Annotated in this window: 120 protein-coding genes, 1 tRNA gene and 1 other RNA gene (1 of these 122 running past the window's edge); 73 read left to right on the top strand and 49 right to left on the bottom strand. The window is 35.3% G+C overall.

Going from position 1 to position 115343, the window contains the following annotated elements; all coding sequences use genetic code 11:
* The 3 genes in view from GQN54_RS14635 to GQN54_RS14625 are tightly spaced (at most 6 nt apart) and all read left to right on the top strand, a layout consistent with a single transcriptional unit that may run on beyond the window.
* Positions 1-1089 carry the 3' portion of a sigma-54-dependent transcriptional regulator gene (locus GQN54_RS14635; protein ID WP_160634311.1) on the top strand. Its footprint begins 264 nt before the window's first position, so 1089 of the gene's 1353 nt are visible here — the last part of the coding sequence; the start codon falls outside the window, past its left edge; it ends in the stop codon at positions 1087-1089.
* Positions 1090-1095: 6 nt separating this feature from the next.
* Positions 1096-1635: a heme NO-binding domain-containing protein gene (locus GQN54_RS14630; protein ID WP_160634310.1), complete on the top strand. Its 540-nt coding sequence runs from the start codon at positions 1096-1098 to the stop codon at positions 1633-1635.
* A 1-nt stretch (position 1636) separates the two neighbouring features.
* Positions 1637-4465 carry a PAS domain S-box protein gene (locus GQN54_RS14625; protein WP_160634309.1) on the top strand — a complete coding sequence of 943 codons (2829 nt, stop codon included), beginning with the start codon at positions 1637-1639 and terminating at the stop codon, positions 4463-4465.
* 21 nt (positions 4466-4486) lie between these two features.
* On the opposite strand, the gene GQN54_RS14620 is transcribed toward GQN54_RS14625, so the two are convergent.
* Positions 4487-9091, bottom strand: coding sequence for an FG-GAP-like repeat-containing protein (locus GQN54_RS14620; protein ID WP_160634308.1), 4605 nt, complete (start codon positions 9089-9091; stop codon positions 4487-4489).
* Positions 9092-9690: 599 nt separating this feature from the next.
* Between GQN54_RS14620 and GQN54_RS14615 the strand changes: the two genes are divergently transcribed.
* The 8 genes from GQN54_RS14615 to GQN54_RS14580 all read left to right on the top strand — a co-directional run bounded on the left by GQN54_RS14615 (position 9691) and on the right by GQN54_RS14580 (position 15848).
* Complete coding sequence (locus tag GQN54_RS14615; RefSeq protein ID WP_160634307.1) at positions 9691-10437, top strand: hypothetical protein; 747 nt, start codon at positions 9691-9693, stop codon at positions 10435-10437.
* Positions 10438-10530: 93 nt separating this feature from the next.
* Positions 10531-11295 carry an HNH endonuclease gene (locus GQN54_RS14610; RefSeq protein ID WP_160634306.1) on the top strand — a complete coding sequence of 255 codons (765 nt, stop codon included), beginning with the start codon at positions 10531-10533 and terminating at the stop codon, positions 11293-11295.
* Positions 11292-11537: a hypothetical protein gene (locus GQN54_RS14605; RefSeq protein WP_160634305.1), complete on the top strand. Its 246-nt coding sequence runs from the start codon at positions 11292-11294 to the stop codon at positions 11535-11537. Before GQN54_RS14610 ends, GQN54_RS14605 begins: the two co-directional genes overlap by 4 nt.
* Before the next feature lie 112 nt (positions 11538-11649).
* Positions 11650-12345 carry a hypothetical protein gene (locus GQN54_RS14600; RefSeq protein ID WP_160634304.1) on the top strand — a complete coding sequence of 232 codons (696 nt, stop codon included), beginning with the start codon at positions 11650-11652 and terminating at the stop codon, positions 12343-12345.
* Between the two features lie 106 nt (positions 12346-12451).
* On the top strand, positions 12452-13660 hold the full coding sequence (locus tag GQN54_RS14595) for an RNA methylase (protein ID WP_160634303.1): 1209 nt from the start codon (positions 12452-12454) through the stop codon (positions 13658-13660).
* Between the two features lie 21 nt (positions 13661-13681).
* Entirely contained in the window at positions 13682-14116 is a 435-nt protein-coding gene (locus GQN54_RS14590; RefSeq protein ID WP_160634302.1) for a hypothetical protein, read from the top strand.
* A gap of 231 nt (positions 14117-14347) precedes the next feature.
* A complete protein-coding gene (locus GQN54_RS14585; protein WP_160634301.1) occupies positions 14348-14662 on the top strand; it encodes a hypothetical protein in 315 nt (104 codons plus the stop codon).
* Positions 14663-15137: 475 nt separating this feature from the next.
* The gene (locus tag GQN54_RS14580) at positions 15138-15848 is read left to right on the top strand and encodes a hypothetical protein (RefSeq protein ID WP_160634300.1); all 711 of its coding nucleotides are present in this window, start codon (positions 15138-15140) and stop codon (positions 15846-15848) included.
* A 32-nt stretch (positions 15849-15880) separates the two neighbouring features.
* Here GQN54_RS14580 and GQN54_RS14575 read toward each other — a convergent pair whose 3' ends face one another.
* Genes GQN54_RS14575 through GQN54_RS14565 form a run of 3 tightly spaced genes read right to left on the bottom strand, consistent with a single transcriptional unit; the run spans position 15881 to position 17741 of the window.
* Positions 15881-16921, bottom strand: a complete 1041-nt coding sequence (locus GQN54_RS14575) for a metal-dependent hydrolase (protein ID WP_160634299.1) — start codon at positions 16919-16921, stop codon at positions 15881-15883.
* The gene (locus GQN54_RS14570; protein ID WP_160634298.1) at positions 16922-17296 is read right to left on the bottom strand and encodes a DUF3127 domain-containing protein; all 375 of its coding nucleotides are present in this window, start codon (positions 17294-17296) and stop codon (positions 16922-16924) included.
* Between the two features lie 7 nt (positions 17297-17303).
* The gene (locus tag GQN54_RS14565) at positions 17304-17741 is read right to left on the bottom strand and encodes a peptidylprolyl isomerase (RefSeq protein WP_160634297.1); all 438 of its coding nucleotides are present in this window, start codon (positions 17739-17741) and stop codon (positions 17304-17306) included.
* A gap of 140 nt (positions 17742-17881) precedes the next feature.
* On the opposite strand from GQN54_RS14565, the gene GQN54_RS14560 reads away from it, so the two are divergent.
* The 8 genes from GQN54_RS14560 to GQN54_RS14525 all read left to right on the top strand — a co-directional run bounded on the left by GQN54_RS14560 (position 17882) and on the right by GQN54_RS14525 (position 27117).
* Positions 17882-20524, top strand: coding sequence for a T9SS type A sorting domain-containing protein (locus GQN54_RS14560; RefSeq protein WP_160634296.1), 2643 nt, complete (start codon positions 17882-17884; stop codon positions 20522-20524).
* 128 nt (positions 20525-20652) lie between these two features.
* Positions 20653-21591 (top strand): aldo/keto reductase, encoded by a 939-nt coding sequence (locus GQN54_RS14555; RefSeq protein WP_160634295.1) that lies wholly within the window; start codon positions 20653-20655, stop codon positions 21589-21591.
* A gap of 11 nt (positions 21592-21602) precedes the next feature.
* Positions 21603-22016 carry an SRPBCC domain-containing protein gene (locus tag GQN54_RS14550; protein ID WP_160634294.1) on the top strand — a complete coding sequence of 138 codons (414 nt, stop codon included), beginning with the start codon at positions 21603-21605 and terminating at the stop codon, positions 22014-22016.
* A gap of 67 nt (positions 22017-22083) precedes the next feature.
* Complete coding sequence (locus GQN54_RS14545) at positions 22084-23217, top strand: DEAD/DEAH box helicase (protein WP_160634293.1); 1134 nt, start codon at positions 22084-22086, stop codon at positions 23215-23217.
* Positions 23218-23273: 56 nt separating this feature from the next.
* Positions 23274-23723 (top strand): KTSC domain-containing protein, encoded by a 450-nt coding sequence (locus GQN54_RS14540; protein WP_160634292.1) that lies wholly within the window; start codon positions 23274-23276, stop codon positions 23721-23723.
* Positions 23724-23820: 97 nt separating this feature from the next.
* Entirely contained in the window at positions 23821-24279 is a 459-nt protein-coding gene (locus GQN54_RS14535; RefSeq protein WP_160634291.1) for a YciI family protein, read from the top strand.
* Between the two features lie 311 nt (positions 24280-24590).
* Complete coding sequence (locus GQN54_RS14530; RefSeq protein WP_160634290.1) at positions 24591-26117, top strand: helicase HerA-like domain-containing protein; 1527 nt, start codon at positions 24591-24593, stop codon at positions 26115-26117.
* A gap of 79 nt (positions 26118-26196) precedes the next feature.
* Positions 26197-27117, top strand: coding sequence for a hypothetical protein (locus GQN54_RS14525; protein WP_160634289.1), 921 nt, complete (start codon positions 26197-26199; stop codon positions 27115-27117).
* Between the two features lie 59 nt (positions 27118-27176).
* Here the strand turns inward: GQN54_RS14525 and GQN54_RS14520 are convergent, their stop codons facing one another.
* The 21 genes from GQN54_RS14520 to GQN54_RS14420 form a co-directional block, all read right to left on the bottom strand.
* On the bottom strand, positions 27177-30587 hold the full coding sequence (locus GQN54_RS14520) for a LamG-like jellyroll fold domain-containing protein (RefSeq protein WP_160634288.1): 3411 nt from the start codon (positions 30585-30587) through the stop codon (positions 27177-27179).
* A 97-nt stretch (positions 30588-30684) separates the two neighbouring features.
* On the bottom strand, positions 30685-31341 hold the full coding sequence (locus GQN54_RS14515; RefSeq protein ID WP_160634287.1) for a response regulator transcription factor: 657 nt from the start codon (positions 31339-31341) through the stop codon (positions 30685-30687).
* Positions 31338-32030: a sensor histidine kinase gene (locus GQN54_RS14510; RefSeq protein WP_160634286.1), complete on the bottom strand. Its 693-nt coding sequence runs from the start codon at positions 32028-32030 to the stop codon at positions 31338-31340. The genes GQN54_RS14515 and GQN54_RS14510 overlap by 4 nt, the downstream gene beginning before the upstream one ends.
* Before the next feature lie 68 nt (positions 32031-32098).
* Positions 32099-32737 (bottom strand): hypothetical protein, encoded by a 639-nt coding sequence (locus GQN54_RS14505; RefSeq protein WP_160634285.1) that lies wholly within the window; start codon positions 32735-32737, stop codon positions 32099-32101.
* Between the two features lie 131 nt (positions 32738-32868).
* Positions 32869-33210: a hypothetical protein gene (locus tag GQN54_RS14500; RefSeq protein ID WP_160634284.1), complete on the bottom strand. Its 342-nt coding sequence runs from the start codon at positions 33208-33210 to the stop codon at positions 32869-32871.
* 115 nt (positions 33211-33325) lie between these two features.
* Positions 33326-33598 (bottom strand): hypothetical protein, encoded by a 273-nt coding sequence (locus GQN54_RS14495; RefSeq protein WP_160634283.1) that lies wholly within the window; start codon positions 33596-33598, stop codon positions 33326-33328.
* Between the two features lie 410 nt (positions 33599-34008).
* Positions 34009-34386 (bottom strand): M61 family metallopeptidase, encoded by a 378-nt coding sequence (locus GQN54_RS14490; RefSeq protein ID WP_317163999.1) that lies wholly within the window; start codon positions 34384-34386, stop codon positions 34009-34011.
* A 737-nt stretch (positions 34387-35123) separates the two neighbouring features.
* Entirely contained in the window at positions 35124-35822 is a 699-nt protein-coding gene (locus tag GQN54_RS14485; protein ID WP_207554921.1) for a M48 family metallopeptidase, read from the bottom strand.
* The gene (locus tag GQN54_RS14480; protein ID WP_160634281.1) at positions 35822-38947 is read right to left on the bottom strand and encodes a type I restriction endonuclease subunit R; all 3126 of its coding nucleotides are present in this window, start codon (positions 38945-38947) and stop codon (positions 35822-35824) included. Before GQN54_RS14480 ends, GQN54_RS14485 begins: the two co-directional genes overlap by 1 nt.
* 194 nt (positions 38948-39141) lie before the next feature.
* Positions 39142-39780: a hypothetical protein gene (locus tag GQN54_RS14475; RefSeq protein ID WP_160634280.1), complete on the bottom strand. Its 639-nt coding sequence runs from the start codon at positions 39778-39780 to the stop codon at positions 39142-39144.
* Between the two features lie 98 nt (positions 39781-39878).
* On the bottom strand, positions 39879-40271 hold the full coding sequence (locus tag GQN54_RS14470; protein WP_160634279.1) for an endonuclease domain-containing protein: 393 nt from the start codon (positions 40269-40271) through the stop codon (positions 39879-39881).
* A gap of 1 nt (position 40272) precedes the next feature.
* Positions 40273-41484 (bottom strand): restriction endonuclease subunit S, encoded by a 1212-nt coding sequence (locus GQN54_RS14465; RefSeq protein ID WP_160634278.1) that lies wholly within the window; start codon positions 41482-41484, stop codon positions 40273-40275.
* Positions 41484-42857, bottom strand: coding sequence for a Fic family protein (locus GQN54_RS14460; RefSeq protein WP_160634277.1), 1374 nt, complete (start codon positions 42855-42857; stop codon positions 41484-41486). The genes GQN54_RS14465 and GQN54_RS14460 overlap by 1 nt, the downstream gene beginning before the upstream one ends.
* Complete coding sequence (locus tag GQN54_RS14455; protein ID WP_160634276.1) at positions 42854-43393, bottom strand: hypothetical protein; 540 nt, start codon at positions 43391-43393, stop codon at positions 42854-42856. Before GQN54_RS14455 ends, GQN54_RS14460 begins: the two co-directional genes overlap by 4 nt.
* A gap of 232 nt (positions 43394-43625) precedes the next feature.
* The gene (locus tag GQN54_RS14450; RefSeq protein ID WP_160634275.1) at positions 43626-45155 is read right to left on the bottom strand and encodes a type I restriction-modification system subunit M; all 1530 of its coding nucleotides are present in this window, start codon (positions 45153-45155) and stop codon (positions 43626-43628) included.
* Positions 45142-45711, bottom strand: coding sequence for a restriction endonuclease subunit S (locus GQN54_RS14445; RefSeq protein WP_160634274.1), 570 nt, complete (start codon positions 45709-45711; stop codon positions 45142-45144). Before GQN54_RS14445 ends, GQN54_RS14450 begins: the two co-directional genes overlap by 14 nt.
* A gap of 158 nt (positions 45712-45869) precedes the next feature.
* Positions 45870-46517, bottom strand: a complete 648-nt coding sequence (locus tag GQN54_RS14440) for a response regulator transcription factor (protein WP_160634273.1) — start codon at positions 46515-46517, stop codon at positions 45870-45872.
* A gap of 262 nt (positions 46518-46779) precedes the next feature.
* Positions 46780-48411, bottom strand: coding sequence for an AsmA family protein (locus GQN54_RS14435; RefSeq protein ID WP_160634272.1), 1632 nt, complete (start codon positions 48409-48411; stop codon positions 46780-46782).
* Between the two features lie 111 nt (positions 48412-48522).
* The gene (locus GQN54_RS14430) at positions 48523-50775 is read right to left on the bottom strand and encodes a TonB-dependent receptor (RefSeq protein ID WP_160634271.1); all 2253 of its coding nucleotides are present in this window, start codon (positions 50773-50775) and stop codon (positions 48523-48525) included.
* A 20-nt stretch (positions 50776-50795) separates the two neighbouring features.
* Complete coding sequence (locus GQN54_RS14425; protein WP_160634270.1) at positions 50796-51143, bottom strand: heavy-metal-associated domain-containing protein; 348 nt, start codon at positions 51141-51143, stop codon at positions 50796-50798.
* A gap of 49 nt (positions 51144-51192) precedes the next feature.
* On the bottom strand, positions 51193-51642 hold the full coding sequence (locus tag GQN54_RS14420) for an HYC_CC_PP family protein (protein WP_449369401.1): 450 nt from the start codon (positions 51640-51642) through the stop codon (positions 51193-51195).
* Positions 51643-51817: 175 nt separating this feature from the next.
* Here GQN54_RS14420 and GQN54_RS14415 point away from each other — a divergent pair, with 175 nt between their 5' ends.
* A complete protein-coding gene (locus GQN54_RS14415; protein ID WP_160634268.1) occupies positions 51818-53281 on the top strand; it encodes an aminoacyl-histidine dipeptidase in 1464 nt (487 codons plus the stop codon).
* Between the two features lie 107 nt (positions 53282-53388).
* Positions 53389-54777 (top strand): dihydrolipoyl dehydrogenase, encoded by a 1389-nt coding sequence (gene lpdA, locus GQN54_RS14410; RefSeq protein ID WP_160634267.1) that lies wholly within the window; start codon positions 53389-53391, stop codon positions 54775-54777.
* 54 nt (positions 54778-54831) lie between these two features.
* On the opposite strand, the gene GQN54_RS14405 is transcribed toward lpdA, so the two are convergent.
* Entirely contained in the window at positions 54832-56256 is a 1425-nt protein-coding gene (locus GQN54_RS14405; protein WP_160634266.1) for a T9SS type A sorting domain-containing protein, read from the bottom strand.
* Between the two features lie 106 nt (positions 56257-56362).
* Between GQN54_RS14405 and GQN54_RS14400 the strand changes: the two genes are divergently transcribed.
* The 8 genes from GQN54_RS14400 to rplT all read left to right on the top strand — a co-directional run bounded on the left by GQN54_RS14400 (position 56363) and on the right by rplT (position 62687).
* Entirely contained in the window at positions 56363-57076 is a 714-nt protein-coding gene (locus tag GQN54_RS14400) for a sulfotransferase-like domain-containing protein (protein ID WP_160634265.1), read from the top strand.
* A gap of 1 nt (position 57077) precedes the next feature.
* Positions 57078-57977, top strand: coding sequence for an aminotransferase class IV (locus tag GQN54_RS14395; RefSeq protein ID WP_160634264.1), 900 nt, complete (start codon positions 57078-57080; stop codon positions 57975-57977).
* A gap of 81 nt (positions 57978-58058) precedes the next feature.
* Complete coding sequence (locus tag GQN54_RS14390; protein WP_160634263.1) at positions 58059-58547, top strand: hypothetical protein; 489 nt, start codon at positions 58059-58061, stop codon at positions 58545-58547.
* A gap of 9 nt (positions 58548-58556) precedes the next feature.
* Entirely contained in the window at positions 58557-59390 is an 834-nt protein-coding gene (locus GQN54_RS14385; RefSeq protein WP_160634262.1) for a hypothetical protein, read from the top strand.
* 124 nt (positions 59391-59514) lie between these two features.
* Positions 59515-61440: a threonine--tRNA ligase gene (thrS, locus tag GQN54_RS14380; protein ID WP_160634261.1), complete on the top strand. Its 1926-nt coding sequence runs from the start codon at positions 59515-59517 to the stop codon at positions 61438-61440.
* A gap of 18 nt (positions 61441-61458) precedes the next feature.
* The gene (gene infC / locus GQN54_RS14375; RefSeq protein ID WP_160634433.1) at positions 61459-62010 is read left to right on the top strand and encodes a translation initiation factor IF-3; all 552 of its coding nucleotides are present in this window, start codon (positions 61459-61461) and stop codon (positions 62008-62010) included.
* A gap of 32 nt (positions 62011-62042) precedes the next feature.
* Positions 62043-62240, top strand: coding sequence for a 50S ribosomal protein L35 (rpmI, locus tag GQN54_RS14370; protein WP_160634260.1), 198 nt, complete (start codon positions 62043-62045; stop codon positions 62238-62240).
* Between the two features lie 102 nt (positions 62241-62342).
* Positions 62343-62687, top strand: a complete 345-nt coding sequence (gene rplT / locus GQN54_RS14365) for a 50S ribosomal protein L20 (RefSeq protein WP_160634259.1) — start codon at positions 62343-62345, stop codon at positions 62685-62687.
* A 195-nt stretch (positions 62688-62882) separates the two neighbouring features.
* Here rplT and GQN54_RS14360 read toward each other — a convergent pair whose 3' ends face one another.
* Together GQN54_RS14360 and GQN54_RS14355 are read right to left on the bottom strand one after the other, a co-directional pair.
* Entirely contained in the window at positions 62883-63821 is a 939-nt protein-coding gene (locus GQN54_RS14360; RefSeq protein WP_160634258.1) for a hypothetical protein, read from the bottom strand.
* 1 nt (position 63822) lies between these two features.
* Complete coding sequence (locus GQN54_RS14355; RefSeq protein WP_160634257.1) at positions 63823-64254, bottom strand: hypothetical protein; 432 nt, start codon at positions 64252-64254, stop codon at positions 63823-63825.
* 516 nt (positions 64255-64770) lie between these two features.
* On the opposite strand from GQN54_RS14355, the gene GQN54_RS14350 reads away from it, so the two are divergent.
* From GQN54_RS14350 to GQN54_RS14325, 6 genes are all read left to right on the top strand, one after another.
* On the top strand, positions 64771-65526 hold the full coding sequence (locus tag GQN54_RS14350; RefSeq protein WP_160634256.1) for a zinc metalloprotease: 756 nt from the start codon (positions 64771-64773) through the stop codon (positions 65524-65526).
* Between the two features lie 50 nt (positions 65527-65576).
* Positions 65577-65807: a VF530 family protein gene (locus GQN54_RS14345; RefSeq protein WP_160634255.1), complete on the top strand. Its 231-nt coding sequence runs from the start codon at positions 65577-65579 to the stop codon at positions 65805-65807.
* Positions 65800-66342, top strand: a complete 543-nt coding sequence (locus tag GQN54_RS14340; protein WP_160634254.1) for a hypothetical protein — start codon at positions 65800-65802, stop codon at positions 66340-66342. The genes GQN54_RS14345 and GQN54_RS14340 overlap by 8 nt, the downstream gene beginning before the upstream one ends.
* Before the next feature lie 7 nt (positions 66343-66349).
* A complete protein-coding gene (locus tag GQN54_RS14335) occupies positions 66350-66886 on the top strand; it encodes a DUF2911 domain-containing protein (RefSeq protein WP_160634253.1) in 537 nt (178 codons plus the stop codon).
* A gap of 61 nt (positions 66887-66947) precedes the next feature.
* The gene (locus GQN54_RS14330; protein ID WP_160634252.1) at positions 66948-67238 is read left to right on the top strand and encodes a hypothetical protein; all 291 of its coding nucleotides are present in this window, start codon (positions 66948-66950) and stop codon (positions 67236-67238) included.
* A gap of 45 nt (positions 67239-67283) precedes the next feature.
* The gene (locus GQN54_RS14325; RefSeq protein WP_160634251.1) at positions 67284-68645 is read left to right on the top strand and encodes a PQQ-dependent sugar dehydrogenase; all 1362 of its coding nucleotides are present in this window, start codon (positions 67284-67286) and stop codon (positions 68643-68645) included.
* Positions 68646-68718: 73 nt separating this feature from the next.
* Here GQN54_RS14325 and GQN54_RS14320 read toward each other — a convergent pair whose 3' ends face one another.
* From GQN54_RS14320 to GQN54_RS14305, 4 genes are read right to left on the bottom strand one after another with little or no spacing between them, the layout of a single operon-like run.
* Positions 68719-69267, bottom strand: coding sequence for a D-glycero-alpha-D-manno-heptose-1,7-bisphosphate 7-phosphatase (locus GQN54_RS14320; protein WP_160634250.1), 549 nt, complete (start codon positions 69265-69267; stop codon positions 68719-68721).
* Entirely contained in the window at positions 69260-70417 is a 1158-nt protein-coding gene (locus tag GQN54_RS14315) for a glycosyltransferase (protein ID WP_160634249.1), read from the bottom strand. The genes GQN54_RS14320 and GQN54_RS14315 overlap by 8 nt, the downstream gene beginning before the upstream one ends.
* Before the next feature lie 10 nt (positions 70418-70427).
* Entirely contained in the window at positions 70428-71378 is a 951-nt protein-coding gene (locus GQN54_RS14310) for a glycosyltransferase family 2 protein (protein ID WP_160634432.1), read from the bottom strand.
* 17 nt (positions 71379-71395) lie between these two features.
* The gene (locus GQN54_RS14305; protein WP_160634248.1) at positions 71396-71914 is read right to left on the bottom strand and encodes a DUF4199 domain-containing protein; all 519 of its coding nucleotides are present in this window, start codon (positions 71912-71914) and stop codon (positions 71396-71398) included.
* A 110-nt stretch (positions 71915-72024) separates the two neighbouring features.
* Between GQN54_RS14305 and ffs the strand changes: the two genes are divergently transcribed.
* The 6 genes from ffs (at position 72025) to GQN54_RS14275 (ending at position 75374) form a co-directional block, all read left to right on the top strand.
* An RNA gene (gene ffs / locus GQN54_RS14300) (signal recognition particle sRNA small type) lies at positions 72025-72122 on the top strand.
* Between the two features lie 80 nt (positions 72123-72202).
* Positions 72203-72856: a fructose-6-phosphate aldolase gene (gene fsa / locus GQN54_RS14295; protein WP_160634247.1), complete on the top strand. Its 654-nt coding sequence runs from the start codon at positions 72203-72205 to the stop codon at positions 72854-72856.
* Positions 72857-73360: 504 nt separating this feature from the next.
* On the top strand, positions 73361-73609 hold the full coding sequence (locus GQN54_RS14290; RefSeq protein WP_160634246.1) for a hypothetical protein: 249 nt from the start codon (positions 73361-73363) through the stop codon (positions 73607-73609).
* The gene (locus GQN54_RS14285; RefSeq protein ID WP_160634245.1) at positions 73602-73904 is read left to right on the top strand and encodes a type II toxin-antitoxin system RelE/ParE family toxin; all 303 of its coding nucleotides are present in this window, start codon (positions 73602-73604) and stop codon (positions 73902-73904) included. The genes GQN54_RS14290 and GQN54_RS14285 overlap by 8 nt, the downstream gene beginning before the upstream one ends.
* A 116-nt stretch (positions 73905-74020) precedes the next feature.
* Positions 74021-74641 carry an L-threonylcarbamoyladenylate synthase gene (locus GQN54_RS14280; RefSeq protein ID WP_160634244.1) on the top strand — a complete coding sequence of 207 codons (621 nt, stop codon included), beginning with the start codon at positions 74021-74023 and terminating at the stop codon, positions 74639-74641.
* 1 nt (position 74642) lies between these two features.
* Positions 74643-75374 carry an SIMPL domain-containing protein gene (locus GQN54_RS14275; protein ID WP_160634243.1) on the top strand — a complete coding sequence of 244 codons (732 nt, stop codon included), beginning with the start codon at positions 74643-74645 and terminating at the stop codon, positions 75372-75374.
* Here GQN54_RS14275 and GQN54_RS14270 read toward each other — a convergent pair.
* From GQN54_RS14270 to GQN54_RS14240, 7 genes are read right to left on the bottom strand one after another with little or no spacing between them, the layout of a single operon-like run.
* Positions 75371-76885 carry an NAD(P)H-hydrate dehydratase gene (locus GQN54_RS14270; RefSeq protein ID WP_160634242.1) on the bottom strand — a complete coding sequence of 505 codons (1515 nt, stop codon included), beginning with the start codon at positions 76883-76885 and terminating at the stop codon, positions 75371-75373. The two genes, GQN54_RS14275 and GQN54_RS14270, sit on opposite strands and share 4 nt — an antisense overlap.
* Positions 76885-77472 (bottom strand): dephospho-CoA kinase, encoded by a 588-nt coding sequence (gene coaE / locus GQN54_RS14265; protein WP_160634241.1) that lies wholly within the window; start codon positions 77470-77472, stop codon positions 76885-76887. The genes GQN54_RS14270 and coaE overlap by 1 nt, the downstream gene beginning before the upstream one ends.
* Positions 77472-78458 (bottom strand): CdaR family protein, encoded by a 987-nt coding sequence (locus GQN54_RS14260; protein WP_160634240.1) that lies wholly within the window; start codon positions 78456-78458, stop codon positions 77472-77474. The genes coaE and GQN54_RS14260 overlap by 1 nt, the downstream gene beginning before the upstream one ends.
* Positions 78459-78498: 40 nt before the next feature.
* The gene (yajC, locus tag GQN54_RS14255; protein WP_160634239.1) at positions 78499-78822 is read right to left on the bottom strand and encodes a preprotein translocase subunit YajC; all 324 of its coding nucleotides are present in this window, start codon (positions 78820-78822) and stop codon (positions 78499-78501) included.
* A 1-nt stretch (position 78823) separates the two neighbouring features.
* Positions 78824-79297 (bottom strand): DUF1573 domain-containing protein, encoded by a 474-nt coding sequence (locus GQN54_RS14250; protein WP_160634238.1) that lies wholly within the window; start codon positions 79295-79297, stop codon positions 78824-78826.
* Positions 79298-79315: 18 nt separating this feature from the next.
* A complete protein-coding gene (locus GQN54_RS14245) occupies positions 79316-80266 on the bottom strand; it encodes a transcription antitermination protein NusB (RefSeq protein WP_160634237.1) in 951 nt (316 codons plus the stop codon).
* Positions 80267-80295: 29 nt separating this feature from the next.
* Positions 80296-81402: a Glu/Leu/Phe/Val family dehydrogenase gene (locus GQN54_RS14240; protein ID WP_160634236.1), complete on the bottom strand. Its 1107-nt coding sequence runs from the start codon at positions 81400-81402 to the stop codon at positions 80296-80298.
* A 136-nt stretch (positions 81403-81538) separates the two neighbouring features.
* Here GQN54_RS14240 and GQN54_RS14235 point away from each other — a divergent pair, with 136 nt between their 5' ends.
* Together GQN54_RS14235 and GQN54_RS14230 are read left to right on the top strand one after the other, a co-directional pair.
* The gene (locus GQN54_RS14235; RefSeq protein WP_160634235.1) at positions 81539-83371 is read left to right on the top strand and encodes an ABC transporter ATP-binding protein; all 1833 of its coding nucleotides are present in this window, start codon (positions 81539-81541) and stop codon (positions 83369-83371) included.
* A 158-nt stretch (positions 83372-83529) separates the two neighbouring features.
* Positions 83530-83883: a DUF3276 family protein gene (locus GQN54_RS14230; protein ID WP_160634234.1), complete on the top strand. Its 354-nt coding sequence runs from the start codon at positions 83530-83532 to the stop codon at positions 83881-83883.
* Positions 83884-84105: 222 nt separating this feature from the next.
* Here GQN54_RS14230 and GQN54_RS14225 read toward each other — a convergent pair whose 3' ends face one another.
* Positions 84106-84543: a DoxX family membrane protein gene (locus tag GQN54_RS14225; protein ID WP_235933092.1), complete on the bottom strand. Its 438-nt coding sequence runs from the start codon at positions 84541-84543 to the stop codon at positions 84106-84108.
* A 4-nt stretch (positions 84544-84547) separates the two neighbouring features.
* Positions 84548-85069: an NADPH-dependent FMN reductase gene (locus GQN54_RS14220; protein WP_160634233.1), complete on the bottom strand. Its 522-nt coding sequence runs from the start codon at positions 85067-85069 to the stop codon at positions 84548-84550.
* Between the two features lie 180 nt (positions 85070-85249).
* On the opposite strand from GQN54_RS14220, the gene GQN54_RS14215 reads away from it, so the two are divergent.
* From GQN54_RS14215 to lepB, 6 genes are all read left to right on the top strand, one after another.
* Positions 85250-85930, top strand: a complete 681-nt coding sequence (locus GQN54_RS14215) for a metal-dependent hydrolase (RefSeq protein ID WP_160634232.1) — start codon at positions 85250-85252, stop codon at positions 85928-85930.
* Between the two features lie 18 nt (positions 85931-85948).
* Positions 85949-86761 carry a ParA family protein gene (locus GQN54_RS14210; protein WP_160634231.1) on the top strand — a complete coding sequence of 271 codons (813 nt, stop codon included), beginning with the start codon at positions 85949-85951 and terminating at the stop codon, positions 86759-86761.
* Positions 86754-87647 (top strand): ParB/RepB/Spo0J family partition protein, encoded by an 894-nt coding sequence (locus GQN54_RS14205; protein WP_160634230.1) that lies wholly within the window; start codon positions 86754-86756, stop codon positions 87645-87647. The genes GQN54_RS14210 and GQN54_RS14205 overlap by 8 nt, the downstream gene beginning before the upstream one ends.
* Positions 87648-87656: 9 nt before the next feature.
* Positions 87657-88220 (top strand): DUF5683 domain-containing protein, encoded by a 564-nt coding sequence (locus GQN54_RS14200; protein ID WP_207554919.1) that lies wholly within the window; start codon positions 87657-87659, stop codon positions 88218-88220.
* Positions 88221-88296: 76 nt separating this feature from the next.
* Complete coding sequence (gene dapB / locus GQN54_RS14195; protein ID WP_160634229.1) at positions 88297-89010, top strand: 4-hydroxy-tetrahydrodipicolinate reductase; 714 nt, start codon at positions 88297-88299, stop codon at positions 89008-89010.
* Positions 89011-89014: 4 nt separating this feature from the next.
* The gene (gene lepB, locus GQN54_RS14190) at positions 89015-90547 is read left to right on the top strand and encodes a signal peptidase I (protein ID WP_160634228.1); all 1533 of its coding nucleotides are present in this window, start codon (positions 89015-89017) and stop codon (positions 90545-90547) included.
* 75 nt (positions 90548-90622) lie between these two features.
* Here the strand turns inward: lepB and GQN54_RS14185 are convergent, their stop codons facing one another.
* Entirely contained in the window at positions 90623-91087 is a 465-nt protein-coding gene (locus GQN54_RS14185) for a hypothetical protein (protein ID WP_160634227.1), read from the bottom strand.
* 201 nt (positions 91088-91288) lie between these two features.
* On the opposite strand from GQN54_RS14185, the gene GQN54_RS14180 reads away from it, so the two are divergent.
* The 8 genes from GQN54_RS14180 (at position 91289) to GQN54_RS14145 (ending at position 99225) form a co-directional block, all read left to right on the top strand.
* Positions 91289-92863, top strand: a complete 1575-nt coding sequence (locus GQN54_RS14180; protein ID WP_160634226.1) for a hypothetical protein — start codon at positions 91289-91291, stop codon at positions 92861-92863.
* Positions 92864-93011: 148 nt separating this feature from the next.
* Positions 93012-93455, top strand: coding sequence for a hypothetical protein (locus GQN54_RS14175; protein WP_160634225.1), 444 nt, complete (start codon positions 93012-93014; stop codon positions 93453-93455).
* Positions 93456-93487: 32 nt separating this feature from the next.
* Positions 93488-94066, top strand: coding sequence for a globin family protein (locus GQN54_RS14170; protein WP_160634224.1), 579 nt, complete (start codon positions 93488-93490; stop codon positions 94064-94066).
* Between the two features lie 58 nt (positions 94067-94124).
* The gene (gene hemA, locus GQN54_RS14165) at positions 94125-95381 is read left to right on the top strand and encodes a glutamyl-tRNA reductase (RefSeq protein WP_160634223.1); all 1257 of its coding nucleotides are present in this window, start codon (positions 94125-94127) and stop codon (positions 95379-95381) included.
* 92 nt (positions 95382-95473) lie between these two features.
* Positions 95474-95842 carry a hypothetical protein gene (locus GQN54_RS14160; protein WP_160634222.1) on the top strand — a complete coding sequence of 123 codons (369 nt, stop codon included), beginning with the start codon at positions 95474-95476 and terminating at the stop codon, positions 95840-95842.
* A gap of 6 nt (positions 95843-95848) precedes the next feature.
* Positions 95849-96703, top strand: coding sequence for a DUF5777 family beta-barrel protein (locus GQN54_RS14155; protein WP_160634221.1), 855 nt, complete (start codon positions 95849-95851; stop codon positions 96701-96703).
* A gap of 1 nt (position 96704) precedes the next feature.
* Positions 96705-97718 (top strand): c-type cytochrome, encoded by a 1014-nt coding sequence (locus GQN54_RS14150; RefSeq protein ID WP_160634220.1) that lies wholly within the window; start codon positions 96705-96707, stop codon positions 97716-97718.
* Positions 97719-98019: 301 nt separating this feature from the next.
* Positions 98020-99225, top strand: a complete 1206-nt coding sequence (locus tag GQN54_RS14145) for an MFS transporter (protein ID WP_160634219.1) — start codon at positions 98020-98022, stop codon at positions 99223-99225.
* A gap of 33 nt (positions 99226-99258) precedes the next feature.
* Here the strand turns inward: GQN54_RS14145 and GQN54_RS14140 are convergent, their stop codons facing one another.
* From GQN54_RS14140 to htpG, 4 genes are all read right to left on the bottom strand, one after another.
* Entirely contained in the window at positions 99259-100071 is an 813-nt protein-coding gene (locus GQN54_RS14140; protein WP_160634218.1) for a TPM domain-containing protein, read from the bottom strand.
* A 3-nt stretch (positions 100072-100074) separates the two neighbouring features.
* The gene (locus GQN54_RS14135; protein ID WP_160634217.1) at positions 100075-100512 is read right to left on the bottom strand and encodes a TPM domain-containing protein; all 438 of its coding nucleotides are present in this window, start codon (positions 100510-100512) and stop codon (positions 100075-100077) included.
* A gap of 2 nt (positions 100513-100514) precedes the next feature.
* Positions 100515-101093 (bottom strand): LemA family protein, encoded by a 579-nt coding sequence (locus tag GQN54_RS14130; RefSeq protein WP_160634216.1) that lies wholly within the window; start codon positions 101091-101093, stop codon positions 100515-100517.
* A 75-nt stretch (positions 101094-101168) separates the two neighbouring features.
* The gene (gene htpG, locus GQN54_RS14125) at positions 101169-103043 is read right to left on the bottom strand and encodes a molecular chaperone HtpG (protein WP_160634215.1); all 1875 of its coding nucleotides are present in this window, start codon (positions 103041-103043) and stop codon (positions 101169-101171) included.
* A gap of 161 nt (positions 103044-103204) precedes the next feature.
* Between htpG and GQN54_RS14120 the strand changes: the two genes are divergently transcribed.
* The 3 genes from GQN54_RS14120 to GQN54_RS14110 all read left to right on the top strand — a co-directional run bounded on the left by GQN54_RS14120 (position 103205) and on the right by GQN54_RS14110 (position 105221).
* Complete coding sequence (locus GQN54_RS14120; protein ID WP_317163990.1) at positions 103205-104020, top strand: alpha/beta hydrolase; 816 nt, start codon at positions 103205-103207, stop codon at positions 104018-104020.
* Between the two features lie 6 nt (positions 104021-104026).
* Entirely contained in the window at positions 104027-104389 is a 363-nt protein-coding gene (locus GQN54_RS14115) for a hypothetical protein (RefSeq protein ID WP_160634214.1), read from the top strand.
* 130 nt (positions 104390-104519) lie between these two features.
* Positions 104520-105221, top strand: coding sequence for a flavodoxin family protein (locus tag GQN54_RS14110; protein WP_160634213.1), 702 nt, complete (start codon positions 104520-104522; stop codon positions 105219-105221).
* Between the two features lies 1 nt (position 105222).
* Here the strand turns inward: GQN54_RS14110 and GQN54_RS14105 are convergent, their stop codons facing one another.
* A complete protein-coding gene (locus tag GQN54_RS14105; protein WP_160634212.1) occupies positions 105223-105507 on the bottom strand; it encodes a TIGR03643 family protein in 285 nt (94 codons plus the stop codon).
* A 212-nt stretch (positions 105508-105719) separates the two neighbouring features.
* Here GQN54_RS14105 and GQN54_RS14100 point away from each other — a divergent pair, with 212 nt between their 5' ends.
* From GQN54_RS14100 to GQN54_RS14055, 10 genes are all read left to right on the top strand, one after another.
* Positions 105720-106331 carry an SET domain-containing protein gene (locus GQN54_RS14100; protein WP_160634211.1) on the top strand — a complete coding sequence of 204 codons (612 nt, stop codon included), beginning with the start codon at positions 105720-105722 and terminating at the stop codon, positions 106329-106331.
* Between the two features lie 40 nt (positions 106332-106371).
* Positions 106372-107313, top strand: a complete 942-nt coding sequence (locus tag GQN54_RS14095; RefSeq protein WP_160634210.1) for a hypothetical protein — start codon at positions 106372-106374, stop codon at positions 107311-107313.
* Positions 107314-107485: 172 nt separating this feature from the next.
* Positions 107486-107683, top strand: a complete 198-nt coding sequence (locus GQN54_RS14090) for a CsbD family protein (RefSeq protein WP_160634209.1) — start codon at positions 107486-107488, stop codon at positions 107681-107683.
* A gap of 63 nt (positions 107684-107746) precedes the next feature.
* Positions 107747-108238: a Dps family protein gene (locus GQN54_RS14085; RefSeq protein WP_160634208.1), complete on the top strand. Its 492-nt coding sequence runs from the start codon at positions 107747-107749 to the stop codon at positions 108236-108238.
* A 6-nt stretch (positions 108239-108244) separates the two neighbouring features.
* A complete protein-coding gene (locus tag GQN54_RS14080; RefSeq protein WP_160634207.1) occupies positions 108245-108553 on the top strand; it encodes a phosphoribosylpyrophosphate synthetase in 309 nt (102 codons plus the stop codon).
* Positions 108554-108559: 6 nt separating this feature from the next.
* The gene (locus tag GQN54_RS14075) at positions 108560-108922 is read left to right on the top strand and encodes an arsenate reductase family protein (protein WP_160634206.1); all 363 of its coding nucleotides are present in this window, start codon (positions 108560-108562) and stop codon (positions 108920-108922) included.
* A 39-nt stretch (positions 108923-108961) separates the two neighbouring features.
* Positions 108962-109180, top strand: coding sequence for a YtxH domain-containing protein (locus tag GQN54_RS14070; RefSeq protein WP_160634205.1), 219 nt, complete (start codon positions 108962-108964; stop codon positions 109178-109180).
* Between the two features lie 65 nt (positions 109181-109245).
* Entirely contained in the window at positions 109246-109587 is a 342-nt protein-coding gene (locus GQN54_RS14065; protein ID WP_160634204.1) for a phage holin family protein, read from the top strand.
* The gene (locus GQN54_RS14060; RefSeq protein ID WP_160634203.1) at positions 109577-109951 is read left to right on the top strand and encodes a hypothetical protein; all 375 of its coding nucleotides are present in this window, start codon (positions 109577-109579) and stop codon (positions 109949-109951) included. The genes GQN54_RS14065 and GQN54_RS14060 overlap by 11 nt, the downstream gene beginning before the upstream one ends.
* A gap of 6 nt (positions 109952-109957) precedes the next feature.
* Positions 109958-111034, top strand: coding sequence for an AI-2E family transporter (locus GQN54_RS14055; protein ID WP_160634202.1), 1077 nt, complete (start codon positions 109958-109960; stop codon positions 111032-111034).
* Between the two features lie 139 nt (positions 111035-111173).
* Here GQN54_RS14055 and GQN54_RS14050 read toward each other — a convergent pair whose 3' ends face one another.
* Positions 111174-111842 carry a porin family protein gene (locus GQN54_RS14050; protein ID WP_160634201.1) on the bottom strand — a complete coding sequence of 223 codons (669 nt, stop codon included), beginning with the start codon at positions 111840-111842 and terminating at the stop codon, positions 111174-111176.
* A 339-nt stretch (positions 111843-112181) separates the two neighbouring features.
* Between GQN54_RS14050 and GQN54_RS14045 the strand changes: the two genes are divergently transcribed.
* Positions 112182-112721: a hypothetical protein gene (locus GQN54_RS14045; RefSeq protein ID WP_160634200.1), complete on the top strand. Its 540-nt coding sequence runs from the start codon at positions 112182-112184 to the stop codon at positions 112719-112721.
* A gap of 8 nt (positions 112722-112729) precedes the next feature.
* Entirely contained in the window at positions 112730-113938 is a 1209-nt protein-coding gene (locus GQN54_RS14040; RefSeq protein ID WP_160634199.1) for a hypothetical protein, read from the top strand.
* Between the two features lie 75 nt (positions 113939-114013).
* Here the strand turns inward: GQN54_RS14040 and GQN54_RS14035 are convergent.
* Positions 114014-114098: transfer RNA gene (locus GQN54_RS14035), tRNA-Ser, on the bottom strand.
* A 91-nt stretch (positions 114099-114189) separates the two neighbouring features.
* Here GQN54_RS14035 and GQN54_RS14030 point away from each other — a divergent pair.
* Positions 114190-115343 (top strand): GWxTD domain-containing protein (locus tag GQN54_RS14030; protein WP_160634198.1); only part of this gene is annotated, 1154 nt, incomplete at its 3' end.

Here is a 115343-nt window from a genome sequence, read left to right as displayed (position 1 = left end):
GTCGCTTTAGAACTTCTAAAAAAGGGCGCTTACGATTACCTCATCAAAGATGACAATACCAAAGACTTGTTGTGGAATTCAGTGCTTCGAGCCATGGAGACCCAATCCCTGCGGGATGAAGTCAACCAGTTGCACGAACAATTAGAACATAAATTCTCTTTTGAGAAAACCATTATAGGTCAAAGTCCTGCCATTACAAAAACCTTTAAAATGATGGAAAAGGCCTGTAAATCGAACATCAATGTATCGATAACAGGAGAAACAGGAACTGGTAAGGAAGTGGTAGCTAAAGCCATTCATTACAATTCAGATCGAAGTAAAAAGCCATTTGTAGCGGTAAATATGGCCGCTATCCCCAAAGAATTGGTAGAGAGCGAATTATTTGGACATGAAAAAGGAGCATTTACTGGTGCATTAGCTAGAAAAAAAGGAAAGTTTGAAGAAGCTCAAGGTGGAACACTTTTTTTAGATGAAATCGCAGAATTAGATTTAAACCTTCAAAGTAAACTACTTCGTGTACTTCAAGAAAGGGAAGTGACGCGTGTCGGCGGTAATGAGTTAGTAAAATTGGATGTAAGAATCATTGTAGCCACGCACCGTGATTTACAAAAGGAAGTGCAAGAAGGGCATTTTAGAGAAGATTTGTTTTATCGTGTGATGGGATTGCCAATAGAATTGCCTCCACTAAGAGAAAGAGGAAACGATGTGTTGATTCTCGCCAATCATTTTATTGCTCAATACGCGAAAGAAAACAAGCAACCCAAACCCAAACTCGATGAAAGCGCTAAAGAAAAAATGCTGCGATATAATTTCCCCGGTAACGTTCGTGAATTAAAAGCCATGATAGACCTGGCGGCTGTGCTATGTGAGGAAAATATCATTACAGCGAACGATATCAACTATGCTTCCGTAAAAGGAGATCAAGCATTTTTAGCAGAAGAAAAATCGCTAAGAGCATATACTTGTGACATCGTAAAGTACTTTTTGACTAAATACAACAATGATGTGGTTGGGGTAGCTAAACGATTGAACGTTGGAAAATCTACTATTTACAAAATGATTTCGGAAAAAGAAATCGAATTAAATTAAAAAAAGATGAAAGGAATAATATTTACAGAATTTTTAGAGATGGTAGAAGAAAAGTTTGACTACCAAATGGTTGACAATATCATCACCGACGCTCATGATCCACTAGACGGCGCATATACCTCGGTGAACACCTACGATCATGCTCAATTGGTCAACCTAGTGATAGCGCTGCACAAACGCTCAGGAATTCCTTTACCCGACTTACTCAGAACTTATGGAGAATACTTATTTGGTGGATTGGCTAAAAATTATCCGGAACTATTGAAAGACATAAAAGACCCATTTGACATGTTGCTAAACATTGAAATATTGATACATACAGAGGTTCGAAAATTATACCCTGAGGCAAACCCTCCCCAATTTACAGGAAATCAACTCGATGAAAAAACCATTGAATTGATATATAACTCTCACCGAAGTATGGGAGACGTTGCTGAAGGATTAATTCATGGCTGCGGTGCGCATTTCGGCGTAAACTTTAATGTGAAGCAGACAGAAATTGACAACAATGGACAGACTGTAAAATTTAGAATAGAGAAAATCTAGCATGGATAATGAAGTTGATATTTTAAAGCGAAGAATTGAACGAGAGAAAAGAGCTCGGAGGCAAGCGGAGAAGATTTTGGAAGACAAAAGTTTAGAGTTGCATTTTGCGAATGAAAATCTACGTAAAATAAACAGTGAACTGGAAGATAGAGTTGCTCAACGTACTGAAGAGCTTAAGGAAACGGAATCTCGATTTCGACTATTAGTAGAAACCGCAAGTGATATTATCTATCGAACAGATAATAATGGATACTTCACTTATGCTAATCCCACAGCACTCCTTAAAATAGGTTATAGTCTAGAGGAAATAAAACAAATTCGCTTTAGCGCTCTCGTAGATGCTGAATACACCCAAGAAATTCAAGCGTTTTATTTAGAACAAAGCATTAGAAAAGAAGTTACTAGCTACAAAGAATTTCCTGTAATCAATAAAAAGGGTGACACCATTTGGTTGGGACAAAATGTCAATTTTATATATGATGATAGCGGTGAATTAGTACAAGTAAATGCTGTAGCTAGGGACATTACAGAAATAAAATTATCTGAAACCCGATTGAAAAACTTAATTGCAACGCTACAATCAGGCGTTTTATTAGAAGATGAAAATCGCAAAATGGTTTTGGTTAACCAAACCTTTTGCAATTTGTTTGCTATCCCCGCTCCTCCCGATTCATTAATTGGATTAGATTGCTCAAGTTCAGCCGAAGAGAGTAAAGTCTCTTTTATCGATGAAGAAGGTTTTGTCAACAGAATTAATGAAATTTTAGAATCAAAAGAGAAAGTTCTAAACGACGAATTATTACTCAAAGATGGTCGAATTTTTGAACGAGATTACATTCCAATTTATGTAGAAAACAGATACAGTGGGCATTTGTGGAACTATCGCGATGTTACCATACAAAGGAATCAAGTGAATGCCATAAAAAGAAGCGAAGAGAAATACCGCAGTATTATTGAAAACATGAACCTTGGTTTATTGGAGGTAGACAAAAATGAAAAAATACTATACGCCAACCAAAGTTTCTGTAAAATGTCTGGGTTTGAATTGGACGAAATTTTAAACAGTACTGCTTCTAAACTCTTTGTTAGAGGAGAAAATGCCGAAGTTTTAATAGAAAAAAACAGTATGCGCACTAAAGGAGTTTCAGACGCGTATGAGATAGCGACGAAAAACAAGAGAGGAGAAGCTAAGTGGTGGCTAGTCAGCGGAGCCCCTCTATTTGATCAATTGGGAAAACCAACAGGATCTGTAGGAATACACTTAGACATTACTTCACAAAAGGAGATAGAAAGAGAATTAGTAGAAGCAAAATATCAAGCAGAGGAGTCTTCAAAAGTGAAAGAAGTATTCTTAGCGAATATGAGCCATGAAATTCGTACACCGATGAATGGAATTATTGGAATGGCTCGCCAATTGAATAAAACAAAGTTGGATGAAAAGCAACAATTTCACCTTGATGTTATTCGCTCTGCTGCAGACAATTTAATGATTATTCTGAATGATATTCTCGACTTATCCAAAATAGAGGCAGGAAAGCTAAGTATTGAAAATGTATCCTTTAACCTGGGTGATAGTCTAAAAAAAGCGTGTGATGTCATGCAGCCGAAAGCAGAAGAAAAAGGCCTTACGCTGACTACTCACACTGACTCTAAAATTGCTCCTACTCTATTCGGTGATCCGTTTCGCTTAAATCAAGTACTTTTCAATTTGATTGGAAACTCTATTAAATTCACTCAGAAAGGTAGCGTGACCATTTCTAGTGAACTTATTAAAAATCAAGGCAACGCTCAATTGATACAGATTAGTGTGACAGATACTGGAGTGGGCATAGATAAACAATACCTTGAAACCATCTTCGACAAGTTTACCCAAGAGGATCGTTCTACTGCTAGAAAGTATGGAGGAACTGGGTTGGGAATGAATATTTCCAAGCAACTCGTTGATTTAATGGGAGGAGATATAGCGATAGAAAGTAAGAAAGGAGAAGGTACTAAAGTGATAATAACATTGCCATTTCTATTGTCTGATCAAGATATTAGTGAGGAGAGTTCCTTTTCGAATGATCAGTATAATTGCGAAGAGCTAAAAGGAAAGAGTCTTTTAATTGCGGAAGATAATGAGCTCAACCGATTAGTAATAGAGACCACACTAGCTCAATACGAGTTAAACCTTCATTTTGCTACCAATGGTAAAGAAGCTATTGATGTATTGCAAGAGAAGCCTATTGATTTGATATTAATGGATATTCAAATGCCAGTAATGGATGGAATTGAGGCCACTCAATATATTCGCAATCAACTAAAAATTGACATTCCTATAATCGCGCTTACCGCTAATGTATTAAAAGGAGACACTGAAAGTTATATTGCATCTGGAATGAATGACACGGTCCGTAAACCATTTGAAGAACGAGAAATTTTAGAAACATTGATGCAATGGTTGGGTAAGTCTACCCTTCCTAAAGCTGATAATAAGGAACCTGTATTAACCCACAAAGCTCTATATACCTTAGAGAAATTATCGACCATTAGTCGAGGAGATCAGATATTCATCAGTAAGATGGTGGCCATTTTTATTCAGCAAACTTCCAGTGCTATTGAAGAAATGAAAGAGGCCGAAGCAACCAATGATTACGACCGAATCAGAAAGTTGGCACACAAGCTAAAACCTAGCTTAGATAATTTACAAATCAACTCATTGAAAGAAACGGTTAGAAAACTGGAATACATCGGTGAAGAATATGATATAGAAGAACTTCCCCAATTGAATCAACAGTTTTGTGATGTTTTGGATAAAGTAGTAAAAGACCTTCAGAAGAATTACGCTTAATTCTTCCGAAGGCCTTCTGAATTAATGAACAATCAAAACTCCTATGTGATTGGTTCCTTCTATATCTTCAGCAACTATAACATAACTGCCAGGCTTTACTCCTTCTAATTGGAAAGATACTTTTGAGCCACTCACAAATTTTTTCAACAACACCTTACTATCCGCTCCACTCATCGTAATCGATTTCAATAGAGGATAATATCCGTCAATATCTCGTCTAGCAGCCATAGTTATGGTTGCTCCAGTTCTAGCCGGATTCGGCCAAATCTTAAGCACACCTGCTTCCTTACTTGAGTTGATTACCTGATGAAACACTTGATTGGTAACCAATGGTGATTCATAATCAAAAATTATACTCGCCTGACCTATAATTTCTTGATTACTTAAAGCAGCTCGATCAACTATTAGGCTATACATCACATAACCGTGACTTTCCGACTCATTGGCCGTACTATCTGGAAGATTGATATTTCTAAATACCCAATCAATTACTCCATCATTGATAGTAAAGCTGCAATTGTGACTGTGCGAAATCATTCTAAAGCTTTTTACATTCACACCATCTGGTATTTTACTACTCACATAGACATTTGCCGCTTCATAACTTCCTACATTTTGAAAACGAACCTTATAAGTAATCGTATCTAATCTAAAAACGGAAGTAATTAATCCTTCATTGGGCCAAGCCAAAATATCATTCGGATCGATAGAGCCCACCACTTCTGATGTATAAGAATGATTATTATTAGCGGTATTGGTCTCTCCTGCTGCTGCAATTACACTTGCGTTTACAGTTAAGTTTTGCCCGATGAATGCTGTTAGATTCACAGAATCCGTTAAAGCGATAACGTACGTCCCTCCGGCTTTTAAACTATCAATTACCCAAGTAAAACTGTTCGTTAAAATGGACTGATAACTATCTGAGCTACTTTGCAAATCTAACTCTGTTGGAAAATTCAGTTGAACAGTAGTATTATAAGCCACAACCGTTCCTTTGTTTTCCACTTTTAGGAATGAGTTGTTCGCAAATCCTCTTCTCCACAGTGTATTTCCATATTCTACTGTTAAATCTGCTGCGTAATTCAATGCACTCAACCCTACATTTTGATTGATAATTGGTGCGGAAGAATTAGTTACTTGAATGTTTACAGTTCCACAATTCGAATTCCAATATGTGGTATTGGCAAAGCTCAACGTATAATTCCCAGCTGGCGCTCTAAATTCATAATTTCCATTGGCATCACTAAAGATGGCTTTATTCAATGGTTGCAACAGCAACTCTTGATTTCCAATGCCATTTTCAGTGGAATCCATCACACAATTTTGGTTAACATCTCCATAGATTGTTCCACTCACCAATACACTAGCATCTTCTGTGATTTCAATAAATTGATCTGCATTAATTCCTGTTGCATACTGCACATAACCAGAGGGCCAATACACCATTAACGAGTCTACTGAAGTGTTAGCACCCAATCCAAAATGCTGCTCCAAACTATTCTGACTTCCAAATCCATTTTGATTGGAAACTACACTCGTTTGCCACACATTTCCTGCTTTTAATCGCACTTTAGTGCCAATGGCATTTTTATTAGAAGCTGTTCCTTTGAAAGTGATGTTGATAAAGTGATTGTCGTTTCCATTGTTGGTCCACAAGAAATTTTCTTGATCGCTGTGCGTACTCACAAAAATATCCAAATGCCCATCTTTGTTGTAATCCGCTACAGCCTGTCCATAACTGTTACCATAATGAATGACCGCTTTCTCGTCTACTTTATTGCTAAAAGTAAAGTTCTCCGATTGCAAATACAGTTGCTTCGTTCCTTGATCATCCGTCAAGTACAAATCTAAATCCATATCATTGTCCACATCTAACCACGAACAACCGTGCGTATTACTTCCTTTGCTGGTGAAAGCTAAAGTAGTATCGCGTGTAAACGATCCGTCTCCATTGTTGAAATAAAAGAAATCTTTCTGACCGGAAGAATTGGCTACAAACACATCCATATCGCCATCGTTATCTGGGTCAGCCCAAACAGCTGCTACACTGTATCCTCCATCATCAGTCAATGCGTTGCTCACTTCTACAAACTGACCACCTACATTTCTGAATAGCGCATTGTTTCCGCCTAAATTATTCGGTAAAAATAGATCCAACTGTCCATCGTTGTCATAATCTACCCAAGTAGGTGCAACGGTGTAACTCGATTGCTGGTTGATGATGGAATTCGCTTGCAATTCAAATTGACCATTTCCCAAATTCAAATACAATTCGTGAAAACGAGTCGGCATATAATTCGTAACTACGACGTCTAAAAGTCCATCATTATTGACATCGGCCCAAGAAGCGCCATGATAATACCCAGGATGTTTTGGAAAACCTGCATTGTTCACTTTCGTGAAATTGTTGTTTCCATTGTTCCGATACAATTGCAATGGGTCATAATTATTGTTCACCATCAATACATCCATATCTCCATCGTTATCCACATCGGCCCAAGCGCTAGACATGGCCTGAGTAGCAATATTTACTAACGCACCATTGGTTATTGACGTAAAGGTTCCGTTCCCATTATTGGAATACAATCGGTTATTGCCATTCAAATCCTTGGAACAAACAAATAAATCTTGATCTCCGTCGGCATCGGTATCTACCCAACTCGCATTCCAGCTGTCGGTTAAATCCGAAACAATGTTACCTATTGTATATTGGCTGTAAATCAAATTAGAAGTATTGTCAGGATTCAAACTGATTCCTTCTGTAGAAGTGGATTGTTGCAGTTGCCCATCCACTTCTCCACTCACACTCGTTTCTACCGTCACTACTGAGTTTTGTCCCAATGGCGAGCCGTCGTTATTCGCTGCTAACAAAATTACTTCAGTGACAATGCTGTAATTTCCATTCTGATCTAAGTCTGGCAAAGAATCAAACGTTACAGTTGATCCTTTATCATTGGTTTGAATAATCCCATCAATGGTAGTATTATTGGTAGAATCAACAAACTTAGACGACTGCGGAATACTACCCGTTCCAATATTCACTTGTGCATTCACATTGGAAACCGGATTACTCGTGTTTAGCTCAATTTTGGTATTCACACTTACTGTATCTCCGGGGATACCCTGAGACTGGGAACTACTGCTCTTTTGATTAAACGACTGCTCTAAAGAAGAACCAAAATACATCATCCAATTGTCGTTAAAATTGGTATTCATCACCGAAATATTCACATCGGAAGTCACCAATAGATATGGACGTTCAGGTCCGCTACTAGGATTTCCATCTCCATTGTAAATCGCTCTCCATTCTTGCAAGGACAACGCACAATCGGCATATCGACCTGCCTCAATTTGAAACGTTCTACTGAATTTTTGCCCATTGGTATAGGCATCTTTTACGGTCACGTTTGCTGAATCGTTGGCAAACAAAAACAAGTGAGTGAAGGCACCACCAAAACTACTCCCTGTAAAAGGGTCTATGGCATTTTGCTCGTAACCAGGAGGAGCCATGTAACAGATAAACTCCTTTCCAGAAGCCGTTCCTTCATGTGAACTAGCCATGGTAGCAATGTCAGAAGTTCCGGGGTTTCCAGTTTCCAACCAATTGGCTGCAAACACAGAAATTTTCTTACCCGAACTGCAAGTCAATCGAAAAGTAGTAGCATAAGAAGCACCTTCAGCTTTTCCCACCCAATCTGCGGTGGAAGAAGTACCCAAATTCCAACTTTTGGTAGGTACCCAGGTATTGTTTTCATACCGATCCAATTGAACATCGTTTGCATCGTCCCATGAAACGATACGAATTTCTTGCTCAAAACTAGATTGATAAGGGACTGAAAAGTAAAACAATTCTCCTGAACTGCTTCCGTTCGAAGAAGGCACATATCCTCCTCCATCTCGCTCATTTCTATACAAAGCGCCATATTGGGCAGTCACCGCTTTATTGGATTCTATCAAATACGTATGCCCCGACTCCAATACATCTCTACCATCGTTATAGAGATAAATCAAATCCTCCCCTATGTTTATGGTTTTTTGAATGACTATTGTGGCGTTACTTTCGTCGATTTGAGTGTAACCTGTGGTTGTTATTGGTGCTGGCGAAATTCGCTTTACCGTTACGGTGGTTTGATCTTCATAAGCGAATAAATTCAAATCCCGATTCGAATTTGAATTTTTAGGCGCATACAGCACAAACTTTTTACCTTTTGAGGATTTGTTTACCGAAGGCACCCAATCGTATTGCCAATCCGAATTGGTTGACTGAGAAGCGTACACCAACTTATCCGATTTGATGATAAAATAATCTCCATCGGCTTTTAAAACTCCACCAGAAGAATACCTCGCATCATCGTTGATGCCATTGTCTTTGATGTACAAAATGTACGACTGATTCGCCATTAAGATTCCGGAGTGACTATCGTCGGTATCGCCATCCATGCCATCATCGATAATTTCAAAGTGCGTACTATCTTGAATAGCAGTAACAATCAACGCCACGTAGCGATTAGTAGCATCGTTATTGGGTGGTACGTAAATGTTGAAATACGTGCTCGGCTCACCTGTAGCCAAAGCCATTTTGAGTAACGACATTATCGCAAAAAGAAGTAAAACTGTTTTTTTCATAACTTGAATTTTCGTGGGCTATGCCGAAAATTAAGCCACGAACAAAAAGACACTAGATATCAAACAACTAAACTAAAAACCTACATTAAAACATTCCCATTCCGAAACACATTTTCCATATTTTGGAAAAAATAGAGGCATTTGGAGATGGAAATGGAGTTTGGTTGAGGGATTTTGGAGTTGGAAGAAATTAGAGGTTATTAGTCCTCTATTTTTAAAGCTTCTAGTTCAATTACTTGGAATTTTCGCTTATCTTAGACGCTTGTATTTGATTCAATTAAAAGTAGATGTTTAATGATTGACTACTATAGAATAAAAGAATTAAATTATGGATATTAGACAATAGTAGCTTGATATCTAAATGTTAGCAACAAATTATGAAAAAATAATCTTTGGTGTTTAAAAAAAAGCAACAATATTTATAATGCATGGCACCCTAATGCACGTTATCTGTAATTCGGCAATTAAAAATAATAATAAACTTTTATTGACAAAGCCAACTATTTGAAGTTAAGAAGAATAAAAAGTTAATTAAACTCAGAGCTTAACTAATTGCTTTTCAGACTTTATTCAGTATAAATCCAAATTAAACAAAACCTATGGAGGATTCAAATATATATATTCGAAAAGAAGACTTTCATGAAAGTAGAAAATTCATAAAAATCAATCGAGACATTGACGTTTGCTTAGTATTAATTGAAAAGTTACTTTCTTTCAATAGGGTCATCTGGAAGGACGTTACCAATGCACTTAAAATCCCTTCACATATTATTGATTATAGAGTTGAACAATTTGGATATTTTGAAAATACTTTACAGAGTATTTTTTATAATTGCTATTCTTTAAAAAATTTTTATGATGTCAGTACATACATGAACTATAAAGGAATAAACAATACTTTAGGACACACATTCAACAACCAACGTAGGTATATTACCTTTAATGCAATAGTAAAGATGTCAAGTATATTCGAATTCACAAGAAAAGAATATGAGAGAACTATTAAAGGTAAAAACTATTTCGAAAAAATGGCACTAAAGCATTCTGATTTAGCAAGATCTGTCGAATTACTCAATCATTTTAGAAATACTATTCATTCCAATGGAATTTGGGACAAAGAAGGAAAGAAGAAACCACTTGAATACAATTTAAGGGAAGGGAAACAAATAATAAAAAGTGGTGAACCGTTTAAATATGATCATTGGCAGCTATATCGAATAATTAAAGATTCAATAGAATTGCATAAAGTACTCGCTTTAAATAATGAAGCAATGAGGTTAAGAAAGTCAAGATTAAGTGTTAATGGTCAACAATTATCTATTCTAAAAACCGACTTAAACTTCTAGTGTAGGGAAAGTTAGTTTAAAGAAATTAATCATAATTCTATCAAGAGTAAAAAACCTAACCAATAAATGAAAGGAGTCAAACAATAACACCCAATGGATAGAAGAAACTGGACCAAAGAAGAGACCATTATTGCTTTCAATGTGTATTGTAAGTTACCGTTCAAAAGCAGCAGCAAAACAAATCCTTTAATTAAAAAATTCGCAGAACTTATCGGAAGGTCGCCTTCTGCTCTAAACATGAAGGTTGGCAATTTTGGTCGGCTTGATCCTGAATTAAAAAAGAAAGGTATAGTCGGCTTAAAAAATGGAAGTAAATTAGATGAAGTCGTTTGGGATGAATTCAATGGCAATTGGGAAAAATTGGCCTTTGAAAGTGAACTGCTAATCGCTAAGTATTCCAATAAGAGCATTGAAGAGGTCGCTCAAATTAAAATAGATGAATATAAAATTGGAATTGATAGAGAAGCACTTGTAAAGCAACGTGTCAATCAAAATTTTTTCAGGGCAACAATTCTATCTTCTTATTATTCAAAATGCTGTATAACAGGTTTAAGTATTACAGATTTTCTAATTGCTAGTCACATCATACCGTGGTCGAAAGACATTGAGAATAGACTGAATCCAAGAAATGGACTTTGTTTAAATTCAATTCATGACAAAGCATTTGATAAAGGATTTATCACCATTACACCTGATTATAAAGTTAAAATTTCAAAGGCTTTTGAAGAATACAATGAAGAAACGGCTGTAAAGGATTTTTTTTTAAAATTTGAGAATAAGGAAATAAATCTACCAGACAAATTTCTTCCTTCAAAAGAGTTTTTAGATTATCATTACAGTACTATCTTTAAAAAATGAATCATTTTAGAACAATCAATACGGATTATCTGAGACCTTCAAGAACGTTGGAAACTATCGAGGTTTCAAATAATTCAAATAGCACAGTGGTATACTTATATAACCACGAAGGAAACTCCTTTAGACTATTTCATAGCCACATTAACTTTATCAATTTCTTTAAAAACCAGGCTGAAAGTGCGTTCCATTTTAATTCAGAAAATGAACTTGATGCCTATTTAGAAAAGATGAAAGTTGATTGATATTTATTACGAAATACTAACTCGTTAGCTCCGACTTGTGATCCGAGAAATAGAAAAACCTTTAATTACTATAAACCGCACAATTATAAACGAAATTGTCAATTAAAGTTAAATGTCCAGACTTACTGAAAAATTTGTTCAAATGAGAGCTCTTAGTTTTCTCAAAGATTATTACAAAGAAAAGTATGAATTAGAAAAGGTCTTTTGTAAAGATGAGGTCTGTACAACCTCCATGAAAAGAGCAGATGGTTTAATCTGTTTTAATTCTAAAAAACAAAAAGAACATACTGTTTCAATAGAAGCAAAATCTCATAAAACATTAAGAAATTTAATTACTTCATGGAACGACTATAAATTTGCGTTACATTCAATCCTACCTTCATTAGTAATTGGATTCCTATCTCTATATTTTTTCCAAAATATGGCTTGGTATTTTACGGCTTTACTTTCTATTGCATTAGTATTATTCATGACTTTTCTTATTTCAATTACCTTAATGGTTTTAGAATCTGATAAATATAAATTAATAGATGTGGTTACCCAAATTCATCAATATCCAGCTAATGAAAAATGGATTGCTGTATCAAAAGATAGTTTAAATCTTACGCAAAAATTAAAGCATTCAAATTTTCAAACAAAGGATAATTTTGAAAACTTTGTGAGTGTTTGTCAATCACAAAGAATTGGATTATTGATTATTTCAAGAAGAAAAACAGAAATTGAAAATGAACCAGGCTTTTCAAAAGGAGACTTTTTGGATAGTTATATTTTAAAAAATAAAATAAAGAGAAAAATAAATAACGAATAAAACTATTATAAATTTCAACTTTAAGACTTAACATTATAAGCTATTAAATATTTCCAATATCAGTAAAACCATACTACTCAATAACCAACCTACTAACCACCCCCTCATGAAGCTCACCCAATGGGAACAATTGTACCAAGATTCGCAGCAGCTCAAAAAGCCAGCTCGGATATCAGCGCTTATTTCACCAACCGATGTTGAAACAATCAAAGCATTGTTATTGGAGGTTATCCAAGCATACATTGCGAAAGGGGAACTCCATTTGGGTTTGAAAACATACATCAACAGTGAGTTAAGAAACGACTACAACGATCGCCTTTTGTCGCATCCACCAAAAAAGAAGGATACCCTAGAATCATGGTCGAGTCAAGTTTTCGGAGAAGAGAAATTTGGGCTAATTTTCAACTATCTAGAAGAATTTAGCAATGATTTCGCCCAAAAAGCGGCAGAAGTGGTTCGTCCTTTTATAGCATCGGCAGGATTGCCGTTAGAAGGTATTTCATTTTTGTTTTTCATGGGAAATTATGGATTTACTCCTTTTGGGATTCACAAAGATGCCGTAGGAGAAGATGGGGTATTGTTTCATCTTGGGCCCGCCAATAAATTGTTTTACACTTGGGACGATCCAGAGCACAATGCGATCCTGCACCACAGCAAGGTATTCCACAATGTGAAAGAAAAGCTTCCTGAAGCCCAATGCTATGAATTAAAAGCTGGTGATGCCCAATTTATTCCTCATGCGGTGTATCACATTGCAGACACGCCCGAATTTTCAGTGAGCTTTGTGATGGATTATGTCAGCCCTCCGATGGATCAATTTGAAAACCGCCTACTCAAAGAAGCTGGAGAAGATAATAGCATTGGTCAACATAAATACGTGGCACCGATTAATGCCGAAAATCCACGAAATCAGTGGAAACAACTATTGAATCAACAATCACTTCAGCAAAAAATAGAGATTGCTTTTGAAAGAAAAATATTGGCCTTAAAAAGTAATGGCGGGATTTTAAGAAAATCGAATTTAAGAAGAGGTTTCCAATTGCCGAACGGCCAATTTGCTATAAAGGGAAAAGCCATTTTCCCACTATTTGTAGAAAATATAAGTGAGGAGAAAGCTCTCATTTTCGCAAGAGGACATCGCTTGGAAAAACCGCACCACTCCAACTTATCGGAGTTGATAGAAAAAATAAATTGCGGTATAACCGTAAAATTTGAAACAATTAAAGCATATTTGGAACCTGCTTGGGATTTAATTGAAATCTATGGCTTTATTGGCGAATTAATAAATTTAGAGGCGATTGCAATAGCGGAATAAAACGAAATCAAAACACACCTTATGAAACCACTAAACTCCCTCCTCCTATTGATCCTTCTGTTTGCATTTATGAATGGGAAGAGTCAAGAAGCAGAAATTAGTATTAATGGAAAACCTTTAGACACTACCTACTTTAAAAACGGTAATATTGAAAAAATAAACTATCAATTTAGACAGGAAAAGTCATTCTACGAAAGTGGTCAACTTAAGATGATAATAACTGATCAAGGAAGCAGGAGTTATTCCGAGAAAGGACAACTCATCTATCAATCCATATCGCAAAATCCGCATGTCAATTCAATTACTGAATGGTATGAAAACGGAAATTTGAAGGCACAAGGAACAAGAGTATGGAAATACAACAAAAATACAAATGAAGGAAATTGGGTAAACAGTGACGATTGGATGTATTGGAATAAAAAAGGAAAAGAAAAACAACCTACAACAAAGAACTGAGGTAAAAAACAAACAATTTCCTCTTTAATTTGAGACATAGTTATACTAGGCTCAAAGATTTGAAAATAACCATAAGTTTTTAAAACTTGGGAAGGTCTATTGTATATATTTTCTAGATTACTATAACCAAAATGGAACACGAAATAATCAACAAGGCTAGCAATTTATTTAGTGTAATAGATGAATCTATAACTATTGTAAATAATGTATCTTAATCCACAAGATTAAAAATTGAAACATCTACTAACCCTATTGACTTTCTTTTCAGCCGCTGTTGGTTTTAGCCAGAAAAGTGAACCAATTGGCACATTTTGGGCCGACTCAACCCATTACGTTAAAGTATCCGATAATAATACTATAGAGTTTTTCTCGGAATATGGGTGTTGTCTTTTAACCGAAGTCTATGGAATTGGAAACTATGAAATTAAAGACAGTATGCTTAGAGTGACTCCAAACACCCCAAGCACTTCTATGAGTTCCAATCATCAAATTCTGAATGAACTTAATCAACCTGACAAAATTCAGATCACAGTCATGGATATATAGCAAATTATTGCGCACAACACCTAAACTAAACATTGACAAAAGAATTTGGACAACCCGACAAATAATATTTAAAAAGTTTCTTAAGAAGAAATAGTTCGATAATTAGCCTATAATATTCAGGAATGGAAAACGGATGAGAGAAACGCTGTTAAATAAAAGATAATGTAGAACGATTATATAGAAACACCTGGATGGAAAAACGAACTGACTATGAAAAGGTTTACGAAATGCGGACTTAATTTCTGAAATATAGTTTGACAGAATTGACGTTCATTAAATCTACCTCTTCATATTTCACAAAAAATACTTAGTAAAAAGCCTCTTCATTTATTTACTTAATATTGAGTGTATTATCGCACTACCAAGTCCGGTATTCTGAAGATAGTATTTTTTAGGAAATAGTATTTTGAATTCAATATTATCGATTATCTTTCACTCCTCTTAAAAAACATAGAGTTAACTATAATATAAAAACATGAAAGGGTTATTACTTGGAATCATCATTGGTCTTTTATCATGCAACCTAACTGCACAAATTACCTCAGGATCAGTCTTATTTAGTGGCAATGCCAATTATAATAAAACAAAAAACGATCAGAATTTACCATCCAACCCCATTGTAGAGTTGGAATCCGAATCCTTTTCTGTTCTTCCAAGTTTTGGATTTTTTGTAAATAATTCTATACTAATAGGTGTCGGTTTGAAAGCTGAATTTGAAGCAAATAGTTATCTAATTCAAAGGACAGAATCCTCATTTTACCCTTTTCTACCTTCAACATATATTATTCAAACATCATATAAAGAAAAAACTAGAATGTTTTACTTTAATCCGTTTTTTAAAAGGTATAATGGTATAACTGAAAGACTTTATTTTACTACTGCTTTCAACTTATTAGTAGGTAGCGGAGAGACTAGAGGAGGAACTGCTCAATCATATACTTCTAAAAATAAAGAACTTAGTCTTAACTTCACTCCAGGATTAACCTATTTCTTTTCTCCAAAATGGGCTATCAATGGATCGATAGGGCAAATTTATTACCGAGTTAGAAAAGAGTCAATTCCTAACACAACTAATACTATAAATAACAACAAAGAAACTGAAGATGAAGAATTTGGTGTAGACGCAAGCTGGAATAGTTTCAGAATAGGCTTACAATATTTGATAAATAAGAACTTTCAAAAGTAAATCAACGACTATTCTTTTTCCACTAACTCCTACTACTCTCCTTTCAGTCGGTTCCATAGGCCGTTCATGGCTTCTTTTGCTTTTCTCATTTGATTGGGTTTGCGATGAACAACTAACTGACCTTCATTATCTCTAGTAAGATAATATGTGAATACAAAATCATTCTCTTCGGAGACTGAATTAGTCGTTTCAGCAATCGAGTTCCAGCCTGAGAATTCTCCAAATCGGAGATCATTCATTACTAAAGTGTCCGAAAACTGTTCCAGTGTGTAATATCCTTTGGTCAAAAATTGCAAACGCTGAAAATCGTTTTCCTTCTCCACCTCTCTTTGCAAAAGATGTTGTTTAGCAATTCTTTTAAAAATCACCTTAGGTTGTTTGTCGAATAAGGAATAATATCCCATTAAAAAATCATCTTCTAGTTCCACATTCGTTGCCCATAGCAGCGTATTAAATGGAGTCGGTCTTGTTTGGAAACTCTCAAATTGAATTTGCTGTTGTTTTAAACTATCTACCACCACTTCATTAACGTGAGTTTTTATCAGCAAGGTAATTCCCAAATAGGCTGTGCTGTATAAAATTCCAAATCGATTCCATCTCCGACGGATCGGGGACTCTCGTTGATAGAACAGCACTGCTATTGTACTGATTAGGAACGGGAGGGTATATAAGGGGTCGATGACAAAAATGCTATGGAAGGCCACTCGATAGTCCATAGGCCAAAAGATTTGCGTTCCCCATGTGGTAAAACTATCCAATAAAGGGTGAGTGAATAATGCCCAAAAGAACAGCAAAGTCCAATCACGCCAATTAGCCTCATTAGATTTCTGATACCATTTGTTAACTATAAAACCTAACACAGGAGCTAACAATAAACTAAACAAAATGGAATGACTGAATCCTCTATGTATATCGAGTTCAGTTACGGTGTCGAATAGTTTTCCTACGAAAACATCTAAGTCGGGAATAGTGCCTCCTATGGCTCCCCATAGGAGGGCTTTATTCCCTATTTTCTTTCCTAAAGTCGCTTCACCAACAGCGGCTCCAAGAACAATTTGAGTGAGTGAATCCATTTAGAATGGAAGATCATCCTCTTCCGATGCTTCATCTGCTGGGTTCATATTGGCTGGGGGTGGTGGCATACTGCCTGCTGCAGCCGCCGCAGGAGCTCCAATTACATCAATTTTCCAAGCATCTACATTGTGAAACCATCTACCGTTATATTCTCTTGAAGACAAGTTAAACTCCACTTTCACATCCTGCCCCGCTTTTAATCCATTCAACATGGCGATTTTATCATCACCAAACAAACTAAAACAAACCTCCGGATTAAATTGAGCTCCAGTATCTACTACAAATCCTTGCTTTTTCCAGTCCTTTCCGGCCTTACTTGTTCCACTTTCTACTGGTAATATGGCTGTTAATTTTCCTTCTATTGATAATCCCATAATATTTTTATCCTTCTATAATTTCTATTTTCTGAATTTTATCTCCCATCTTAATGGCATCGATTACATCTAAACCTTCTACCACTTTACCAAAACAAGTATGATTGCGGTCTAAGTGAGAAGTATTTTTTCTACTGTGGCAGATAAAAAATTGACTTCCACCAGTGTTTCTACCAGCATGCGCCATTGACAACACTCCTCTATCATGAAATTGATTGTCTCCATTCAGCTCGCAATCGATAGAATACCCAGGACCACCTGCTCCTGTTCCATCAGGACATCCTCCTTGTATTACAAAATCAGGAATCACTCTATGAAAAGTCAATCCATTGTAAAACCCATCATTCGAAAGCTTTACGAAGTTCTCTACAGTTTTTGGAGCATCTTTCTCGTAAAACTCGATCATCATCTCACCTTTATCGGTGGTCATTTTTGCTTTTTTCATCTTTTCAAAATTTAAGAACGCAAATTTATGTTTTTGAATCTCTTTTTCATAATCTATCTTCCTATTCTTCACCCGATGAAAAATTTGGTTTTAACTTTTTTTAATACTAAATTAACTCCTTAAACTAAAAATTAATTGCGATGAAAAAATTATTACTAATTGCGAGTTTTCTTGTCCCTTTTGGGATGATTGCTCAGACTTCAGGAGGTCCAGATAACTTCGGTTACACTTGGAAATCGTCAGCTGCAAGTGGAGGCCCTACATATGCTTGGTACGACATTTCAACGATTGGCACTCAAGTGAACGGCTTAGGAGATGACAATGTAATAGGGCCTTTTCCACTTTCAAGTTTTACTTATTATACCGCTCAACCTACTAGTTTCTATGTGGGTTCAAATGGATACATCTCCTTCAGTTCTGTCAACATTGCCTCAGTAGCGGGTGCATTTCCAATCATACCAACTGTAGGAGGTCCAAATAATTTTATTGCCGCCCTATTATGCGATTTGTCGTTTGCCAGTTCAGGCAACCCTGGAAGAGCTTATTACTATGATAATGGAGATAGCGTTTGTGTCTCGTTTATTAATGTCCCTTTTTGGATTAACAATTCAGCCCAATATGGTGGTAGTAATACCTTTCAAATTATTTTAAACAAATTAGATACCTCAATTACAGTAAATTATCAATCACAAACTGGGTCACCTGATCCGACCTATACTGCTAACGGATTATCCATAGGAATTGAAAATTCATCGGGAACAGATGGCCTACAACAATACCGAGGTATGGTATTTCCTACGGCCAACACTTCGGTAAAATATTATTATCCAAACATTGTGGCTCCCCTTACGGATGCTTCTGCTAATTGGGTGGGCAATACCTCCTCTGCCGGTGAATTCGTTTTACAGGGACAAGTTTTAGATTTAAAAACCAATGTTAAAAACACTGGAAATCAAACCATCCCCACCCTTACAGCCAATGGAACGGTAACTCCTCCTGTAGGTGGTACACCTCTTAATACGAGTAAATCGATTGCAAATTTAGCAGCAGGAAAAGATTCTACGATTACGTATAACACCCCCTACACATTTACCCAATTGGGCGCGCATTCTTATCGTACCAACATTACGGGGGTTACTGGAGATAACACACCTTCTAATAACTCCTTGACTCAAAAAATAATTGCTTTAAACCCAGTCAGTGATACCATTAAAATGGATTATACAGATGGGGTCTCCACCGGTAGTATTGGATGGTCCGGAGGGAATGGTGGTACAGCTGTATACATGAGTCCGCCTATCTATCCAGCAAGAATATTAAGTACGGAATATTACATTACTGCCTTAGGCACTCCAGCAGTAGGATTTCATGCCATGATTTTTGATGATGACGGCCCAAATGGAACACATGGGACATTACTCGATAGTGTGTATGTTGCGCCAGGATCATTGACTATTAATTCTTATGCGAGCATCAAACCTAACGACACTAATATCACGATCACAAGCGGTGGTGTTTACATTCATTGGTTAATGGATGGAGATGGAATCAACATTGGGACAAGCACTTCACTCCCCATATCTAAACGCGCAATTGAAGTTATATCGGGTAGCTGGGCAGATTATAGAGATCAATCTACTCAAGACTTCATGATGGGAATGACCATTGCAACACCTTCTGAAGATGGGGAAGTTACCTCAATTGGTAGATTAAATGGTAAGGCTGTGTTTACACAACGTGTACGCCCATATCCATTGACCGCAAAAATTAGTAATATCGGTTTCAGAAATGCCACTAATGTGACTGTTCAGAATAAACAATTTACCAATTCAGGTATACAGGTAGGAACTGGCTCAAAAGTATTGGCAACTTTAAATGCTGGAAGAGATACGACTTTCACCTTTAGCAATACATTTACTCCTTCTATTGCAGGAACTTATAGCTACCACGTATACCTCAACAAACTTCTAAAGGATAATGAATTAGACAATGACACCATGATTCAAGAAATTATCGTTGTTGATACTAACCTCAGCACCATAAATGCCTCATACGCTAATGCCACTTCAGAAGGATCGGTAGCCAATGCTTCAAGTATGATGGCTTATGCGGTATATTTCAAACCTCCTTACGCTTCTAGTAGAATAAAGAAAACATCTTTTTACCACACTGCTTTAGGTGGCGCTTTTGGATTTGATGTTCTGCTATATAAAGCTGATGGACCAAATGGAATGCCAGGAACAGTATTGGATAGTGTTTTAGTAGGTTCGGGTAATATTACTACTAACACCTACATCGACGTTACTCCTTCTAGTAATAACGTGCTGGTGGATAGTAATGGATTTTATGTAGTTTGGAGACCTTTCGGTAACGGAATTACACTGGGAGTAGATCAAGAACTTCCTTTCTCCAAAAACACCTATCAGTTGGATGCAAATGGATATGCGCCCTATGTAAACAATAATTCTGAAGACTTAATGATCAAGGTTCAATTCGAAAATGGAACAGTTCCTGTCGGAGTGGAAGAACAAACTTTAGAAAAACTATCTGTTTACCCCAATCCATTTAACAATTTTACTACCATAGCACTTTCCAATTCAATTGATGGAAATGTTGTCAATATAGAAATCAGAGATATAAAAGGGCAAATCGTTTCACCAAAGGTGATTAAGTATCAAGACAAGATATTAGTTTTCAAAGGGCACTTGCCTCAAGGTCAATATATTTACCAATTGAATAGCAATGGAAAAATAATTGCCAAAGGAAAGCTGACGATGAATTAGTTATTAATTTTGTTTAATTAGTGAGTAGGTGTCTTTGCCAGTTGCGAAGACACCTTTTTTTTGTATTTAAATCGACTAAACGAATCGATTTTCTTAATTTTTCACTCGAATCTTAAACACGGACGAATATGAAAATGCTTTCATTTAGCAACGGAGATCAAATACCCACAATTGGCTTAGGAACATGGAAAAGTAGGCCAGGAGAAGTAAAAGAGGCCATTATTTCTGCGGTTAAAATTGGATACAGACACATCGATTGTGCTGCCATATATGGTAATGAAAAAGAAATAGGAGAAGCTTTTAATGATTTGTTTAATAGCGGAATGGTGAAGCGGGAGGAACTGTTCATTACTTCTAAACTTTGGAATGACAAACATATCCCACAAGATGTAAAACCAGCGCTAATTCAAACATTAAATGATTTACAATTAGATTATTTAGACCTATACCTTATGCATTGGCCAGTAGCCATGAAAAAAGGAGCAGACCCAGCAGAATTCTTATCCCTAGAAGAAGTCCCGCTGTTAGATACTTGGAATGCCATGATCGAGTTAAAAAAAGAAGGCTTGGTCAAGCATTTGGGAGTCTCCAACTTCTCCATAAAAAAATTAAAACACCTCAATGAAAATTCAGCTCAGAAGGTTGAAATGAATCAAGTGGAGCTACATCCCTTTTTCCCACAAGAAGATTTAAATGCATTTTGTAAAGCCAATCATATCCTCATGACAGCATATTCACCTTTAGGCTCTGCAGATCGATCTGAAGGATTTAAAAAAGCAGATGAGCCCAATATTTTGTCTAACAATACCCTCCAATCAATTGCAAGCAAACACCATTGTACCACTGCACAAATAATTTTAGCGTGGAATCAGTACAGAAATATTTGTGCAATTCCTAAATCAACTAATGCTAAAAGACAACAAGAAAACCTCCAAGCTGATGCTGTAAAATTGGATGAAATAGATATCAAACAAATTGCAGCATTAGACAGTAATTACAGAATTATCGATGGGTCTTTTTGGACGCAGAACCCATTCTATACTAAAGAAAATTTGTGGGACCTATAAGTTAATAAAAGATGAAGTCTATTACTTTAGAAATTGAAATCAAAGCAGATATGGACCGAGTTTGGGAGTATTGGACCCAACCTAATCACATTATTCATTGGAATTTTGCTTCCGAAGACTGGTGTTGTCCTAGCGCAGAAAATCAGATGGTTCCTAATGGTAAGTTTTCATGGAGAATGGAAGCTAAAGATGGTAGTGTAGGGTTTGATTTTGAAGGAATATACGACCAGGTCGTTACTAATAAACTCATTACCTACCGAATGTTAGATGACAGAGCAGTAACAATTAAATTTCTGCAACTAGATGATTGTATTCTACTCCAGGAAACTTTTGAAACAGAAGACATTCATTCTGCTGAACATCAGCGCGCAGGATGGCAATCCATTTTAGAAAACTTTAAAAAATATGTTGAAAGTGAAAAATAAAAAACGACTCCACTATTCTCCAATGTTTCAAACTACCTTTGTAAACTTTTAACCACAAAATATTTAGATGTCATTCTCATCCCTAGGTCTTTCTCCTCAACTTCTAAAAGCGATAAATGCTTTAGATTATAAATCCCCAACACCCATACAAAAACAAGCAATTCCTGAAATCCTAAAAGGTAGAGATTTGCTAGGGATTGCTAAAACGGGTTCAGGAAAAACAGCTAGCTATGTATTACCCATTTTGTCGAATTTAAAAGGGAATACCACTGAAAAAAATAGAAACATAAACGCATTGGTATTAGTGCCAACTAGAGAGTTAGCCGTCCAGGTGAATGAGATTTTTCAGCAATTAAGCACCCACCTCTCCTACCCATTCAAATCTATGGCTGCTTATGGTGGAGTTTCTATTAATCCACAAATGAAAGGACTTTACGGCGTAAATGTTTTAGTTGCCACTCCTGGTCGACTTTTAGAACTAATAGACTCTAAAGCGCTAATTACTAATAAAATTAGTGTTTTAGTTCTAGACGAAGCGGATAAAATGCTAAACCTTGGTTTTAAGGCCGAGATGGATCGTATATTCGCATTATTACCGTCTCAAAAACAAACACTTTTATTTTCAGCCACTTTAAGTCCGGAAGTTCAAAAAATAGAACAATTATTATTACAACAACCTATCGTAATTAAGATAGAAGATGCAGTTGAACAATTGGACTTGATTCAGCAAACAGGTTACTTCGTTTCATTGGAAAAAAAAGGACCTCTCTTGCGTTATTTGATCGAGTCGAAAAAGCTCCATCAAGTTTTAGTTTTTACATCTTCCACCCATGAAGCCGATAAAGTTTCTGACAAACTATTCAAGAATGGAATTTCATCTAGAGCCATCCATAGTAAGAAAACCCAAGGAAATCGAAATGAGACATTAAACTTGTTTAAATCTGGCAAATTAAGAGTGATGGTCGCTACCGACCTGCTTTCTAGGGGTATTGATATCGAATTTTTACCATGTGTAATCAATTACGAATTACCTAGGTCTCCTAAAGATTTTATTCATAGAATCGGCCGAACAGGTCGGGCAGAAAATCCTGGAGAAGCAATCACATTTGTCACTCCAGAGGATAGCCATCATTTTAAAGTCATTCAAAAGAAAATGAAAAAATGGGTTACTATGGTTGATTCTGAAAATTTAGATTTTTAATCTCTTTTCACTTTCAGATTATGTGTACTTTCGCGCACCATTAAAAAAAAGCAGTAATGAAACGCATCAACGAATACAAGAAACTATTTTCTGTAGAAAATGAAATTGATTTAAAACAAATTAAAACTACTTATAGGAATCTTGTAAAAGAGTGGCATCCAGATAAATTTCAAGCAGATGATTCTAAAGCTGAAGAAGCTGATAGAATGAGTAAACAAATTATTGATGGATATCACTTTTTGGTTAGCATAGCCCCTGAAACTAAAGCTGCAAATTTAGAGGAGTATACAAAAATGTTGGATACGGAAGGTGTGGTAGATTACAAACATAAAGGCCTGTTGATGGATGTGACTTTCACTGATGGTTCTACTTATGAATACTTTGGTGTGAATGCCAAGTTGTTTCAAAAGTTTGTGAACTCTGATAAACAGATGCGTTTTGGGAAAAGAAACATCTTTAACACCTTCCTTTATAGAAAATCAAAAAAAGGATCAGATCAAGAATAAGAAACTTTAAGAACTTTCTCGAAGCTCCATGCCATTTAGTTTGCATGGAGCTTTTTTATGATCTATTTTTTCTATCTTCGACCTAAATTAAGTCCACATGTATAAAGTACTAAATCTTTTTGCCTTCCTTTTTTTAACGCTATATGCTCATAGTCAAACAGCCGCTTCAACTTATGACTCTACACTAGCTAAAAAATTGGGCGCTGACGATTATGGCATGAAAATGTATGTTTTAGTTATTTTAAAAACTGGAGATAGTACCATTGAAGATCAATCAACTAGAAGTAAACTATTTGAAGGCCACTTAAAAAATATTGGTCGACTCGTTGAAGAAGAAAAAATGATTATTGCCGGCCCATTCGCTAAAAACCCTAATGATTTTCGAGGCTTGTTTTTATTTAATCTTAGTGATGAGAAAGAAGTGCTAACCTTATTAGAAACAGATCCTGCTATAACGGCAAAACTATTGAAGCCAGAACTCTACCCTTGGTATGGCTCGGCTGCTATCCCTATGTACCTTGATTTCCATGAAAAAATTGAGAAAAAGTCGCCTTGAACTAATCTTTCTTTATACATTGAATTTAGATGATTAATCTTATCTACACCCCACATTTCTATAATTTTGGTAATTCTACCTTTTTTTAGTGATTAATTGACGTATTGTTATATTAATTATTTCTAAAACCTTTCACTTTTCAGCCTATTCTATTTTAACTCTTATAATCGTTAAACACGATTTCTGATAGAACAAATCATTGGCTAAATAATCCATTTTCTCCAGTCCTATTTAACGTAACGATTACTTTAAAAATAGCTATTATTGTACTCCATATACCTATTTTTTAACATCAGTAATAGTTTACAGCAATGACAGATAAGTCTCCATTCATTTCCACCATCGAAAGTTCATACTCCTTTGAAGGAGAATTCATCACCTTAGGTGCTGCAATGGTAGATTTTGAAGCACAAACCAACACCTTAGTTAAAGTGCCTTTAAATACAATGAATCGGCATGGTTTAATATCTGGTGCTACTGGAACTGGAAAAACAAAGACGTTACAAATTATTGCTGAGGAACTCTCTAAACAGGGGGTTCCATCATTAATTATGGATATCAAAGGAGACCTCAGTGGTATAGCTGCTGCGTCTGAAGGCCACCCTAAAATAAACGAACGGCATGATAAAATTGGATTTCCTTTCGAAGCCAATAAGAGTCCTGTAGAGTTTTTATCATTGAGTGATGAAAAAGGTGTTCAACTAAAGGCTACGGTTTCAGAGTTTGGCCCGGTTCTTTTTTCAAAAATATTAGGACTAAATGATACCCAAACAGGAGCTGTTTCAGTAGCGTTTAAATATTGTGATGACCATGGCTTACCATTACTAGATTTAGATGATTTTAAAAAAGTATTGAATTACATTTCCAAAGAAGGAAAAGCTGAAATCGAAAACGAATACGGCACCATAAGTGGTTCTTCAGTAGGTGCCATTCTAAGAAAAACATTAGAGATCGAACAGCAAGGAGCGGATCGTTTTTTTGGAGAACCTTCTTTTGAAGTAGAGGACTTAATTCGAACAGATCTAAATGGGAAGGGCATTGTATCTATACTCCGATTAACAGACATACAAAACAAACCAAAACTGTTTTCTACCTTCATGCTGTGTCTGATAGCTGAGCTTTATGAAAAGTTGCCAGAGATTGGAGATATGGACAAACCTAAATTATGTGTGTTTATTGATGAAGCACACCTAATTTTTGATGAAGCCTCAAAGGAACTCTTAGATCAATTGGAAACCACAATTAAATTGATACGTTCAAAAGGAGTGGGCTTATTCTTCATTACACAAAATCCCACAGATGTCCCGGAAACAATTCTTTCTCAATTAGGACTTAAAGTCCAACATGCATTAAGGGCATTTACTGCCAAAGACCGAAGAGCCATTAAAATGGCAGCTGAAAATTATCCTATCACTGAATTTTATGATACTAAAGATTTATTAACCAACCTTGGAACAGGAGAATGTTTGATTACTGCTTTAGGTAAAAAAGGTAGACCAACGGAACTGGTTCATACCCTTTTGCGTGCACCTCAGTCGCGAATGGATATTCTAACAGCCGATGAGATCGACCAAATTGTAAGTCGTTCAAGGATTGCTGCACATTACAACAAAAATATAAATCGAGAGTCGGCTTATGAAATTTTGACAGCAAAACTCGAAAAAGCTGCTCAACGCAATGAAAGTTCAACTCGTAAAGCTGCTCAACCCAAAAAGTCAGAAAAATCAACAATTGAAGCTGTTTTGGGGTCTACGACAGCTCGACAAATTGGACGAACAATAGCGCGAGAGTTAACAAGAGGCCTTTTAGGCGTTCTAGGAATAAAAAGACGCAGGTAATTTTATTCGAGTTAAAATAGAAATAACTTTTTTATGGTTTTTATCAATTATATTTAAAACGAAATTTTACCAACCGCAAATGAAAACCATATTACTACTTCTATTCTCCATTACAACCCTGATAGGATTTAGCCAAGATAAGATTGTAAAAAAAACTGGGGAAGAAATATTTTGCCAGATTACAAAAATTAATCTTGACTCGATTTTTTATGTCCTTCCACAAAAAGACCCCATACAAATTATTTACTCATTAGAGCGCTCAAAGGTTAAAAGTTACCATTTCAATGTTTCTAAACCCGTAAAATCTGAACCGAAAGAATTTGATTATGCTAATCCTAATTATACCACCAATTCAGAAGAAAGTAATACTGTTGCTCCACCTACTGGATTAAATCGGTTTAGTATTGGGCTCAGTGGAGGATTTAGTTACTTATTAGTTCGATTGGATGACGAAGATCAAAGCGGGCTAAAGAGCTATTATAAAGAGTTAAAAACGGGCTATCACTTTTCAGGAGATGTATTTTATTATTTACATGGAGAGTTTGGGCTGGGCTTGATGTGTTCTAATTTTAGAACGAGTAATTCTGCTGAAATTTATATTGAGTATCCAAATGGAGCCATTAGAACAGGCTTACTTAATGACAATATCAGCACCTTGTTTATTGGCCCAGCAGTTTCTGCTCAATTTCTTCCAACGGGTTCTTCTAATCCTTTCGTTATCAACGCTTCATTGGGTTACTTTGGTTACGATAATGATGGCTACCTAATAGATCCAATAAAGATGACTGGTAGCACCGTTGGTTTGGCAATCGACTTCGGATATAACATTAAACTAGATAAGAATTTATTTTTATCACTTGACATGGGCTTTGTATTTGGTTCATTATCGGAAGCTGATATCGAATACAATGGCGTTAAAGAAAGGGTTAAGTTTCCCGAAGGTCAGCAAGAAAACATGAGTCGATTTGACGTCTCTATAGGCTTAAAATTTGGTAAATAAGACAAAAAAAAGCGATTCAAGAATCTTGAATCGCTTTTTTACGTTTATCGTCTTTAATTTTAGTGGGTAACAATAAAACGCTTTGTTTCCATAACACCATTCGATCTTAATCTCACAAAATAAAGTCCTTCCTCGAGTGAAGTCACATCTACTTGATGAATTTGATGGTGAATACCCTGACTGACTTGAATTTGCTTTACAAATTGACCTTTTACATCATAGATCAGAAGCTCTTCAATATCTTTACCAATAGTTTCAATATTCACAACTGAGTGACTAGGATTGGGATAAACAATTACACTTGACTTTATATCTATCTCTTCTACTCCAACTGGTGTGGCAATATTGAATTGATACTTAATTCCACCACCATAGTCACTAGCGATACTTCTAATTACGCCACCAGAAGTGTTTCTTAATTGTATAGAACCATTTCCATCGCTATTGGCAAAAAATGAAATACCATCGTCGTCAGAGTCATAGACATTAAAACTATAACAACCTTGATTAAGTGTCAATGTGTCTTTATATACCGTAGAGTTACTCATCCCATTTCTTTGAAACAATACCACTCCTGCAGCATCACGAATATCATAACTACTTTCTGAGGCCGCGTTATTCGTATAAAACTGCACGTAAAACTGGTTCGGAAATATTTGTGGTAAAATAAAAGTTGATCGCATAGTATCATTGTATGCATATTGATCCGCTGCTCCATTCACGCTTGAAATTACCGCATGGAATGTGTTGGTTTGTTGCGCTCCAGCCCAGAATGTTGGAGTTACAGGTAAACTAACTATAGCTTTTTGAAGGAATGCTAGATTTCCTGTCCAATTGTATGTCAATGGAGTCGTTGAATTATTTATCCAATAAGTGATTGTCGCTGAAGTTAAAGTTGTACTACCAGAGTTCTGGATTTCTATTTCAGGATTATTACACATTGGGTTTTCTCTAGCATACTCTACTCTATCAGTTGGACTCATGATTTCAGTAACTCTAGCATCCAAATTAAAGTTGGCAGCGCCATAAGATACCAATTGATTATTGACAATATAATTGGAAGTTCCAGTAGCAATGGTTACCCCGTAATCTATATCAAATGAAGTCGATGAAGCGACATTTGCAGTAATATCGTACTCCTTAACATCAGTCGCCATGCCAGGACACCAGCCGGCTCTGTCATATATCCACGTGCCTCCTTGCGGATAAACAGGATTTTCTGAGCACTCCTTCCACACTTGCCAATTGAATGTGGTGGCGCCATTGTTTAATCTTAAATAGTGATTTCTTGGAATAAACTCTCCTTCCTGACCATGTCCCGTGATGGCGGATCTTAATTTAAATTGAGAAGCTGCTGTCGGTAATTGAACAGTTCTCGGTTCATAATATTCATCGGTACTAATGACTGCGTAAGAACGCATATCCACTTTCCATATTTGCTGAATGTCAACCACATCCCTTGGAGGTGTTCCAACAATAAATAAAAATTGAATATCCATTTGTTCTTGAAATTGGCCACCTCTAGTCATCTGTAATCTTTTATTCCCTTTAAGAATTGGTGTAAAATCAGTTACATCAAAATACCACGCCTTTCCGGCCATCCCCAAATCCAAATTGATACCATATGGAGTTACGAATGACATTATTTCTAATTGAGAAGCGCTGCGGTCAAAATAGTTTAAAACACTATTTTGAAGGGTAACACTACTGGCAGATGGAGTTGTTGAGATTACCACTCCATTAAAATCATACATAATATTATTTTGTGGCCAATAATTGGTAGTCAATGAGGCGATACTATCTGAATAGATAGTCCCAGGCTTTGGATAAATACTTCTTTCAATGACTGCATATGGTTTTTGGAAAGTGGTATCAATTACGGTATCTTGAATTATAGATTGGTTATAAGTTCCTTGAAACAAATTAATGTTAGGCCTATAAGCAGCCGCTACAAACTCTTTGAAATGCTGCTCTCCTACTAATTCCTTATAGCTCGAGGAGAAGTTAAACACGCCGTTTCTGCCATTCGCGCTTTCGTCCTCAACTATTGAAGTCTGCTCCTTTGCTGCATAATTTAATTCAAACGAACTGTAATTTGGGTGAGAGGCATCTACTTTCCTGTAACTCCAATCAGCGATAGTAGTTGGAGATAATGCAGTTGACCAAATTCTTAAATCATCGATTTCACCTTCGAAGTATCGTCCATGAAAACCATTTGAAACCTGAACTGCCAAAGAATTCCCAGTATTGATTGCCAAATTATTTACAGAGCTATTTACTTCTAATACTCCATCCACATAAAATTGGATTTGACTAGTCGTATTTCCTGAAAAAACCAAAGCTACATGATGCCAATTCCCATCTGCTACATTTGTTGAACCAACTGCAAATCCAGAATTTATTTCTAACCTAAGGAAACCAGAATTTTCAGTTCTGAAGGAAAATTTCTGCCCAGCCGAATTAGTCCCCCAAGAAGCGATTTCTTTACCCTTTACAGTGGTTTTTATCCATGCTTCAACAGTTCGTTGATTATTTGAAGGAATACCATAATAACTGTCCGCTTCTATATAATTGGAAGGAAAGAAGTTGTATGAATAGTCTTCCATTGCTGCTAATACGTTTGTGTTGACAGCTAAGTGACTCTGAATATTAAGTTTACTATTATTGGGTTTACCTACATATGACAATTCAAAAACAACATTAGAGCTCCCATCCCATATAAACGGAGTGTAAAACTGAACTCTATTTTCACCATTCACACAGTTATAATTATGATAAAAAGTCTCTTGAAACCCATTAAAAAATGCGGTAGTAGGAGCTGCTAAAGAGTTTAGTGTAGTTGATTTTACACTCACCTTAAAGTTTTTTAAGGCAACTCCTGTACCTAAATTAAAAAAGCTAAAACCGTCGATATCTCCAGCGACTAATCCAGCTGCTGACAACTCGGTTTGCGTCATTAAAATATATACTTTCCCCCCATTTCCACTGACTTTAAAAGTTGTACTATCGATTAGATTTCCGACACCAACTTTGGAGGTATCTTCGGAAACGACATTCTGTAGGTTCACCAATTTTTGAGCTATTGGTCTTCCACTCCAAGTAGGTGTGCTGCTGTAAATGCCACTTGTATTTGTATTGGGAATAATCAAATAGCGGTCAGTCGTTCTAGGTAATGAATCAGATTTAGTAGAGTCTGTTAGATAAGTGTTACAAGAATAGTCCCACTCACCACATCCTCTATTCGTTTGTCCAGAAATTGGTGGTGACACTAAGCCATCCTTACACCGCATTGCATATCGCATAATTACCTTTTCATAGGTAAGGTTTCCATTCGGGAAACTAACAATAGTGTCTCTTGTTTTACTTGTATAATCTAATGCTTTTACCACTATTGTATCTCCTACATTTTGAGCGAAAGTAGCAGAAGCAATTAGAGATAGAAAACATAATAGTACTTTTCTGATAACCATAGCATTACTAAAATTAAATTGATATAAACAGTTTGTTGAAAGTGAAAGTTAAGATATTGTTTTGAGTCGAAGGCTTACAATTATGCACGCATTGATTCTATAAAAATGCGTTGGAAATTAATTGATTCTTTAAGGCAAATAGAACCAGTCCGACTACATTTTTAGCTCCAGTCTTTTGAAAAAGATTAGTACGATGGCGCTCCACAGTTTTTAATGAAATAAAAAGTTTCTCTGCAATCTCCTGAGTAGTAAGCTGTTCGCAAATAAGTATCAAAACATCCACTTCCCTAGAAGTTAAACCTTGGTTAACCAAATCTTTCTGTGCCTTAGCTGAGGCTACACTTTCGTGATAAGAATTAAGGATTAGTTCTTCAAAATAGAATCCTTCCTCTGCCACATGTCGAATGGTTTTTTCAAGTCTAGGGACAGAGGCATTTTTAGGCAAATAGGCGGAAGCTCCTATTTTTAACATTTCAAAAATCAACACATTGGAATAATGAGAGCTTAGACCAATTACTTTAACTTCAGGTGTCTTTTGAGTTAAAATTTTTGTCAATTCAATCCCATTGATCTTGGGCATCTTCATATCCACCATAATTATGTCTGGTCGTTCTGCATGAGTCTCCAACTCTAGGATTAGCTCTTCGGGATCTGTAAATGTTTTCAGGACTTCGACGTCCTCAAATTGAGACAAAATACTCTGTAAGCCCTTAATGAAAAGAATCTCATCATCAACTAAGTAAATCTTGATCATTCTAAATCTCTTAATGATTGCGTGATAATAAATTTCAGGCCGGGTTCCAATTGTTCCAATTCTAGTGTAGCGTTTAGAATGCTCAATCTACTATTAATATTTTTAATTCCTAAGCCTTTTCCCTTAATAACTTCCTCTTTCTGCCCTACCCCATTATCGAAATAAATTAACTGAAACCCATCGCTAGCTTTTTTCAATTCAATAACTATTTGACTGCAATGGGCATATTTGATAGAATTATTAACCAATTCTTGGACGATTCTATAGATATGAATGGATGTTTCCAATTGGAAGTCACCATCTGTATATTCCATATATAGCTTTGTTTCAATTTGATTCGATCGATTAAGCTCCTTTAATTCATTTAAAGCAGTTACAATTCCAAAGCTTTCCAAAACAACAGGAAATAAATCGTGTGATATTCGTCTCGTTTCGTCAATCGTATGGTGAAGAATATCATTTATGGATTGAAAGGACTCACTTTCATTTGTATTTAATTTTTTGGACAAATTGGCCAATTGAAAATGGATAATATTTAACTTAGAAACTATACCATCATGAAGTTCTGCTGACAAACGGTCTCGTTCTTTCTCCTGTGCAAAAATTGAATGCTGCAACAAGTCCTTTCGATGCGCACTCGTCAACTTTTCGCGTTCCAATTGTTCATTTCGCACCTTATTTTTCGCCATATTGATAAAAATTATCAGCACTAAAACTATCGTTAACATGCCAAACATGACCAACAGGATTAACCCCACTAATGACTCACTTTCCATAATTTAGATTTGTAAAATTCAACGAAATAAAACAATAGACCAATGGCATAAGCGGCAGCATTTACTGTGTTTAAAATAACATGAGCTTCCTTAGTAAAGATATCAGTTAGTCGGAGGTTCCAAAACGTAAAATAACAGACACTAACGATAGATATCAATACAGAACCAATGTTTAAATAATAATAATGTGCTTTAGAAACGAGTTGATTCTTATAGATCTCCACGATCCCTAAAATGATGACCATTAACTTCAATGCAAAATAACCTATAACGTTAAATTCGTTGGATTGATTGATAAAAATTGAACCATACAGCATGCATATCAAGACTATTGTGGAAAATATTTGAACGTATTTCTTGAACTTACTGTCGTAGAATCGCAGAAAAAACCAAGACATAAAAAACCATTCCACATAGTTAAAGTAATGCCATAGAAATACATTATGAATTTTATAGAAAACAAAAATATGACCCAGTAAGTTTATTGAAGCTAATAAAAACAAAAAGGTCGTAAAAATGCGCAGTTCAAATAATAGTTTGTTAAAATTGAATAAATACAATAAGGCTATTAAAAAACCAATGACATGACCTGCATAAACAAAAAAAACATAGATGTCCATCTAGAAAAAGAGTTTAAAACTAAAGACTTGTTAACCAATAGTTCTTTGGGAGAAGTAGAGTATAGTCGCAAAAAACAAGGCAATTAGATGTTTATTAAAACATCCAATTGCCTTATAAGGTTCTGTAATATTTAATCACACAATACGCTTGATTCATCGCATACAGATGGACAGCATGTAGTGAAGTCATAAACATAATATCCTTCGCTATAATTGATTAAGTCTTTGCCATCTGCACCTACACCCACAATTAGCAGGTGTTTACCATTGTCGGCATCATTCCCAATATACACTCTGATATTTGCACAACCTTTGTCAATAATCTGTGTTAGATCAGTCATAGGAATTAAAAAGCCCTTAAAAAAATCACTACCTAATTTTGATTCTCCTAAAGTTCTCCAGCTAGCAGCATAATCAATTGCGACCTGCTCTTCTAATGCATTTTCGGGTAATTCACTGTTTGGGTTACTCATCTCTATTTTTTTATGGTTTGTATTAGTGTGGACTAATATCGCACTTTTTAGATACAGATGAAAGAAATCTAAAGATTTATAATAGAAAGATAAAATAGAAGAAAAAGGGTAGCTATTATGCGACCTTCCTTAAGGTTTGCATTACAACAACATCGGTAGGAAATCCCTTATAGGTGTTAGGTATAATATGTTCATCAGGTAATTGTGAGGTATCGACTTTATCCTTCACATAGATTTTGTAGCACAATTGATTAGTATACTCTCCATTAACCTCTTTAAGTCCTATAGAAACACAAAGTACACCCGGAATAGACATCATATCGTAGATGATTTGAGTTCTATACTGTAATAAATCCTCTCTTTTATATTGAATAGGCTGATCGCTCATAATTTACAATTTTGGATTTAACACTTTAGGAAAAGATGAAAAGTTGAATTACTACACTACTAGAAGGGTAACTCTTAAACCCAATATCAACTTTTCATCTTTTCATTCCTTCAGCATTATTTCAGCTGAGAGGTAAAGTGTGTTACACAGTTTAACCATAACAAAGATGGATCAAAATGCAGAATCATCCAATGAGAGAAAACCCTCATTTTTGTATTAAGTGTTTTTAAGTAGGTAAATCACTAAGGCCTGTAATTGGAAATTTTAAGAAAGCGAAGCATATCGTTTTACAAATACACTAATAAGCTAAAATTTAAATCATTAAATAGATTAAATGCATCATGTTATTTACTACATCGGAATAATTAGACAGCTTTTTCTGATCATAGTGAAATATATATACAAACAACCTACAAAAAAAACGCCGATCTACTTCTAAAAGTAAAACGGCTCAAAGCCTTAAGTCCACAAGCTACAAGGTATTGCTCTGGTAATTCCAATTGCAGCTCACATACCTCATCCATTCGATTAGGAATATACACGAAACAATTCACTCCGTTGATATACAATTGAGAAGCATCCAAAAATGTGGAACCTGCATTCAACTCATTGGCGAAATAATTATAATTCACTATTACTGCTTCTGTTCCAATAGTAATGACTTCCCACAAATCTTTGGTTAGCTTTTTTGATGGCAATTCATTTCCATCTGTATCAAAAGCATTCCACTTCTGAATGTTCTTTGCAAAATTGCCCAACTCATACCTACCCGGCCGCCATGCTGTAATTGAAACTGAATGGTGGATCCCTTCACTCCTTTCACTTCTAATTCGATATCAATATAATGGGTATTCGGTTGCTGATAAGAAACGGTGTATAACATAGTGTTAAATGATTTCTCTCGAAATTAGAGATTATCAGATTAAGATGGAAGTAGAGAAGTATTAATAGTGGTTAAAAAGTATTGTTGACATGCTATAGAGGTTAGACCGCTGCGCTGTTAGATCCGATAGCTATCGGATTTAGATGTTAGACTATTTTTTAATTCCAAATCATTATTGTCCGATAAAAAAATGCTTTAAGTACACGATGATTATTTGAGGATTGCTCATTGAATTAGTTTTTTTTGGGAAAATGTATATTTCTTTAATGTTCTTTTGTCTTGACACAAAATGAACCAAAAATTCAAGGCTGTGAAAATTCTTCTTCAAAATACTCTTTAAGCCTAAGACGTTTAACTGATCTCCTCAATTCTTCGTAGCTGGTCAAACTTTCTAAGGCATAAATTCGAAATTCTTAAAGAATTTTCAAGGCCGTTCCAAACACTAAAAATAGAGTTACAAAATGAAGATATTGTATATTGGAATAGAAATAAGTACTTTTATTTTGAAAGCCACATGAAGTGGCGGTGAGGTCAATTAGTTGACCGCGCTGTTATTTTATTCCTTGTGGCTTTTATACAACGACTCAAGCTGAAACCGCAGAGCGCTAATAACGCAGGGGTGCAACGAACGCTTGGGTTGTTTTATAATTCAAACTTTTCTAGTCGACCTTTAAGAAATTGATAGTTGGGCAACTGCCTTTCCAGCAATTCATAAAATTGTTTACTGTGGTTGGGTTCTATCAAATGACACAACTCGTGGATAATTACATAATCAATACATGGACTTGGAGTTTTAATCAATTCAGGATTCAATCGAATAATGCCTTGCGCAGAACAACTTCCCCAACGATTCTTCATTCTCCTAATCTCTAACTCTGGTTTGGATAATTGAAAACGCTCAAACTTTTTAAAATTGACCTCAAATTTATTTTCAAACATCTTATTTGCATGCTGATAGTACCAATCCGTCAAAAGCGTTTTTGTTATACTTGGAGATGGATTTGGATGGGTTACCCACAAACACCCATTTTTCATTTTCACCGTTTTTGTATCACCAACTCGCGCTTTTAATAAAAAACTCTTTCCCAGGTAGTAATGAGTTTCTCCTGAGAAGTATTCGCTTTTAGGCTTCCTCGGCAGAAATTGCTCAAAATATTGTTGCTGTTTTACTATCCATCTAGCTCTTTTTAGGAGCTTTCCTTCTATATCTTCAAAAGAGGCTGTTTCGGGTGCTTTAGCCACAATACTTAAATCCGGATGTACTTCTATACCCAATGATTTTCTGTCGTGACGCTCTAGTGTATAACTAAGATCAATATGTCCGTAGGTCAATACTTCCATTAAAAATTGTGTTTTGCCACCTTGATGCATTTTAACAATACCTCATCTATTTCATCATAGGTTAAGGTAATTCCCAAACTTCCTTTGTGGTTAATTAAATAATCTTCAATATCATTCTCCATTTTCTTCTGAATATCCAAATTTCGCTTCCAATCTCGAATAATCATAGATTCAACAATCTGATTGATCTCCAGTGCGGCTATAGCTAATTCCTCTTTAATTTTTAACAACTGTGATTCATTTTGAGAGAGCTTAAGACCTTCGTTAAGGGCTCCAAAAAATGCTCTTGCTTTCTCATTTTTGTGCAATGCTGTAGGTGTATTCTCTGTAAATCCGCCTTCTAACCCATCTCGTGTTTTCAGAATTTCTTCCAAATACTCTTTTTCGCTTAATCTGCCCTCTTTAAATGCGCGAATTGTATCTTCAATTAACTCGGAGAACTTCTTATAATAAGCCTCGTCTTTCTCCATGTTTTCATTGATGACTTTTTTCATGTTGCTCGCAATAAAATCAGCTTTTGAAGCAGCAGTTTTACCATAATTCTCTAGCGCTTCACTCACCTCACCTTTATCAAAAATATTAATGCCTTGTGTAATCAATTCCACCTCCTCGGCATCTATATAAGTATCGAGCAATTTTCGAACGCGAGGCTCAAATTCCTTGTAGGAAACCACTTCAGCATAACGCAATTGAACTGATGATCTTAAACTTTGAAAACGTTTTAATTCTGAACGATAAAACCCAATATCATCATCTGAAAACTCCTCGTAAAATTCATTACTACTCAAAGCTGTTTGTAAGCATCTAGCATAACTCGATAATAGCTCATAAAATTCATCCCGTACATTCTTTGCTGATAAATGACGCTCTAAAGCTTCATTGTCTTCTTTGTTGTAGACTTCTTTGAAAATATCCCAAACTGTTGAATGGCGTATTGGCACTTTTCTAATTTCCTCTCGAATATCTATCACCGCATTGGTCAAATCATCGGGATCAAAATCTTCTAATGCTGAATAATTGGTTAACGCTTCATCCAATTTTCCCAAAATCCCAACATAATCTATAATATGTCCATAATCTTTTCCAGTAAATAATCTATTTACCCTTGCAATGGCTTGCAACAAATTGTGCGAATGCAATGGCTTGGCTAAATACAAAACCGTATTTCGTGGAGCATCAAAACCTGTAAGCAACTTACTAACGACTATTATTATTTCTACTGCTGTTCCTTCTTCCTTGAACCGGTCAATTACGTGCCGCTCATATTCTTCTTGATTCTGGTATTTCAGCATCAATGATTTCCAATACTTCTTGGATTCTTCACTCGATTCTGACCAAACATCTTCATGTGATTGTCGACTATCCGGCGGTGTAAAAACCACTGCTGTATTGATTTTCAACTCAGGGTTACTTTGGGTTTCAAAATACTTTTGATATTTAATGGCAGTATCAATCTTAGGAACGGCCAATTGTGCTTTATACATGCCGCCTTGCCAGTTTTTGCAATAATGCTGTGCTATATCGTAAGCTATTTCTTCAATCACATGTTCCGACTCGTAGATTTTACTAATCGAAGCGAATTTCTTTTTTAAATCCTTCTGAGCATCTTTATTCAAATTCTCTGACAGTCGCTCAAATCCTTTGTCAATTTGCTTTTTATTGATGCTCAATTGAGCTGATCTTCCCTCATAAAGCAGCGGTAAAACGGCTCCATCTTTCACTGCTTGGTCAATGGTGTATTTATGTATAAAACCACCAAATTTACGAGCTGTATTTTGCTCAGGCCCTTTCATTAAAGGGGTTCCTGTAAATCCTATAAAACAAGCATTGGGCAACATTTTACGCATCATAATATTGGCCGACCCGTATTGGCTTCTGTGGCTTTCATCGATCAATACAAATATATTTTCTGATGTTTCTTTGAATGTTGTTTTTTTTGCTGCTGACCGAAACTTATCTAAAATGGTAGTGATTATTTCATTGCCCTTATCCTGTAACAATTCTATTAAATCAGACCCACTTTTGGCCTTTTTTACCTTTTTACCACAGTTGCTAAAAGTGCCATAAATCTGCTTGTCTAATGAAATACGATCAGTTACGATAATAATTCTTGAATTCTTAATGGATTCATTTAGCGCCAGTGCTTTTGAAAGCATCACCATGGTCAATGATTTTCCACTGCCTGTGGTGTGCCAAATTACTCCGCCTTTTCTGCGCTTTTCGGCTGTAAATTGAGTGACTTGCTGCAAGGTGTCTTGAACGGCAAAGTATTGCTGATAACGGGCTATTTTTTTATCTGGTCCATCAAAAACAATGTATTTATAAACCAAATCAATCAATCGCTCCGGACGACAAAGGCTGTACAATGCTTTATCTTGCTCAGTCGGTAATCGATCTTCCGAATCTATGCCGTTATTAGTTGATTTTATTAGTTTAGCTACGTCCTTCTCTACTTCTTCTTTCCACACTGCCCAAAACTTAGCCGCTGTGCCTGTAGCGCCATATTTCACTTCGTTGGGTTGCATGGCTATCAGCAACTGGGCAAAATGAAACAAACGGGGTATTCCTTCTTCTTTCTTCTGGTTTCTTAACGTTTGAGAAATTCCTTCTTCTACCGACTCGTTTTTATCTCTTCGCTTGTTTTCTATGACTACAAATGGAATCCCGTTGACGAACAACACCAAATCAGGGCGGCGTTTTTCTTTGATTCCTTCTACCGTAAATTCTTCTACTACGTGAAAATGATTGTTCTCCCAATTTTCCCAATCGATATATTTTAACGTAAATGCTTTTCTATCGCCTTTTACATTTTCTGTAAAACTCTTGCCTAAACTGATTAAATCATACACTTTCTCATTGGTCAACACCACTCCTTGATCTGGAATGTTTTTTAAAGCGGTAATAGCGCCTTGAATGCTTGAAGGAGAAAATGAATAGCTTGCACCTTTATAGCTGTAGGCGTTAATAGCCGATAACCGCTCAGCCAATATATCTTCTAAAATAACGGAGGAGAGCACCTCATTTCTACTTGTTAGCTGTTGCTCTTGTGACAGATAAGTGTACCCCATTTTTTGCAACAAATGTATTGCAGGGCTTTGTGAGTCTTCGTATTCAGCGTATTTCATTCGTTTTTTGTTTTGGCATTTGGGTTTCTTATTGGCATTTTTGTCCGCCCCTTTGAGCTTTGGTAGTTCTAATTGGCATCTTTTCCCACCCCTTTGAGTTCCCCTCCCTTGAGGGGATGGCATTCTATATGGATTGGGCTAATTTATTTTAAAACAACTATTAATAAGAAAATAATTAGCTTCAAACTCAAAATTTAAAGTTCTATTTCATTTAATAAAGTCAGCTTTCTGTTTTCTAATTTATAAAATCTAATATATTGATATCCTGCTTTGTCTCGGTATTCTAACTTAAATTCTAATTCCACTTCTTTGACTTGTATTTCAGGCAAAGGGTAAATCATTATATCAAATGTCTGAGAACCTATTATTTTTCTATTCGCTTTGTTTTTAGGTTGCATTTCTGCATTCCCACTTAGTTTAGTCAGTTCAATTTCTCGAACTTCATTATCTCTGGAATGAAAATATACTTGCATTTCAGTTGGATTACAAGTGGTTGAAAACGTTAAATCAGGTCTAGATTCCATTTTAATATGCCTTTCTTTTAACTTATTTTGATTTACTAGTTGCTCTAAAAGTTGACTATTCTCTTCACTTTTTTTGAGTAATTTCTTAATGGATAAAATCGTAAATAGAATCGTTACAAATACACCTACGAGTGTAATGCCTTCAAACCAATAATCCCATGTCTCTTTCTTTTGAGCTTCAATATTAACTAAGGTTTCAGGAAAAGTTACATCTGTATTTCCTGAAACATCAACCGAAAGGTAAACCGTATCATTTAAAGGTTTTACTAAAGAGATAATACTATCGTTAACACTTTTCTTATTTGACATTTTTATAGATTCTTAATCTTTTAATTCTATTGTTCATTTATCCTGGATGCGCTCCCCTCTTTGGAGGGGAATAAGGGGAGGGTCAGTATGCCCTTCCCTTATTCCCTACCCACTAAATTATCTTTGTTCTGTTCCACATATTCTTTTATTTCTTTGACTACTAATGCCAAATTTCGTTTTACCTCATCGTTGGTAAACCGCAAAAAAGTAACGCCTAACTCTTCTAGCCGCTTTTGGCGGATGGCGTCTTTTACGAGCATTTCGTCTTCGAAATGATAACAGCCATCTACTTCTATGGCCAATTGTAAATCTTTGCAATAAAAATCGACGATATAATGATCTATTGGCCGTTGGCGATCAAAATCAAAGCCGCCGATTTGTTTGCCTTTTATGGCTTTCCACAGCAGCACTTCGGGCAGCGTCTTGCTTTTGCGCAACTTTTTAGCTCTAGCGGTTAAAATAGGGTTATATGGTATTATTTTGCGTTTCACTTTAGTGCTTTACTCTTACCTTTCCTGTGAGCAATATTTGCATTAACCCTTTCTTTTGCGTTTCTATAGCGCTCTTTTGTGCTTTTAGTTTTTCTATTTCGGTATCTGCTGCTGATAATATGGTAGCTATTTTTTGTTGTTCGGGAAGTGCTGGAAGTAAAATTTTAATTTTTTCGATTGTTGATTTCGATAAACTTGGCACACCTGAAGCTTCATTATAAAATTTCCAATTTATAGTTTGAAACTTCAAGTAAACATAAAATGGTAAGATGTTTTTAAATGAATGCGTATAAAAGAGAGTATCTACCGTCCAAAACTTTCCACTAAGAAATATTGGTTTATTAATTGTGCCCTTTCTGCCTATCCCAACACTATCACCATCATATAAATAATCATCTACAGAAGTCATAAATCCTCCTGTCCCAAATACTGGTATATTCCCTGAATTAAGATGCTTATAATCCTTTCCACTTCCAAAAGTTAACACCTCCCCCAACTTCACTTCTTTCCATTTATCGGTAAAGCCTTTTAGGCGTTTTTTACCGGTGAGTAGCTCTTGCATTAAGCCCTTTTTTAGTGCTTCTTTTTGGGCAATTAAATCGGTTTGTTTGGCAATGGCATCATCCCAAGTGCTTAAAATTTGGGCTATTTTTTCTTGTTCGGGAAGCGGTGGGAGTAATAAGTTTACTTCAGATAATAAAGTACCATTTGTTAATGCACGAGTTGTTAATGAGCTTTTACTCATAATTTCTTTTCTAGCTAAATAAGTAGAAAAACAATACTTCAAATAATTAATATCTAAAGTATTTCCTGATTTAGGTCTAGCCCTAAGGACAAAGCCACTAAACACCCCATTTTCAACATCTTCTAAAAGAACAGAAGAAAAAGCTATTTCTTCAATTGTTTCAGAAGTCCTTGTAAAAAAAACATCACCCTTTTTAATATTGAATCTTTTAATCTCACCTTTAGTCAAACTAACTTTTCCTAGAATTTTGTTTTTAGTTAAAGAAGAGTTTTTATTAACATCCATGTAATTTATAATTGGCGTTCCAAAACCAAAAAACTCCTTTTCTTTATTTAGCCCATTCTTAAAATCAAAATATTCCCCTAAACTTACCACCTCCCACTCTTTAGGAATCCAACCCAATTTGGTTTTTTTGTAGCCGTTTTTATTAGAAGTCGTTGAATCAGTCTCTTTTGTAGTTGTGGTCATTAGTTGGAGGTTTTAGGATGAGCATTCAATTCAGTGTATTGCTTTTCTATATATTCTAATACATTTAACTTGCACGTATTTATTATGGTACTCACCTCTTCCTTAGTGGGCGCTTTCTCATAAATTCTATTATCAAAGGTGAAGTTATTCTCATTAAAATTTGTAGCAATTACATAATGTGTTGGAAACAGCTCTACACTAATTACACACATTAATTGGCTACTCGCTTTTGGCACTTTTTTCAATTGCGTATTTCTGAAAAAGTCAATGGTAACTCGCGCGCTCTTTCTTAATTCATTTGCAGATTGTATCTCATTTTGCAACCATTTTATCAATTGCAAATAATCAGCTACCCGGCTTTCTTTTTCAGTTCCTTCATGTGATAAGGTTACAAAATGAGAAGGTTCTTCAAAAAATTGCTCAAACAGTTTTACAGTATTAAAAAGTTGTTTACTTAAGCTTAATAGCCAACCATCTAAAAGCTTATTTACAATCGGCTTATCAATTGTCTCTTTGTCTGCTTTTGTTAAGTTATGTAGCTTCTCATTTAATAACTCTAATCGATTCGTAAAATTATCGTCTACAGCAACAAATACTTCCCCATCGAATGCTTTTAATATTTCCTCCTGAGCATTCAGTACTTTCTCAGCAAAAAAGCAAAAAAACAATTCTTCATTACTTCCATAACTCTGTATATCTGCCAATAACTGAAAGTAGTTCTCTTTCTCATTACTTTTAATGATGCATGGTGGAAAACCATAATTGATTAAAATTAGATTAGAAAGGGCTCTACCTACTCTTCCATTTCCATCATAAAACGGATGAATTTCAATGAAATCAAGAAAAAATTTGGCTGCCAATTCTACTGGGTGAACAATCTCAGATTCCAAATCGAAAGCAAGTTCTTTGCAGATGTGTTTTATTTCATCGTCCACAAAATCAACACTCAAGAACTTAAACTTTTCTTTACGGTAGTTAATCACATAGTTATCTTGAGATTTCCATTGGCCTACCTCATTCATTCTAGCAGAATTATTTTCATGCATTATTTTTTTATGCATTTCTTTAATTCGCTTTGGCTTCAATTCAAGTTGTTTCGGAGGAGTGTTAAAAACCTCTTCCACTAACTCATTGTGCCCTCTCATTTCCTCAATGTACTTTTTATCTATAGTAGATTCAAAAAGCACTCCTGCCATTACTTTTTTGGTGTCTTCAATAGTTAGTGGACCTCCTTCTATTTTATTAGAATGGTAATTCCACTCGAGTTGAAAAGTATATTTTAACTTTTCTAGCGTTTGTTTCTTTTCGCTTTTTAGCTCCGCTATCCTTTGGTGGTTAGCATCGATAAGATTTAATAAATTTTCAAACCTCATAGCTTAGTGACTTTACTTTGTTCCTTCAAATAATTGATATGCTTTTGAACTGAGTCGGTATACTTATCGACCAAAGCTAGGATGGAATCCTGATTAGCTTCATCATACATGAACCTTTTACTAATTTCTCTATTGTTACCTTCCTTTAATTCGTCATTAAAATAATCTAAAGCAATATTGTAATCATATTCATTGAACGCTATTTCAAATTCATAAATAATGTAATCTTTGTTATCAGGAAAATCGAATAACTCTCCTAAATGAAGTTGAAATTCAATTCTTAATGGTGTGGTATATTCTAGCGGTTCATCAGAAATAATTGCATTTAGATTATTTCCAAAATCCATTAAATCTAAACCTACAATTTGATCTCGAATACAGTCACCTTGAATAAATAAGGAACTTAAATTCGTTCTAAAATTGTTTAAAGCTATTTCTTGATTTTTAGCCAACTTATAAAAAACTTCCTTCAACGAAGTGTCTGCCATTTCTATTAACAGCTCTTTTGTTCGATACGTTCGTTCTTTCTTTTCCATATTTCATTATCATTGTCTAACTGAAAAAAAATGGGAGTTTTTTTTTTAAGATGCATATGGCAAATACAAAGTCTTGGGTTCGAACCCCAGACAAGTTTGCTAAAGCTATCTCTTTATATTGTTGAGGGTTCGAATCCCTCTTTCTCCGCTTCGAATCCGATATTCTCCACCGAATACTAATTCAGGTTCGAATCCCATCTTCCACCCAATAATTTTCAATTATCTGTTTTATTTATAAGCCCAATTCTTTTAAATAGCCGGCCATTTCTTTTCGCACTTCTACCAATTCGGTTTCTAATCGATTGATGGTTTGTTGCACTTCTTTAATATCCACTTGCTCTTCTTCTTCAAATGTGTCTACATATCTTGGGATATTCAAATTGTAGTCGTTTTCTTTTATTTCAGATAAGGGTGCTAAATAAGCGAACTTATCTATCCCATCGCCAGCTTTCCATGTTTTGGCAGCAGCAATACTATCCACTATTTTCTGAATGTCTTCTTCTCTTAATTTGTTTTGCTTTTTTCCTTCTTCAAATGCTTTACTAGCATCTATAAACAATACATTATCATGTGTTTTAGCTTTATTAAACACCACTATGGCTGCAGGAATACCAGTACCGAAAAATAAGTTAGTTGGCAAACCAATTACCATTTCCAATAAATTGTCATCGATTAAGTCCTTTCTTAACTTACCTTCAGCACTTCCTCTAAACAATACGCCATGTGGCACTATTATTCCTGCTTTTCCTTTGTGGGTTAGCGTTTCTATCATGTGCAAAATAAAAGCGTAGTCTCCTTTAGATTTTGGTGGCAAACCGCGCATAAATCGTTTAAAAGGGTCGACTTCGGCTTTATCATATCCCCATTTATCTAAACTAAAAGGTGGATTGGCTACTACCACATCAAATTTCATCAATCCTTCACCTTCTCTCAATAAAGGATTATTAATGGTATCGCCCCATTCTATCCTAGCGGAATCCATTCCGTGAATGTACATGTTCATTTTACCCAAAGCCCAGGTGTCGCCATTACTCTCTTGTCCGTAAAGTGAATAGTCGATACTCGGATTTCCTTTTTCATCTCTCACTTCATCGGCCACGGTAGTCAATAAAGACCCTGAACCACATGTGGGGTCACAAATACGAGAACCAGCTTTTGGCGCTACCACTTTAGCAAGAAGTTGAGAAACCTCCATAGGCGTGAAGAACTCCCCGCCTTTCTTGCCTGCGCCTGAAGCAAACATTTCCAACAGATACATATAGGCCTTTCCTAAAATATCTTCAGCTTTTGGTAAAACAGAAGGTCTAAAATCTAGTACAGGATTTGCGAAATCGTCAATCAAATTCTTCAATCGACTGTTTCTATCCTTCGTTTGCCCTAATTTATCGGAGTTGTAAGAAATGTTTCTAAAAACGCCTTCTAACTTTTCTAAATTTTGGCTTTCTATTAATTCCAATGCATGGTCAATAATCTGCCCAATATCATCTTTATTTCTATTGGCATAAATAAAGTCGAACGTACTCTTCTCAGGTAAATAAAAACGCTCTCTTTCTAGCTTGCGTTGAATGAGTTTTTCGTCATTTCCGTACTTCTCTCTCAGTTTGGCTAAGTCATCTTTCCAGACATCACTGAGGTACTTTACAAATAAAAACACCAAGATGTAATTCTTGTATTCTGAGGAATCTACCACTCCTCTAAACGTGTCACAAGCAGCCCATAAGGTTTTATTGATTTCATTCTGAAGCACTTTATTGTCTTTCATAAATTATAGTCGTTAATTGGTTTTGTAATAATAATTCTTTTTGTTCCATTAATTGTTTAGCAATCAACTTTTCTCGATTAGAAAGGTGGTACAATTTAGCAATATTCTTTTGCACTTTTTTAGAAGGAATCGGAACATCAATCTCTTCTAAGTCAGACTTTTTAATGTTACTCACAACTGCTCCAGACTTTAATGTGCTCAATGTAATTTGTATGGGCTTACTGTTTAAAACATACGCCAAGTAATCTGCTCTTATTAACTCTGGTTTTGGTCGAATAATCACAAATAATGAACTAGCAATGGCTTTATACTTTTTATCGAAACATACAGCGATGTTATTGTTTCCTTTTACTAAAAAAAGTACATCGCCTTTCATTAGGAGTTGCTTTCCATTAACTTTTTCTAATTCTATTTTCTGTGCAGTATTCCTAATACGTCCTAGATCAATATCTAAATCCCGCATTTGAATTACTGCTACTTCTCCATTTACTGAAGAATTAACTCTTCCTCTAAATGTTTGACCAGTAAATATTCTTGCAATTTGACTTAATTTCATTTCAGTTTCGACTTTACTGAGACAAATTAAAGAATCAAATTTCAATAATCCAAATAAATATACAGTTTTATGTTTACTGCAATAAAACAACCCACAAAAAAAACGCCGTTCTACTTCTAAAAGTAAAACGGCGTTCTCAAAACCAAATAAAAAAGCTTTTATGAATCCATGGCCACAAGGCCTACATTAATCGCATATAATGTCAACTCAGAAACAGAGTTGATTCCTAATTTTCGAAGTATATTTTTTCTATGGGTATGCACGGTATGTGGGCTCAAATGCAGTTGTTCTGCAATACCCTTATTGGTCATCCCTTTGGCAATTAACGCAGTTATTTCAGACTCTCGCTGCGTTAATGCTGTGGGTTCGCAATTATCTTCATCTGGGCTATACTGCTTATTGAGTATGATATCCATCACCTTGTTGCAATAAAACTTCTCTCCTTTGGCTATCGCAAATATGGCGTGGATAATTTCATCTTCATCACACTCTCGGGTTAAATATCCTTCCACTCCTTTCTCCAAAACCTTTAAAACTTCAGCGGTATTGGCAGTAGATGAAATAATCAACATTTTCTGTGATTTAGACTTTTCTCGAAGTTTTAAAACTGTTTCTGATGAAAAATGTCCTTTTGAATTAGGGTCTACAATTACCACATCATAAGTACTCTCCTCCAATGCCTGAAACAATTGAGTTTCGTGGGTAACATTCTTTACTGACTCAACTCCTCCTCCTCTCGACAATAAAGACTTGAGGCCGAATGACATCAGCACATTTGAATTCGCATGTAGGATTGTTAAACTCATCTCATTATTTAGAATGATTCTAAAGAGCAAAGATGACCCTACTATTTTTAATAATCAATACCCTTTATGTGGTATTCCCCATTTTTCTTTCAATATAACTTTTAATAATGGTTAGCATTAGCTAAGTCGCCAGTATTAATGAGTAATTGTGTTGATTATCTATTTTATGAACTAAACATACAATCTATTCAAAACAAAATATTAAAAATTAGAATCATTATTTCATAGACTGAATCAAACATTTCAATATTGTAACATTCAGTTATTGAATTTTCACTTCTTTCGCATCCTTCTTGAAGTTAATCATAGTGCTTCCCATTCCTGAAGCAATTCCTTCCCACCACAAATTAAAAATAGACTTCTCGGTATTTCGTTCTGATTGAATGGTTCCGATACGCAAAGTATTGCCTTTGGGATTGCTTTCTCGCACCACCAATGTGTTCAAAAACAAAGATCCCAACCATTTACGTTTTTCATTTCGCAATTCGTATTCATCTTTATCTAACAAACTAACTTTCAATCCATCATAACGAAACTCTATTTCGCCTTCTGTACCAAAAGTACTGGCATAAAAATTAAAGCTAGTTTGACTGCTCTTTCCTTCCTTCACTTTCACATGAGTTAATGGTAAAATAATTTGATTCAAATCGGATAAATCGAAATCAGTTATGGTACCTATCAAACGATGTCCACCATTTGTATCTAACAAGTCAAAATCTACATTCAGATCGATTTTTCCTCCTCCTTGCAAAAGCGCAGTAGTATTTAGTACGGTATGAGCATATTTATCCACTTGCTTTTCAGAAGATGTCAGATTATACAAAATGGCATCAATTTGATCAAAAACAATAATACCAGTTTCGGGTGCGCCAACATTTTGTTGTTCATAAGCGACCTGACCGTTACTTATTAGTACAGAATCTAGGGTCATTTCAAATTCTAACTTTAACAGCTCTGGTATTGGCAATGGTTTATATATATGCGGAAAAGGCAAAGACTTATCGCGATAAACGTTTAAATCAAAACCATCAATACCTACTTCCCCAACAAATAATTGTTTCTTATAAATCAAGTGATCTATATTGATATAATTGAGCTCCAACTGACTTACTTTAAGGGTAAAAACATCTTGCTGATGTGGTAAAACACCTGGCAATTCATTCCGATTAAAACGAGGCATCATTCTAACATTCGCCATCGTAATAGAAGAGTCTTTATAAGACATTCTCACTGAATCAGCGGTAAGCACATGAATACTATCAGGCAACTTTTCCATCAGATGGTTGACATTTAATGTGAAATCGTCCAAAATAAACCACCCGTTGTTTTCAGCTGCCACAATGGAATCCAAGGTAAAGTCTTTAATCTTCAAATCAATGCCATCTATCATTCGCCATACAGAATCCTGCGAGCCATAAAACCAATCAAAATGCCCACTTTGAACGTTTAGCTCACCTAACTTTAACTGATTTAGACCTCCTTCAATAAATGAATAAAAATTCAATTGTTCTAGATTCAATGTATCTGTTTTTTCCCTTTGATTTACCTCTTGTTTTAGTCTCGTTTTTAAAGAGGGTTGTATTAATTCAATTTTACCAAGATCCAAAGATTGACTATAAATCAAAGCCATAAAATCAAAGCCTTCTACTGAAAAAGACGCTGCTTCCCCGACATATTGTAAGTTACTACTGTCTTTAGGGTAAGCAAACTTTAGGCTGGAAAATTCTATTTTCCGATGAAGTAAAGAAACTGAAATATCTTCGTAACTGTAGTAGAAATTAGAGCCCAACTTCTGTTCTATCTTTTCAGACAACAATTGCTTTAAAAAAGGTATGGAAACAAATAGAGCTCCAACTAAAATTAAAAATATGATTCCTACTATGCGTTTTTTCATAGGTCAGTATTAAAGTTGTTTCCTCCGAAATTAAGATAAATTGAGATGCAGGAAATAAAAAAGGCAAAAGAGAGTTCTTTTGCCTTAAATGATCTTTACAATTATTTGCGTTTATTTATTGTCGGGAGCTATCTTAAATCTAAATCCAGCATAGACCATCCGTCCAAAAATTGGGCCCCACACCAGTCCACTGTCGAACTCATTTCCCGTTTCCAAAGGATTATCAGCATCAATAATGGGATTATCTTGTCTGTAATTCGTAATATTCTCCATACCTGCATATACATCCCATCGCTTATTAAAGGTCTTAGTGATTTGCATATTAGCGGTTACAAATCCTTCTGAAGTAGTTGGTCGTTGGTTTTCTGGAGCATTTATAGCTGTAGAAGGAATTCTCTGTTGACCTAAATATTGAATTGTCCCATCAAATTTCCAATTTCCTCCCTTTTCATTTTTACGCGTAGTGTAACCAATACTAGAAAATATTCGATGCTTTGCAGTCAATGGTTTTTGTTTTAATCCACTCTGATAATCGGTCTGTACATCTAGGTAACGATAAGCAACTTTCAAATCCACGAACTTAATCACCTCATAATTCACCTCTGCTTGTATACTCGTCGCAAAAGATTCTCCTTCAAGATTATAAAACTTAACAGTTCTGGCATCTTCAATATCATAAATGACTTGATTTTCAAATCTTGTGTGATAAGCATCTACACCAAAATACCCATCTCTATAGAATAGTCGAAAATCCTTATTAAAATTCAACCCATAATTATAAGCTTTCTCTTGTTTTAACCCAAAAGGCAAATCCGACTTGTTGCCCATCAATTGAAATGATCTTGATGAAGCAAACATTCCTTGATTCTCAGCAAAAATATTCACTGTTCGCTGCCCACCTCCTGCAACTCCTCGAAAAACTAACTTTTCTGTAGCAGCCCATCGGGCATGAATTCTTGGGGTAATATAATTTCCATAAATGGAATTAAAGTCTGCTCTTAATCCCCCAACTACTGAAATGTTATTATTGGGTGCAAAAGTATATTCCATATAAACTCCAGGCACTTGCTCGGTTCTGTTAAAACTGCTGTCGTAAGCCGTTTCCTCAAATCGGTCGTATACATAACTGAATCCAGTAGTTATGACATGCTTATCACTTTTTATCTGCGTTCTATACAGATAATTTAAATAACCAAATTCTTGAACCGCATTGTAATCATTCATTCCAAAGTTGGAAGTTTGTTGATGTCGACTTATAGAAGCTTGTAAACCTGTACTTTTGTATGGTTTATTTCCGAAAACATATCCCATTTTACCAAACAATTCCATACGTTCTGTATTAATTTCTAAACCGAATTTAGGTTGTAGATTTTGAGCAGTGGATGGCTCATATCCCATCTGACCACCAACACGCTGATCATTGATATACCATGCCCCTAATTGTCCCTCTAGACCTTCAGTGCCATAATATTTCCAACGGTTCATCACATTAATTTGATTTCCTGTAGGAAAATCCATAAACTCATCATTATTGTTATCTACCTCAAAGGGGCGAGCGCTTCCATGCAATAATAACATGGTACTCCACCTATCCGAAACCTTATAATTCTGATTAAAATTGAATTCTGTTCTACCGCTTTGATTCAAATACATGTTGACAAACAACTCATCATCTTCAGGTTTCTTTATTTCCACATTGATTTGTCCGGCTATACTTTCATAACCGTTGACAACCGACCCTACTCCTTTTGATAATTGCATCGATTGAATCCAAACTCCTGGGATAAAAGTCAGTCCATAAGCGCTACCTAACCCTCTTACTCCTGGCATACTTTCTCTGCTGATAAAAGTATTTGGACCTTCGAGACCTAACATTCTAATCTTTTTAGTCCCAGTAACGGCATCAGTTATCGCAACATCGATTGAAGGTAGTGTTTCAAAACTTTCAGAAAGATTGCAGCACGCCGCTTTTTGTAGTTCCTTCTGACTGACTTGCTCCACTTTCTTACTTTGCATGTATGAGATGGAGGATCCCGTCTCTCGTGACACCACATCCACTTGTCCCAATTGAACTGAGTTTTTCAATTGGATCAAAATTGGAGTTGTTATAACTTTCAAAGTGTCTGAGGTATAACCTACAGAACTAATGACTAAATTATTCGTTTGATTATGAGAAGGAATTGTGAACTCTCCTTTTTCATCGGTGGTAGTTCCAATAGTAGTATTCAACCAATAAACATTAGCGAATGGAACCACTTTTCCTTCTTCTGACTTTACAGTCCCTTTGATTTCTTGCGCTGATAATTCACCAATCATAAAAATAAAACAACTGGCAAACACTAGCACTCTAGCTAAGTTTTGCATATTAAATAAGTGTTTTATTATTAATGAGACTCTATTCCGTTATCGTACTTACAACAATCAGGTAAGGACTGATATGCTGACGAGTCTGCTGGCTGATCGTTCATTTTATGGCCAGTATTGGCTACTGCACTTCTGATCTCTGCTTCTTCTACCTTTTTAGCATTGTATACAACATGTAAAATTTTGTCGGTATTGTGCCATTCGGCAAATTTCACGCCTGTTGTTCTTAAAGCAGCTGTTTCAATGCGTTCCTTGCACATTTTACAGACTCCTTCTACGTGCAATTCTAATTTCTGATTTTTTGATTGTGCGGCAGCAGTAGATAAACCAATGACTACCATCACAATAAGCAATATATTATATTTCATAGTAATTTTTATAAATGATTAATTAATGAGTTAAAGAGAACTCATGATATCATCCGTAAAAATTAAATTGAGTATATAGAATGTAAAGTGGTGGAGCATTTATAGAAGCTCCAAATTGATGCGATATTGTTTTAGCATCATCTTCGACTATTGGCAACATGGATTGAAACCCCAAATCAATTACAGCGGGAGTTAATCCCATTGAATTGGACTGGTTTTTATCCAACTGCTTAAGTTGATCTTCTAATGATATTCGGTTGTATTCATCTGTACAACAATTATCTTCTTCGCCAATAGCTGCTGAATCATGTTGGTGAAACGGACAATCTTCGTCTAAATCCTTTGAAATATTTTCATCATGACAAGATTCTACTTCATCAAACAAACTGATCTCCTTCAAATTTTCCCCACAATAATGCTTGTACATGGAAAATCCCGTTGTACTGACCAGTAAAAGACAGGCAAGTAAAAAAGACGCTATTTGATTAAAAATTTTCACAATCGTAAAAGTACTATTTTTTGGATGTATTTAAGACGTAATCAAACCTCAACGACTTAAAAATAGTTAATCCAATCCAACCAATCAATAAATTGCCGAAAATGATGAATAATTTCAACTTGTACTTTCATTCTCTTTAAATGATGCTAAATTTGTTGTTCTAAAAACAAAAATCATGTCAGAACAAGTTAGAAAGCTAGAACCACAATCATTGTGGAATAATTTTGCCGATTTGAATGCAGTACCTCGTCCTTCTAAAAAAGAAGAAAGAGTAATTGCCTTTATGCAAGATTTCGGAAAAAAGTTAGGATTACCTGTGGTAACCGACGAAGTTGGAAACGTAATCATCCGAAAGCCTGCCACAAAAGGCATGGAGAATCGCAAAAAACTAGTGATTCAAAGTCACTTGGACATGGTACATCAAAAAAACAACGCTACTCAGTTTGATTTTGATAAAGAAGGAATCAAAATGATTGTGGATGGTGATTGGGTAAAAGCAGACGGAACTACATTAGGAGCTGACAACGGAATTGGGGTAGCATCGATCATGGCCTTGCTAGAAAGCACAGATATACCTCACCCAGCTTTTGATGCCTTATTTACCATCGATGAAGAGACTGGAATGACGGGTGCCATTGGTCTAAAAGGTGGTCTTTTAGAAGGCGAGATTTTATTGAATTTAGATACTGAAGACGATGATGAGTTAACCATTGGCTGTGCTGGAGGTGTTGATTTAACTGCTACGGGTGCTTATCCTGAAATGGAAATTCCTGAAGAAGTAAAATGTGTTGAGATTACCATCAATGGATTAAGTGGTGGCCATTCCGGAATGGACATTATCAAAGGGTTAGGAAATGCCAACAAACTAATGAATCGCTTATTACTGAACCTATCCAATGAATTGGGAATTTATGTCAATGAGATTCAAGGTGGCGGGTTGAGAAATGCCATACCTAGAGAGTCGGTTTCTAAAATAGCAGTACCAGTTTCTGAGTGGGCAGCTTTTGAAACAGCGATTAAAGAATACGAAGAAACAATCAAAGACGAGCACAACTTTACCGATCCTAATGTTGTAGTGACGGTAAAAAATATGGACAAATTTGATGCGGTGATGGAAGAAGATTTCCAAGCATTATTGCTCCGTGCCATTTATGCCGCTCCAAACGGAATATATAGAATGAGTCCTGCCATGCTAAACATGGTACAAACTTCCAATAATATCGCCCAAGTAAAAGTAGCAGACGGAGAATACTCTATTCTTTGTTTGACGAGAAGTTCTGTTGAGTCTGAGAAATGGGATTTGGCCGAAGCATTGACTGCTGCCTTTGAATTAATGGGAGCTCAAGTAGAAGTTGGAGGTAGTTATCCAGGATGGACTCCTCTACCTCACTCTGACATTGTAAATTTAATGGCCGATTTATATCGTGAAAAATTCGATGCTGAACCTAGAGTTCAAGCCTGTCATGCGGGATTAGAATGTGGAATTTTAGGAACCAATTACCCTAAAATGGAAATGATATCATTCGGACCAAACATACGCGGAGCTCACTCCCCTGATGAAAAAGTTCAAATTAGTTCAGTTCAAAAGTATTGGGATTATTTCTTGGAAGCATTGAAACGTATTCCTGAAGTGAAATAAAAAAGGAAGTGTGCTAAAGGTTGGAATATGCTTTCATTGCATTCGACCTTTTTACTAACTTCGCAAAACTAAAAATTGAAGATAAAAACAACATAATATAGTATACTATGGATTTTGATGTAATTGTATTAGGAAGTGGCCCAGGTGGATATGTAACCGCTATTCGAGCTTCTCAATTAGGCTTAAAAACAGCCATTGTTGAAAAAGAGTCGTTGGGTGGAGTATGTTTAAATTGGGGATGTATTCCTACTAAAGCATTATTAAAAAGTGCGAATGTATTCGAGTACATCAAGCATGCAGCGGATTACGGAATTGAAGTAAAAGAAAGCAATGCGAACTTTGAAAATATCGTAAAAAGAAGTCGTGACGTAGCCAACGGCATGAGCAAAGGTGTTCAATTCTTGATGAAAAAGAACAAGATTGAAGTAATAATGGGAACTGGTAAAGTAAAACCTGGTAAAGCAATTGAAGTAACTGCTGAAGATGGTTCAACTAAAACAATTACTGCAAAGCACATCATTATTGCTACAGGAGCTCGATCTAGAACTCTACCAAATCTCCCTCAAGACGGAAAGAAGATTATAGGTTATAGAGAAGCAATGAACCAAAAATCAATGCCAAAGAAAATGGTAATTGTGGGTTCAGGAGCAATAGGGTCTGAATTCGCATACTTCTACAATGCAATGGGCACCGATGTAACTTTAGTAGAATACATGGACAATATTGTACCTGTAGAAGACGAAGATATTTCTAAGCAATTGGGTAGAAGTTTCAAAAAAGCTGGAATCAATGTAATGACTAGCGCTGAAGTAACTAAAGTAGATACCTCAGGTAAAGATTGCAAAGTTCACATCAAAACCAAAAAAGGCGAAGAAGTAATTGATTGCGATATTGTAATTTCTGCAGTTGGTGTGGTTGCAAATATTGAAAACATCGGTTTAGAGTCAGTTGGTATTGTTACGGACAAAGGTAAAATTCAAGTGAACGAATATTACGAAACCAATATTCCAGGTTATTATGCAATCGGCGACTGTGTTCCAGGGCAGGCATTGGCTCACGTAGCATCTGCTGAAGGAATTACATGTGTAGAAAAGATTGCAGGTCATAATCCTGAGCCAATTGACTACAACAATATTCCGGGTTGTACTTATTGTTCTCCAGAAATTGCTTCTGTTGGTTATACTGAAAAAGCAGCAAAAGAAGCAGGTTACGAATTGAAAGTGGGTAAATTCCCATTCTCAGCTTCCGGAAAAGCCAGTGCAGCAGGACATAAAGATGGTTTCGTTAAAGTAATTTACGATGCTAAATATGGTGAATTATTAGGTGCTCATATGATTGGCGCTAACGTTACCGAAATGATTGCTGAACTAGTAGTTGCTCGTAAATTAGAAACTACCGGTCATGAAATCTTAAAAGCAGTTCACCCTCATCCTACTATGAGTGAAGCGGTGATGGAAGCTACGGCTGAAGCTTATGGTGAAGTGATTCACATCTAAGATACTTTAACGATTTAGATAAAAAAGTCCTCTTGGTTCTCCAAGAGGACTTTTTTATTGCTTTACTATTCTGATTGTCCTAAAATTACTTTTAGACTGCAACTGTAAAAAATAAATGCCTCTTTCTAAATTCGACATCGAAATAGAATTAGATGCTTCTTTGAAAATTCCTCTTTCTATCATTGCCCCGTTCACATTAACCAACTTATAGTCTGTTTTTTCTTGTAGGTTCTCAATAATAAATTGGTCTTTTGCCGGATTCGGATAAAAGTAGATATTGGATAAGGTATTTTCCTTTATATCTGAAATCACAATGGTTATAGGTGTTCCCCAAGTTTTCGTTCCTTTTTTGTAGTAAAGTAAATCCTCTTTAGATTCATACCACGAACTTATATCTCCATTTGAATAGTAATCAAAACTACCTACACCAAAAATGTATGAAGTATACCTTTCCGTTTCAAAGGTAAAATCACAAATACTATCTCCACTCCTCCCTATTTCTGAAATGTCTATAAAGGTAGGTACAGCATAATCACTATCATAAACACCTACTGTACCTCTATTCATAGTACCAGTCGTTAAAGATCGAATATCCATGTATGTTCCTAACAACAATTTATGACTCCAATTATACGACTTGATAATGGTATCCTTATAGCTTCTATACTGATGAACAAGTCCCTGACCCATGGGTACTAATTTATCCTCTCTTACCTTCCTTTCAAACGTATAGCTAACGCTATCTTGATTGTGAACGACTTTACCTATTACCTTTAAAACATACAAGTCTAAGGTGCTATAACTCATACTTAAAGCCAATTTGTGCTGATAATGGTATTCATCGCCAATTGCATAGTCATATATGTTTGATTTTTTAACAAACCCTTTCAAAAGGTAAGATATCGGTTTTATCTCTGAAGGGAAATATGAAAAATCGAATCCCTTTACCATTCCATTCAATTTAGAAACTATAAAAGGTGTAGTGAAAACAGCTGAATCAAAAGCAACGTTACTAGAAGAAGAAAAAGAGAAATGTTTTAGAGAATCTCCATTTAAAACAGTTACTGAATCTAATGAAATCAACAATTCATTATTATTCGAATCTCTAAAAAACTTCCATTGGTTTTTATTTTTCCAAATAAGTTTATTGTTATTAATGTAATAGATACTTGAATCAGCATTTTCTACTAGTGAATCTCCTAAAATGGAGGCGCTCGGACCAATACAAGACCTACTAAAAGGAGTTAACCGACCACTATAATCCTTAGCGAAGACAGTAGTTGTAATGTGCGAACCTAATAAAACGGTGTCTACTCGTAAAGTTAAAGCCACACTATCTGTATAAAAGCTAATGGCCATAGCTGTATTCTGCTGGGGAGTTGTGTAATGTGAAATGTCATTTTTAAACAATTCCCAACGTTGAGCATACGTGGAACAGAAAGTAAAGACGATTATAAAAAGGAGTAGTAATTTCTTCATAGTTTTAGTTTTTAATCGGATACCTATCAAATATATGAATTATATAGAACAATACAACAGCAAAATTTCATCTAAATTATTACATTAGAACCCGCAAATACGATATATGAAGTACATCTGTTTATGGTCGAGTCCTAGGAATGTAAGTACTGCATTCATGTATAGTTTTGCCCAACGGAGTGACACGATGGTGATCGATGAGCCATTGTATGCGCACTACCTATCAAAATCTGGAGTCATTCATCCTGGACGGCATGAAATTTTAAAAAGTCAAAATAACAATGGAAATCAGGTGATGGAGGATATCCTGAAGTTAAATCAACCTAAAGTCATTTTCTGCAAGCAAATGACTCATCATTTAATTGAAATAAATCGATCATTCTTGAATGAGACCATCAACTTAATTTTTATAAGGGATCCAAAAGCAATTATCAACAGCTACAATAAAGTAATCCCCAATCCTACAATTGAAGACATTGGCATTAAAATGCAGCATGAATTAATGACAGAATTACAATTAAAAAATGCTCATTTTTTGGTGATTGATTCAGCTGATTTATTAAAAAAACCAAAACAATTCTTGATAAAACTTTGCCAAAGTATTGGTATTCTCTATGAGGGTAATATGCTAAGCTGGAAACAAGGAGCTAGAAAAGAAGATGGAGTTTGGGCGAAATACTGGTATTCAAACGTACATCAATCCACTGGCTTTGCTCCATTTGAACAAAAGGAGATTCTACTATCTAAAGAAAATCAAATGGTATATGAAAAATGCCTTCCTTATTACAACAAACTAATTAAACACAAACTAACAATCTAATATGGCACAACAATACGATAACAGAAACGATAACATTAAAGTATGGATAAATGGAGAATTATTGCACCGAAACGAAGCCAAAGTTTCTGTATTTGATAGCGTAGTGCAGGGTGGTGACGCCGTCTGGGAAGGAATTCGAGTCTATAAAGGAAAGATTTTTAAGCTTAATGAACATGTCAATCGTTTGATGGAATCTGCTCATACCATGGATTTCAAAAACATCCCATCACCAAAAGAGATCATTGATGCAATTAAGAAAACGTTAATTGCAAACGATATGTTCGATGAAGCGCACATGAGACTTACCTTAACTAGAGGAGAAAAGATTACCTCAGGAATGGATCCGCAATTAAATACCAAAGGATGTACCTTAATTGTATTAGCAGAATTCAAACGGCCAATCTACCCCCATGAAGGAATCAAACTAATTACGGCTAGTATCAGAAGAAATGGCCCTTCTAATCTAGATAGCAAAATTCATCACAATAATCTAATCAATAACATCTTGGCAAAGATAGAAGCCAATTATGCTAATGCTGATGATGCCATTATGTTAGATGACAGAGGATTTGTAAGTGAAACCAACGCCACCAACATTTTTATCATCAAAGCTGGTAAATTGTCTACGCCTCATGCCACAGCTTGTTTACCTGGGATAACTAGAAAAACAATTCTAGAAATCGCAAAAAAGGCGGATATTCCCCATGAAGAAAGAGACATATCGGTGAGCGAATGTTTTAACGCAGATGTGGTTTTTACAACAGGAACTATGGGAGAATTAACCAATGTCTATGAAATAGATGGACGGATGATAAAATCAGCGCAAAATAACGACATTTTTAAACAGCTTAAAGAGCAATATAAACAGCTTACAGAATATGAGGGAGTAACCATCCAATAGTGACCTAATGTGCTTAATTTTGAATTTTGTTATCAAAGTAAATTTAATATCTTAGCACATCAATCCCAATATAACCCAATTATGAAAAAAATCGTTCAAATTTTAGGAATTTTCGTTCTTTTCATTGCAGTAACGGCTGCAGGAAATAAAAGAGTTTCTAATGGTTCGTGTTCAAATACAGAGGCTAAAATAAAAGCCATTGACTCATTGGACACCTATTTCTATGCTTCTTCTAAAATTAGCAGCATTAACTACACCTACAAAACTTCTGTTAAGGAAGTTGAAGTCCCATTGTTTAAAGGTGAAAAATACCGCATGGTTTTCAACAGACAAGACCTTCCAAAGAATGTAGAAGTTGAAATTTATGACAAAAGTCGTGAATCTGATGGTCGCACCTTATTGTATTCTAGCAAAACTGAAGGAAACGGTTCCACCATTTTAACATACGAGCCAAAAAAAGCTAAGAATCTTTTTATTAATTATGTAATTCCACCGGCTCAAGGTTCTGATGAAACAGGCTGCATGGTATTTGTTTTAGGCTACCAATTAACTTTTGTAAAAAACAATTAATCCCTAATCATGAAAAAAAATAACCTAATTATAGCAGTTAGCGTATTCTCTACTGCATTGCTTTTTGCATGTGCTGAAGCACCGAAAAAAGAAGAAGTTACAGAGGAAGTAGTTTTAGAAGAAGTAGAAGAAATTGAAGATGAGTCTGCGGATTTGATGTTACCATCACCTATCCAAATTGCCTCTATTTTTAACCGTTCAGGTTTAACTTATAATGGAGAACTACCTAATAGTCCTGATGCCGTTTCTAATTATAACACTAAAACGAAGAAATACCTCAATTTTGGTGTTTACTCGGCGGACATGGCCTATTCGGTTCTCAATAAAAAACAACAAGAGTCTATCGATTATTTAGCAGCCATCAAAAAGCTTTCCGACGAAACAGGTATGGATGCCATATTCAGTACTGGCAACATGGTGGAGCGTTTTGAAAAAAACATTGGTACTCAAGATTCTATTATGAGAATTTTAACCGAAATTAAAATAAAGACTGACTCATATTTAGAAGAAAATAAAGAGCAGGCTAAAATGGCAATATTTTTTACCGGTGCTTGGGTTGAAGGAATGTATTTAGGTACTAAAAGTGCTAGTGGAAATGAAATGGTTAAAGACCGAGTATTGGAACAAATGAATATTCTGAAAAATTTAATTCCAGCACTACGAGCTCAATCTGATGAAACTTTTGACCTTACTGAAGTAGCAAACCAATTGGAAGCTATCAATACATTTTACCAATCAGTGGCAACAGAGGATGCTGAAGGTTATGCAACCATCAATCCTGATGATATGATAGAATTAACGAAGAAAATTGAAGCTCTTCGGTCAAACATTGTTTCTGCTTAATCAAAATTAAAAAATTGAAAAGGCGTCCCGGTTTGACCGAGACGCCTTTTTTATTCATATTAACCCTATGGAGCAAAGGAGTTTTTTTATCTTTGCACCTGAATTTTAAAGAACACCCTATTTCATGATAAAAATAACACTTCCAGACGGTGCCATCAAAGAGTATAGTTCAGCAGTAACTGCATTGGATATCGCCAAAGAAATCAGCGAAGGATTAGCTCGAAATGTACTTGCCGCAAAAGTTAATGGTGAGGTTATCGACGCCTTCAGACCAATAGAACAAGATAGTAACTTGGAATTATTAACCTGGAACAATGATGAGGGTAAAAATACGATGTGGCATAGTTCAGCTCATCTATTAGCAGAAGCTTTAGAAGAAATTTACCCAGGAATCAAATTAGGGATAGGACCTCCCATTGAAAATGGATTTTATTATGATGTAGATGCAGGAGATAGAGTTATCTCTGCGGAAGATTTACCTGCCATCGAAAAACGCATGTTGGAACTGGCTCGTCAAAAAAATGAGTACGTAAGAAAAAGTATCTCAAAAGCAGATGCGATTGCCTACTATAAAGAAAAAGATGACGAATATAAATTAGACCTTCTAGAAAACCTTGAGGATGGAAATATTACCTTCTATACCCAAGGTAATTTCACAGATTTATGTAGAGGACCTCATATCCCAAATACTGGATTTGTTAAAGCAGTTAAGCTTTTAAATATAGCAGGTGCATATTGGAGAGGAGATGAAAAAAACAAACAACTCACTCGAATTTACGGCATTACCTTTCCAAAGCAAAAGGAGCTAAATGAGTATTTAGAGTTATTGGAAGAAGCCAAAAAACGTGACCATAGAAAACTTGGTAAAGAACTAGAACTGTTTACTTTTAGCCAAAGAGTTGGTCAAGGATTGCCATTGTGGTTGCCAAAAGGAGCTCTGCTTAGAGAACGATTGGAAAACTTTATGAGAAAAGCTCAAGTGGCTGCTGGCTACCAACCGGTAATTACTCCTCATATCGGAAGCAAGGAACTCTACGTTACATCAGGACACTATGAAAAATATGGTGCAGATTCATTTCAACCAATCAATACACCTGCTGAAGGGGAAGAGTTTTTATTGAAACCCATGAACTGCCCTCACCATTGTGAGATATACAAAGCATCGCCAAAATCCTATAAAGACCTTCCAGTTCGTTATGCTGAGTTTGGAACAGTATATAGGTACGAGCAAAGTGGAGAACTACACGGTTTAACCAGAGTTAGAGGTTTTACACAAGATGATGCTCACTTATTTTGTCGTCCAGACCAAGTGGAAGATGAATTTATGAAGGTAATCGATTTGGTTCTATATGTATTTAAAGCATTAGACTTTAAAGAATATACAGCGCAAATCTCTCTAAGAGATAAAGACGATAGAAGTAAATATATTGGAACTGACGAAAATTGGGATAAAGCTGAACAATCAATTATAAAAGCTGCAACAGAAAAAGGTTTAAATACGGTAATAGAATACGGAGAAGCCGCGTTCTATGGACCTAAATTAGACTTTATGGTGAAAGACGCATTGGGTAGAAAGTGGCAGCTTGGAACCATTCAGGTTGATTACAATTTACCTGAGCGCTTTGAATTAGAATATGTTGGGAGTGACAACGAAAAACATCGCCCTGTAATGATTCACCGAGCGCCATTTGGCTCTTTAGAAAGATTTGTTGCAGTGTTGATTGAGCATTGCGGCGGAAATTTCCCGCTTTGGTTAGCTCCTGAGCAGCTTGCAATATTACCATTGAGTGAAAAATTCAATGAAAATGCAAAAGATGTTTTAAAAATCTTAAATAAATCCGATATTCGCGGTTTCGTAGACGATAGGAACGAAAAAGTTGGAAAAAAGATTCGTGATGCAGAAGTCTCTAAGGTTCCTTACATGTTAGTTGTAGGGGAAAAAGAGGTGGAGAATGGAACAGTTTCCGTTAGAAAACACGGAGAAGGTGACATTGGAACAATGACGATCGAAGAATTTTCTGATTATTTTAATAAAAATTTACAAATTTAATTACAGGAGGACCTAACAATAGCTAGACCATTTAAACCACAAGGTAGATTTGCAAGGACACAAAATCCTCACAAAATCAATGATGAAATTACCGCACATAAGGTAAGAGTTGTCGGCGATGGCGTTGAAGCAGATGTATATTCAATTAGAGAAGCTCTAAGTATGGCTGAGGAGCAAAACTTAGATTTAGTTGAAATTTCACCGAAAGCAGATCCACCCGTTTGTAAAATAATCGACTATAAGAAATTCTTATACGAGCAAAAGAAGCGTCAGAAGGAAATGAAATCCAAGGCTTCTAAAATTGAAGTAAAAGAAATTCGATTTGGACCAAATACAGATGATCACGATTTTAACTTTAAGTTAAAGCATGCTGAGAAGTTCATTGGAGAAGGAAACAAAGTAAAAGCTTATGTTTTCTTTAAAGGTAGAACCATTTTGTTTAAAGACAAAGGAGAAATTCTATTGTTAAAATTGGCTCAGGCACTAGAAGATGTAGCAGTGGTAGAATCCATGCCTAAGTTAGAAGGAAAAAGAATGATTATGTTCTTGGCTCCAAAAAAGAAAAAGTAAATAATTAGTATTCATATATAAACAACGGTACAATGCCAAAAATGAAAACCACTTCCAGTGCGAAGAAGAGATTCAAATTCACTGGTTCTGGAAAGATCAAAAGAAAGCACGCCTTCAAAAGTCATATTTTGACCAAAAAAGGAACAAAGCAAAAGAGAAATTTGACACATTCTGGTTTAGTTCATAAAGCAGATGAAGCAAATATCAAATTGCAACTGTGCGTAAAGTAAATTGATCGCCAGGTTAACGTTAATTTTAGTAACAACACCCGGAAATTGAGTTTAAAGCTTCTTAAAAGAAAGGACACCAATTTCCAAAAAACGTAAGTAAAAATGCCAAAAGCAACAAATTCAGTAGCAGCAAAAGCTAGAAGAAAAAAGGTCCTTAAGGCCGCCAAAGGTTACTTTGGAAGAAGAAAAAATGTACACACTGTAGCAAAAAATGCAGTTGAGAGAGGTATGCAGTTTGCATACATTGGTCGTAAACAAAAGAAAAGAAATTTCAGAAGTCTTTGGATTCAGCGAATCAATGCTGGAGTTAGAGAATACGGAATGTCTTACTCAGAGTTTATGGGAAAAATTGCTAAAAACAACATCGAATTAAACAGAAAAGCATTAGCTGATTTGGCAATGAACAGTCCTGAGGCGTTCAAAGCGATCGTTGAAAAAGTAAAATAACTCAATAATATTTAAAATATTTGAAAAGACTGTCAATTCCGTTGACAGTCTTTTTTTGTTCTTTACTTAAAAGACCATAAAAAAAGTATTAGAATTTGATATAAATTCCAATACTTTCTTAATGATAGTTAGACAGATAAATTAAAAAGAGGCTATTGCAAATGACTTATTGAAAACAAAAAGAATTCAATACAATTACTCAACCCACTTTATCCTTCTACGCTTTTCTTCTCTTCTTTCTTTTGCTACTCCAATTTCAGTTTCTCCAATAAGTCGAGTAGAGGCATTACTAACTGCACTAAACAGACCCGTCAAATAAATGCCAACACTTAATTCTGATTTTGTTGCAAACTGCGCATTTTGCCATTTAAACTTTGCATCTTCATAAGAGCTTTTAAACAAACCCTTTCGTTCTTCAGGTAAATTACCTTCATTTGAGGTACTAAAGCTATGTTTATACTTACAGAATACTCCAATCCGACTTATTCCAACAGAAAGTACCCATTCGTTTTGAATTCGATTCCCTTTAAAATGCCCACCAAAACTCGTCCAATCATACATATAGCTATATCTAAAATTTAAAAATTTATATGCAGCAACTGCATGACCTCCGACTCCATAAGCATGACCACCCATTCTTAAATCACTGTAAAGTGAGTTATTATTCTTATACCTTAAACCTATGGTGTTTAAAGAATATTGTCCTCCAACGTAAAGACTAAAGTAGGGTGAAATATTAGTACCAAAAGCTAACCTAACCGGTAATATATCAGAATAATCTACACGATAATCTTTATTATCCCACCATCGCTCTTTGTCTTTAAATTGGAAAAGAGTTACTCCAACATCTAGTAATGAACTAGCATCTATATTAAATAAAACATGCTTTGAATAAACATCTGCTGAGAGTTCAAAACTTCCGCCCTTAATAGTTATAGGATCGAACGATCTAACTTGATAATCATTGGCAGATTGATTGCCTGAGACAACTCCATATCCAAATAATTGTTGTTCGAATACATAGGAATTATGTTTATACCCGATACGACTTAAATCTACCCCATACCAGTCTTCTACTTGTGAAAAAGCAAAAAATGGTGAATAAAAAAATACTATTAATAAAACTCTTTTCATACTAGCTAAAATCAAATTGAACATGCTTCTCTATCACCACTCCATTTTCATTGATCATGATAATTTTGATAAAATAATAGTTTTTTAAACCGGAAGTCGATGGAGGTTCACATTGCTCCTTGGGAATTAGTCGATATGTGAATGTTCCTTCAGCATCATCAAAGTTGGTCTTCGATAATCTTTCAGTATCCATACCACTGATATCTGAGTTATACTTTGTGGTAAGTCTAATTCTTGATTCTTTAATTAAAGATTTACTTTGGTAAGTAAAGGTGAAGTCATAATTGGAGTTGTAATCCAAATCATTTAAAACAGCAGTATTAGCTGGCACACCATTTAGACTAATAAAATTAAGAGAAATCGGCTCTCTTTCAGGTATTTTCTCGCACCCCAACAAAGTGGCGAAAGTCAAAAGGATTATAAGGTGTTTCATTATGTTTTTTTTCAAAAATAATTGTGTCCCTTTTTAATCCATATACGATTATTACCCTATTTTTCTACTATTCCCTTTCTCATTATTTCCATAAATCAGAAGATATTGTCTACAATGGTTACGTTACGATGACAATTTATAGAAACTCTTATTCATCTCAAAAAAGGCTAATTCTAACATCAATAAGCCCTACAATGAATCATTTCTCTATTATTCTAAAAAAAGCACTTTATACAAGGCTATTTCATTGACTTTTAAGTAATAAAAGAGTTGGCAACTTAGTAAATCTTCTAAAAATCCAAAAAAATCAAAGTACAAGCTTTGTCTTAAAATAAATTCTCTGCTTACGTACTATCCATTTTTCTATGAATCAATACTAGATTTTTCACCAACATTATACATCGACCCATAGAAACCTGCCTTACGTTTAAAAGTAAAAGCATAAATTATTCTATTTGTATTTTTTTTGTAAAATTCATTATTTAAACATAATTTGTTGAAATCATATATTAAATCATGAATAATAAAATTACTACCCTATTATTACTTCTCTTCTTCGCATTTTCATTTCAAAGCTGTAAAGACGATAATAAAGATAATACCACTCCCCCTACTTCTATTTTAGGTGATGCTTCAAAAGCCTATTTAAGTGGTGCGGTGCCTTCTTTAGATATTCAAATCGATTATATTACTGGCTTCAAACCAACTAACCAAACAATCGTGAACCTCAAAAACTTTCTTTCAGCTCGATTAAATAAACCAGGAGGAATTAGTGTTTCTCTTAGAGAAATTCCATCTCCGCAGAACAGCAAGTATACTATCGAGCAAATTAGAACCCTAGAGACCCAAAATAGAACAGTGTCTTCCAGCCTTTCTACCATGAGCGCTTATGTGATCTATTTAGACAATGATTACATTGAATCACAGGGCAATCAGGTGGTATTAGGCATAGCGTATAGCTCTACTTCATTTGCTATTTTTGAAAAAACTATAAAAAGTTTGAGTGGTGGCTTAGGAGAACCTTCAGAAACAACATTAGAATCTGCTGTTACACAACACGAATTCGGACATTTGTTAGGATTGGTAAATACTGGAACACCCATTACCTCCAATCACCACGATGAAGCAAATGGCGCACACTGCACTAATAATGATTGCCTGATGCATTATTCGATTCAAACAGGTACGTCTTTAGGTAATTTACTAGGAGGAAATATCCCAGATCTTGATATCGATTGCATTAGAGATTTGCAAGCGAATGGGGGAAAATAACTTTCAGAACTATATTTTGAAATATTAAATGCAGATTGTAGTTTTAACAAATGGAACAACAGCCAAACAACCCATTGCATGGAATTACATTAAAGTCGATTCTAGAATACCTGATTGAGAATAAAGGATGGGATGAAATGGCAAATAATGTCTCAATTAATTGCTTCAAAAGCAATCAGACACTTAAATCTAGTCTTAATTTTTTAAGAAAAACCCCATGGGCTAGAGAAAAAGTAGAAAACTATTACCTCTATTGTATCAAGAAAAACAAACATGCTTAAACGTATAGAAGTACTCTTATTAGTAAGTGCTGTATTAGCCATCAACCTTCACCTATTATTGTGGCCGGGTGCTGAGTTAATCAGTATTATCGCTTTTGCAGGATTAGCACTGCTGTACCCTTTTCTGTCAATGGCACTATTTTTAAATGAAAACCAAAACATTAGAATCTCTTCAATGCTACCTGGATTAGCTTTTTCTATCGTATTGGTAGGATTAATGTTTAAAATTCAAATGTGGCCTGGATATCAAACCAACTTAGCAATTGGCTCTATTGCTTTGATCATACTAATTATTTATTCTTTTACGCTAAAAGATCCTAACTTACAGTTAGGTTTTAAAGTCCTTCGAAAACGCGCGATTCCTATGGCTATTATAGCTATTATAGCATTAATGCTTCCACCCTATACTTGGTTAGAAACAAAATATAGTGATTACCCTGAGTATATCGAGGCTATCAAACAATTAGATAAAAACCCAGATGATTTACAAATACAACAACGAATTGACTCATTGCAAAATCATCAATTAAAATAAAAACAAGATGCTAAAAAAAATCATACTCATACTGCTATTGATTGGACTACTTCTTTTTGGAGGATTTCAGTATATGATTTATCAAACAAAGAAAGCTAGTCCCGAACAAGTTGAAACCTACACAAAAGACGATGCCACTCTGAGTGTTTTCTACAGTAGTCCTGCTGCACGAGGAAGGAAAGTGATGGATAGTTTAGTCCCTTTTGGAAAAATATGGCGGACAGGAGCCAATGAAGCCACAACCTTTATAACTAATAAGGCAATCGAAATTGAAGGAACTGAGCTTGCAGCCGGAACATATACCCTTTGGACAATTCCAAATAAAACGAGTTGGGAAATCATCTTTAATAGTAAATCATATGATTGGGGACTCAATTGGGATGGGACTTCTCCACGTGAACCTGAATTTGATGTCCTGAGAATTACTGTTCCAGTGGAACAATTAGACCAATTTCAAGAACGCTTCCAAATTCACTTTGAAGAAAATCTTTACCTCACCTTATCTTGGGAAAAAACTAAAGTAAAAATTCCCATTGTCCTTTAAAAAGTGTTGATAACCAATTTTTTTAATTAATTTAAGGAGGTGATTATATAATATCTCCTCTATGGCTACTGCTTTTGATTCTTTACGCTCCATCCAAAACAACGAAAAACTGCGTATAAAACGTGGACAGTATTTTCGATTAAAATCTGAACTAACGCAAGGACTCAAGGCATCTATTCGCAATGGAGAATCAGCAACTCCAGAGCAGATGCGACTAGTGAAATTGAAGATCAAACAACAGTTAATTCAAGAACGGAAAAGGAAACAGAAAGTTATTGTCATAACTGCAATAGCTACTTTATTTATTCTATGGGGATTAAGCTTCCTATTCGTTTACTTTTTCTTTTCTTGATACAAAATCATTAATTTTAGGAGTACACACCTAAAAAATAAAGAGATGTCAAAATTTCAAAGATTACTTCTAGGATTAAGTTGTTTGTTAGTATTTTCCAATTCAATAAAGGCTCAACTCATGGTGGGAAATACAACCATCGATACAACGACCATCATTGGTGGTTTAAGTATGCCATGGGAGATTATTTATGGACCTGATGATCATATATATTTCACTGAACGAATAGGAAAAATCAATCGAATAGATCCATCTACTGGAATCAATAAAGTTATATTGGATTATACTTCCACGGTTAACCAATATGGTGAAGGAGGACTATTAGGAATGGTTTTACACCCCAACTTTCCTACTACTCCAAAAATATATGCAGTATATAATTACGGCACTAACAGTTCAGTAAAAGAGCGATTGGTATCTTTTGACTACAACATCACACAAGAAATATTAACTAACGAGGTTATTCTATTGGATTCAATTCCAGGAGCAGTGAATCATAATGGCTCTAGACTACTTATCGAAAATGGATTCATTTACATGACAACAGGAGATGCAGCAAATACCTCTACTGCTCAAAATATAAGTTCCTTGAATGGTAAAGTACTGCGTTTGAACTTGGACGGTAGCATTCCAAATGACAATCCTTTAGCAAACAGTCCGCTTTGGAGTTGGGGACATCGAAACCCACAAGGGCTTTTCTTTGCAAATGGCTTTTTATACAGTTCTGAACATGGTCCAAATAACGACGATGAAATTAATATCATCCAAAAAGGACGAAATTATGGATGGCCAGATGTGGAAGGTTTCTGCAATACACCAAACGAGCAGTCTTTCTGTGCAGACTCCAATGTGATAGAACCACTTTACGCTTGGACTCCTACTGTAGCAACTTCAGACATTTTGTATTATGATCATCCAGCGATTCCTGAGTTTCAAAATAGTCTTTTGTTAACGACTTTAAAAGATGCGACCTTACATCAATTGCCACTAAACACCACGAAAGACGCTATTATTACAGACAATGAGTTTTTTGCCAATTTTTGGGGAAGACTAAGAGACATTGCTGTCGGTCCTAATGGAGAATTGTATATTGCGACCAATAGTGGATCTCATTCAATTGTAAGAATTAAGAATCCGAGTTACACCAATATTCCAAAGAATTCCCTAGGAAATGAAGCCTTAAATGTATTCCCTATTCCTAGTGATAATGCAGTAACTGTCGAACTGAATCCTAACATTCAATTTACCGATTATCAGTTATATGATTTGAAAGGTCAATTGGTACAAGAAGATACGATTAGTGGAAATACGATAACCATTCACAGAAAGTCTAAATATGAGGGTATTTACTTTCTGAAGGTTAAGACTTCGGAAAGTGCTTATACGCGGAAGGTTATTTTCAAATAGCCCTTTGTTGATTTTACTAGTTTAGATTTCCTTTATCATTCTGAATGAGATAAAAGCTAATCCGATTAAAATATTAGCTAATCACCATCAGAACATCCTTCAACCAATCAATGATTTCATCTGATAATTCATCAACCTCTGCAGTCTGTTCTTCAAGTTCTGTTCGGATAAAAATAGTCTTCATTCCCAAGCGCTTTCCAAACTGCAGATCGGTAATGGTATCACCAACCATGATGCTTTTTGAAAAATCAATTTCAGGGAAGTCAGCCTTTGCTTGCATTGCCATTCCCCCTTCTGGTTTTCGACATTTTGAACCCGAATCAGCTAATTCAGGGCAGTAATAGATTCCATCAACATAAGCACCAGATGCAGCTAATTCTGACCTCAGTTTTTCATGAACAGTATCCAATTGCTCCGATGTCATAAGTCCTTTACCAATTCCTTGTTGATTAGTTACCACCACTACCCTAGCAAACAATTGATTAAACTCCGCTATCGCATCGGCCACTGCTACCTCCAAAACCAACTGATCTGGCTCCATTACATATCCTTTTGGAATACGCTCATTGATAACTCCATCACGATCTAAAAATAAAGTCCAGTTTTTATCGATTTTAATCATTGTTCTTCAGTTTTTTATATAACCCTTCAAATGCATGCACTAAAATTGGCCAACTGTATTTTTTCTTTTCCTCTTCTATATTCTTTTGATACTCAATTTCCTTGTCCTCTCTAAAAAATTTATGAATAGCATCTGCCAATTCTGTAGCATTCGGTTCTACTACAAACCCTACTTTTCCATCGGGAATCATTTCTTTCAATCCTCCTACATTGGTAACAATCATTGGTTTATTAAAGTGATAAGCCACTTGAGTCACACCACTTTGAGTAGCGGTTTTATAAGGTTGAACGACAAGTGATGCCGCATTAAAATAATTGGCCACTTCAGCATTCGGAATATAATTATCTCTTAAAATAATCCTTTCTTTAATACCTAATCGAGCTACTTGTTGGTGATATGAATTAGCATCAGAGTAAAACTCCCCTGCAATTATCAATTTCGCATTCGTATCCTTTAACAATTGGTTGGACAAAGCTTCCAATAAGATATCTAATCCTTTATAGTCTCTTATCAAACCAAAAAACAAAAGATAACTGTACTTCGGATCTAGTCCTAGCTTTTTACAGGCCGCTTCTTTAGAAGTGACTAAACCGAAATTATCAAATATAGGATGAGGACTCAGCGCTGTCGGTATTTGACGAAATCTCAGCGCATCATCCAGCACTTTTTGGGTCATTGCCAATAAACCATCTATTCCATTCAGAAAATACTTGGTAAACAATCGATCTCCTATGCGTCTCTCATGTGGAATAATGTTATCTGCCAAACATATCACCTTCGTATGTCCATTTGATTTGATTCGTCTAATAACAGTGCCTAAACAAGGTCCCATAAAAGGCAACCAATACCTGACGATGACCAAATCAGGGTTTTCACGTTTAATTCTGTCACCAACTTGTAGCCAATTTAATGGCCATGTAGAGTTTAAACTTCTATTAATTGTAATCCCCTTGGGAGCCTCACTTTCTGAAAACTGTGTTTTACCCGGAAATAAAAAATTGGGATATTGCAGTTTAAAAGTCTCAATTTTCACTTCGTATCCATGCGCTAAAAACTCTTTTGCTAATCGTTCGTTATACGTAGCTATTCCTCCACGATATGGATACGCAGGACCAATAATTACAATTTTCTTTAAGGAGGAATCTAACATTCATCGAAGGTTACAATTCAGTTTCTATCTTATATGTATTTCTTGTCGGAGAGTTTCTTGATGTCAGTTCTGCTAAGTATCCTGCCAAAAACAATTGAACCCCCATAATCATAGCGACTAATGCAATATAAAATTGAGCAGTATCTGTCACTAAACGAGCCCGCACTCCTTGTGTTAGAAAATACAATTTCTCTCCACCAACATATAGAATTAAAAGAAATCCAATCATAAACATCAGTGTACCCAAAAGTCCAAAGAAATGCATGGGTTTTTTACCAAACTTTCCGATGAAAGTGATGGATAACAAATCCAAGAATCCATTTACAAACCGCTCTAAACCAAACTTTGTGGTTCCGTATTTACGTTCTTGGTGTTGAACTACTTTTTCTCCAATTTTCGTAAATCCTGCCCATTTAGCTATTGCAGGTATATATCGGTGCATTTCTCCATAAACTTCGATGTTTTTGACCACATCGTGCTTATAGGCTTTCAAACCGCAGTTAAAATCATGCAGATAAATGCCAGTCATTTTACGAGTAGCCCAGTTAAACAACTTGGTAGGAATGGTTTTAGATAATGGATCGTAACGTTTTTGCTTCCATCCTGAGATTAAATCAAAACCATCTTTCGTTATCAAATTATATAATTCTGGAATTTCATCAGGACTATCTTGTAAATCGGCATCCATTGTAATAACAACAGATCCGTTGACAGCTTCAAAACCTACATTTAAAGCAGCCGACTTCCCATAGTTTCTTCTAAACTTAACCCCTCTAACAGTGGTTGGATGGGCAGCTTTCAGTCCTTCAATTACTTTCCAAGAACCATCTGTACTTCCATCATCTATAAAAATAACCTCAAATGAAAAGTTATTTTTACTCATTACCCTTTTTATCCAATCAAACAATTCAGGAAGAGATTCTTCCTCGTTTAATAATGGAACAACTATTGAAATATCAATCAACTGATTCAATTTTATTAATTAAATGTTTCGTCTTCCTTCTTAAGAATAAATCCCAGAATTAAAGATATGATGAAACCGAAAAATACATTTCCTAACAAAGCCATAATGCCAATAAATCCTGCGGAAGTGAACATTTTAGAATACTCCAACCCCATCTCTATTTCTTCATCACTCATTCCTTTGGCTTCCATTTGTCGCTGACTCTCTTCTAATACGTATTGGATCATCGTATCGTCAACGAATTTCAAATAAACGTACATGAAAAAGGCAGTTAAAATTCCGAAGAATAATGAAACCAATGTTCCAAAACCTAAAACAGATCCGTAAGCAATTAATCCTCCGCACTCATTATCTCGATAACTTTTAATTGCCCAAAATAATCCTCCTATCATGACCACATAGCTCACATATTGTAGCAATTTGTTTTCGTAATCAGCCATTAAAAATGATACTAGCGATATTCCTACAAGTACCAGTCCAATGATAGCTCCGTAGTTCATTGCACTCTTAAACATTGGCGGTTTTTGTTCCATGGTTTTCGTTTTATTTGTTAGAAAACAAATATAAAATTTAAATCCCATCCATAGAAAGAAATTTCACAAATCATTTGCGCGATTCATGAGATTATGCCTACTTTTGCCGCGGGTAAGTCTTATACGACCAGCTCCTGTTGAATCCCCCAGGTTCGGAAGAAAGCAAGGGTAGATGGTTGAGCGGTGCGATGTAAGTAGCTTACCCATTTTTTATGCACTATTGTTAACATCTTTTTTTGAAAAAAGGGGAACGAAAATTTACCTTTGGACAAACAAAAAAATACACTCATGAAGTTTTTTATCGACACTGCAAATCTAGATCAAATCAAAGAAGCTCAAGAGCTTGGAATTTTAGATGGCGTAACTACTAATCCATCTTTAATGGCCAAAGAAGGCATTAAAGGAGACGAAAAAGTAAAACAACACTACATCGAAATCTGCAACATTGTAGATGGTGACGTAAGTGCTGAAGTTATTTCTACAGATTTTGCGGGAATGATTAAAGAAGGTGAGGCATTGGCTGCTTTGCATCCTCAAATTGTGGTAAAAGTGCCAATGATTAAAGAAGGTGTAAAGGCCATCCGTTATTTTTCTGATAAAGGAATCCGTACGAACTGTACTTTGATTTTCTCTCCAGGACAGGCATTATTAGCAGCTAAAGCTGGTGCTACTTATGTTTCTCCTTTCATCGGTCGTTTGGATGATATCTCTACAGATGGATTGAACTTGATTGATGAAATCAGATTGATTTTTGACAATTATGGTTACGAAACTCAAATTTTAGCTGCATCTGTTCGTCATGCAATGCATATTATTGACTGTGCTAAATTAGGTGCTGATGTAATGACTGGTCCTTTAAGTGCCATTACTGCATTATTGAATCACCCATTAACTGACATTGGTTTAGAGAAATTTTTAGCTGATCACGCAAAGAATAGCTAGGAACAAAATATATATTTAGTGAAAAAGCAGTGTTGAAGAATCGACACTGCTTTTTTTGTGTGAGAAACTCCATTTCCAAAAATTAGCGGCTTAAGCGCCGATAGTCTTAAGAGAAAATCATTTTAGTTGATCTGAACCCCAGACTACTTCTAACACTATATTTATTCACAAGACCCAACGAAATTAGATTTTCTAAAGTAAACTGATAACACTTGAGGTTATCCTACCCCATCTCCAAAAATAATTAACTCTCAAAAATGGCTTTTGCGGAATCCGTTTGAAAAGTGTAATTTTTAGCTGCTAAAAATGAAAAATTCTTAATCATTAAAAATAGACTAGCTCAGGTCAATAAAGAAGACTATTATTTTATTCAAAGTCCAAATGCTAGTTGCAAGTAGAATATTTTACCCTATAAATAAGTTTTCGTTTTCCTTAAAGACTAAATTTTGATAATGCTTTAAAACCATTATCAATAATCCTTATCTTTATAAAAAGTTTATTTCAATGAATTCAGCTGAAATCAAAATTGACTTATTTAGAAAGTTGGACGCTTTAAAAGGGAAAACCTTGGAAGAAGCTTATGGCATCCTCGTTAATTACATCAATGGTGAGAGTGATGTTAATGAATGGCAGAATCTTACTGATGAGCAACAAGCTGCAATATTACATGGAGTTGAACAATTAGAGAATGGACAAGGAAGAAGTCATAATGAAGTAATGATTGAAATGAGAAATCGCTTTGTAAATGACTAGAGAAATCTTTTGGTCTCCTGATGCTGAGAAAGATTTTGAATCGATTTTAAAATATCTGCAAGTCAGATGGAATAATCAAATTACAAGAAGATTCATCAATAAAGTAGAAGAAAACATTGATTTAATTCTTAAAGACCCTCAAATGTTTCCTCTTATAAACGAGCAATATGGCATACGAAAAAGTGTTTTAACCAAACAAAACACATTGTTCTATAGAGAAAAGAATGACAGAATTGAAATCATTAGACTTTTTGATACGCGACAAGACCCAACGAAATTAGATTTTCTAAAGTAAACTGATAACAATTGAGGTTATCCTACACCATCTCCAAAAAATAGTTAATTCTCAAAAATGGCTTTTGGGGAATCCGTTTGAAAAGTGTAATTTTTACCTGCTAAAATTTTAGAACTATGATTATTAAATTATACGACGAAAACATTGATCCAAGACAGTTAAAACTGATAACAGAGTGCCTGAAAGATGGTGGCTTAATCATTTACCCTACCGATACCGTTTATGCCTTGGGCTGTGATGTTCTAAACAGAAGTGCGGTAGAAAAAGTAGCGCAAATTAAGGGTGTAAAAGTAGAAAAAGCAGATTTCTCTTTTGTGTTTCACAACTTGAGCCATATTTCAGACTATACCCAACAATTTGATACCTCCATTTTCAAATTGCTAAACAAAGCATTACCTGGTCCGTTTACCTTTATTTTACCCGCTAATAAATCGGTGCCAAAACTATTTCACAATAAAAAGAAAACCATTGGAATACGAGTGCCAGACAATAAAATTACCAGAACCATTGTCAGCGAATATGGAAATCCATTAATCTCTACCTCTATTCACGACGACGATGAAGTGATTGAGTACACAACAGATCCGGAATTGATTCACGAAAAATATGAAGACAAAGTAGACATCGTTATTGACGGTGGTTTTGGAAACAACGAAGCCTCAACTGTTGTGGATTTGAGTGATGGAAATATCACTATTCTAAGACAAGGTTTGGGAATTTTAGAGAACTATATTTAAGATGAAGAATACATTAACAGCGATAATCTTCGGTGTAGCAATTATCGCAGCGGCCTATTTGTTAGGAGACGCATTCGTCAATAGAAATGCTAAAAGTAAAGTTCTCTCGATAACAGGGCTAGGTGAAACAGATTTCACCTCAGACTTAATCGTTTGGGAAGGGAATTTTCAAAAAGAGAATGAAAATCTAAAAGTAGCTTACGCTGCTCTGGCTGAAGATAAAAAAGCAGTTCACGACTATTTAGTGAGTAAAGGTATTGATGCGGAGAACATCGTGTTCAACGCAGTCAATACTGGTGAAAATACTAGAGCCAAATACTCCAATGATGGTCGATATATTGGTCAAGAGTTTTTAGGATATGTGCTTTCTCAATCCATCAAAATAGAATCTACTGACGTAGAAAAAGTGGAAAGAATATCAAGGGAAGTCACTGAATTATTAAATAAAGGGGTACAATTTTATTCACAATCACCACGCTACTATTACACTAAACTAGCCGACTTAAAAATTGAATTGATTAAAAAAGCTACTGAGGATGCGTGTGCACGTGCGGAGATGATTGCATCTAATTCTGGTGCCAAACTAGGAGAACTTAGCAACGCTAATATGGGAATCTTTCAAATAACCGGGCAAAACTCTAACGAAGAATATTCTTGGGGTGGAACGTTCAATACTTCTGATAAAGACAAAACTGCAAGAATTACGGTAAAGCTAGAGTACGAAATCGACTAATCATTCAATTGCATGAATGCATGTGGTAAAAATTCGATAAGGTCTAATGCATTCATGCTCACTTTCCCTATAGATTCTGCTGCAATATCTCCGGCTAGTCCATGAACCATCATTCCAAACATGGCTGCTGATTCTGAGGTATACCCTTGCGCTAATAATGCGGTAAGAATGCCTGTTAAGACATCTCCACTGCCACCTTTGGCCATTCCTTCATTGCCAGTAGAATTAAAGTAGAACAAACCTTCAGGAGTACATAAACATGAGAAAGCACCTTTTAAAATCACGTAAGATTTAACCTTCCCACAAAATTCTTTTAGTTTTTCCAATTTCTCTTCATCACTGTTCCACTCTCCTACCAACCGCTTGAATTCGCCCGGATGCGGCGTCAAAATACTACCAGTAGGAATCAAAGAAAGCCAATCTTGATGACTAGCCAAGATATTTAATGCATCAGCATCGATTACAAGTGGCTGAATCACTAGTTGCAATAAATGATGTATTGCCTTTTGAGTATTCTCCGCTTGACCTAATCCTGGCCCAATTCCAATTCCTTTATATTGCTCAACAGATTGTATACATGTCGTAAAATACTGGTGTATATCCACCTCCACCATAGCTTGTGGAACTGCTTGTTGTAGTATTTCTACACCACATTTGGGTGTATGAATACTGAGTAATCCAACTCCTGAACGCAAAGCTGCATTTGCAGAAAGTACTGCAGCCCCCATCATACCAAAGCTGCCAGAAATTAGTAATCCATGACCATTAGTCCCTTTATGAGCAAAAGTTCTGGAAGGTTTAATCAATTTTTTAATATCGGATCGTTCTAGAAAATAGTAAGGTGTTTGTTCTTCTTCTAGTGCCATGTGATCCAAACCGATATCAATCAAATGCCATTCTCCAATACACTCAGCATAAGTTGGTTGAAACAAACATAGTTTCGGCACCTGGATGGACAATGTTGCTGTAGCCTTAATTACATGCTCCAAACTATTATTTCGATTGTCAGCGGCCATCAATCCTGAAGGTATATCAATTGCAACGATGTGTTCACTTTGATTTAAAATATCAATGACTTTTCCAACAAAACCTTGAACAGACCGATTAAGACCAGAACCAAACAAAGCATCAATCACTACATCTGATTGTTGAATAGAAAGGTCGAATCTATTTTCGTTCAATTCCTCAATTGGAATTTTCATCTCATTAAGTTGATTCAAATTAGCTGCAAACTCATTGGAATCTTTACTTGAAAATCGCAAATAATAAACTTTTACTTTCCATTTCGCCTTGAACAGCATTCGGGCCAATACTAAACCATCACCTCCATTATTGCCATTGCCACAAAAAATATGAATAGTTGAAGTCTGATAAAACTGAAAGTGAGAACAAAAAAACTGAAATAGATTAAAAGCAGCAATTTCCATCAATTGGAGGGAAGAGAGGGACAGCCTCTCCATTGTTTTTTTATCCACTCTGCGAATAGCGGACGAAGAAAGAACCTTTTTCATTATTCTATATTCAACAATACCTCATGCAACTCCATCACTTGAGGCAATAATTTATCCTTATCGTCATTGATGATGATAAAATCCGCCAATTTATTGCGAGTCTCATCGGTCCATTGATTATTCATCCGATGTTCAACATCTTCAGCTGAGACATTATCACGAGCCATAATTCGTCGTATTCGCTCTTCCTTTTTTGTGTATACAGTGATGATTCGGTCTAAGTTTTGGTGAGCTCCAGACTCAAACAAGATAGCGGCTTCCTTGATAATATATGGAGCAGAAGCATGTTTCTCGCACCACTTATTGAAAGATTCACCTACTAAAGGATGAACGATAGAGTTCAATTGCTCCAATGCATCGGGATTTGTAAAAACGATAGCAGCCAATGCTTTGCGATCCAATTCTCCCGAATCGTATAAATGTTCACCAAAGGCTGATTTTATTTTTTTTATGGCTTTAGAGTTGGTATTCACGATATTCCTTGCCACCATATCAGAATTAAAAACAGGCACACCCAAATTAATAAAAACTTGACTTACAGTAGACTTACCACTACCTATTCCACCTGTCAATCCAACCTTTAACATTACTTCTTAATTAAATATTCAACCTTTTCCGGACTCACTTTAATGATTTCCACATCAACTCCTTCTTGCTTGACGTTAACTTTCAGCTTACTTATCTCCTTATTCGCTTGGTCATAATCAACAAATGCTATAAAATCATCAGCTTTCAGCAATTCAAACATACTATTAGAAACCAACACTTTGATCTCTACAGCTGCAGGAAGTGTTCTTAACCGAACTTCATCAGGTAAGTTAATTACTTTGATCGGAAGTTCAATAGTTTTTTCAGTAAATCGCTCGGTTTTTACCTCTACCTCAACTGAAGAAGGAAAGGTTCTGATATACGGGCCTAAATTCGACTCCAGTTTTGCAACAGTTTTAAAATCTGATTTAATGTCGTTTTCTTTGATCAACTCAGTGGTTACATATCTAATTGAGTCCAACTGGTCGGAAGGTCCAAAAATTTCAACAAATTGAGGCTGAGAAACTATGGAATCCTTTAATCGTATTTGTGGAGCAAATGATAACTCATGTCGTAATTTAACCGCTACTTTTTTGCGTTGTAAGGGTTGCATATGAATAGTCAAAAACTCAGGGTAAATACTTTCTACACTAATATTGGAGCCTAATTGATTACTGATTTCATTGACAAGCGTTTTGGTTGGAATAATTTGGTTTCCATCTCGATCTAGGTTGGACTCATCTACATCAATTCTTAATTCTTTTTTGTTCCAGAATAGAGCCTCTCCAATCAGGTTGAAACCTGATCCATATGTATATACTTTTATTTTTTTGGGAGGTTGATTCGTAATAGCGAAAGAGGAGTCGGAATGCTGATAAATACAATTATATTCAATACCCAAAGTTAAGTCTTTGGAAAGCGCATTCAACAACCAAAAAAGAGAAGCTGAAATCAAACAAAAAAGGAAAATACTTATCTTCTTCTTCAAACGGTTTTTACCATTTGCGTCCTTCTCGATAAATATTTTCCTTACTAGTATTTTCAATTTGTTCTATTTTCTTTCTTTCAAAGAATGAAGATAGACATTATTTCGCACCCATAGCTACTCCTGAAAAGTCTGGAGAAACAGCCGCTTTTTCAATGGTTAATTTCAACCCATTTCCTGCATCTACAACAATTGTAGTTTCTTTAATTTCAGCTACTTTTCCATGAATTCCACCGATGGTAACTACTTCTTGTCCCTTGGCTAAATTCTCTCTGAATTTACGTTGCTCTTTTTGTTTTTTCATTTGTGGTCTAATCATAAAGAAATAGAACACTATGATTATCAAAATCAGTGGTAAAAATGACATGATAGGGTTTTCTCCTTCTTTGGCAGGAGACATTAATAAGATTGTCAATAAATTCATGTTATTTCGTTTCTGGAGTTAATACATTTCCTTTCAAAGCCAATACTGTAGTATTAGGTTTTGTGTTCGCAATTAAAGTCACCGTTTTATTTTGTTGACCCATTTTACCTTCACTATCAAATACTACTTCAATTTCTCCTGTTTCGCCGGGAGCAATTGGGTTCTTAGGATAAATCGGCACCGTACAACCACAACTACCTTTAGCATCAGAGATAATTAAATCGGATTCTCCAGAGTTTGTAAATTTAAAAGTGGTTTGCACTTTCTCTCCTTGTGTAATTTCACCAAATTCATAAACTATATTCTCAAACTCAAAAGCAGCTAATTGCTTGGCAGCTTCTTCATTATCCTCATCAGAAGGAATATTGATTACATCGGTTGAAATTGCTGGTTCTTCTGGGTTTTTTTCTGCTTGATTACATGCTGAAAATCCAATAAGTGCTGCTACACTTGCTAAATAAAATACTCTTTTCATACTTTTAATTTTTGGGGCTTATTCCATTAAGCCTCGTCCTACTTTTCTTATTTTTTTGGCTTCCTTAAAATCGGCAACCAACTTATCTAAAATGCCATTAATGAATACTTTACTTTTTGGAGAACTAAATAATTTAGATACTTCAATGTATTCATTCAAGGTTACTTTAATTGGAATACTTGAAAATTCTGTTAGTTCTGTAATGGCCATTTTCATGCACAATACATCCAATACAGCAATTCGCTCTACATCCCAATTCTTTGTTTTTTCTTCAATCAGTTTCGTATTCTCATTATTGTTAATAATGGTTTTTCGAAAAAGATTCTTGACAAAATCACGATCATCCAAATCATCCTTAAACATCGCCATAAGGTTTCCACCAGCGCTAGTTTCTGACTTAATTTTCTTCACATGTTTCAATGCCATTGAAATAGCAAAATCTACATCATCATGATCCCAGTATATGCTGCGCTCATGAAATAAGTTCTGAAGCATTTCTGACTCAGACACGACTTCTTTATAAAAATCCATTAGAAATTTTCGGTCTCTATCGAAACCCTTTTCCTCTGAATGAATATAATTTTGAAACAATGGGGTCGCTCTTAACTCTTTTAACAAGCGCTTCAAATCATCACGATCAGCTGCCCAAGAAATCTTGTGACTCTTGAATGCAGACTGAATGGTTTCATTCTCTCTCAATTGACGAATGATTTCATTGTCAACAAATGTCCTATTCGGATTTAAATCTTCATCCGTTGGCAATGCCTTATTCTTTGCCTCCATTTGCTGTGCTTCTGCTAATTCTGCCAATTCAATTGGCAAAAGCAGGAAATAAAGATAAAGGTCGTACATGCGCTCTATACTTAAAAACAACTCCTTTTCCCCTTTCGAGAGCTCAGTGCTACTAGATTGAAAAAAGGCATATAAAGCCTGCATTACTTTTACTCGTAAAATTCGTCTATTCAACATTTAAAGAACGTCTTTGGAAATATGTGTATTTATCTTACTTGTTTAATCTTACCTACTGCTTTAATTCGCTCTTCAGCTAATTTATTGGCTGCAGCATAAGTTGGTATATTTTCTTGAATCGCTCTCTTGAAGATATCTAATGTGGTGTTATAGATATTCTGAGTCAATTCCATTGCTCTATCTTCACCGTAATTAGCTACTTCTCTATTCACATTGATCAGTCCACCTGCATTAATTAAGAAGTCAGGAGCATATAAAATTCCTTTCTTAATCAACTCAGCACCATGAATCACTTCATTCTCTAATTGATTGTTCGCTGCACCTGCAATGATCGCACACTTCAACCGAGGAATAGTGTTTGAGTTTACAGTTGCTCCTAAAGCACATGGAGAATAAATGTCAATATCTAAATCATAGATAGAATCACCTAAAACTACTTCAGCGCCGTATTTATTAGCTACATCTGCAAGTCTCTGTTCGTTGATATCGGTGATGTATACTTTTGCATTTTCTTCTGATAAATATTTTACCAATACCTCGCCAACATGACCAATTCCTTGAACCAATACTTTCTTTCCGGTCAATGAATCATTACCGTACATTTCTTTTGCACCTGCTTTAATCCCCATATAAACACCATAAGCAGTAACAGGAGATGGATCTCCACTACCACCTAATGATACAGGAACTCCAGCTACGTGGTCCGTTTCCATTTTTACCCACTCCATATCACTTGGGCTAATACCCACATCTTCTGCAGTGATATATTTACCGCTTAAGCTATTTACAAACTTTCCAAATCTTCTGAATAAAGCTTCAGATTTTTGAGTGTAAGAATCTCCGATGATTACCGCTTTTCCACCACCTAAATTTAGACCAGTGATAGCCGCTTTGTATGTCATCCCTCTTGATAAACGCAAAACATCGTTCAACGCTTCTACTTCATTCTTGTAATTCCACATTCTAGTTCCTCCTAATGCAGGACCTAATGTGGTATTGTGTATGGCAATAATTGCTTTTAAACCAGTTGCATTGTCTTGACAAAATACAACTTGTTCGTGGTCGTAAGTGACCATGTTGCTAATCACAGGATTCTCTGCTAGCTTAGTTTCTTTGATATCAATTACTTCATTCATTCTATTAAAGTTAACATTATCACTTGCTAATAAACCTAAAGATATTAGGTACTTTTGCAGGCGTTGCCGTCTACAAAATTCGATTGCAAAAATAGTATTAAAATTTTGTTTAGAACGGGCGTAAAGTGCACAATTTATGAATTCTTTAAAGTATCTAAATAAGTATCTCCTAAAGTATAAATGGCGATTAGGACTAGGGATTATATTCGTAGCCATCTCGAATGTTTTTGCGATTTATCCACCCCAAATAATCCGTGAAGCCTTTGATCAGGTAGCTCGTTTTATCAGCAAAGAAGAAGTAGTTAACAACGGGGATATGCCTTGGATTGCCGCCTTCACCAAGGATATGGATTTAACTAAAAGTTTAATATTCTTTGCCGTTTTAGTTATGGTGATGGCTTTATTGAAAGGCCTTTTTACCTTTTTTACCCGCCAGACCATTATAATCATGAGTCGTTTGATAGAATTTGACTTAAAGAATGAGGTATATGCGCACTACCAAGAACTAAGCATGCCTTTTTACAAGCGCAACAACACTGGAGACATTATGAACCGGATCAGTGAAGATGTCAGTCGTACTAGAAACTATCTTGGACCAGGTATTATGTATAGTATCAACTTGGTTACATTATTCATCTTTGTTATTTCTGTAATGTTGAGTATCAATGTAAAACTGACCTTATACGCATTGGCTCCGCTTCCTGTGCTTTCTGTTTTGATTTATTATGTAAGTAATGTAATTAATAAAAAGAGTGAAGCTGTACAAGCTCAATTGTCTAATTTATCAACTCTTGCTCAAGAAACTTTCTCAGGAATTCGAATTTTAAAATCTTTTGTAAAAGAAGACTACGCTAATCAAGCCTTAGACAAAGCTGCGACCACTTACAAAGAGAAAAATCTAGACCTTGTAAAAACAGAAGCTTTATTCATGCCCATTATGACCTTGTTAATCGGCTTAAGCACGATTTTTACTATTTATATTGGATCAAAAATCTACATAGAAGCTGTAGAAGCGGGTGTTCCTCCTCCAATATCTCCAGGAAATATTGCTGAATTTGTTATTTATGTCAATATGCTCACTTGGCCAGTTACTGCCTTAGGTTGGGTAACTTCTCTAGTGCAACGTGCAGCGGCATCTCAAAGAAGAATTAATGAGTTTTTAGAAACCAAACCTGAGATTGTAAGCGGAACAACTCCACTACAAAACATGAAAGGGGAAATTGAATTTAAAAATGTAGGATTCGTTTATCCCGATTCGGGTACAAAAGCTTTAGATGGCATTAATTTTCAGGTGAGCCCAGGGGAAACTCTTGCAATTATAGGACGAACCGGTTCGGGTAAATCGACTATTGCTGATTTGGTGTGCAGACTTTATGACCCGACATCTGGAAGTGTATATATGGATGGGATTAACTTAAAAGAGCTAGACTTAAATGCTTTGAGAGGAAACACCGGTTATGTTCCGCAAGAAGTTTTTCTATTTTCAGACAATATTGCCAACAATATAGCATTTGGTTACAGCGAAGAAATGCCTCCCTTTGAAAAAATTGAACGAGCTGCAAAAGATGCTGCCATCTATGACAATATAATGGATTTTCCAAAGCAGTTTGAAACCATTCTGGGTGAGCGAGGAATCACTCTTTCCGGAGGACAAAAGCAACGTATTTCTATTGCACGTGCCATTATCAAAAAACCGAAATTGATGATTTTTGATGATTGTTTGTCAGCTGTAGACACAGAAACAGAAGAGAAAATTTTAAGCAGTTTAGACAGAATTGGAAAACAGAGTACTTGCATCATCATTAGTCATCGGGTATCCTCAGTAAAAAATGCGAACAAAATCATTGTACTAGACGAAGGCCGAATTGCCGAAGAAGGAACGCACAATCAACTAATTGAAGCAAAAGGTTTATACTTTGATATCTATGAGCGTCAATTACTAGAAGATCAGAAAACGGCCTTGAATTAAGATCATTGCTTACGCTATTAGACATTATTCTCTGATATTTTTTTTCTTGAAAAACAGCTAAAAATCTTACTATGGTTGGAAGTTAGATTAAATATATTTTATTTAGTTTTGTTGGAAACACTTTAAAATTGTAATTCTAAGAACAAATTGTCAAGAAGATGGAAGGAAAAGAAAATTACGACAAGGAGCAGGGATCAAGAGAAGACGAAGTATTTTCAAAAGCAGTAAGGGCAGGAAAAAGAACGTATTTTTTTGACGTAAAATCAACTAAAAATGATGATTACTATCTAACTGTTACGGAAAGTAAAAGAAGATTTAATGCAGATAATGGCAAATTCTTTTACGAAAAGCACAAATTGTTTCTTTACAAAGAAGACTTCGAAAAGTTTACTGATAGCTTAACTGAAGCTATCGATAAAATAAAAGCGTTAAAACTAGAACAAGGAGAAGAAGTAGTAGAGAAAATTCAATCAGAATTTACGGATGTTAATTTTGATGACTTAGACAGTTAACTTTCAAAAATATACACACAAAAAAGGTTGAACAATAAATTGTTCAACCTTTTTTTATACTGCCTTCTCACTACCAATATGTAAGGAAGTGCTTTACATTTAAAGAATAAATAGCATCACACTTTCATTCGATAATTTGGTGACTACTTATCAAATTCCTAAAATAGTCCTAATTATAAAACAACCTGAATTTGGTTGTTGGATGATATCGATACCGTTGATTTAAGCCGCCATCATAAAAACCATTCCGAGTATGGTTACAATAAAATAAGGTACTAATCCCCCTGCTCCTGCATAATCTTTCGCCATGCGCTGACCAAAAAAGAGAGCAATTAAAGAACCTGCAGAAATGATTAATCCAATTTCTAAAAAAATATCATTCTGAACGATTGATCCATAAACACCTAACAAGCTAAATGCACCTGCCAAAACCTCTAAAATGGTAATTTTTAACACCATAAATGGAACTATCTTAGCTAAAGGAGATTGTGCAAAATGCCCTTTTAACCACTCTAAATTATCTTTATAGTTAAATACTTTATCCAAACCAGATTGAAGGAAAAGAATTCCTAAAAACAAAGAAAAAGCAATCTTAATAATTAGGATTCCACATTCGTCATCCATTCCTGAAAAAAAACTTGTTAAAAGCATAGTGTTCATCGATTTAATAGTTTATAAATTTTTCTAATTGTTGATTGATCGCTTCTTGTGTATTTTTATCTTCTACTACCCCCAGCTCGCCTAAGATATCATAAATTTTAGACACTGGAAGTTTCAGCGCCATCACCTCTACTTGCAAATAATGCAAAATATCTGTCAGATGATCCATCCCTCTTAAGTTTCCTGCTCTACCAGCAGCAATTCCCAATAAAGCGGCCTTTTTACCCGCATAAAATTCCGGTTTTATCGCATCCATAAATAACTTGAGAATCCCTGGAATACTACCATTATATTCTGGAACAACAAAAAATAATTTGTCGCAAGGAATGATATAATGTTGAGCAATCACAGTAAAAATGGAGTGTTCATAATTGTAGACCTCATCTAAATCTATTCGATTGGGCAACTCATCCAAACAAAAAAGTTTGACCTTTTCCCCTCTTTCTTCTAGCTGATTCTTGCAATAATTTGCAAAAAACTGGGTCATATTTCCCTTTCGATTTGAGGCTGAAATAATAGTAATCATGGGTTATCTTTTAACAAAAAACTGTTCAAAAAATGTTGTTAACAATTGGAAATAAACCACCATAAAAATGGTAATTTCGAAAGAGCAAACACGCACATTAAATATGGCGCAAAATAAAGCATTTAAGCCCATTTTTGCGGTTATTTTTGATTATTTGAACGACCAAAATTCCAACGATTCATGACAATTACTTATTATGGCCATTCTTGCTTTGGAGTTAAAACCAACAATTGCTCTATTTTGTTTGATCCGTTTATTCGACCAAATGAATTAGCGCGCGACATAAATATTGATAGTATTTCTGCTGATTATATTGTTGTTACTCATGGACATTCAGACCATATTGCTGATTTAGAATACATCGCTAAGCGAACCAACGCAAAAGTGATCTCTAATTTTGAAATCATTCAGTGGTGCTCTAAAATGGGAATTGAAAACGTTCATGCGATGAATACAGGGGGCAAATTTGCCTTTGAGTTTGGAACGATAAAAAGTGTTTTTGCAGCACACTCTAGTAGCTTGCCTGATGGTAGCTATGGTGGAAACCCCAATGGTTACATCATCAAATCTGGAGGTAAAAGTATTTATTATGCAGGTGATACTGCATTGAGTAGCGAGATGAAATTAATTGGTGACTATGATCAAATAGATTTAGCATTTTTACCAATTGGTGACAATTTTACCATGGGTGTTAAAGATGCCATCACAGCAGCAGGTTTTGTAGGGTGTAATGAGGTTATCGGTATGCACTACGATACTTTTCCGCCAATAAAGTTAGATGGTGAAAAAGCCATCAAAGACTTCAATAGTAAAGGAGTGAATCTTCAATTAATGTCAATTGGAGCAACAATAGAAATTTAATTTTTTTCAATAGATAGAATGGGTAAAATTATTGCAATCGCCAACCAAAAAGGAGGAGTTGGAAAAACCACTACTTCGATTAACCTTGCAGCTGCACTGGGTGTATTAGAGCGAAAAGTACTAATCGTTGATGCAGATCCTCAAGCAAATGCAACCTCAGGTGTTGGTTTTGATCCAAAGAATGTAAAAACAAGCATTTACGAATGCTTGGTTAATGATGTGGAAGCAAAAGACATCATTCTAGCTACCAAATCTCCAAACTTATATTTGTTACCTGGTCATATCGATTTAGTAGGTGCCGAAATAGAAATGATAAACCTTCCTAACCGGGAGAAAATGATGCGATTGGCTTTATCAAAAATTAAAGACGATTACGATTTTATCATTATCGACTGTTCTCCTTCTTTGGGTTTGATTACTTTGAATGCGCTCTCTGCGGCTGACTCTGTAATTATTCCTGTTCAGTGTGAATACTTTGCTTTGGAAGGTTTAGGGAAATTGTTAAATACCATTAAAATTGTTCAATCAAGATTGAACACTGATTTAGAAATTGAAGGATTGTTATTGACCATGTATGACATCCGACTAAGACTTTCTAATCAAGTTGTTGAAGAAGTTAAAACCCATTTCCAACAGATGGTTTTTGATACCATTATTCAACGAAATACTAAATTAGGAGAAGCGCCTAGCTACGGAGAAACCATTATCATGCACGATGCAACGTGTAAAGGTGCGGTCAATTATCTTAATTTAGCACGCGAAATTTTGCAGAACAATAATTTAACTAAAATTAGTGAATCTGAAAAGGTAATTAATTTAGAGGATGAGTAAGAAAAGAGTATTGGGTAGAGGTTTAAGTGCATTGTTAGAAAATGATGATACAGACATCACTAACAGCAAAAAATTAACACGAGAAGATGTAACTGAGGCGGCTGGATCTGTGGCTTTATTGTCGATTGGGATGATTGAGGCCAATCCGTTCCAACCTCGTACAAAATTTGAAGAAGAAGCGTTAAACGACCTGTCTCAATCTATCGCCGAATTGGGTATTATACAACCAGTTACAGTAAGAAAGTTAGGTTACAACAAGTATCAACTAATCTCTGGTGAGCGTCGTTTCAGAGCTTCTCAGTTAGCTGGTTTGGAGGAAATTCCTGCGTATATCCGAATTGCGAATGACCAAGAAATGCTTGAAATGGCATTGGTTGAAAATATTCAACGGGCAGATTTGGACGCCATTGAAGTTGCAATCAGTTATCAACGTTTGGTAGATGAGTGTAATCTTACTCAAGAAGAACTTTCTCAAAGAGTAGGTAAAAAAAGAAGTACAGTTGCTAACTACTTAAGATTATTAAAGCTTCCTGCTGAAATACAGAATGCCATCATAGACAGAACCATTAGTATGGGACACGCTAGAGCTTTGATTAATGCAAAGGATACAGCTACCCAACTCAATATGTTTAATGAAATACTAAAAAACGAATTATCCGTTCGACAAACAGAAGAGTTGGTAAAGGAAAGAAAACCATCTACTCCTGTCAAGAAGGCGGTTTCTGTGCCATTATCGTTTCATGAACAAAAGATGAAAGCTGATTTATCGGAGTTTTTTCAAACTACAGTTAAGTTGCAACGTCAAGGAGAAGAAACAGGAAAGATCATTATTCCTTTTGAGTCACAAGACCATTTACTGCGCATCATGGAACTTTTAGATTTGTAAATCCAGCCTTTGAAGTACTTATCCATATATTTATTTGGTTTTACCTTATTTCTTTCTTCTATGCAGTTGAAAGCACAAAGTGACACCACTATTGTGGATTCTATGTTCTTGAATCATTCTCCAAAGAAAGCAGCCATGCTCTCCGCAATACTCCCTGGAGCTGGTCAAATCTACAACAAGAAATATTGGAAAGTGCCTTTAGTATATGGAGCTATTGGGGCTAGTTTGTACTTCGCTTTTGACCAACGTGATCGATTTAGAGAATTCAAATCTGCGTATGTTAGCAGAGTCGATAACGACTCTACTACAATAGATTCAAAATATACCGGTGTATACAGCGATCAAAATTTATTGACCCTTATTGAATACCATCGAAAAAACAGAGATCTGTTATTCGTTTTGGCAGGATTTAGTTACATCCTAAACATTGTAGACGCAGCAGTTGATGCCCATTTATTTTATTTTGATGTTAGTGAAGATTTATCTGCTTCAATACGTCCAAGAGTAAACTATGATCCATTTTCTAGAGCATATATGCCTGGAGTTCAAATTAACCTCAGATTGAAAAAATAACCATTGAAAAGGATTAAGCACCTGTAATGTAAAAATTCTTCAATTTTAAATCGCTAATTCTAACTTTACATTCACTATGAAAATTGCGCTTTACGGATATGGAAAAATGGGTAAAACCATTGAACGATTGGCAAAAGAACGAGGTCATGAGGTAGTATTGAGAATCAATTCTGAGAATGCTGCATCAATAACTACCAATGAATTGAAAGCCGCTGATGTTGCTATTGAGTTTAGCCGACCAGAACTGGCGGAGACACACATCAAAAAGTGCATTGAGGCCCAATTGCCAGTAATTGTAGGAACTACGGGATGGTACGACAAGTACAATTCTCTAAAAAAAGCTTGCCTAGAAAATGATTCTGCATTTTTAGCAGCCACCAATTTTAGTGTTGGCGTGAACTTATTCTTTGCTCTCAACAAGCAGTTGGCAAAGTTGATGCAGCCACATTCAGATTACAAAGTGGAGGTTGAAGAAATTCACCATACTGAGAAACTAGATGCGCCAAGTGGAACAGCCATTACAATAGCGGAAGGTATTTTAGAGAATTATTCTAATTTAACCAACTGGAAATTGGATGAAGCTAGTGATAGCGAATTAAAAATTGCTGCAGTTCGAACTCCGAATGTTCCAGGTACGCATGAAGTGAGGTATCAGTCAGCCATAGATGAAATTGCAATCAAGCACACTGCACACAATAGAGACGGATTTGCTTTGGGTGCTATTATAGCTGCAGAATTTATAATAAATAAACATGGGGTTTTTACCATGAATGATGTATTGAAAATCTAATATTATGTTGATAAGCATTGAGTTGGCTACTATTTTAGCCATAATTTATTTTCTAGCCAGCCACGTTGGTTTATACTTGGTTTTCAAAAAGGCAGGATTAGAGCCATGGAAAGCCTTGGTTCCTTTCTATGGTACTTATCTCGCAATTAAGTTGGTGGAAAAGCCTTGGTGGTGGGTGATTGTTTACTACATTCCATTTGTTGGCTTCATCATTTGGATAGGTATTATTACAGAGCTATTGAAGCGGTTTGGAATTTTTGAATTTCAAAAGCACGTAGCAATGGTAGTGGGTGCACCCATCTATTTATACCTTTTAGGAAGTAAAGAAGAATACAAATGGCGAGGACATGAAGTGGTTCATCGTTGGACAAAACCTAAAAGCCGAGAATGGGCAGATGCCATTAGTTTTGCAGTGATTTTAGCTACAATAATTCGTGCATTTTACATCGAAGCTTTTACCATTCCGACGTCTTCTATGGAAAAGTCACTTTTGGTGGGTGATTTCTTGTTCGTAAGTAAAGTAAGCTATGGCTCAAGAGTTCCGAATACCCCTATCTTTTTCCCTTTTGCCCACCATACCATGCCTGGAACTGAGAAAACTAAATCATATCTAGAATGGATTAAATTCCCTTATCACAGAGTATTTGAATTTGGAAAAGTGGAGCGAAATGATGCTGTAGTTTTTAACTTTCCTGCAGGGGACACAGTTGTAGTTCAACACCAAGATCGAACATTTTATCAGTTGGAAAGAGATTATGGCAGACAAACCTTGGAACAACAATTTGACATCGTGGCCAGACCTGTGGATAAACGAGAGAATTATATCAAAAGATGTGTTGGTATCCCAGGTGATAAAATTGAAGTGAGAAACACTCAATTATTTGTAAACGATAAAGAAGCATATCAGGCATTTGGCGTTCAATTTAGTTATTTAGTTAAAACGGATGGAACCGGGTTTGCTCCAAAACAACTGCTCGATTGGGAGATTACTGAATACCGAATGGATGGACCAGGCCTTTATTTTATGCTATTGACTGATGAAAATAAAGCACGCATTGAAGCTCTACCACATGTAAAACAAGTAGAGCCGATCAACAAACCAAAAGGATACTATTCAGATGGGAAATATGGTAAGAATTTAATTTATCCCAATGCAAAAGGTTATGATTGGACGGAAGATAATTTTGGTCCGTTGACAATTCCTAAAGCAGGAGAGACTGTTGAATTAACTGTACAGAATTTGCCCATTTACAGACGAATCATTCAGGTTTATGAGGGTAACGACCTTCAGATAAAAGGAAAAGAAATCTATATTAATGGTAGTCTTTCAAATACTTACACCTTTAAAATGGACTACTATTGGATGATGGGAGACAACAGGCATAACTCTCAAGATAGTCGTTTTTGGGGCTTTGTGCCAGAAGATCATATCGTAGGGAAAGCTGTTTTTGTGTGGTTATCATTAGACCCAAACCGAACAGGGCTTGATAAGGTTAGATGGGATAGACTATTTACACTTATAAAAGGCGAAGAGTAATTCAATTTATGATATTATGTTATGTAAGCCCAACTTCTTTTTAGAGGTTGGGCATTTTGCTATAATTCGAATTATTTAACTCATTATCAATTCATTGGAGTCCAAACTTAATGTACCGCTACCAGATTCATATTTGGGAAATATATACAAGACATTATTAACGCTGGCTTGAAAAAATAAGGTTTTTGATTTATTCTCATAAATGTTTAATATAGGCTCCGCTTCAATCAAAAATCCTTCTACCACTCCACCACTACCCATATTTTTAGTGCTTTTGAAATACATAGAATTCACCAATTTCCCAATTCCCATCTCTAAAGAAAACTGCTCTTTGGAGGTTATTGGATTAACAAACAATGGAACTTGAGCACCTAAAGAAACTTGACTGGCGTAATGAAATCCAATATCAGAAGGATAGGTACTATTGTCTAATATATTATTGACTTGTAAACCTCCTAGAAGATAATTATTCTGACCATATGCCTTTGCATAGCTCAAAACTATTAGCACTACCATTGAAATTCTAAAGTATCGTATCATGAAAAAAGTTTTAGGTTCCTTGTAAATATAACGACTTAAACTCAACAAGCAATAAAACCTTAAATCAAACCATCTCGAATGACTTGAATCCCACCTTGCCATTCTCTATTACTTTACTCTAAGTCATTCTACTTATTTCTTAAAAGAGTAGTTTTTAACACTTTTTTAATTATCATTGAAATTCAAACCAAAAACCTAAAAATGAAAAAATTACTTTCTCTAGCCCTAATAGGGTTTTCTTTCCATTTCGCCGCGATTTCTCAAGTCAATATTTCGAATTTAAAAACCGTGTGGGGTCCTGAAATAAAAAGTACAAAACAAAGTACTTTCGAAGGGATAGTCGGTAAAGACTCCGAGAATATCTATGCTTTACAAGAATATGCGAGTCGTGGAGATGCAACTAAAATTGAATTATTGGCTTATGACAATAAAACGATGAAGCTAAGAAAGTCTTCCATCATCAAATTGGATGAGAATATCTCCAATAAATCTCTAGAACAAGTCACGCAATTGGGAGAAAACTTATATGCTTTCACTTATGTAACCGATAAAAAAACAGATAAAAAAACTTTATACGTTCAAGAAATTGATAAAAAATCAATGACGCTAAAGTCTAAAACGACTCAGTTAGCTCAAATTGATTTTGGAAATAATGGAAGACGAAATAGAGGAAATTTTAATGTGGCGGTTTCTAAGAATGATGAGTATATTTTAGTAAACTACATCAATCCTAGAGAAGGAAAATACAGTAAGCAGCGAGTAGGAATTAAAGTATTCGATAAAGATTTCAAATTGCTTTGGGAAAAATTAGATGAACTAGAGTTTCCTGATGATAATTTCGTCCTGAAGAAAATGGAAATCAGTAATAATGGGAATGTATTTGTTTTAGGAAATGTCATCCCTGAAAAGCGAGTTAGATCTAGCAATAAACAAGAGTTTCAGCTTTATGCATACACGGATTTAGGAGAAGAAATCGTTCAGTATCCGCTTATCATTAAAGATAAATACATAGATCAGATGACGTTATCACTAACAGAGAATGATGATATCATAGTTGGAGGGTTATATGGTAAAGATATTTACAAGGTTAGTGGGACTTTTTATTTACGAATTGATGGAAATACTCAGCAAGTGGAAGCTAGTAGCTTTAAAGAATTTCCGCTAAACTTTATCACGGAAGGGATGTCCGAGAAACACGAGAAAAAAACCGAAAAAAAGGCAGAAAAAGGAAAGGATGTAGGTTTAGTTAATTATGAATTAAGAAATCTAACCATTGCAAATGATGGTAGCATTACTTTTATAGCTGAACAAAGCTATGTAGTTGTAAACACCTACACGGATGCAAATGGTCATATGAGAACCACTTATACTTATTATGACAATGATATCATTATGGTCTTTGTAAATCCAGAAGGTCAAATTGTTGAAAATATTAAAATTCCAAAATATCAAAAATCGTCTACCTCTATGTTCTCCTCATACGTGTTAGGCTTAAATGATGATAAAGCTTTTTTTATCTTCAACGACAATATTAAAAACTTAGCTATTAACGAAAGATCCAAAATGAGACCGTTCACCGGCCAAAAAAAGGCTGTAGCAGTAGTAGTAACTGTAAATGAAGATGGAAAGCAACGGAAGTCGGCATTGTTTAATGCTAAAGAGGTAGGCACCTTGTTGCGTCCAAAAGTCTCTAAGCAGTTTGAGTCTGGTGATGAAATATACATTGTAGGTCAGAAAGGCAAAAAACTATCACTGGGAAGAATCACACTAGATTAAAATCCCAATTAATAACTATTTAAAGGCCTAAAGAATAATCTTTAGGCCTTTTCTTTTTCAAAAAAATTGAAGGCTATCCTATTTTCTGTTTGAATCAATCCAAAACTGAAACTACTTCGTAACTGGATGAAACAATAAAACAGGAAACATGAAAAAGACATTCTTAAAAATAGCAATCGGGATAGGTTCTATATTCGCTCTATTGGTAATTATTCTTGCCGTTCATATCTATTTAGTAACGCCTGAGCCAGAGAAAAATCCAACCCGGGGGTGGCAGTTGAGTCGGATTGACATCAATGAAGAATTACCCCTTTCCGATAATCATGTCAAAGAAATCAACAATTCATTCAAATCTGTAGAAGGAGTGGAAAGAGTGGTTATCAATAAAGAACACGGCACTGTAGTATTTGCCTACTTTCCAAAAGAATTCTCAGCAATGAGCATTTATAATAATTTTTCTACAAAAACAGGTTTGAACACTGCCCTATTTACTCCTTCTAAAGAGCAATTAGCTGCAAGTTGTCCTGTCATTGATAAAAATTCTATCTCCTATAAGATGGGGAGTTTCTTTCAAAACATCTTTCAAAACTAGTAATCACTTTTATTCATTAAAACTATATTATCATGAAAAATCCATTTAAAGTAATGTTGGTATTGCTTGCAGTATCCATCAGTTTTGCATCGTGTAAAGACGATGACGACGACACAGTAGTAACTCCTACTCCGACTCCAACGGAAAAGAGTATTTATGAAAAATTAGGCGGAACCGAGATGGTTGAAGACCCTAACAATGCCGGAGTAATGATTGAGAAAGGAAAGTTGACACTAAGATCTGTGGTAGATTCTACCATATTTGTGATTGCAGGTGATACTTTACTGCAACCTTACTTTACAACCCTTTTAGGAGAAGTTGGACAAGGAGACCTTTCTGGGTTTACAGCATTGAGTATGTCTTTAACGAACTTCTTTAGTGCGGCAACAGGATCTAAAACTATCACCTACAACGGTAGAAATATGACAGATGCTCACGATCCTGCAAAGTATTCAAGAATGGCTCAGAAAGCTGACGATGCAGCTATGGACGCATTTATTGCTGATGTTGTAACCGGTGCAGGTCAAAATGGTGTTCCACCAACAGATCCGATTATTGGAGAAATTGGTGCACTATTGGAGACGCTAAGACCACAAGTAGTACAGAGATAATCTAATCTTAATTTATCCCTTAGCAAACTGCTAAGGGATTTTAAACCCCCTTAACCTTATGAAACAATTCAACGCACTCTCCCTTTCCTATAAAGATACTTCCATCCAATTTCGAGAATTGTTTTCATTTGACGATGAAAAAGTAAGAGGATTACTTCATCAGTTCAAATCTCTTCTAGGACTTGAAGACATACTAATATTAGCTACATGTAACCGGACAGAAATATATTTCTCAGCCCCAAAACAAAAAGTAGATCAAGTGTATAGATTACTGGCGCTAAAAGTTAGACTACCCAGAGAAATGATTATTAAACACTTCAATCTTTATAAAGGATTGAACGCAGTTAAGCACCTATACAATGTCTCTCTTGGTTTAGATTCAATGATTTTAGGAGATATGCAGATTATTAATCAAGTAAAAAGGGCCTATCAGCTTTCTGCGGATGAACAAACTGCCGGACCCTTTTTACATCGATTATTACATAGTATTTTTCACACCAACAAAAGAGTAACGCATGAAACTAAATTTAAAGAGGGAAATACATCATTAGCATCTGCAGCAGTCAGCAGAGCAAGAGAATTTGGTTATCAATTTAGAAGACCCAAAGTAGTAATCATTGGTATGGGTGAAATCGGACAAACAGTTGCTGAAAATCTCAAAAATTATAATGGTCAAATTGTAATCATTAATCGCTCACCAGAAAAGGCAAGAAAGATAGTTGAAAAATATGGGTTTGAATTCCAACCTTATGAATCTTTAAACTCGGCTATAGAGAATGCCTCGGTAATTATTTCAGCTGTTAGATCTGAAAAACCCATAATCAATCAAAAATCTATAAGTGAAAGTGTTCGTCATCAATTATACATCGACTTAGCTGTACCACGAAGTATTGACCAGAATTTAAAAAGTCATCAAGGAATAATCGTCGCTAACGTAGATGATTTGAAAGAGCAAACCGAACAAACACTTCAAAAAAGACAAAGTAAAATTGATGAAGTTAACTACATTATCCAACGATCTATCAATGAATTAAAAGATTGGCAAAAAGAAATGGAGTTTTCTCCAGTAGTAAAACAATTAAAGGCAGCACTTGAAGAAATGAGACAAAAAGAAGTAGGACGCCACCTAAAAGGAATAGAAAACAGTCAAGCTGAATTGTTGGAAATTGCTACCAAAAATTTAGTTCAAAAAATCATAAAATTGCCAGTACTTCACCTAAAAGCCATTTGCATGAGAGAAGAAGCTTCACAAATATCACAAACATTAAGTGACTTATTTAATCTTGAAAAAAAAACCGTAAAAGAGACAAATTAATGAATTCCAATAATAGTAACAATTGACCCTTCACTTTTTTTATTATCTTTCCCTAATATATACGTATTAAAACCTAGGTAACACAATAATATATGCGATCAAAATTCATTATATTGGTAGGCATCACTCTTCCCATCTTGTTTAATTCGTGCGAATCTGAAAATAAAGAAGAATTATTTCCAAAAGACACTTCAGAAGTTTGCATTACTGATTCCATGTCATTTAGTATCGACATCAATCCCATAATTGCAGCTAATTGTGCAATATCAGGCTGTCATGTTAGTGGTTTTAGTGAAGGAGATTTTACAAGTTATCAAGGAATTAAAGATAAAATTGATAACGGTGATAAAATTAGAGAACGTGTTGTGATTAAGAAAGATATGCCTGCTAGTGGTCCTCTTCCAGATTGTGAAATCAAGAAAATAGAGTCGTGGTTAAATGCAGGTGCACCAAATAATTAATAAAAGATGAAAAATTTTGGCTTTGGAATACTTCTTTTGCTTTGTGGCACTTCGTTGATTGCTCAAGAAACAACAGAATACAGTAGTGAAACATTTAAAGATACGCGAATTGTCAACGGACAATCAGTAGAGACAAACGAGGAAGGACAGTTGAAATTTATTATTTCTCATCGTTTTGGATTAATATCTCAAGGAATCAATAATTTTTTCGGTTTAGATGAAGCTAGTATTCGATTAGGACTGGATTATGGTGTTACGGACCGATTTACAATAGGAATAGGAAGAAGCTCTTTTGAGAAGACGGTAGATGGCTTTGCCAAATACAAATTATTAAGGCAATCTGTCGGAGCCAGAGAAATGCCAATAACCATGACATGGCAAAGTAATTTTGCAATCAGAACTGCTGATTTCCCAGATAATCCCGGCGAAGAATACGACATAGCTAATCGGATGACTTATGGGCACCAATTGATGATTGCTCGAAAATTTTGTGATGCGTTCTCTGCTCAAATAATGCCCACTTTCATCCATAAAAACCTAGTAGACACAAAAGCTGAAAAAAACGACCTGTTTGCTATTGGAGCTGCCACCAGGTATCAACTATCGAAAATTATTTCTTTCCAAGCAGAATACTATTATGTTTTACCTGACCAGTTGGGCGATCAGTTCACAAACTCCCTTTCTTTGGGATTTGATATTCAAACCAAAAGTCATGTTTTCCAACTACATGTCTCCAACTCTCAAGGTATGATCGACAAATTTTTTATTTCTGAAACTCGTCAGGATTTTTTCGAAGGAGATGTCTACTTTGGATTCAACATCAGCAGGGATTTTCAATTGAAAGGTAAAAAGTATAAGTAAGATGAAAAACTTAAAATCAGTTGCGATAGTATTGGTATCCTTCTTATCATTCAGCTGGATGGGTTTCAATTTTTCTAAAATAAACCTTTCTAAGGATAGAAAATTAAGTGATGTGCTCATAGAGTTAAACGATTCTCCTAAATCTCATTACCGTCCCAATGCTGCTAAGGAGCAAATAGAGAGAGGAAAAGAATTAGTGTTTAATGGACGAACTGTTGGGCCTGATGGAAAGATGTCTCCTTTTATCAGTAAGTATTTTGCTTGTACAAGCTGCCACAATCAAGTACAAGAAGATCCGAACATTACTCAATTTGATCCACAAGCGCGATTATTACATGCAGAAAAAAACAATCTAAAATTTCTACCTGCAACTACCTTCTGGGGAATGTATAACCGAGAAAGTTGGTACAACGATGATTATGTATTGAAATATGGAGACCTAGTTATTCCTGCCAACAAAAGTTTAGAAGAGGCCACACAGTTATGTGCTAAAGTTTGTTCCTCTGGTCGCTATTTAGAAGATTGGGAATTAGAAGCCATATTGGCGTATTATGCATCTATTCAGTTAACCATTGGAGATTTAAATCTAACCGATGAAGAGTTGAATAAATTGCAGTCAGAAGGGAAAAAAGAAGATAAAATCAAACTATTAAAATCTAAATACGCACTAAAAAGCCCTGCCACCTTTCCGAAAAATCCAACTAATAAAATTGAAGGATATTCTGGTTTAGTTGGTGACCCGACGAATGGAAAAAGGCTATATGAATTAAGTTGTCAGGCTTGCCATCAAGCCGGAGGAGTTTCCCCAATTCTTCTGGACAATGCAAAGGTGACATTCCAAAAATTCAAAAGAAACTTGGACAAAAACAGTTATTATAACATTTATGACATTGTAGTTCATGGCACTTATGCAGACAAAGGAAAACCTAGATATATGCCACTTTATCCTGAAGAAAGAATGAGTCCACAGCAGATAGAAGATTTAAGAGCTTATATAGAACAAGAAGCGAAGTAAGTAATCTACCAAAACAGCAGTCTAAAAAAATACTTCTGCCAAAAATATCATCCTTATAAACATATCGTTACTATGAATGATTATCTATCTCTTTTATATTCATAAAGATGATCACACCAACAATTTAAATAACAATTGAGCGCTTGAGTTGGTAGGTTCTTAAAAAACTAAAAAAATAGATGTATATACATATATTTTCTAAGCATTCTCATAATTCTCGTTATTTAATCTCTAATTTTGGGGCTCCAAGAAAGCAATACAGTTATCCTCGGATAGTTTATTTGCTTTATGAACTACTGAAATGAACAAAGAACGAGCACTGCTATTAACCCTAGCAGTCATTCAATTTTCTCACATTACTGACTTTATGATTTTAATGCCGTTAGGACCTACCCTGATGCGTGCATTTGATATTCTGCCAAGCCAATTTGCATTGCTGGTTTCAGCCTATACATTTAGTGCCGGCATTTTTGGATTTGTTGGCGCTTTCTTTATAGATCGTTTCGACCGTAAGAAAATGCTTATCATTATGGCGACAGGTTTTGCTTTAGGCACATTGGCCTGTGGCTTCTCCAGCAGCTATTATTTGTTGCTTTTCACCAGAGCTTTTACTGGGTCATTTGGTGGAATTCTAAGTGCATTAATTTTATCAATCATTGGGGATGCAGTCCCCAATGAGCGAAGAGCTGGGGCTATGGGTTTGGTAATGGCCTCCTTTTCTTTGGCCTCAGTTGTCGGAGTGCCTCTTGGATTGTACTTAGCCACTTTATCCGATTGGCATTTTCCCTTTATTTCGCTAGGTGTGATTGCGTTATTAACTCTAATCCCTATTGCAAAATTCATTCCCACAATGAATACACACATTGTTAGCCGTGCGGATAGAGAGTCTCCAATTGCAATTGTTAGAAATGTACTAGAAAATAAAAATCAACTTTACGCATTGTTGTTTGGCGTTATCATCATGTTTAGTCATTTTTCAGTCGTCCCTTTTATTAGTCCATACTTAGTGACAAATGTGGGTTTTTCTGAAAAAGACATTACGTATATCTATCTAATTGGAGGAGGGTTAACTATATTCACCGCTCCACTAATAGGCCGTTTAGCTGACCGTTTTGGACGATTAAAGATCTTTGTTATTGCGGTGATTATCGTTTCATTCCCCATATTCTTTCTCACCAATTTAACAGAACAGCCGATCTGGATTGTACTGTTAATCACTTCTTTTTTCTTTGTTTTCGGTTCAGGGCGCATGATCCCATCAACGGCTATGATTACCTCATCAGTTCGACCAAAAAACAGAGGTAGTTTCATGAGTTTTAACTCTGCATGCCGTCAATTGACCAATGGATTTGCTGCTTACTTTGGAGGATTAATTATTACCCAAGGCGAAGATGGATTATTACATCATTACGATTGGGTAGGCTATATCGCTATTGCAATGGGAATTCTATCCATCATCATTGCTCGGAAGATTAAAGTAGTGGATGAATCTGGTTTTGAGAATTAGTGTTTTTCCAATGAAGAAGTAATCAATATAGAATTACCAGCTCCCACCTGCTCCTCCTCCACCAAAACTTCCTCCGCCGAAGCCGCCAAAACCACCGCCGCCTCCTCCGAAACCACCAAATCCACCACCACCTGAATTAAAGTTATTCCAACTTCCTCGATGACTTCTATTAGCTGATCCCATTAACCACAAGGCGGTCCAAAAGGAAACATCATGACCTAACGAATAAGTTTTGGCTCTTTTTACAGCGCTGAATACAAACAAGAAGATGATAAATAGTACAAAAATAAACGGGAAAACTGGAATGGGTTTGTTGCTCTTTTTCTGATAAGCTTCAGAAGAATATTCACCTCCCACTATATCTATTATAACAGAAGTTCCTCTGTTAATACCTTGATAAATTGCTCCTTGCTTAAACAAAGGAATCATTTCCTTCTCCACGATTCGCTTACCAATAGCATCAGGTAAAACTCCTTCTAAGCCATAACCAGTAGCAATATAGATTTGCCCTTTACTATCATTGGTTTTTGGTTTGAATAAAACAACAATTCCGTTATCAAATTCAGCATTTCCTACGCCCCATTTTTCGCCTAATTCAAAAGCAAAGGAGGAAGCATCATAATCACACAAATCCAAAACGGTAACTACAGCAATTTGTGTAGAAGTTGTATCATTAAAATTCACCAACTTTTCTTCTAACAAATCAATTTCATGAGCAGAAAATACTCCCGCAAAATCGTTCACAAGTCTGGCTTTAGAGGGTCTTTCCGGAATGCAATCTTGAGAAAAAGCCCCAAATGAAAGGGTTACTAGTATAAAAAGTAAAAGTTGTTTAATTCGAATCATAATTTATTTTTTGCCAAATGAAATCTCGTTCGGTAATTCATCTACATCGTCTTTCTGATAAGGAAAATGGGCCTTTAATTGCTCTCCTGACGCTTTTATACCGTATGCCAACCCTTCTGTAAACTCTCCCTTCTTGAAGAATTCTACCATATTGTCGCGAATTTCATCCCAAAATCCTTTTGGAACCACTGCATTGATCCCCACATCGCCAAGGATAGCAAATTGCTTGTCCTCAGTTGCTAAATAAAACAGAACCCCATTACGAAGCTCTGTCTTCTGCATTTCTAAAAGACTGAAAATATGGGATGCTCTGTCTAATACATCTTCTTTACACCGTTTTTCTATGTGAACACGAATCTCTCCGGAAGTCGCTTTTTCAGCAGTACCTATGGCTGATTCAATGTAGTTTATTTGCTGGGTGTTAAATAGTTCTTTTGCCATAATTAAAATTGTACTTCTGGTGCCTTCTCTGCTCCTGCGTCTGCTTCGAAATAAGGTTTCTTTTCAAAATCAAACCAACCCGAATATATATTCCTTGGAAATTGCTTGATGTATGTATTGTAATCTCCTGTAGCTTCATTAAACTTTTTCCTCTCCACTGCAATTCTGTTCTCTGTCCCTTCCAATTGCGCTTGCAGCTCTAAGAAGTTTTGATTTGCTTTTAATTCAGGATAACGCTCCACAGAAACCAACAATCTACTTAATGCTCCCGACAACTCTCCTTGAGCAGCCTGAAACTTTTGCATGGAAGATTCATCAAGCTGTGAAGCATCAATATTCATGCTTGTCGCCTTTGATCTTGCTTCTATAACAGCCGTCAAGGTTGATTGCTCAAAGTCAGCAGCCCCTTTTACTGTATTCACAAGATTTGGAACTAAATCAGCTCTTCTTTGATACACATTTTGGACTTGAGCCCATGATTTATCTACATTCTCACTTTTCTCAACCATGCTGTTGTATCCACACGAAGACATGCTTATGGCAAAAAAAGCAACTAACATTAACTTTATTATTTTTTTCATTTTTTCTATTGTTTGATTGTGTGATAAAGGTATTTAAAAAATGGCTTCTCAACGAATCAAGAAGCCATTTGCATTTTAATTAATCAATTCAATACTTCGTTTAATGAATTTATTCAAGGCTTCTCCTTTCAATAAATTCTGTGACAACAATGCCAAGTCTGTGGCTTGTTTGGTCATGTCCTTTTGTTTGTTTTCTTCTTTCTCATTTAAGATTTTAGAAATCAATGGGTGATTAGAATTAACGACCATATTGTACATTTCAGGCAGGTTACCCATTCCCATCATACCTCCGCCGCCAACAGCGTTCATGTCTTTCATTCTTCTCATAAACTCTGATTGAGTGATGGTAAAAGGTTGATCCTTTTCACTCATACTTTCAAACACTACCGTATATTTCTCCTTAGGTAATGCTCCCTCAATCACTGGTTTCAATTTCTTCTCATCATCTTCCGATAATTTAGAAGGTATCTCTTCATCCTTTTTGATAAGTTTATCTATAGTGTCAGCATCAACTCTAGTAAAAGTAGTATCCTTAAACTCTTGTTCCAATTTACCTACAAAGTGTGCTGATAATGGAGAGTCCATCACAACAACATCATAACCTTTATCTTTGGCTGCTGAGATATATGAATACTGATCATCTTTGTTTGAAGTATACAACACCACTACTTTGTTGTCCTTATCTGTTTGCAACGGTTTGATTTGCTCCAAATATTCTTCCATGGTTTTAGCAACACCTTCTGTATTTTTCAACAGTGCAAAGTTCTTTGCTTTTTCAAGGAATTTATCATCAGAAAGCATTCCGTATTCTATAAAAATCTTAATATCATCCCATTTCTCCTCAAAGTCAGCTCGATCATTTTTATACAATTCCTCTAGCTTATCTGCTACCTTTCTCGAAATATACTTTGAAATCTTTTTTACGTTCGCATCACTCTGCAAGTATGAACGAGAAACGTTCAATGGAATGTCTGGAGAATCAATTACACCATGCAACATGGTTAAGAAGTCAGGAACAATCCCTTCAACAGACTCGGTAACAAACACCTGATTAGAATACAATTGAATTTTATTCTTCTGCATTTCCATGTTTCCTTTCAATTTAGGAAAGAACAAAATACCAGTTAAATTGAATGGATAGTCTACATTTAAATGAATGTGAAACAATGGCTCATCAAAAGTCATTGGATACAATTCTCTATAAAAATTTTTATAATCCTCTGGTTTTAAATCAGCCGGCACTTTTGTCCAAGCAGGAGTTGGGTTATTGATGATATTATCTTCTATTATTTTCTCTTCCTTTGCGTCATCACCTTCTCCTACCTTTTCAGTTCGCTCATTGGTTCCAAATTTGATTTCAATTGGCATAAACTTGCAATACTTGTCTAACAATTGCTGAATTTTATGCTTTTCTAAATACTCAACTGAATCTTCTGCAATATGTAAAACGATATCAGTTCCTCTTGCTGCCTTATCGGTTTCTTCTAAAGAAAAGTTAGGAGATCCGTCACATTCCCATCTTACTGCTTTACTTCCTTCTTTATGGGAAAGTGTTATAATTTCAACCTTAGAGGCCACCATAAATGCGGAATAGAAACCTAAACCAAAATGACCGATTACACTTGCTTTATCCTTATATTTTTGTACAAATTCTTCAGCACCAGAGAATGCAATTTGGTTGATGTATTTATCCACCTCTTCTTCGGTCATACCGATTCCGTTATCAGAGAAAGTTAAGGTCTTTGCATCCTTATCTAATTTAACTTCTACTCTTAAATTGCTAACATCTGCTTTCGTTTCTCCTAAGGAAGCCAATGTTTTTAATTTTTGAGTTGCATCCACTGCATTTGAAATCAATTCTCTCAAAAATATCTCTTGATCAGAATACAAGAATTGTTTGATGATTGGAAAAATATTCTCAGTTTGAACATTTATCTTTCCTTGTGCCATTTTTTAATCTATTTATAGGTTAATAATTATAAACTTAAGTGGCTCATATAGCCATTCCGCTTTAGTCAAAGGCTGTACCAAATGACTTTTACTGACAAATTGACAATTCTTCGCGATTTATATAATTTAATTAGTTTTGATAGAAATCAAATCTTTCATCCGTGAAATACAACATCAAACTATTATTCAGCTCATTACTATTATTCTCCTTTCAATTTACTTTTGCGCAGCAACAAGTCGAAAAGTCATATTTCACCATTGGAGATCGTGTAACTATAAAGTCTACTCAGTTGAACGAAGATCGAATTTTGAATATTTACCTCCCGGTAGGTTATTCAAAAGACTCGATGAACAATTACCCAGTCATCTATTTACTAGACGGTTCTAAGCATGAAGATTTTATTCATATCGCAGGATTGGTGCAATTCGGTTCTTACTCTTGGATAAATATGGTAAGCGAAAGTATTGTGGTGGGTATAGAAAATGTAGATCGGAAAAGAGATTTTACATTTCCAACTGAAGTTGCATACGATTCTACTCGTTGGCCTGACAAAGGAGGTTCGGCAAATTTTATTGCATTCATAGAAAAAGAAGCAATGCCTTTTATCAGTTCAAATTATTCCAACAATGAAAACACTACCCTAATTGGCCAATCTTTGGGCGGATTATTAGCGGCTGAAGTACTTATCAAGCATACCCCCCTTTTTAGAAATTACATCATTGTGAGCCCTAGTATGTGGTGGGACAATAAATCCATGACTAAAAGGGATGTTCCAAGCATTTCTTCCAATCAGCAAGTATACATCGCAGTAGGAAAGGAAGGCTATCTGATGAGAAGTACTGCATGCAAACTATATCGAAAAACACGAAAATCAGCACCTCGACCCAAGCAAGTGCACTTTGAGTTTTTCAGGAAACAAAATCACGCTGACATATTACATCATGCAGTTTACGATGCCTTTGAAACTTTAAAATAAAGATTAATGCGATTATTACTCACTCTTCTATTCTCATTATGCCTCATGAATGCTGTATTCACTCAGTCACAATCTGCTATTGATGGAACTTATCAGGTAGAGGGAATAGAATGTATTATTGATTTTAATGATGGTGAAGCTAAATTCCATTTCAATCCTAACCTATGCATTACTTCATATAGTATACTTGATAGTACTCAAATTAGATTTCAAAACTCTAAAGCGTGCACAAAAATATGTTGCGATGATGAACTAGACATTCTATTTATAAAAAAGACAACTCATTATCAATACTATAAACTTAAGAATAATAACCTTTATTTATACGGAACAGATACACTACTATTGATAAATAAAGCTAAAAAATAATAGGGTAAGTTTACTTTGAATACTACTTCAAAGGAGTTCAATCTTCCGTTAAAAAAAATTAAATCGATTCAGTTCGCTTTTTCATCAGAATAGAATTCATTAACTTTTAGGTTCACCAAAATAAAGCGCTATGAATTTCAATCAACTTTCAGCACTCTTTATTAATTGCACCCTCAAAAAATCACCAGCCATGAGCCATACTGATGGGCTGATTGATATTTCTAAAAAAATCATGGAGAAGAATGGCGTTTCTGTAGAGACCATTCGTTTTGTGGATCACGATATTGCCACAGGTGTTTATCCTGATATGACGGAACATGGATGGGAAACGGATGAATGGCCAGAGATTTTCAAAAAAGTGATGAAAGCAGATATTTTGGTGCTCACTACTCCGATTTGGTTAGGTGATAAATCATCTCAATGTGCTAAAGCCATAGAACGATTATATGCCATGTCAGGCATGACGAATGATAACGGACAATACATCTATTATGGAAAAGTAGCAGGTTGTCTGGTAACAGGAAATGAAGACGGCGCTAAGCATTGTGCGATGAACATCTTGTATTCGATGCAGCATTTGGGTTATTGTATTTCTCCACAATCTGACGCTGCATGGTTAGGAGAAATTGGTCCAGGAAAGTCTTACAAAGACGAAGGTTCCGGTGGACCTGAAAATGACTTCACCAATCGCAACACTACTTTTATGACCTATAATTTAATGCACTTGGCGAAAATGCTGAAGGATGCAGGAGGCTTTCCTGTTGGAGGAAATCAGCGCACAGAATGGGACAACGGGAATCATTTTGAATTTGAAAACCCAGAGTATAGGTAGACTATCTCTTCGCAACTTTATTATTACTAATTGCACGTTGTCGGGAACATTTGAAACGTCCTTTTTCAATTGAATTTAAAGCCGAATGCTTTGTGCTTCTACCTTGCACTCTTTTTCGCCACATTCTGAAACTTGAAACTTTCATCTCTTTTCGCATGATTTCAATCACTTCTTGTTCTGATATTTTAAATTGAAATTTGATAGCATCAAAAGGGGTTCTGTCTTCCCACGCCATTTCTACTATTCGATCAATATCAAGATCTGTTTGCTCATTTTTCATGTTCATGATAACCGCAGTATTTCTAAAATGTTCTAATTATTCAATAAAACATACCTATTGCGCCATTTTTTCAACTGTGTTTTTTTCACTAAAGACCCAACTTACCATAAATACCTGATTAACAATATATAAATTTTAGTATCGATGTATACAACGGATTGAAATATGGATTAATATTGGCTAAAATTTAGGCCCTTTTATCAATACTAATTTAACTGATGATTCACCCACACACAACTATTAAAACCGTCAACGAAACAGTAGGTTACGGCGTTTTTGCAACACAAGATATTCCTGAAGGAACTATCGTTTATGTAAAAGATAGCATGGAGTTAGAAATAAGTCCTTTGGAGTTTTTAACCCACCAAAAAGAAATTCAAGAAGTTATTGAAAAATATAGCTATATGGACCAAAGAGGCTACAGAATTGTAAGTTGGGATTTTGCTAAATATGTCAATCATTGTTGCAACTACAATACCATAAGCACCGGATATGGATTTGAAATTGCTGTAAGAGATATTAAAGCAGGCGAGCAGATTACTGATGAGTACGGAATTTTCAACTTGGAATATGAAATTGAATTAGAATGTGCTCACTCCAATTGCCGTCAGAAAGTTAAACCAAAAGATTTTGACACTTATTACCAGCAATGGGATGATGTGATTAAAAAATCATTAATCCGCCTGAATGAAGTAGAACAACCGCTCTTAGTTTTTGTAGACGAAAACTCTAAAAATGAACTAAATGCTTTCCTTTCTGACCCGAATCAATACCAATCCGTATATCGTTTAAGGTATCAAAAAGACATTGCGAAATTAGGAGAGGAATAAGAAGTGTAAGTGTTCTCAAAAAAATAAGGAATTTTAGCTCATGAAAAATGAGTGGCTGTTTGCAAAAACCTATTGGAGTCTTTTCCGGAAGAAGCAATTGCAACAGCAATTTCTATCGAATTATATTAAGGGAGAATTGAGCCATTCGTTTGACCAATTCTCTCCTTCACTTCAGTTTAAAATTAACTACTACGCCTCTTGGGGTGTTGTAGCGATAAGTGAGGTTTTCGCAACAATATTCAATAAACCACTTTCGGAAAAAGAGCGGCTACAGGCTACTGAAATGTCACTGCTATTTGCATTAGCTGATGAATTAATTGATGAGGATGATTTGAATTTGAAGTCAATTTCAGAATTAACTACAAAGAATACCTCCCACTCCATTCGTTATATAGAAGCACAGCGCTTGCTTGTGAAATTTCAAGACGAAACCTCTATTTGGCCAACACTTCAAGAGGCGATAAAAGCACAAATAGCTAGTCAGGCTCAGAAGAAAACCAGCGATATCGACCAAATTAGATCGCTCACTTTTGAAAAAGGAAGTTGGACCATGCTCCTTTATCGCCAATTGATTGAGGAAAAACTAAGTGCTCAAGAAACACAAACTGTAAAGCTATTAGGTTACTGTCTGCAACTGGCGGATGACCTACTGGATGCTTTTGACGATACAGCCGAAAACATATCAACGACTGCTAACCTCATCGATTTACAAAAAGTAGTTTCTCATTATAGAACTCAAGTGAATCTGGCTAAAAACTCATTTTTTACTACTTACGGTAGAAGCAAAAACACTGTTAAAGCATTCCGAACGTTTCAAATTCTATTTGCTATTTCCGAAATGGCCGTTGATCAATTCACCAAAAATGGGATTATTTCCTTCCATCAAACAGATTTTTCTTCGTTAAATAGGAGTCTCTTTATAGTTGATATGGAAAAAAGAACGACAGTTCTCCGATCTCTTGCCTATTGCGGGAAACAGTAAATTCTCGTGATTTCTACAGCATTCAACAATCTGTGTAGAGATTTCCCCACGAACTTACTCCCCTTCATCCCTACACTTAACGTATATATTGACCTGCAGCCTATTTTTGATCGTTTTTATACAATGGCATAAATTTTCCATTAAAGAAAATGAATCAAAAAAATAAACAGACATGAACGACTTAAATATAAAAGGCAATTGGAACCAAATTAAGGGAAAATTGCAACAGAAGTTTGGAGATCTAACCAATGATGACCTCATGTTTATAGAAGGAAAAGAGAATGAATTATTGGGTAGACTACAAAACCGATTAGGTAAAAAGAAAGAAGAGGTTATAGACGAAATTAAATCTGTGATTAAAGATTTATAGCAATACCGCTAATGGCACAACCAATTCAATAATTCAAATCAAAAAATAAAAAAGTAATAAATAATGAAAATTTCAACAAGTTCTATAGAATTAAATACAGGAATAGCAAAAGACAAAAGAGAAAAAATATGCAATGGATTAAGTAGTGTATTGGCAGATAGTTATTACTTAATGATTAAAACACACAACTATCACTGGAACGTTAAAGGGTTAAACTTTAGACAAATTCACCTGTTAACTGAGGAACAATACATGGAACTATTCGGCGCCATTGATAATATTGCAGAGCGAATTAGAGCGTTAGGATTTAACGCACCAGGTTCAGTAAAAGAATTTGACAAATTAACATCAATCAAGCAGGGTGATGGAAATTTATCTGCAGAAGAAATGTTAGAAGACTTATTAGAAAGTCATGAAAACTTAATACGTACAGCACGAAAAGCATTGCCAGCTGCTGCAGATGTCTCTGATGAAGCTACAGTAGATTTACTGACTCATCGTTTAGATGTGCACGAAAAAACAGCATGGATGCTAAGAAGTATGCTAGAAAAATAAATCGCTATGAAAAATAATCAATTTAGTACGTTATCAATAGCTTGCAACACTTTAAAGGATATGGGATACACAGCAAATTTTAAGGCGTTGGCATCTAAAAAAATATCCACAAATGTAGGAGCCAAAGAGTTTAGTCCCGAAGAAGTTAAAATCAATGAATTTCATAGATTCGAGGGGGAGAGTAATCCAGCAGATACTTCAATAGTATATGCAATAGAGGCCAAAGATGGCACGAAGGGCTTACTTATAGATTCATACGGAGCTGATAGTTCAATAGCTATTGATCAATTCATCAAAAAAGTAACAATAAATTAGAACGGCATGAATAATCCAAATCATAGAACACTTACGATATATTTAGGAGGCAATAAATATAAAGATGATCAAACGCTTGCCTTTGCCAAATCAAATGGTTTAGCCATTAAAGAAGTGGATGTGACGAAAGATAAATTGACGGGTACTCAAATTTTGCAATTAGTCAACAAAATGCACATAGAAATACATGAGTTAATAGACACTAGCAATGAAAATTTTAAAGCATTTAATATTAGTGGCAAATTTGATCAAGAAGATTGGTTAAATTTAATAATTCAACATCCAGAATTTATTAAAACTCCTATCGTGCAGAGTGAAGATCAAACAGTATTTGTGAAGACTCCCTCTGACACACTAAAAATTAATTAAAAGTTAAACTAAATATAAAACAATTAAAAACAGTAAATTATGAATGATTCATCAAAAATATTCTTAGCAGCATTAGTAGGTGCAGCAGCAGGAGCAGTAGCAGGAATCTTATTAGCTCCAGCCAGTGGAAAAGAAACAAGAGAAAAAATTGGCGAAAAAGCCGGAGAATTTAGCGACAACGTTAAAGACTTCGCAGAAAAAAGCAAAGAAAAATTCAATGAGTTTAAAGAGTCAGCTAAAGAGAAAGTAAGCGCCTAATATTTTCAAAGCACTGAGTGTGCACCATTTGGTGCACACTTATTTTTCATACCAAAACTTCAATCATGGATTCTAAAATATACGAAATAATAGATGATGCCAAATTATACACCTCGCATCATGTAGAGTTGCTAAAATTGCAACTTGCAGAAAAGACTTCAATTGGCGCTGCAGAGTTTGCTAGCCATTTAATCATTGGTGTCGTCGGAATTCTGTTCTTGCTTTTTGCATCAGTTAGTCTTGGTCTACTCTTTGGGGATTTATTAAACAACTTAGCATTAGGTTTCTTTTTGGTTGCTGCGATTTATCTTGTCTTTTTTCTAGTATTTCTATTGGCGAAAAAAACACTACTCAAAAAACCATTGATCAATTATACCATCAAAAAAATATTCGAAGATGAAGACTAATTTACCTCTAAATATGAAAATTACAGATCTTGAAAGTCTAAGAAAAGCTCAACAATATCACGAAGTAAAAATTGTAGAGAAGGAAGCATTAATTAAAGCAAATGTCGCCATTTTGAAAAGTCAATATGGATCAACAAGAATCCTAAAAACCATTTTTAATTCTAGTACGAAAAACATAGGTACTTCAAATTTTTTTAAATTAGGAACTGATTGGTTAATCGACCTAATATTAGGAGGAAAAAGTCCATTTATCCGAATGTTTTCAAAAAATTTAGTTCGAATCTTATCAGCAAATTACAACCAAAAAATTGAACTTTTTTTCGATCGAATAATGCGTACTTTTAGCAGTGTGATTAATCGATAACACCGCATGAAAAAAAATAACAATCGATTAGATCGGATTTATAAATTATCCGTTATAATCCCAGTAGCTATTTTAGCTCTCATATATGGAAAATCTATACTACTCCCTTTGGTATTTTCCTTTTTTATATCACTTGCCCTCTATCCTTTAGTCAATTTTCTTAAAAAGTATGTCAAAAATTTAGCGCTTTCAATTGGTATTACACTTTTGTCAGTGCTTTTGGTTTTTGGTGGTGGTATTTATTTGATATCCTCTCAATTTCAAAGTTTAATTTCAGAATTACCTTCCTTGCAAGATCAGTTTTTAGGTGTCATCAACAATATCGCAGATTATATTGAGCAGAATTTCCATTATACTTCTAAAGAGCAAATTACATATTTAAGAAATGGTGCACAAAATCTATTGAAATCTAGTGGCTCCATTTTTAGTGGAGCAGTAAATACTACTTCCTCCATTTTTACATTTTTAACATTAGTGCCTATTTATGTATTTTTCATCTTGTTGTATCAAGATAATTTTAAACTATTTTTCAAGAGAGTTACTCCAGCAGACGCTACCGAAAATTACCTTAAAGTAGTGACTCAAGTAAGAGAAGTTGTACAAGGGTACATCGGAGGAATGGGAGTTGTTATTTTAATTATTGCAACTTTAAATTGTATAGGTCTATTCGCTTTGGGAATAGAATATGCGTTGTTTTTTGGAATATTTTCAGCGGTACTTACTGTTATTCCCTATATTGGAATTGCCATTGGCGCAAGTTTACCTACCCTCTTTGCCTTAGTCACTAAAGATTCCTTGGCCTACCCAATTGGTGTAATGATATTATACGCAGTTGTACAGTTCCTGGAAGGAAATTTTATTACCCCAAAAATTGTAGGTGACAAAGTAAATATCAACCCCCTTGCTGCTATAGTTGCCTTAATTATAGGAGGAAGTATATGGGGAATAATAGGGATGATACTTGCTATTCCTGTTACAGGAATATTACAAATTCTACTCTATCGTAGTGAAAGAACCAAATCTTTTGCCCTGTTATTAAGAGCTGAAAATGATATTCCTGATCAAAAAGATGAAAATATTTAATAGTCATTATCTTACATGATTAAATCATTTATTGAAGTTGTGAAATCAGACTTTATAAATAAAACCATATGAATACAAATGCGAAAGGGTGAGGAAAATTCCTCACCCTTTAATAATTTATAGTAGTCGACTTTCTCTACTAGAATGATAAACCAACAAATAAAGAAGCCTGTGAATTTTTAAAATCGCTGAACGAAGAAGTAGGTACTGGGAATCCACCAACATTAAGTGTTTGATCTTTGCCAATTTCTCTTAATCCATAATTGTATCGTGCTCCAAAACGTAGAATATCAAACTCGAAACCCACTCCAACTGCAATACCGTAATCTAACCTTTCAAAGTCTGCTTCGTTTAAACTCTCCACCGCATCAAAATCATCATTATCAGCATTGTTCTCTAATTCTGCTTTTAACATATAGGCCACATAGGGTCCACCATGAATATTAAAATTATCCGTTAAATTGAGAACGGCTAAAACTGGCACTTCCAAATAGTTAAACTTTTGAGTAAATTCAGCTTCTCCTGTAAAGAAATTATCATATTTAGTAGTTGCTCCTTTCGTTGTATATAACACCTCAGGTTGAATGGCGAAATGTTCTGTCAATGCTGCTTTAAAAAACAATCCTGCATTGTAACCAATCCTTAAATTTTGATCATCTACTTCATCACTGTAGAAGTTAGAAAAATTAAGTCCTCCTTTAATACCAAACTCGCTATCATTCTCGTCTTGAGCAATGACAGGATTTGTGAAGATTGTACTCAATAAAACAGTTGATACTGCTAAAATTTGTTTTGCTCTCTTTTTCATAATTGTAAGTTTTAAGATTTGACTTCTACAATGAAAGAGTTGCACCAAAAACCAACACGCTCAATAACAAACAATTAAAAATTCTCTACCGTTAGTTAAAGTAGAACAAATAGCTCAAACCGTGGAATTTTTTTCTACCATTCGACATTTTGAGTTTTCATTTAATTACTGATTAGTTTAAAGAATCAAATGAAACATTGAAAAAAACTGCTGCTCACAACAAAAACCTGTAGTTCTCCTCATCTATTTGGTCTCAGGTCTTGTAATTATCCTTTATTAAACAATACTTAAATACTTAATAATGAAAAATTAACTACATTTATAACTGTATCTTATTTTATGACTGCTCAAATAGCGCAAACATTTCCGCTCGAAAAATTAGCGCATACTCCTACCAGCAGTGCTAATAAAACTATAAAAAGGCAAAAATCTTTAACCAACTACAAAAAATCAGGTTCTGTAGTTTGGTGCACAGGCAGCACTAATGGTGCTCTAGGTGAATTCTCCACTCCATTTACAACACAAGATACTTCTATCACTAATTGGATTGTTAAATCAATTTATCTGTCTGGAAGAGCAGTCACTCCAGGAAGTGCTTTCTGGGTTAGGAATTTAACAGGGTATTCGGCTGGTGCATATTGGCAAGGAACAACACCTCATGGATCCTCTTCTCAAGCAAACGGTTCAGCATTATTCGATTCAGATTTTTTAGATAATAATGGTATCCCGGGAGCATTTGGAACAGGAGCATCGCCTAGTGTACATAAAGGTGAATTAATTTCTCCCCCAATTGATCTAACTGGTTACACTAATCAAGCATTAATTGTCAAGTTTTTTCTACTTTTTACAGAAGTTTTCAAATTTCAAACCCTGGTGTAAGCTTATCTGTGGACGGAGGAGTAACTTATAGTCATGCAAATATTTTAAATAACTCCATAAATTTTACAGAACAAACAGTTTCTATACTATTTCCTACAATTACCAGCGGTGTAAGCAACCTAACAAACTGCAGATTAAAATTCACGTTTGAAGGGGATTACTATTTTGCTTTTATAGATGATGTTTCTATAGAAACGGCTGAAGCAATTGATCTTACAATTGAAGAAGCTGACAACTCAGGGAATACAGTTGCAGCTGACTTTAAGGATCTTCAAGTAATAAATAATAGACATTTTTCTATAAATCAACTTGTTGATCACCATTTTAGATATGGTGCAAATGTCAAGAACAAGGGCTATGGTAAAGTTATCCAATCCGACAATGCGATGCTTAATGTTAAAATACAGCGCAACAATTTAGGCAATTGGTTAACCGTTTATCAGGATTCAACCAGTATTGATACTTTAAAAACAGTTGGGCTTGGTAGACCTTTTATTGATACCATTAAAATGAAAAATTGGGCTACAATCGGAGACTATCGTGTAATTTATACTACTAGTTGTAACAGTGACAATAATCCTTCCAACGACACATTAATGCAGTACTTTTCATTGAATGACGATCAGTATTTTTCAAAAGTGGATGTCACTAATGGCTTACCTTCCTTTGATCGGCAAATTTTTCCTGGTGGAGGACCTTTTAAAAAATTTGAATTTGGAAGTATGTTTTCTTTTCCAAATGGGCAAGCCAGTAACCTTGCACTAGATTCGGTTTCTTTAATATATTACACACCAAACAACTATACTGGTGCAAATAGTATCATACTTAAAGTAAACCTTTATGAGTTTAATGATGGTATCAACGGCGCCACGAAAAATGGATTCATTGATAATTCTGGATTGAAAAACGAATTGAAATTAATCGCAACTGGTAGTAAAACATTAACCAATCTTAATTTAGGAGCATACGCGGGAACAAGTATTCAACTGACAGATACCTCTACTAATACCACAAAGCCCCTATTGAAAGATAATAAGTATTACTTTGTTTCTTTAGAACTAGATGCAGGATTAAACTCTATTACAGATTTTAATTCCACAAATATGATATGGTTTGGAGCTTCAACTGCAAAGAGTTATTCCATGAATTATTCAGGTATAGACTCTAATAATGTTATTCCTTTGCCAAGCACAATTTTTCTCACTGATGCGTCATGATCCATTAAGAGTAGGTAAGTTTAGTGGTTTTGAAAACAAAAAAAGCTCAAAACTTTCGTTCTGAGCTTTTAGAAGCGGAGAAAGAGGGATTCGAACCCCCGGTACCTCTCGGTACGTCGGTTTTCAAGACCGGTGCATTCAACCGCTCTGCCATTTCTCCGCGGCAAAAGTACCAAAGCATTTCATTTTACAAAAGATTTTTTTAATTTTTTTTTAAATTTCTTGATTTCGATTTTTAGTAATTTTATGGAATGAAAAATTTAGTACTATTCGCCACACTATTATTAGGAATAAACTTCCACTCTAATGCAACTTTAAATGCTGTATTCAATTATGCTCGATTTCAAACTACGGATGGTCAACAATATTTAGAAGCCTATTTAGAGGTAAAAGGAAATAGTCTTGAGAAAGTAAAAACAGCTAATAATACTTTCAAAAGCGAACTAATTGTGTCCTATATAGTACTTGATTCCTCAAATAGCGTAGTAACCTATGAGAAATTTTCATTAGCCACTCCTGAATTTGAAAGCGAAGAGTTATCACAAAATATAATTGACGTAAAAAGGTTGGCCATCCCTTCTGGGAATTATACTTTTCAGTTGACAATTGATGATAAATATACTCCAAAAGAAGACTTCGAAACTTCTTTTCAACTCAGTATGGATTTAAAGAAAAATCAACTAGAAATTAGCGATATAGAATTGGTAGCTCATTTGGAAGCAAGTACTGAAGAAGGTACATTCAACAAGGCTGGCTATCACATAACGCCCAATACATCAAGTTTTTTCGACTTAGATATTGAAAAACTAGATTTTTATGTTGAAATATACAATTCCAATCTAATTGTAGCTGAAGATCAAAAATATTTAGTGGACTACTCCATTGTTGACCAGCATTCCAAAAAAATATCTAATAACCTTAGGGGAGTTTCTAAAGTCTCACCTAGTGACAAAGAAATTATCCTTAAAAATATTGACATCAAAAAGCTACCTAGTGGCAGCTATGAATTGAATGTAAAAATTATTTCAAATAAAAATGAATTACTTGCTGAACGTTCAGTGAATTTTAGAAGAAGTAATCCATTCATTGTATATGAATTTGATGAGATTGAAAGTTCATTTGTTGGAAAATTCACTGACCGAGACACCTTGTATAGGTATATAGATTATCTCTACCCGATTTCTACCGATGTTCAAAAACAATTTGTAAAAAACCAACTAATAAACAAGGATTTAAAGGTGATGCAACAATTCTTTTTGAGTTTCTGGATAGAAAAAAATAGCGAAAATCCTGAATTAGCATGGTTGAACTACAAAGAACAAGTTAAAATCGCAAACAAGCAATTTGGCTTTCAAACTCGTCCAGGATATTTAACTGACCGTGGAAGGATTTATCTACAATATGG

The sequence above is a fragment of the Acidiluteibacter ferrifornacis genome (genome assembly GCF_009909615.1).
GTDB classification, from domain to species: domain Bacteria; phylum Bacteroidota; class Bacteroidia; order Flavobacteriales_E; family Vicingaceae; genus Acidiluteibacter; species Acidiluteibacter ferrifornacis.
The sequence above is the reverse complement of the archived record's forward strand: the minus strand, read 5'-3'. Positions and strand labels throughout refer to the sequence as shown.

Coding starts and splice junctions, on each gene's coding strand:
- GQN54_RS14630 (WP_160634310.1), top strand. CDS start 1,096: ATGAAAGGAATAATATTTACAGAATTTTTAGAGATGGTAGAAGAAAAG.
- GQN54_RS14625 (WP_160634309.1), top strand. CDS start 1,637: ATGGATAATGAAGTTGATATTTTAAAGCGAAGAATTGAACGAGAGAAA.
- GQN54_RS14620 (WP_160634308.1), bottom strand. CDS start 9,091: ATGAAAAAAACAGTTTTACTTCTTTTTGCGATAATGTCGTTACTCAAA.
- GQN54_RS14615 (WP_160634307.1), top strand. CDS start 9,691: ATGGAGGATTCAAATATATATATTCGAAAAGAAGACTTTCATGAAAGT.
- GQN54_RS14610 (WP_160634306.1), top strand. CDS start 10,531: ATGGATAGAAGAAACTGGACCAAAGAAGAGACCATTATTGCTTTCAAT.
- GQN54_RS14605 (WP_160634305.1), top strand. CDS start 11,292: ATGAATCATTTTAGAACAATCAATACGGATTATCTGAGACCTTCAAGA.
- GQN54_RS14600 (WP_160634304.1), top strand. CDS start 11,650: ATGTCCAGACTTACTGAAAAATTTGTTCAAATGAGAGCTCTTAGTTTT.
- GQN54_RS14595 (WP_160634303.1), top strand. CDS start 12,452: ATGAAGCTCACCCAATGGGAACAATTGTACCAAGATTCGCAGCAGCTC.
- GQN54_RS14590 (WP_160634302.1), top strand. CDS start 13,682: ATGAAACCACTAAACTCCCTCCTCCTATTGATCCTTCTGTTTGCATTT.
- GQN54_RS14580 (WP_160634300.1), top strand. CDS start 15,138: ATGAAAGGGTTATTACTTGGAATCATCATTGGTCTTTTATCATGCAAC.
- GQN54_RS14575 (WP_160634299.1), bottom strand. CDS start 16,921: ATGGATTCACTCACTCAAATTGTTCTTGGAGCCGCTGTTGGTGAAGCG.
- GQN54_RS14570 (WP_160634298.1), bottom strand. CDS start 17,296: ATGGGATTATCAATAGAAGGAAAATTAACAGCCATATTACCAGTAGAA.
- GQN54_RS14565 (WP_160634297.1), bottom strand. CDS start 17,741: ATGAAAAAAGCAAAAATGACCACCGATAAAGGTGAGATGATGATCGAG.
- GQN54_RS14560 (WP_160634296.1), top strand. CDS start 17,882: ATGAAAAAATTATTACTAATTGCGAGTTTTCTTGTCCCTTTTGGGATG.
- GQN54_RS14555 (WP_160634295.1), top strand. CDS start 20,653: ATGAAAATGCTTTCATTTAGCAACGGAGATCAAATACCCACAATTGGC.
- GQN54_RS14550 (WP_160634294.1), top strand. CDS start 21,603: ATGAAGTCTATTACTTTAGAAATTGAAATCAAAGCAGATATGGACCGA.
- GQN54_RS14545 (WP_160634293.1), top strand. CDS start 22,084: ATGTCATTCTCATCCCTAGGTCTTTCTCCTCAACTTCTAAAAGCGATA.
- GQN54_RS14540 (WP_160634292.1), top strand. CDS start 23,274: ATGAAACGCATCAACGAATACAAGAAACTATTTTCTGTAGAAAATGAA.
- GQN54_RS14535 (WP_160634291.1), top strand. CDS start 23,821: ATGTATAAAGTACTAAATCTTTTTGCCTTCCTTTTTTTAACGCTATAT.
- GQN54_RS14530 (WP_160634290.1), top strand. CDS start 24,591: ATGACAGATAAGTCTCCATTCATTTCCACCATCGAAAGTTCATACTCC.
- GQN54_RS14525 (WP_160634289.1), top strand. CDS start 26,197: ATGAAAACCATATTACTACTTCTATTCTCCATTACAACCCTGATAGGA.
- GQN54_RS14520 (WP_160634288.1), bottom strand. CDS start 30,587: ATGGTTATCAGAAAAGTACTATTATGTTTTCTATCTCTAATTGCTTCT.
- GQN54_RS14515 (WP_160634287.1), bottom strand. CDS start 31,341: ATGATCAAGATTTACTTAGTTGATGATGAGATTCTTTTCATTAAGGGC.
- GQN54_RS14510 (WP_160634286.1), bottom strand. CDS start 32,030: ATGGCGAAAAATAAGGTGCGAAATGAACAATTGGAACGCGAAAAGTTG.
- GQN54_RS14505 (WP_160634285.1), bottom strand. CDS start 32,737: ATGGACATCTATGTTTTTTTTGTTTATGCAGGTCATGTCATTGGTTTT.
- GQN54_RS14500 (WP_160634284.1), bottom strand. CDS start 33,210: ATGAGTAACCCAAACAGTGAATTACCCGAAAATGCATTAGAAGAGCAG.
- GQN54_RS14495 (WP_160634283.1), bottom strand. CDS start 33,598: ATGAGCGATCAGCCTATTCAATATAAAAGAGAGGATTTATTACAGTAT.
- GQN54_RS14485 (WP_207554921.1), bottom strand. CDS start 35,822: ATGGAAGTATTGACCTACGGACATATTGATCTTAGTTATACACTAGAG.
- GQN54_RS14480 (WP_160634281.1), bottom strand. CDS start 38,947: ATGAAATACGCTGAATACGAAGACTCACAAAGCCCTGCAATACATTTG.
- GQN54_RS14475 (WP_160634280.1), bottom strand. CDS start 39,780: ATGTCAAATAAGAAAAGTGTTAACGATAGTATTATCTCTTTAGTAAAA.
- GQN54_RS14465 (WP_160634278.1), bottom strand. CDS start 41,484: ATGACCACAACTACAAAAGAGACTGATTCAACGACTTCTAATAAAAAC.
- GQN54_RS14460 (WP_160634277.1), bottom strand. CDS start 42,857: ATGAGGTTTGAAAATTTATTAAATCTTATCGATGCTAACCACCAAAGG.
- GQN54_RS14455 (WP_160634276.1), bottom strand. CDS start 43,393: ATGGAAAAGAAAGAACGAACGTATCGAACAAAAGAGCTGTTAATAGAA.
- GQN54_RS14450 (WP_160634275.1), bottom strand. CDS start 45,155: ATGAAAGACAATAAAGTGCTTCAGAATGAAATCAATAAAACCTTATGG.
- GQN54_RS14445 (WP_160634274.1), bottom strand. CDS start 45,711: ATGAAATTAAGTCAAATTGCAAGAATATTTACTGGTCAAACATTTAGA.
- GQN54_RS14440 (WP_160634273.1), bottom strand. CDS start 46,517: ATGAGTTTAACAATCCTACATGCGAATTCAAATGTGCTGATGTCATTC.
- GQN54_RS14435 (WP_160634272.1), bottom strand. CDS start 48,411: ATGAAAAAACGCATAGTAGGAATCATATTTTTAATTTTAGTTGGAGCT.
- GQN54_RS14430 (WP_160634271.1), bottom strand. CDS start 50,775: ATGCAAAACTTAGCTAGAGTGCTAGTGTTTGCCAGTTGTTTTATTTTT.
- GQN54_RS14425 (WP_160634270.1), bottom strand. CDS start 51,143: ATGAAATATAATATATTGCTTATTGTGATGGTAGTCATTGGTTTATCT.
- GQN54_RS14415 (WP_160634268.1), top strand. CDS start 51,818: ATGTCAGAACAAGTTAGAAAGCTAGAACCACAATCATTGTGGAATAAT.
- lpdA (WP_160634267.1), top strand. CDS start 53,389: ATGGATTTTGATGTAATTGTATTAGGAAGTGGCCCAGGTGGATATGTA.
- GQN54_RS14405 (WP_160634266.1), bottom strand. CDS start 56,256: ATGAAGAAATTACTACTCCTTTTTATAATCGTCTTTACTTTCTGTTCC.
- GQN54_RS14400 (WP_160634265.1), top strand. CDS start 56,363: ATGAAGTACATCTGTTTATGGTCGAGTCCTAGGAATGTAAGTACTGCA.
- GQN54_RS14395 (WP_160634264.1), top strand. CDS start 57,078: ATGGCACAACAATACGATAACAGAAACGATAACATTAAAGTATGGATA.
- GQN54_RS14390 (WP_160634263.1), top strand. CDS start 58,059: ATGAAAAAAATCGTTCAAATTTTAGGAATTTTCGTTCTTTTCATTGCA.
- GQN54_RS14385 (WP_160634262.1), top strand. CDS start 58,557: ATGAAAAAAAATAACCTAATTATAGCAGTTAGCGTATTCTCTACTGCA.
- thrS (WP_160634261.1), top strand. CDS start 59,515: ATGATAAAAATAACACTTCCAGACGGTGCCATCAAAGAGTATAGTTCA.
- rpmI (WP_160634260.1), top strand. CDS start 62,043: ATGCCAAAAATGAAAACCACTTCCAGTGCGAAGAAGAGATTCAAATTC.
- rplT (WP_160634259.1), top strand. CDS start 62,343: ATGCCAAAAGCAACAAATTCAGTAGCAGCAAAAGCTAGAAGAAAAAAG.
- GQN54_RS14360 (WP_160634258.1), bottom strand. CDS start 63,821: ATGAAAAGAGTTTTATTAATAGTATTTTTTTATTCACCATTTTTTGCT.
- GQN54_RS14355 (WP_160634257.1), bottom strand. CDS start 64,254: ATGAAACACCTTATAATCCTTTTGACTTTCGCCACTTTGTTGGGGTGC.
- GQN54_RS14350 (WP_160634256.1), top strand. CDS start 64,771: ATGAATAATAAAATTACTACCCTATTATTACTTCTCTTCTTCGCATTT.
- GQN54_RS14345 (WP_160634255.1), top strand. CDS start 65,577: ATGGAACAACAGCCAAACAACCCATTGCATGGAATTACATTAAAGTCG.
- GQN54_RS14340 (WP_160634254.1), top strand. CDS start 65,800: ATGCTTAAACGTATAGAAGTACTCTTATTAGTAAGTGCTGTATTAGCC.
- GQN54_RS14335 (WP_160634253.1), top strand. CDS start 66,350: ATGCTAAAAAAAATCATACTCATACTGCTATTGATTGGACTACTTCTT.
- GQN54_RS14330 (WP_160634252.1), top strand. CDS start 66,948: ATGGCTACTGCTTTTGATTCTTTACGCTCCATCCAAAACAACGAAAAA.
- GQN54_RS14325 (WP_160634251.1), top strand. CDS start 67,284: ATGTCAAAATTTCAAAGATTACTTCTAGGATTAAGTTGTTTGTTAGTA.
- GQN54_RS14320 (WP_160634250.1), bottom strand. CDS start 69,267: ATGATTAAAATCGATAAAAACTGGACTTTATTTTTAGATCGTGATGGA.
- GQN54_RS14315 (WP_160634249.1), bottom strand. CDS start 70,417: ATGTTAGATTCCTCCTTAAAGAAAATTGTAATTATTGGTCCTGCGTAT.
- GQN54_RS14305 (WP_160634248.1), bottom strand. CDS start 71,914: ATGGAACAAAAACCGCCAATGTTTAAGAGTGCAATGAACTACGGAGCT.
- fsa (WP_160634247.1), top strand. CDS start 72,203: ATGAAGTTTTTTATCGACACTGCAAATCTAGATCAAATCAAAGAAGCT.
- GQN54_RS14290 (WP_160634246.1), top strand. CDS start 73,361: ATGAATTCAGCTGAAATCAAAATTGACTTATTTAGAAAGTTGGACGCT.
- GQN54_RS14285 (WP_160634245.1), top strand. CDS start 73,602: ATGACTAGAGAAATCTTTTGGTCTCCTGATGCTGAGAAAGATTTTGAA.
- GQN54_RS14280 (WP_160634244.1), top strand. CDS start 74,021: ATGATTATTAAATTATACGACGAAAACATTGATCCAAGACAGTTAAAA.
- GQN54_RS14275 (WP_160634243.1), top strand. CDS start 74,643: ATGAAGAATACATTAACAGCGATAATCTTCGGTGTAGCAATTATCGCA.
- GQN54_RS14270 (WP_160634242.1), bottom strand. CDS start 76,885: ATGAAAAAGGTTCTTTCTTCGTCCGCTATTCGCAGAGTGGATAAAAAA.
- coaE (WP_160634241.1), bottom strand. CDS start 77,472: ATGTTAAAGGTTGGATTGACAGGTGGAATAGGTAGTGGTAAGTCTACT.
- yajC (WP_160634239.1), bottom strand. CDS start 78,822: ATGAATTTATTGACAATCTTATTAATGTCTCCTGCCAAAGAAGGAGAA.
- GQN54_RS14250 (WP_160634238.1), bottom strand. CDS start 79,297: ATGAAAAGAGTATTTTATTTAGCAAGTGTAGCAGCACTTATTGGATTT.
- GQN54_RS14245 (WP_160634237.1), bottom strand. CDS start 80,266: ATGTTGAATAGACGAATTTTACGAGTAAAAGTAATGCAGGCTTTATAT.
- GQN54_RS14240 (WP_160634236.1), bottom strand. CDS start 81,402: ATGAATGAAGTAATTGATATCAAAGAAACTAAGCTAGCAGAGAATCCT.
- GQN54_RS14235 (WP_160634235.1), top strand. CDS start 81,539: ATGAATTCTTTAAAGTATCTAAATAAGTATCTCCTAAAGTATAAATGG.
- GQN54_RS14230 (WP_160634234.1), top strand. CDS start 83,530: ATGGAAGGAAAAGAAAATTACGACAAGGAGCAGGGATCAAGAGAAGAC.
- GQN54_RS14225 (WP_235933092.1), bottom strand. CDS start 84,543: ATGAACACTATGCTTTTAACAAGTTTTTTTTCAGGAATGGATGACGAA.
- GQN54_RS14220 (WP_160634233.1), bottom strand. CDS start 85,069: ATGATTACTATTATTTCAGCCTCAAATCGAAAGGGAAATATGACCCAG.
- GQN54_RS14215 (WP_160634232.1), top strand. CDS start 85,250: ATGACAATTACTTATTATGGCCATTCTTGCTTTGGAGTTAAAACCAAC.
- GQN54_RS14210 (WP_160634231.1), top strand. CDS start 85,949: ATGGGTAAAATTATTGCAATCGCCAACCAAAAAGGAGGAGTTGGAAAA.
- GQN54_RS14205 (WP_160634230.1), top strand. CDS start 86,754: ATGAGTAAGAAAAGAGTATTGGGTAGAGGTTTAAGTGCATTGTTAGAA.
- dapB (WP_160634229.1), top strand. CDS start 88,297: ATGAAAATTGCGCTTTACGGATATGGAAAAATGGGTAAAACCATTGAA.
- lepB (WP_160634228.1), top strand. CDS start 89,015: ATGTTGATAAGCATTGAGTTGGCTACTATTTTAGCCATAATTTATTTT.
- GQN54_RS14185 (WP_160634227.1), bottom strand. CDS start 91,087: ATGATACGATACTTTAGAATTTCAATGGTAGTGCTAATAGTTTTGAGC.
- GQN54_RS14180 (WP_160634226.1), top strand. CDS start 91,289: ATGAAAAAATTACTTTCTCTAGCCCTAATAGGGTTTTCTTTCCATTTC.
- GQN54_RS14175 (WP_160634225.1), top strand. CDS start 93,012: ATGAAAAAGACATTCTTAAAAATAGCAATCGGGATAGGTTCTATATTC.
- GQN54_RS14170 (WP_160634224.1), top strand. CDS start 93,488: ATGAAAAATCCATTTAAAGTAATGTTGGTATTGCTTGCAGTATCCATC.
- hemA (WP_160634223.1), top strand. CDS start 94,125: ATGAAACAATTCAACGCACTCTCCCTTTCCTATAAAGATACTTCCATC.
- GQN54_RS14160 (WP_160634222.1), top strand. CDS start 95,474: ATGCGATCAAAATTCATTATATTGGTAGGCATCACTCTTCCCATCTTG.
- GQN54_RS14155 (WP_160634221.1), top strand. CDS start 95,849: ATGAAAAATTTTGGCTTTGGAATACTTCTTTTGCTTTGTGGCACTTCG.
- GQN54_RS14150 (WP_160634220.1), top strand. CDS start 96,705: ATGAAAAACTTAAAATCAGTTGCGATAGTATTGGTATCCTTCTTATCA.
- GQN54_RS14145 (WP_160634219.1), top strand. CDS start 98,020: ATGAACAAAGAACGAGCACTGCTATTAACCCTAGCAGTCATTCAATTT.
- GQN54_RS14140 (WP_160634218.1), bottom strand. CDS start 100,071: ATGATTCGAATTAAACAACTTTTACTTTTTATACTAGTAACCCTTTCA.
- GQN54_RS14135 (WP_160634217.1), bottom strand. CDS start 100,512: ATGGCAAAAGAACTATTTAACACCCAGCAAATAAACTACATTGAATCA.
- GQN54_RS14130 (WP_160634216.1), bottom strand. CDS start 101,093: ATGAAAAAAATAATAAAGTTAATGTTAGTTGCTTTTTTTGCCATAAGC.
- htpG (WP_160634215.1), bottom strand. CDS start 103,043: ATGGCACAAGGAAAGATAAATGTTCAAACTGAGAATATTTTTCCAATC.
- GQN54_RS14115 (WP_160634214.1), top strand. CDS start 104,027: ATGCGATTATTACTCACTCTTCTATTCTCATTATGCCTCATGAATGCT.
- GQN54_RS14110 (WP_160634213.1), top strand. CDS start 104,520: ATGAATTTCAATCAACTTTCAGCACTCTTTATTAATTGCACCCTCAAA.
- GQN54_RS14105 (WP_160634212.1), bottom strand. CDS start 105,507: ATGAACATGAAAAATGAGCAAACAGATCTTGATATTGATCGAATAGTA.
- GQN54_RS14100 (WP_160634211.1), top strand. CDS start 105,720: ATGATTCACCCACACACAACTATTAAAACCGTCAACGAAACAGTAGGT.
- GQN54_RS14095 (WP_160634210.1), top strand. CDS start 106,372: ATGAAAAATGAGTGGCTGTTTGCAAAAACCTATTGGAGTCTTTTCCGG.
- GQN54_RS14090 (WP_160634209.1), top strand. CDS start 107,486: ATGAACGACTTAAATATAAAAGGCAATTGGAACCAAATTAAGGGAAAA.
- GQN54_RS14085 (WP_160634208.1), top strand. CDS start 107,747: ATGAAAATTTCAACAAGTTCTATAGAATTAAATACAGGAATAGCAAAA.
- GQN54_RS14080 (WP_160634207.1), top strand. CDS start 108,245: ATGAAAAATAATCAATTTAGTACGTTATCAATAGCTTGCAACACTTTA.
- GQN54_RS14075 (WP_160634206.1), top strand. CDS start 108,560: ATGAATAATCCAAATCATAGAACACTTACGATATATTTAGGAGGCAAT.
- GQN54_RS14070 (WP_160634205.1), top strand. CDS start 108,962: ATGAATGATTCATCAAAAATATTCTTAGCAGCATTAGTAGGTGCAGCA.
- GQN54_RS14065 (WP_160634204.1), top strand. CDS start 109,246: ATGGATTCTAAAATATACGAAATAATAGATGATGCCAAATTATACACC.
- GQN54_RS14060 (WP_160634203.1), top strand. CDS start 109,577: ATGAAGACTAATTTACCTCTAAATATGAAAATTACAGATCTTGAAAGT.
- GQN54_RS14055 (WP_160634202.1), top strand. CDS start 109,958: ATGAAAAAAAATAACAATCGATTAGATCGGATTTATAAATTATCCGTT.
- GQN54_RS14050 (WP_160634201.1), bottom strand. CDS start 111,842: ATGAAAAAGAGAGCAAAACAAATTTTAGCAGTATCAACTGTTTTATTG.
- GQN54_RS14045 (WP_160634200.1), top strand. CDS start 112,182: ATGACTGCTCAAATAGCGCAAACATTTCCGCTCGAAAAATTAGCGCAT.